The 115,343-nt window shown below is 56.7% G+C and carries 104 protein-coding genes, 12 tRNA genes and 1 pseudogene (2 of these 117 cut by a window edge); 60 read left to right on the forward strand and 57 right to left on the reverse strand.

Features of this window, described 5'->3' with window-relative positions:
- Window positions 1-311, forward strand: partial view of a zinc ribbon-containing protein gene (locus FNY10_RS02120; protein WP_100685945.1) — the 3' portion only. Its footprint begins 172 nt before the window's first position; the window shows 311 of its 483 coding nt (coding positions 173-483); the start codon falls outside the window, past its left edge; its stop codon occupies window positions 309-311.
- 66 nt (window positions 312-377) lie between these two features.
- Here FNY10_RS02120 and FNY10_RS02125 read toward each other — a convergent pair whose 3' ends face one another.
- From FNY10_RS02125 to miaB, 9 genes are all read right to left on the reverse strand, one after another.
- Complete coding sequence (locus FNY10_RS02125) at window positions 378-1,103, reverse strand: amino acid ABC transporter ATP-binding protein (RefSeq protein WP_100685906.1); 726 nt, start codon at window positions 1,101-1,103, stop codon at window positions 378-380.
- Window positions 1,103-1,777, reverse strand: a complete 675-nt coding sequence (gene gltK, locus FNY10_RS02130; RefSeq protein ID WP_004859564.1) for a glutamate/aspartate ABC transporter permease GltK — start codon at window positions 1,775-1,777, stop codon at window positions 1,103-1,105. Before gltK ends, FNY10_RS02125 begins: the two co-directional genes overlap by 1 nt.
- A 2-nt stretch (window positions 1,778-1,779) precedes the next feature.
- Window positions 1,780-2,520 carry an amino acid ABC transporter permease gene (locus FNY10_RS02135; RefSeq protein ID WP_004859566.1) on the reverse strand — a complete coding sequence of 247 codons (741 nt, stop codon included), beginning with the start codon at window positions 2,518-2,520 and terminating at the stop codon, window positions 1,780-1,782.
- 163 nt (window positions 2,521-2,683) lie between these two features.
- Entirely contained in the window at window positions 2,684-3,592 is a 909-nt protein-coding gene (locus FNY10_RS02140) for an amino acid ABC transporter substrate-binding protein (RefSeq protein ID WP_100685905.1), read from the reverse strand.
- A gap of 406 nt (window positions 3,593-3,998) precedes the next feature.
- On the reverse strand, window positions 3,999-5,537 hold the full coding sequence (lnt, locus tag FNY10_RS02145; RefSeq protein WP_100685904.1) for an apolipoprotein N-acyltransferase: 1,539 nt from the start codon (window positions 5,535-5,537) through the stop codon (window positions 3,999-4,001).
- A gap of 22 nt (window positions 5,538-5,559) precedes the next feature.
- Window positions 5,560-6,438: a CNNM family magnesium/cobalt transport protein CorC gene (corC, locus tag FNY10_RS02150; protein ID WP_004859572.1), complete on the reverse strand. Its 879-nt coding sequence runs from the start codon at window positions 6,436-6,438 to the stop codon at window positions 5,560-5,562.
- Window positions 6,439-6,539: 101 nt separating this feature from the next.
- Entirely contained in the window at window positions 6,540-7,007 is a 468-nt protein-coding gene (gene ybeY / locus FNY10_RS02155; RefSeq protein ID WP_100685903.1) for an rRNA maturation RNase YbeY, read from the reverse strand.
- A complete protein-coding gene (locus tag FNY10_RS02160) occupies window positions 7,004-8,050 on the reverse strand; it encodes a PhoH family protein (RefSeq protein ID WP_004859576.1) in 1,047 nt (348 codons plus the stop codon). Before FNY10_RS02160 ends, ybeY begins: the two co-directional genes overlap by 4 nt.
- A gap of 153 nt (window positions 8,051-8,203) precedes the next feature.
- Window positions 8,204-9,628, reverse strand: coding sequence for a tRNA (N6-isopentenyl adenosine(37)-C2)-methylthiotransferase MiaB (gene miaB / locus FNY10_RS02165; protein WP_100685902.1), 1,425 nt, complete (start codon window positions 9,626-9,628; stop codon window positions 8,204-8,206).
- A gap of 208 nt (window positions 9,629-9,836) precedes the next feature.
- Here miaB and ubiF point away from each other — a divergent pair, with 208 nt between their 5' ends.
- Entirely contained in the window at window positions 9,837-11,012 is a 1,176-nt protein-coding gene (gene ubiF, locus FNY10_RS02170; RefSeq protein WP_131047655.1) for a 3-demethoxyubiquinol 3-hydroxylase, read from the forward strand.
- Window positions 11,013-11,163: 151 nt separating this feature from the next.
- Here ubiF and FNY10_RS02175 read toward each other — a convergent pair.
- The 12 genes from FNY10_RS02175 to nagB all read right to left on the reverse strand — a co-directional run bounded on the left by FNY10_RS02175 (window position 11,164) and on the right by nagB (window position 18,235).
- Window positions 11,164-11,238 (reverse strand) — tRNA-Gln (locus FNY10_RS02175).
- A 36-nt stretch (window positions 11,239-11,274) separates the two neighbouring features.
- Window positions 11,275-11,349, reverse strand: a tRNA-Gln gene (locus FNY10_RS02180).
- Window positions 11,350-11,395: 46 nt separating this feature from the next.
- Window positions 11,396-11,472, reverse strand: a tRNA-Met gene (locus FNY10_RS02185).
- A 20-nt stretch (window positions 11,473-11,492) separates the two neighbouring features.
- A tRNA-Gln gene (locus FNY10_RS02190) sits at window positions 11,493-11,567 on the reverse strand.
- A gap of 37 nt (window positions 11,568-11,604) precedes the next feature.
- Window positions 11,605-11,679 (reverse strand) — tRNA-Gln (locus FNY10_RS02195).
- A 111-nt stretch (window positions 11,680-11,790) separates the two neighbouring features.
- Window positions 11,791-11,875 (reverse strand) — tRNA-Leu (locus FNY10_RS02200).
- A gap of 9 nt (window positions 11,876-11,884) precedes the next feature.
- Window positions 11,885-11,961 (reverse strand) — tRNA-Met (locus FNY10_RS02205).
- A gap of 226 nt (window positions 11,962-12,187) precedes the next feature.
- A complete protein-coding gene (gene asnB, locus FNY10_RS02210; RefSeq protein WP_131047656.1) occupies window positions 12,188-13,852 on the reverse strand; it encodes an asparagine synthase B in 1,665 nt (554 codons plus the stop codon).
- A gap of 279 nt (window positions 13,853-14,131) precedes the next feature.
- Window positions 14,132-14,884, reverse strand: coding sequence for an HAD-IIA family hydrolase (locus tag FNY10_RS02215; protein ID WP_015584887.1), 753 nt, complete (start codon window positions 14,882-14,884; stop codon window positions 14,132-14,134).
- A gap of 45 nt (window positions 14,885-14,929) precedes the next feature.
- Window positions 14,930-16,150, reverse strand: coding sequence for a DNA-binding transcriptional regulator NagC (gene nagC / locus FNY10_RS02220; RefSeq protein ID WP_100685683.1), 1,221 nt, complete (start codon window positions 16,148-16,150; stop codon window positions 14,930-14,932).
- 7 nt (window positions 16,151-16,157) lie between these two features.
- Window positions 16,158-17,306, reverse strand: a complete 1,149-nt coding sequence (gene nagA, locus FNY10_RS02225) for an N-acetylglucosamine-6-phosphate deacetylase (RefSeq protein WP_100685682.1) — start codon at window positions 17,304-17,306, stop codon at window positions 16,158-16,160.
- A 128-nt stretch (window positions 17,307-17,434) separates the two neighbouring features.
- The gene (nagB, locus tag FNY10_RS02230; RefSeq protein WP_004859594.1) at window positions 17,435-18,235 is read right to left on the reverse strand and encodes a glucosamine-6-phosphate deaminase; all 801 of its coding nucleotides are present in this window, start codon (window positions 18,233-18,235) and stop codon (window positions 17,435-17,437) included.
- A 313-nt stretch (window positions 18,236-18,548) separates the two neighbouring features.
- Between nagB and nagE the strand changes: the two genes are divergently transcribed.
- The 4 genes from nagE to chiQ all read left to right on the forward strand — a co-directional run bounded on the left by nagE (window position 18,549) and on the right by chiQ (window position 24,648).
- Complete coding sequence (nagE, locus tag FNY10_RS02235; protein WP_141965096.1) at window positions 18,549-20,567, forward strand: N-acetylglucosamine-specific PTS transporter subunit IIBC; 2,019 nt, start codon at window positions 18,549-18,551, stop codon at window positions 20,565-20,567.
- Between the two features lie 178 nt (window positions 20,568-20,745).
- Entirely contained in the window at window positions 20,746-22,413 is a 1,668-nt protein-coding gene (gene glnS / locus FNY10_RS02240) for a glutamine--tRNA ligase (RefSeq protein ID WP_100685680.1), read from the forward strand.
- 451 nt (window positions 22,414-22,864) lie between these two features.
- On the forward strand, window positions 22,865-24,268 hold the full coding sequence (gene chiP / locus FNY10_RS02250; protein ID WP_160702013.1) for a chitoporin ChiP: 1,404 nt from the start codon (window positions 22,865-22,867) through the stop codon (window positions 24,266-24,268).
- Between the two features lie 47 nt (window positions 24,269-24,315).
- A complete protein-coding gene (chiQ, locus tag FNY10_RS02255) occupies window positions 24,316-24,648 on the forward strand; it encodes a ChiQ/YbfN family lipoprotein (protein ID WP_141965095.1) in 333 nt (110 codons plus the stop codon).
- A gap of 226 nt (window positions 24,649-24,874) precedes the next feature.
- Here the strand turns inward: chiQ and fur are convergent, their stop codons facing one another.
- The 4 genes from fur to ybfF form a co-directional block, all read right to left on the reverse strand.
- Window positions 24,875-25,327 (reverse strand): ferric iron uptake transcriptional regulator, encoded by a 453-nt coding sequence (fur, locus tag FNY10_RS02260; RefSeq protein WP_015584881.1) that lies wholly within the window; start codon window positions 25,325-25,327, stop codon window positions 24,875-24,877.
- A gap of 292 nt (window positions 25,328-25,619) precedes the next feature.
- The gene (fldA, locus tag FNY10_RS02265; RefSeq protein WP_167686246.1) at window positions 25,620-26,150 is read right to left on the reverse strand and encodes a flavodoxin FldA; all 531 of its coding nucleotides are present in this window, start codon (window positions 26,148-26,150) and stop codon (window positions 25,620-25,622) included.
- Between the two features lie 149 nt (window positions 26,151-26,299).
- Complete coding sequence (gene ybfE, locus FNY10_RS02270) at window positions 26,300-26,593, reverse strand: LexA regulated protein (protein WP_100685672.1); 294 nt, start codon at window positions 26,591-26,593, stop codon at window positions 26,300-26,302.
- A gap of 133 nt (window positions 26,594-26,726) precedes the next feature.
- Entirely contained in the window at window positions 26,727-27,500 is a 774-nt protein-coding gene (gene ybfF, locus FNY10_RS02275) for an esterase (protein ID WP_141965094.1), read from the reverse strand.
- 183 nt (window positions 27,501-27,683) lie between these two features.
- Between ybfF and seqA the strand changes: the two genes are divergently transcribed.
- Both seqA and pgm read left to right on the forward strand, forming a co-directional pair.
- The gene (gene seqA, locus FNY10_RS02280; RefSeq protein WP_141965093.1) at window positions 27,684-28,232 is read left to right on the forward strand and encodes a replication initiation negative regulator SeqA; all 549 of its coding nucleotides are present in this window, start codon (window positions 27,684-27,686) and stop codon (window positions 28,230-28,232) included.
- Window positions 28,233-28,264: 32 nt separating this feature from the next.
- Window positions 28,265-29,905, forward strand: coding sequence for a phosphoglucomutase (alpha-D-glucose-1,6-bisphosphate-dependent) (gene pgm, locus FNY10_RS02285; protein ID WP_141965092.1), 1,641 nt, complete (start codon window positions 28,265-28,267; stop codon window positions 29,903-29,905).
- Window positions 29,906-30,089: 184 nt separating this feature from the next.
- Here pgm and kdpE read toward each other — a convergent pair whose 3' ends face one another.
- From kdpE to kdpF, 6 genes are all read right to left on the reverse strand, one after another.
- On the reverse strand, window positions 30,090-30,767 hold the full coding sequence (gene kdpE, locus FNY10_RS02290; protein ID WP_160702563.1) for a two-component system response regulator KdpE: 678 nt from the start codon (window positions 30,765-30,767) through the stop codon (window positions 30,090-30,092).
- A gap of 138 nt (window positions 30,768-30,905) precedes the next feature.
- The gene (kdpD, locus tag FNY10_RS02295; protein WP_100685668.1) at window positions 30,906-33,593 is read right to left on the reverse strand and encodes a two-component system sensor histidine kinase KdpD; all 2,688 of its coding nucleotides are present in this window, start codon (window positions 33,591-33,593) and stop codon (window positions 30,906-30,908) included.
- 1 nt (window position 33,594) lies between these two features.
- Window positions 33,595-34,170, reverse strand: a complete 576-nt coding sequence (gene kdpC, locus FNY10_RS02300; RefSeq protein ID WP_160702011.1) for a potassium-transporting ATPase subunit KdpC — start codon at window positions 34,168-34,170, stop codon at window positions 33,595-33,597.
- 10 nt (window positions 34,171-34,180) lie between these two features.
- Entirely contained in the window at window positions 34,181-36,229 is a 2,049-nt protein-coding gene (kdpB, locus tag FNY10_RS02305) for a potassium-transporting ATPase subunit KdpB (protein WP_100685666.1), read from the reverse strand.
- 20 nt (window positions 36,230-36,249) lie between these two features.
- Window positions 36,250-37,929: a potassium-transporting ATPase subunit KdpA gene (kdpA, locus tag FNY10_RS02310; RefSeq protein ID WP_160702009.1), complete on the reverse strand. Its 1,680-nt coding sequence runs from the start codon at window positions 37,927-37,929 to the stop codon at window positions 36,250-36,252.
- The gene (kdpF, locus tag FNY10_RS26745; protein ID WP_015584874.1) at window positions 37,929-38,018 is read right to left on the reverse strand and encodes a K(+)-transporting ATPase subunit F; all 90 of its coding nucleotides are present in this window, start codon (window positions 38,016-38,018) and stop codon (window positions 37,929-37,931) included. The genes kdpA and kdpF overlap by 1 nt, the downstream gene beginning before the upstream one ends.
- Window positions 38,019-38,326: 308 nt before the next feature.
- Between kdpF and FNY10_RS02320 the strand changes: the two genes are divergently transcribed.
- A complete protein-coding gene (locus tag FNY10_RS02320; protein ID WP_100685664.1) occupies window positions 38,327-38,533 on the forward strand; it encodes a DUF2517 family protein in 207 nt (68 codons plus the stop codon).
- Window positions 38,534-38,730: 197 nt separating this feature from the next.
- A complete protein-coding gene (phrB, locus tag FNY10_RS02325) occupies window positions 38,731-40,173 on the forward strand; it encodes a deoxyribodipyrimidine photo-lyase (protein ID WP_160702007.1) in 1,443 nt (480 codons plus the stop codon).
- Here the strand turns inward: phrB and dtpD are convergent.
- On the reverse strand, window positions 40,145-41,623 hold the full coding sequence (gene dtpD / locus FNY10_RS02330; RefSeq protein WP_160702005.1) for a dipeptide permease DtpD: 1,479 nt from the start codon (window positions 41,621-41,623) through the stop codon (window positions 40,145-40,147). The genes phrB and dtpD overlap by 29 nt on opposite strands.
- 270 nt (window positions 41,624-41,893) lie before the next feature.
- Between dtpD and FNY10_RS02335 the strand changes: the two genes are divergently transcribed.
- The 8 genes from FNY10_RS02335 to nei all read left to right on the forward strand — a co-directional run bounded on the left by FNY10_RS02335 (window position 41,894) and on the right by nei (window position 48,213).
- Complete coding sequence (locus tag FNY10_RS02335) at window positions 41,894-42,637, forward strand: type 2 GTP cyclohydrolase I (protein ID WP_100685661.1); 744 nt, start codon at window positions 41,894-41,896, stop codon at window positions 42,635-42,637.
- A 13-nt stretch (window positions 42,638-42,650) separates the two neighbouring features.
- Complete coding sequence (pxpB, locus tag FNY10_RS02340) at window positions 42,651-43,307, forward strand: 5-oxoprolinase subunit PxpB (protein ID WP_141965086.1); 657 nt, start codon at window positions 42,651-42,653, stop codon at window positions 43,305-43,307.
- Window positions 43,301-44,233: a 5-oxoprolinase subunit PxpC gene (gene pxpC / locus FNY10_RS02345; RefSeq protein WP_141965085.1), complete on the forward strand. Its 933-nt coding sequence runs from the start codon at window positions 43,301-43,303 to the stop codon at window positions 44,231-44,233. Before pxpB ends, pxpC begins: the two co-directional genes overlap by 7 nt.
- Window positions 44,223-44,969: a 5-oxoprolinase subunit PxpA gene (gene pxpA, locus FNY10_RS02350; protein WP_141965084.1), complete on the forward strand. Its 747-nt coding sequence runs from the start codon at window positions 44,223-44,225 to the stop codon at window positions 44,967-44,969. The genes pxpC and pxpA overlap by 11 nt, the downstream gene beginning before the upstream one ends.
- A 62-nt stretch (window positions 44,970-45,031) precedes the next feature.
- Window positions 45,032-45,760: a DUF969 domain-containing protein gene (locus tag FNY10_RS02355; RefSeq protein WP_160702003.1), complete on the forward strand. Its 729-nt coding sequence runs from the start codon at window positions 45,032-45,034 to the stop codon at window positions 45,758-45,760.
- Window positions 45,757-46,752 (forward strand): DUF979 domain-containing protein, encoded by a 996-nt coding sequence (locus FNY10_RS02360; protein WP_160702001.1) that lies wholly within the window; start codon window positions 45,757-45,759, stop codon window positions 46,750-46,752. Before FNY10_RS02355 ends, FNY10_RS02360 begins: the two co-directional genes overlap by 4 nt.
- 9 nt (window positions 46,753-46,761) lie before the next feature.
- A complete protein-coding gene (pcp, locus tag FNY10_RS02365; protein ID WP_160701999.1) occupies window positions 46,762-47,406 on the forward strand; it encodes a pyroglutamyl-peptidase I in 645 nt (214 codons plus the stop codon).
- 15 nt (window positions 47,407-47,421) lie between these two features.
- A complete protein-coding gene (gene nei, locus FNY10_RS02370; protein WP_160701997.1) occupies window positions 47,422-48,213 on the forward strand; it encodes an endonuclease VIII in 792 nt (263 codons plus the stop codon).
- A 223-nt stretch (window positions 48,214-48,436) separates the two neighbouring features.
- Here nei and gltA read toward each other — a convergent pair whose 3' ends face one another.
- On the reverse strand, window positions 48,437-49,723 hold the full coding sequence (gene gltA, locus FNY10_RS02375; RefSeq protein ID WP_100685655.1) for a citrate synthase: 1,287 nt from the start codon (window positions 49,721-49,723) through the stop codon (window positions 48,437-48,439).
- 637 nt (window positions 49,724-50,360) lie between these two features.
- Between gltA and sdhC the strand changes: the two genes are divergently transcribed.
- The 26 genes from sdhC to pnuC all read left to right on the forward strand — a co-directional run bounded on the left by sdhC (window position 50,361) and on the right by pnuC (window position 73,204).
- Window positions 50,361-50,765: a succinate dehydrogenase cytochrome b556 subunit gene (sdhC, locus tag FNY10_RS02380; RefSeq protein WP_004859662.1), complete on the forward strand. Its 405-nt coding sequence runs from the start codon at window positions 50,361-50,363 to the stop codon at window positions 50,763-50,765.
- Complete coding sequence (sdhD, locus tag FNY10_RS02385) at window positions 50,759-51,106, forward strand: succinate dehydrogenase membrane anchor subunit (RefSeq protein WP_004859665.1); 348 nt, start codon at window positions 50,759-50,761, stop codon at window positions 51,104-51,106. The genes sdhC and sdhD overlap by 7 nt, the downstream gene beginning before the upstream one ends.
- A complete protein-coding gene (gene sdhA / locus FNY10_RS02390) occupies window positions 51,106-52,872 on the forward strand; it encodes a succinate dehydrogenase flavoprotein subunit (protein WP_160702561.1) in 1,767 nt (588 codons plus the stop codon). Before sdhD ends, sdhA begins: the two co-directional genes overlap by 1 nt.
- A 15-nt stretch (window positions 52,873-52,887) precedes the next feature.
- Window positions 52,888-53,604, forward strand: coding sequence for a succinate dehydrogenase iron-sulfur subunit SdhB (gene sdhB / locus FNY10_RS02395; RefSeq protein WP_100685653.1), 717 nt, complete (start codon window positions 52,888-52,890; stop codon window positions 53,602-53,604).
- Window positions 53,605-53,987: 383 nt separating this feature from the next.
- On the forward strand, window positions 53,988-56,795 hold the full coding sequence (sucA, locus tag FNY10_RS02400) for a 2-oxoglutarate dehydrogenase E1 component (RefSeq protein ID WP_100685652.1): 2,808 nt from the start codon (window positions 53,988-53,990) through the stop codon (window positions 56,793-56,795).
- A 14-nt stretch (window positions 56,796-56,809) separates the two neighbouring features.
- Window positions 56,810-58,030 (forward strand): 2-oxoglutarate dehydrogenase complex dihydrolipoyllysine-residue succinyltransferase, encoded by a 1,221-nt coding sequence (odhB, locus tag FNY10_RS02405; RefSeq protein WP_100685651.1) that lies wholly within the window; start codon window positions 56,810-56,812, stop codon window positions 58,028-58,030.
- A 143-nt stretch (window positions 58,031-58,173) separates the two neighbouring features.
- Window positions 58,174-59,340, forward strand: a complete 1,167-nt coding sequence (sucC, locus tag FNY10_RS02410; protein WP_004859677.1) for an ADP-forming succinate--CoA ligase subunit beta — start codon at window positions 58,174-58,176, stop codon at window positions 59,338-59,340.
- Window positions 59,340-60,209 (forward strand): succinate--CoA ligase subunit alpha, encoded by an 870-nt coding sequence (gene sucD, locus FNY10_RS02415; protein WP_004859678.1) that lies wholly within the window; start codon window positions 59,340-59,342, stop codon window positions 60,207-60,209. Before sucC ends, sucD begins: the two co-directional genes overlap by 1 nt.
- 841 nt (window positions 60,210-61,050) lie before the next feature.
- Window positions 61,051-62,619: a cytochrome ubiquinol oxidase subunit I gene (cydA, locus tag FNY10_RS02420; protein ID WP_131047675.1), complete on the forward strand. Its 1,569-nt coding sequence runs from the start codon at window positions 61,051-61,053 to the stop codon at window positions 62,617-62,619.
- A gap of 15 nt (window positions 62,620-62,634) precedes the next feature.
- Entirely contained in the window at window positions 62,635-63,774 is a 1,140-nt protein-coding gene (gene cydB, locus FNY10_RS02425; RefSeq protein WP_100685649.1) for a cytochrome d ubiquinol oxidase subunit II, read from the forward strand.
- 15 nt (window positions 63,775-63,789) lie between these two features.
- On the forward strand, window positions 63,790-63,903 hold the full coding sequence (gene cydX / locus FNY10_RS02430) for a cytochrome bd-I oxidase subunit CydX (protein ID WP_004859685.1): 114 nt from the start codon (window positions 63,790-63,792) through the stop codon (window positions 63,901-63,903).
- The gene (ybgE, locus tag FNY10_RS02435) at window positions 63,903-64,196 is read left to right on the forward strand and encodes a cyd operon protein YbgE (protein ID WP_100685648.1); all 294 of its coding nucleotides are present in this window, start codon (window positions 63,903-63,905) and stop codon (window positions 64,194-64,196) included. Before cydX ends, ybgE begins: the two co-directional genes overlap by 1 nt.
- A gap of 160 nt (window positions 64,197-64,356) precedes the next feature.
- Window positions 64,357-64,761: a tol-pal system-associated acyl-CoA thioesterase gene (ybgC, locus tag FNY10_RS02440; protein WP_100685647.1), complete on the forward strand. Its 405-nt coding sequence runs from the start codon at window positions 64,357-64,359 to the stop codon at window positions 64,759-64,761.
- The gene (gene tolQ / locus FNY10_RS02445; RefSeq protein ID WP_004859692.1) at window positions 64,758-65,450 is read left to right on the forward strand and encodes a Tol-Pal system protein TolQ; all 693 of its coding nucleotides are present in this window, start codon (window positions 64,758-64,760) and stop codon (window positions 65,448-65,450) included. Before ybgC ends, tolQ begins: the two co-directional genes overlap by 4 nt.
- A 3-nt stretch (window positions 65,451-65,453) precedes the next feature.
- Window positions 65,454-65,882 carry a colicin uptake protein TolR gene (gene tolR / locus FNY10_RS02450; protein ID WP_100685646.1) on the forward strand — a complete coding sequence of 143 codons (429 nt, stop codon included), beginning with the start codon at window positions 65,454-65,456 and terminating at the stop codon, window positions 65,880-65,882.
- A gap of 103 nt (window positions 65,883-65,985) precedes the next feature.
- Window positions 65,986-67,365 carry a cell envelope integrity protein TolA gene (tolA, locus tag FNY10_RS02455; RefSeq protein ID WP_141965077.1) on the forward strand — a complete coding sequence of 460 codons (1,380 nt, stop codon included), beginning with the start codon at window positions 65,986-65,988 and terminating at the stop codon, window positions 67,363-67,365.
- Window positions 67,366-67,494: 129 nt separating this feature from the next.
- Window positions 67,495-68,787, forward strand: a complete 1,293-nt coding sequence (gene tolB, locus FNY10_RS02460) for a Tol-Pal system beta propeller repeat protein TolB (RefSeq protein WP_131047677.1) — start codon at window positions 67,495-67,497, stop codon at window positions 68,785-68,787.
- 34 nt (window positions 68,788-68,821) lie between these two features.
- Complete coding sequence (pal, locus tag FNY10_RS02465) at window positions 68,822-69,346, forward strand: peptidoglycan-associated lipoprotein Pal (protein ID WP_002895068.1); 525 nt, start codon at window positions 68,822-68,824, stop codon at window positions 69,344-69,346.
- A gap of 9 nt (window positions 69,347-69,355) precedes the next feature.
- Window positions 69,356-70,144, forward strand: coding sequence for a cell division protein CpoB (gene cpoB / locus FNY10_RS02470; RefSeq protein ID WP_141965076.1), 789 nt, complete (start codon window positions 69,356-69,358; stop codon window positions 70,142-70,144).
- A gap of 162 nt (window positions 70,145-70,306) precedes the next feature.
- Window positions 70,307-70,382 (forward strand) — tRNA-Lys (locus FNY10_RS02475).
- Window positions 70,383-70,524: 142 nt separating this feature from the next.
- Window positions 70,525-70,600, forward strand: a tRNA-Val gene (locus FNY10_RS02480).
- 3 nt (window positions 70,601-70,603) lie between these two features.
- Window positions 70,604-70,679: transfer RNA gene (locus tag FNY10_RS02485), tRNA-Lys, on the forward strand.
- 142 nt (window positions 70,680-70,821) lie between these two features.
- Window positions 70,822-70,897: transfer RNA gene (locus tag FNY10_RS02490), tRNA-Lys, on the forward strand.
- Window positions 70,898-71,014: 117 nt separating this feature from the next.
- Window positions 71,015-71,090, forward strand: a tRNA-Lys gene (locus tag FNY10_RS02495).
- A 314-nt stretch (window positions 71,091-71,404) separates the two neighbouring features.
- Window positions 71,405-72,448, forward strand: coding sequence for a quinolinate synthase NadA (gene nadA, locus FNY10_RS02500; RefSeq protein WP_131047679.1), 1,044 nt, complete (start codon window positions 71,405-71,407; stop codon window positions 72,446-72,448).
- Between the two features lie 36 nt (window positions 72,449-72,484).
- Window positions 72,485-73,204: a nicotinamide riboside transporter PnuC gene (pnuC, locus tag FNY10_RS02505; protein WP_160701995.1), complete on the forward strand. Its 720-nt coding sequence runs from the start codon at window positions 72,485-72,487 to the stop codon at window positions 73,202-73,204.
- Here the strand turns inward: pnuC and zitB are convergent.
- Entirely contained in the window at window positions 73,201-74,139 is a 939-nt protein-coding gene (zitB, locus tag FNY10_RS02510; RefSeq protein ID WP_131047680.1) for a CDF family zinc transporter ZitB, read from the reverse strand. The genes pnuC and zitB overlap by 4 nt on opposite strands.
- 406 nt (window positions 74,140-74,545) lie before the next feature.
- On the opposite strand from zitB, the gene aroG reads away from it, so the two are divergent.
- On the forward strand, window positions 74,546-75,598 hold the full coding sequence (gene aroG / locus FNY10_RS02515) for a 3-deoxy-7-phosphoheptulonate synthase AroG (RefSeq protein ID WP_131047681.1): 1,053 nt from the start codon (window positions 74,546-74,548) through the stop codon (window positions 75,596-75,598).
- A gap of 96 nt (window positions 75,599-75,694) precedes the next feature.
- Here the strand turns inward: aroG and gpmA are convergent, their stop codons facing one another.
- The 7 genes from gpmA to modE all read right to left on the reverse strand — a co-directional run bounded on the left by gpmA (window position 75,695) and on the right by modE (window position 83,453).
- A complete protein-coding gene (gpmA, locus tag FNY10_RS02520) occupies window positions 75,695-76,447 on the reverse strand; it encodes a 2,3-diphosphoglycerate-dependent phosphoglycerate mutase (protein WP_100686266.1) in 753 nt (250 codons plus the stop codon).
- A 207-nt stretch (window positions 76,448-76,654) separates the two neighbouring features.
- Complete coding sequence (gene galM / locus FNY10_RS02525) at window positions 76,655-77,698, reverse strand: galactose-1-epimerase (protein WP_141965073.1); 1,044 nt, start codon at window positions 77,696-77,698, stop codon at window positions 76,655-76,657.
- Complete coding sequence (gene galK / locus FNY10_RS02530; RefSeq protein WP_160701993.1) at window positions 77,692-78,840, reverse strand: galactokinase; 1,149 nt, start codon at window positions 78,838-78,840, stop codon at window positions 77,692-77,694. The genes galM and galK overlap by 7 nt, the downstream gene beginning before the upstream one ends.
- Window positions 78,841-78,842: 2 nt before the next feature.
- Window positions 78,843-79,889 (reverse strand): galactose-1-phosphate uridylyltransferase, encoded by a 1,047-nt coding sequence (gene galT, locus FNY10_RS02535; RefSeq protein ID WP_131047684.1) that lies wholly within the window; start codon window positions 79,887-79,889, stop codon window positions 78,843-78,845.
- A gap of 9 nt (window positions 79,890-79,898) precedes the next feature.
- Window positions 79,899-80,915, reverse strand: coding sequence for a UDP-glucose 4-epimerase GalE (galE, locus tag FNY10_RS02540; RefSeq protein WP_004859716.1), 1,017 nt, complete (start codon window positions 80,913-80,915; stop codon window positions 79,899-79,901).
- A 206-nt stretch (window positions 80,916-81,121) separates the two neighbouring features.
- The gene (modF, locus tag FNY10_RS02545) at window positions 81,122-82,597 is read right to left on the reverse strand and encodes a molybdate ABC transporter ATP-binding protein ModF (RefSeq protein WP_160701992.1); all 1,476 of its coding nucleotides are present in this window, start codon (window positions 82,595-82,597) and stop codon (window positions 81,122-81,124) included.
- 67 nt (window positions 82,598-82,664) lie between these two features.
- Window positions 82,665-83,453 carry a molybdenum-dependent transcriptional regulator gene (modE, locus tag FNY10_RS02550; RefSeq protein ID WP_100686261.1) on the reverse strand — a complete coding sequence of 263 codons (789 nt, stop codon included), beginning with the start codon at window positions 83,451-83,453 and terminating at the stop codon, window positions 82,665-82,667.
- 153 nt (window positions 83,454-83,606) lie between these two features.
- Here modE and FNY10_RS02555 point away from each other — a divergent pair, with 153 nt between their 5' ends.
- From FNY10_RS02555 to modC, 4 genes are all read left to right on the forward strand, one after another.
- Entirely contained in the window at window positions 83,607-83,756 is a 150-nt protein-coding gene (locus FNY10_RS02555) for an AcrZ family multidrug efflux pump-associated protein (RefSeq protein ID WP_131047686.1), read from the forward strand.
- A gap of 171 nt (window positions 83,757-83,927) precedes the next feature.
- Complete coding sequence (gene modA / locus FNY10_RS02560; protein WP_131047687.1) at window positions 83,928-84,701, forward strand: molybdate ABC transporter substrate-binding protein; 774 nt, start codon at window positions 83,928-83,930, stop codon at window positions 84,699-84,701.
- Window positions 84,701-85,399, forward strand: a complete 699-nt coding sequence (gene modB / locus FNY10_RS02565) for a molybdate ABC transporter permease subunit (protein WP_100686259.1) — start codon at window positions 84,701-84,703, stop codon at window positions 85,397-85,399. Before modA ends, modB begins: the two co-directional genes overlap by 1 nt.
- Entirely contained in the window at window positions 85,392-86,450 is a 1,059-nt protein-coding gene (modC, locus tag FNY10_RS02570; protein ID WP_160701990.1) for a molybdenum ABC transporter ATP-binding protein ModC, read from the forward strand. Before modB ends, modC begins: the two co-directional genes overlap by 8 nt.
- Here modC and FNY10_RS02575 read toward each other — a convergent pair whose 3' ends face one another.
- A complete protein-coding gene (locus FNY10_RS02575) occupies window positions 86,451-87,269 on the reverse strand; it encodes a pyridoxal phosphatase (protein WP_141965069.1) in 819 nt (272 codons plus the stop codon).
- 173 nt (window positions 87,270-87,442) lie between these two features.
- On the opposite strand from FNY10_RS02575, the gene pgl reads away from it, so the two are divergent.
- Window positions 87,443-88,438 carry a 6-phosphogluconolactonase gene (gene pgl / locus FNY10_RS02580; RefSeq protein WP_100686256.1) on the forward strand — a complete coding sequence of 332 codons (996 nt, stop codon included), beginning with the start codon at window positions 87,443-87,445 and terminating at the stop codon, window positions 88,436-88,438.
- A 111-nt stretch (window positions 88,439-88,549) separates the two neighbouring features.
- Here the strand turns inward: pgl and FNY10_RS02585 are convergent, their stop codons facing one another.
- The 8 genes from FNY10_RS02585 to FNY10_RS02620 form a co-directional block, all read right to left on the reverse strand.
- Window positions 88,550-89,179 (reverse strand): NrsF family protein, encoded by a 630-nt coding sequence (locus tag FNY10_RS02585; RefSeq protein WP_131047690.1) that lies wholly within the window; start codon window positions 89,177-89,179, stop codon window positions 88,550-88,552.
- Window positions 89,172-89,723: a sigma-70 family RNA polymerase sigma factor gene (locus FNY10_RS02590; protein WP_160701988.1), complete on the reverse strand. Its 552-nt coding sequence runs from the start codon at window positions 89,721-89,723 to the stop codon at window positions 89,172-89,174. The genes FNY10_RS02585 and FNY10_RS02590 overlap by 8 nt, the downstream gene beginning before the upstream one ends.
- A gap of 17 nt (window positions 89,724-89,740) precedes the next feature.
- On the reverse strand, window positions 89,741-90,979 hold the full coding sequence (locus FNY10_RS02595) for a thioredoxin family protein (RefSeq protein ID WP_160701986.1): 1,239 nt from the start codon (window positions 90,977-90,979) through the stop codon (window positions 89,741-89,743).
- Window positions 90,980-90,994: 15 nt separating this feature from the next.
- Window positions 90,995-91,567, reverse strand: a complete 573-nt coding sequence (locus tag FNY10_RS02600; RefSeq protein WP_160701984.1) for a peroxiredoxin — start codon at window positions 91,565-91,567, stop codon at window positions 90,995-90,997.
- Window positions 91,568-91,726: 159 nt separating this feature from the next.
- Window positions 91,727-92,530 (reverse strand): anti-sigma factor family protein, encoded by an 804-nt coding sequence (locus FNY10_RS02605; RefSeq protein ID WP_131047694.1) that lies wholly within the window; start codon window positions 92,528-92,530, stop codon window positions 91,727-91,729.
- Window positions 92,527-93,042, reverse strand: coding sequence for a sigma-70 family RNA polymerase sigma factor (locus tag FNY10_RS02610; RefSeq protein WP_416309020.1), 516 nt, complete (start codon window positions 93,040-93,042; stop codon window positions 92,527-92,529). The genes FNY10_RS02605 and FNY10_RS02610 overlap by 4 nt, the downstream gene beginning before the upstream one ends.
- A 22-nt stretch (window positions 93,043-93,064) precedes the next feature.
- Window positions 93,065-93,616, reverse strand: coding sequence for a tetratricopeptide repeat protein (locus tag FNY10_RS02615; RefSeq protein WP_141965065.1), 552 nt, complete (start codon window positions 93,614-93,616; stop codon window positions 93,065-93,067).
- Window positions 93,617-93,884: 268 nt separating this feature from the next.
- Complete coding sequence (locus tag FNY10_RS02620) at window positions 93,885-95,168, reverse strand: putative acyl-CoA thioester hydrolase (RefSeq protein ID WP_131047696.1); 1,284 nt, start codon at window positions 95,166-95,168, stop codon at window positions 93,885-93,887.
- A gap of 324 nt (window positions 95,169-95,492) precedes the next feature.
- Between FNY10_RS02620 and hutI the strand changes: the two genes are divergently transcribed.
- The 5 genes and pseudogenes from hutI to FNY10_RS02645 all read left to right on the forward strand — a co-directional run.
- A complete protein-coding gene (gene hutI, locus FNY10_RS02625; RefSeq protein WP_160701982.1) occupies window positions 95,493-96,752 on the forward strand; it encodes an imidazolonepropionase in 1,260 nt (419 codons plus the stop codon).
- 134 nt (window positions 96,753-96,886) lie between these two features.
- Entirely contained in the window at window positions 96,887-97,612 is a 726-nt protein-coding gene (locus tag FNY10_RS02630) for a histidine utilization repressor (protein ID WP_131047698.1), read from the forward strand.
- A 142-nt stretch (window positions 97,613-97,754) separates the two neighbouring features.
- Window positions 97,755-99,440: a urocanate hydratase gene (gene hutU, locus FNY10_RS02635; RefSeq protein ID WP_160701980.1), complete on the forward strand. Its 1,686-nt coding sequence runs from the start codon at window positions 97,755-97,757 to the stop codon at window positions 99,438-99,440.
- 2 nt (window positions 99,441-99,442) lie between these two features.
- Window positions 99,443-100,963, forward strand: a complete 1,521-nt coding sequence (gene hutH, locus FNY10_RS02640) for a histidine ammonia-lyase (RefSeq protein ID WP_141965064.1) — start codon at window positions 99,443-99,445, stop codon at window positions 100,961-100,963.
- 141 nt (window positions 100,964-101,104) lie between these two features.
- A pseudogene (locus FNY10_RS02645) lies at window positions 101,105-101,476 on the forward strand (amino acid permease); the annotation flags it as partial.
- Window positions 101,477-102,551: 1,075 nt separating this feature from the next.
- On the opposite strand, the gene FNY10_RS02650 reads toward FNY10_RS02645, so the two are convergent.
- Both FNY10_RS02650 and bioA read right to left on the reverse strand, forming a co-directional pair.
- The gene (locus FNY10_RS02650; protein WP_160701978.1) at window positions 102,552-103,028 is read right to left on the reverse strand and encodes a kinase inhibitor; all 477 of its coding nucleotides are present in this window, start codon (window positions 103,026-103,028) and stop codon (window positions 102,552-102,554) included.
- Between the two features lie 70 nt (window positions 103,029-103,098).
- Window positions 103,099-104,388 (reverse strand): adenosylmethionine--8-amino-7-oxononanoate transaminase, encoded by a 1,290-nt coding sequence (gene bioA, locus FNY10_RS02655; RefSeq protein ID WP_141965063.1) that lies wholly within the window; start codon window positions 104,386-104,388, stop codon window positions 103,099-103,101.
- Between the two features lie 85 nt (window positions 104,389-104,473).
- Here bioA and bioB point away from each other — a divergent pair, with 85 nt between their 5' ends.
- The 4 genes from bioB to bioD are packed head-to-tail and all read left to right on the forward strand — an operon-like array spanning window position 104,474 to window position 108,122.
- Window positions 104,474-105,514: a biotin synthase BioB gene (bioB, locus tag FNY10_RS02660; protein WP_100684084.1), complete on the forward strand. Its 1,041-nt coding sequence runs from the start codon at window positions 104,474-104,476 to the stop codon at window positions 105,512-105,514.
- A complete protein-coding gene (bioF, locus tag FNY10_RS02665) occupies window positions 105,511-106,668 on the forward strand; it encodes an 8-amino-7-oxononanoate synthase (protein ID WP_160701976.1) in 1,158 nt (385 codons plus the stop codon). The genes bioB and bioF overlap by 4 nt, the downstream gene beginning before the upstream one ends.
- Window positions 106,652-107,407, forward strand: a complete 756-nt coding sequence (bioC, locus tag FNY10_RS02670; RefSeq protein ID WP_160701974.1) for a malonyl-ACP O-methyltransferase BioC — start codon at window positions 106,652-106,654, stop codon at window positions 107,405-107,407. The genes bioF and bioC overlap by 17 nt, the downstream gene beginning before the upstream one ends.
- Complete coding sequence (bioD, locus tag FNY10_RS02675; protein ID WP_100684081.1) at window positions 107,400-108,122, forward strand: dethiobiotin synthase; 723 nt, start codon at window positions 107,400-107,402, stop codon at window positions 108,120-108,122. Before bioC ends, bioD begins: the two co-directional genes overlap by 8 nt.
- Here the strand turns inward: bioD and FNY10_RS02680 are convergent.
- Window positions 108,064-108,786 (reverse strand): ABC transporter ATP-binding protein, encoded by a 723-nt coding sequence (locus FNY10_RS02680; protein ID WP_100684080.1) that lies wholly within the window; start codon window positions 108,784-108,786, stop codon window positions 108,064-108,066. The genes bioD and FNY10_RS02680 overlap by 59 nt on opposite strands.
- Before the next feature lie 737 nt (window positions 108,787-109,523).
- Here FNY10_RS02680 and uvrB point away from each other — a divergent pair.
- The gene (uvrB, locus tag FNY10_RS02685) at window positions 109,524-111,545 is read left to right on the forward strand and encodes an excinuclease ABC subunit UvrB (protein WP_160701972.1); all 2,022 of its coding nucleotides are present in this window, start codon (window positions 109,524-109,526) and stop codon (window positions 111,543-111,545) included.
- 235 nt (window positions 111,546-111,780) lie between these two features.
- Here uvrB and pmrB read toward each other — a convergent pair whose 3' ends face one another.
- From pmrB to yvcK, 4 genes are all read right to left on the reverse strand, one after another.
- Window positions 111,781-112,872, reverse strand: a complete 1,092-nt coding sequence (gene pmrB, locus FNY10_RS02690; RefSeq protein WP_131047706.1) for a two-component system sensor histidine kinase PmrB — start codon at window positions 112,870-112,872, stop codon at window positions 111,781-111,783.
- Window positions 112,873-112,876: 4 nt separating this feature from the next.
- Complete coding sequence (pmrA, locus tag FNY10_RS02695) at window positions 112,877-113,548, reverse strand: two-component system response regulator PmrA (protein WP_094898452.1); 672 nt, start codon at window positions 113,546-113,548, stop codon at window positions 112,877-112,879.
- Window positions 113,545-115,191: a phosphoethanolamine transferase EptA gene (eptA, locus tag FNY10_RS02700; protein ID WP_141965060.1), complete on the reverse strand. Its 1,647-nt coding sequence runs from the start codon at window positions 115,189-115,191 to the stop codon at window positions 113,545-113,547. The genes pmrA and eptA overlap by 4 nt, the downstream gene beginning before the upstream one ends.
- A gap of 118 nt (window positions 115,192-115,309) precedes the next feature.
- Window positions 115,310-115,343, reverse strand: partial view of a uridine diphosphate-N-acetylglucosamine-binding protein YvcK gene (gene yvcK / locus FNY10_RS02705; protein WP_100684075.1) — the 3' end only. It continues 872 nt past the right edge of the window; the window shows 34 of its 906 coding nt (coding positions 873-906); the start codon falls outside the window, past its right edge — the gene reads right to left on this strand; the stop codon is at window positions 115,310-115,312.

A 115,343-nucleotide genomic window follows, 5' to 3' on the forward strand; every position in this document is an offset into this window, starting at 1 on the left:
ATCTGGAGGAGTTTGCCCTCAGCTATGAAGAGAGCCAGGATGAACTGACGGACAGCGTGTTTATGCGGGTGATCAAAGAGAGCCTGTGGCAGGAGCTGGCGGATATTACCGACAAAACCCAGCTGGAGTGGCGCGAAGTGTTCCAGGACCTCAACCACCACGGGGTTTACCACAGTGGCGAAGTGGTGGGGCTGGGAAATCTGGTGTGCGAACACTGCCATTATCACCTGGCGGTCTATACCCCGGATATTCTGCCGCGTTGCCCGAAATGCGGCCATGACCAGTTCCAGCGTCGTCCCTTTGAGCCTTGATACGCCGCGCAGAAGTCGCTGAAAACCAGGCGCGCACCTGCTGATGCGCGCCTGCAAAGCAACAAATTAATGCAGGATTTTGGCGAGGAAGTCTTTCGCGCGGTCGGATTGCGGATTGGCGAAAAACGCTTCTTTGTCAGAATCTTCGACAATTTTCCCTTCATCCATAAAGATCACCCGGTTGGCGACCTTACGGGCAAAGCCCATTTCGTGCGTCACCACCATCATCGTCATGCCTTCGTTGGCCAGCTCGACCATGACATCCAGCACTTCGTTGATCATTTCCGGATCCAGCGCGGAAGTCGGTTCGTCAAACAGCATCGCAATCGGATCCATACAGAGCGCGCGGGCGATAGCTACGCGCTGCTGCTGGCCGCCGGAGAGCTGGGCTGGGTATTTATCGGCATGGGCGGAGAGCCCCACGCGTTCCAGCAGCTTCAGGCCTTTTGCCCGGGAAGCGGCTTTGTCACGATTAAGCACTTTCACCTGCGCCAGCGTCAGGTTATCGATAATCGACAGATGCGGAAACAGTTCAAAGTGCTGGAACACCATCCCGACGCGGGAGCGCAGTCTGGCGAGGTTGGTTTTTTTATCGTTCACTTTGGTACCATCAACGGTAATCTCGCCCTGTTGGATTGGTTCAAGGCCGTTGACGGTTTTAATCAGCGTCGATTTGCCCGAGCCGGAAGGCCCGCACACCACCACCACTTCACCTTTTTTCACTTCCGTGGAGCAATCGGTCAGCACCTGAAAGTGACCATACCATTTTGAAACGTTTTTCAGGGTAATCATTACACAGTCCTTTTCTTCAACCAGCTGACCAACAGCGATGCGCTGAGACTAATGACAAAATAAACGGCGCCTGCGAACAGGATCATCTCGACCTGGGTTCCGTCGCGCTCACCGATGGTGGAGGCGGTACGGAAGAAATCGGCCAGGCTCAGAACGTAAACCAGAGAAGTATCCTGGAACAGCACGATCCCCTGAGTGAGCAGCAGCGGCACCATGGCGCGAAACGCCTGCGGCAGAATAATCAGCTTCATGGATTGCCACTGGGTCATCCCCAGCGCCAGCGCGGCGCTCGACTGGCCGCGAGAGATACTCTGGATACCCGCGCGGATAATTTCCGAATAGTACGCCGCTTCAAACATCGAGAAGGCCACCATCGCGGAGATCAGGCGGATATCGCTCTTCGGCGACAGGCCAAGAACGTTCTGCAGGAAACCAGGAACAATCAGATAAAACCACAGCAGGACCATCACCAGCGGGATCGAGCGGAACACGTTGACGTAGGTCTTCGCAAACCATGCCAGCGGCAGGAAGCTTGACAGGCGCATGACTGCCAGTAGGGTGCCCCAGACGATGCCGAAAATGATGGCGGTTACGGTGATTTTCAGCGTGATAACCAGCCCGGCCAGCAGGTAGGGCATCGATGGAACGATAGAACTCCAGTCAAAATCGTACATGATTATTTGCCCCCCATATTGCCCGGCAGGCGGACCTTGCGTTCAACCACATACATCACCAGCATAATCACCGCATTAATAAACACATAGGCGAGGGTAATCGCGGTAAAGGATTCCCAGGCGTGGGCCGAGTAATCCAGCAGCTTGCCTGCCTGTGCCGCCATATCCGCCAGCCCGATGGTTGAGGCGATGGCTGAGTTTTTCACCAGGTTCATCATCTCCGAGGTCATCGGCGGCACAATCACCCGATAGGCGTTGGGCAGCAGGACGTAACGATAGGTCTGCGGCAGCGTCAGACCCATGGCCAGCCCGGCGTTTTTCTGGCCGCGCGGCAGCGACTGAATGGCGGCGCGCACCTGTTCGCATACGCGCGCGGCGGTAAACAGCCCCAGACACATCATCGAAGAGAGAAAGAACTGAATATTCGGATCAAGCTCGGATTTAAACCACATGCCGATGTTTTCCGGCAGGAGCTCCGGCACCACCAGGTACCAGGTGAAGAACTGAACGATCAGCGGGACATTACGGAACAGTTCGACATAGCAGGTGCCGATACTCGATAACCAACGGTTAGGGGCAGTGCGTAAAATGCCGAACAGCGAGCCGACGAAAAAAGCGATAATCCAGGCGCTAATCGACAGGGCGATGGTGACCTGAAAGCCGCTCCAGAGCCAACCCAGATAGGTGGTATTGCCGAACGGGGCCTGTTGCAGGAAGATCCCCCAGTTCCAGTCTATTGACATAAATGACTCCTGGAAAAAAAAGGGTAGCATCGCTACCCTCGAAGATCGTTGTTCAGCTTGTTTCGGTATTCGCGGCGGCTGGGGAACGACCAGCCGCCGTATAGTCTGTCCGTGCTGTCACAACAATCGGGAGGGCAGGATCTCCTGCCCCTTGTTTTTTTAATTAGTTCAGAGCTTTATCGTTAGGGGTCTTGAACAGCGTCTTCATGTCGTCGGAGAGTTCGAAGTTCATATTCAGATTTTTCGGCGGAATCGGGTTTTTGAACCATTTATCAAACCATTTTTCCGCTTCGCCGGAGGTCTGGGCGCTGGCAACGGTGTCATCAATCAGCTTTTTAAACTGCGGATCGTCTTTGCGCAGCATACAGCCGTAGGCTTCTTTCGACTGGGGCGTGCCGACTATCTCCCAGTTATCCGGTTTCTTCGCTTTCGCGCGTTCGCCGGCCAGCAGCGCATCGTCCATCATAAAGGCCACCGCACGACCGCTTTCCAGAGTACGGAAGGAGTCGCCGTGGTCTTTAGCGCTGATAATGCGCATGTTCATTTTCTTCTCATCATTGAGCTTATGCAGCAGAACTTCGGAGGTGGTGCCGGAGGTGACGACAACTGCTTTGTCTTTCAGATCCGGGAAATCTTTAATCGCACCGCCTTTTTTCACCAGCAGGCGGGTACCCACGACGAAAATGGTATTGGAGAAGGCGGCTTGTTTCTGACGTTCAAGGTTATTGGTCGTGGAGCCGCACTCGAAGTCATAGGTCCCGTTTTGCAGCAGCGGAATACGGTTTTGCGAGGTTACCGGCACCAGTTTTACCTGCAGGTCAGGCTTATTCAGCTGCTTCTTGATGGCGTCAACGATAGCGTTGGAGTAGTCCTGAGAGTAGCCGACCACTTTTTGTTGATTGTCGTAGTAGGAAAACGGTACGGAGGATTCACGGTGGCCGACGACGATAACGCCGTTTTTAGCGATTTTGTCCAGCGTGCTGCCCGCTGCCGGGGCGGCATCTTCCGCATGCGCCAGGCCGGCGGTCATACCCATGACCAGCATCGCTGTGGCCAGTTTACGTAATTGCATATCCAACTCCTTATCCGCAGCGTCACTGACGCTTTTGATACCCATTGTGAATGTGTGTGTGTGCGTTATTATGGCTGCGATCCCGATGTGCAGCATTTGTATGTGTTTGTTAGCATTTAGTTTGGCTTAATGTAAAGATTTTGCTGCTTTATTGTTTATTTTTGCGAAGTGCTCCGCACCATTTAAAGGCAAAAATCTTCCATTGCACCAGCTGAGTGCCTGAGGTGAGCGATGCTGGTGCAACAGGGTTAAACCAACAATCAATGTCGCCGCGACCTGAGTATATTAAGCAATGGTCGTGCCAGATTGACGAGTGGAGAGACAGGAAAGGAGAGAAGGGCGGCCCCGGCGACGGCTAACGACCGGGGCTACGCGGATCGACAAGACGATCCGCAGGCAATAACGACTAGCGGCGACGCTGGCGCAGGCTCATGATCAGCGCGCCGAAACCCAACAGCGCGGTCAGCGCCCACAGCGGCCAGTTACCGGTACGGGCGTACGGAGTCAGGCCGGAAGTCGGGGTGACTTTGGTGGTCAGCACGGCGCGGGTGAACTGTGGGATCATATCCTGAATTTCCCCACGCGGGCCAATGACGGCGGTAATACCGTTATTGGTGCTGCGCAGCAGCGGACGCGCCAGCTCGAGGGCGCGCATCCGCGCCATCTGGAAGTGCTGCCACGGACCGATGGACTTGCCAAACCAGGCATCGTTGGAGATGGTCAGCAGATAGTCGGTATCCGGGCGGAAGTTATCCCGCACCTGCTCACCGAGAATAATCTCGTAGCAGATAGCCGCCGTCAGCTTCATGTTATGCGCCACCAGCTGCGGCTGCACATACGGGCCGCGGCTGAAAGAGGACATCGGTAAATCGAAGAACGGCGCCAGCGGGCGAAGAATGGACTCCAGCGGCACGAATTCACCGAACGGCACCAGGTGATTCTTGTTGTAGCGATCGGTGGAATCGTAGCTGTAGGGGTTATCTTTGCCCAGCGTAATGATGGTGTTATAGGTATCGTAACGATTCTGCGGATTAAGCCGGGCGTCGACAATACCGGTAATCAACGAACTGCCTTTCGCGCGCAGCAGGTCGTCCATCATAACCAGGAAATTCTGCTGGTTGATTTCCAGATCCGGGATCGCCGATTCCGGCCAGACGATTAGCTGGGATGACCCCATATGCGGCTGCGTCAAATCCAGATAGATTTTCAGCGTATTCACCAGCTGGTTTTCATCCCATTTCAGCGCCTGGGGAATATTGCCCTGCACTAAAGATACCTGGGTTGCCCGCTCAGGCAGCAGCTGATACCACTGGATGTAGCGCAGCGGAAAGGGCAGGGCGAACAGGACGATGGCCGCAATCAGCGGTTTCCAGCGGCGCTGAATGAGCGCAAGCACCAGCAGGCCGCTGACCACCATCAACAGGAAGTTAATGGCTTCAACGCCCATCACCGGCGCTAACCCTTTCAGCGGACCGTCAATCTGGCTGTAGCCAAACTGCAGCCACGGGAAGCCGGTCAGTACCCAGCCGCGCAGGAATTCGGTGATTTGCCAGACAACCGGCGCGGCGATCGCGACGCGTATCCAGTTAGTTTTGGGCCACAGGCGCGACAGGATGCCGGCAAACAGTCCGGTGTACAGCGACATATATGCCGCCAGCAGGACCACGAGGAATACGTTGACCGGGCCGGGCATGCCGCCGAACTGGGCGATGCTGACATAGACCCAGTGGATGCCGGAACCGAACAGCCCCAGCCCCCAGAAAAAGCCTATCCAGGTGCTTTGCAGCGGACGTCGGTTGAGGGTAAGCCCCTGCAGGCCGATTAACGAAACCATCGCCGCAGGCCAGATGTCATAAGGAGAAAAAGCCAGCGTTCCGCTGGCTCCGAATAATAGCGCCAGCAGCAGACGTACGCGCTGGCGTTCGATGAGAGAGGCAAATACCATTTAGGTTAATCGTCCCGTGTAATTAATCTTCCAGCTTCGGCTGTGGCGCGTCGTCAGGAAGTTTGACATGTACCTGGATGATACGTCGGCTATCGGCCATGGCGACTTTGAATTGGTAACCATCGATGTCAATAGACTCACCGCGCGCCGGCAGATGGCCAAAGGCCTGCATCACCAGCCCGCCAATGGTATCGACTTCTTCATCGCTGAAGTGAGTGCCGTAGGCTTCGTTGAAATCTTCAATGGAGGCCAGGGCGCGCACCGTCCAGGTGTGGCGGCTCAACTGACGAAAATCGATATCTTCTTCTTCATCGTATTCGTCTTCGATTTCGCCGACGATAAGCTCAAGGATGTCTTCAATGGTCACCAGACCGGAGACGCCGCCGAACTCATCGATAACGATAGCCATATGGTAACGCTGGGAGCGGAACTCTTTCAGCATGCGGTCGACCCGCTTACTTTCAGGCACGACAACCGCCGGGCGTAACACTTTTTCCATGCTGAACGCTTCGGAGTCGCTGCGCATAAACGGCAGCAGGTCCTTGGCCATCAGAATCCCTTCAATGTGATCTTTATCTTCGCTGATGACCGGGAAACGCGAGTGGGCGGACTCGATGATCACATCGAGGCATTCGTCCAGGGTCTGGTTGCGTTTCAGGGTAATCATTTGCGAGCGGGGGATCATGATATCGCGGACGCGCTGGTCGGCGATGTCCATGACCCCTTCGAGCATATCGCGCGTATCTTCATCGATAAGGTCGTTTTGCCCGGAATCACGGATCAGCTCCAGCAGTTCGTCACGGTTTTTCGGTTCCCCGTGAAAAAGCTGGCTGAGTAACAGGGAGAAGAATCCCTTTTTGCTGTTTACTGTGTCACTACTGTGTGAATTGTCGTCGCTCATGGCGTCGTGTGGGTTCTCATGTCAGTTAATTTGTCGCTCGTCGCGCGTGTGTTCAGCGCCGGACGGCACGGGGGCCGCTCGCCGGTAAAACCGGCGGCAGGCTATTCCTTCTCGGCAATGTACGGATCCTCATAGCCCAGAGCAAGCATTATCTCTGTTTCGAGGCTTTCCATCTCTTCCGCTTCTTCATCAATGATATGGTCATAGCCCAGCAGGTGCAGACTGCCGTGAATCACCATATGCGCCCAGTGCGCCTCCAGCGGCTTGTCTTGCTCTTTGGCTTCCTGTTCAACGACCTGACGGCAGATGATCAGATCGCCAAGTAGCGGCAGTTCGATACCCGGCGGAGCTTCAAACGGGAACGACAGCACGTTGGTCGGCTTATCCTTGCCGCGATAGGTCAGATTCAACTCATGGCTTTCGGCTTCGTCTACCAGGCGCACGGTCACTTCTGACTCCTCCTGGAACTGGGGAATGACGGCATCTACCCAGCGTTGAAACTGAGCTTCATCCGGCAATCCGGCGTTATCTTCGCAAGCCAGCTGTAAATCGAGAATAACCTGACTCATTTCTGCTCCTGTTCCTGGGCTTCGCGTTTGCGCTCGGCGGCCAGTTCTGCTTTACGTTTCTGATCCGCTTCTTCCCATGCTTCATACGCATTGACGATGCGAGCAACTACCGGGTGGCGCACCACATCTTCGCTATGGAAGAAATTGAAGCTGATTTCATCGACTTCCGCCAGCACCTCAATGGCGTGGCGCAGGCCGGATTTGGTGCTGCGCGGCAGGTCTATCTGAGTGACGTCGCCGGTGATCACCGCTTTTGAATTAAAACCGATACGGGTCAGGAACATCTTCATCTGTTCGATGGTGGTGTTCTGGCTTTCATCGAGAATGATAAATGCATCGTTCAGCGTGCGCCCGCGCATATAGGCCAGCGGCGCGACTTCGATAACGTTGCGTTCAATCAGTTTCTCGACCTTCTCAAAACCGAGCATCTCGAACAGCGCATCGTACAGCGGGCGCAGGTACGGATCGACTTTCTGGCTCAGGTCACCGGGCAGGAAGCCGAGCTTTTCTCCGGCTTCGACGGCAGGGCGGGTGAGCAGAATACGGCGTACGTCCTGGCGTTCGAGCGCATCGACCGCAGCGGCAACCGCAAGGTAGGTTTTCCCGGTCCCGGCAGGGCCGACGCCGAAGGTAATATCATGATCGAGGATGTTGGCGATGTACTGCGCCTGGTTTGGCGTCCGCGGCTTAATCACGCCACGCCGGGTTTTGATATTGACGGCCTTGCCGTACTCCGGCACGCTCTCGGCGCTTTGTTCCAGCACCCGCGCCTCTTTAATGGCCAGATGAATCTGTTCCGGCTCAATATCCTGAATCTGTCCGCGCATCGGTGCAGTATCGACGTACAGGCTGCGCAGGATATCGGCCGCCGCGTTCACGCAGATCATGCGCCCGGTCAGTTTAAAGTGGTTGTCACGGCGATTAATTTCGATGCCTAATCGACGTTCCAGCTGTTTGATGTTGTCGTCAAACGGGCCGCACAGCCCCAGCAGGCGTGCGTTATCCGCTGGCTCCAGGGTAATTTCACGGGTTTCTATGTTCAAACTGTTCCTCTTTACGCGTTTTGCCGGATAGCGAACGTTTCCGGCCAGTAAGGAAATTATTCACGTCATGGGAATATGGCGCAAGCATTGCGATGAATATTGGGCCGGAGAGAGGAAATACAAGGCCTGTCGGGGTCGGCAGGCCTGAACGGATCACGGCTGATAGGTTCCGACGCCGAGGTCGTTTTCTTTGCGGGTGCGGGCGATAACGGATTCCGGCGATTCCGCGATACGCAGCCCCATTTCCTCTTCGGTACGCACAATTTTACCGCGCAGCGAGTTGGTGTAGACGTCAACGATTTCGACATCGACAAACTTACCGACCATATCCGGGGTGCCTTCGAAGTTGACTACCCGGTTATTCTCGGTGCGCCCTGAGAGCTCCATGATACTTTTGCGGGAGGTGCCTTCAACCAGAATACGCTGGGTGGTGCCAAGCATGCGGCGGCTCCAGGCCATAGCCTGCTGGGTGATGCGCTCCTGCAGAATATACAGACGCTGCTTCTTGTCCTGTTCCGGGACGTCGTCGACCATATCCGCCGCCGGTGTTCCCGGACGGGCAGAGAAGATAAAGCTGTAGCTCATGTCGTGATTGACATCGGCAATCAGCTTCATGGTCTTCTCGAAATCGTCATTGGTTTCGCCAGGGAAGCCAACGATAAAGTCGGAGCTAATCTGAATATTCGGGCGCGCCTCGTACAGCTTGCGGATAATCGCTTTGTACTCCAGCGCCGTATGAGTACGCCCCATCAGGTTCAGCACCCGGTCGGAACCACTCTGCACCGGTAAATGCAGGAAGCTCACCAGCTCCGGGGTATCGCGATAGACATCAATGATGTCATCGGTAAACTCGATAGGGTGGCTGGTGGTAAAGCGAATGCGGTCGATACCGTCGATTGCCGCCACCAGACGCAGCAGATCGGCAAAACTGCCGGTCGTTCCATCGTAGTTCTCGCCGCGCCAGGCGTTGACGTTCTGTCCGAGCAGGTTGACCTCGCGGACGCCCTGAGCGGCCAACTGGGCAATCTCGAACAGGATATCGTCGGAAGGACGGCTGACCTCTTCGCCGCGGGTGTAAGGCACCACGCAGTAGGTACAGTATTTATTGCAGCCTTCCATAATGGAGACGAATGCCGTCGGGCCCTCGGCGCGCGGTTCCGGCAGACGGTCGAATTTTTCGATTTCAGGGAAACTGACGTCCACAACCGGACTGCGGTTGCCGCGAACGGAGTTGATCATCTCCGGCAGGCGATGGAGCGTCTGCGGCCCGAAAATAATATCGACGTAGTGGGCGCGTTGGCGGATATGGTGACCTTCCTGAGAGGCGACACAACCACCGACGCCAATAATCAGGTCGGGGTTCTTCTCTTTCAGTAGCTTCCAGCGGCCTAACTGATGGAAGACTTTTTCCTGAGCCTTCTCACGGATTGAGCAGGTATTGAGCAGCAGCACATCCGCTTCTTCCGCCACTTCGGTCAGTTGATACCCGTGCGTGGCATCCAGCAGATCGGCCATCTTTGATGAATCATATTCGTTCATCTGACAGCCCCAGGTTTTAATATGGAGTTTTTTTGTCATCGACTTGCTCATGCTTAAGTATATATACCCAAAGCTATTTTCTTCACCGGGAATGACTCTGCAATGTGAAGGACAGCGGGTATAAAGCCAGGATTGCAGGGCGCGTATTGTAATGCTTTGGTCGCGCCCTGACCAGTGCGAGCGTTATCACCACGAGGTGGGAAAAAATCCGGTAAACTTATCGGATTCAGGTTTAAGGATAATTGCCATGACAATTCATGCAACAGATGTCGCCATCGTGGGTGGCGGAATGGTTGGCGGAGCCCTGGCGCTGGGGCTGGCGCAGCACGGTTTTACGGTAACGGTTATCGAAACATCGGCCCCGCCGGCATTTGTGCCCTCAGCGCCGCCGGATGTGCGTATTTCGGCGATTAGCGCCGCTTCCGTCGGGTTACTGAACAGCCTCGGCGTCTGGGATGCGGTGCGCGCTATGCGGGCGCATCCCTATCGTCGGCTGGAGACCTGGGAATGGGAGGACGCGCATGTGACCTTTGATGCCGCCGAGCTGAAGCTGCCTGAGCTGGGTTACATGGTGGAAAACAATGTTCTGCAGCTCGCGCTGTGGCAGGCGCTGACGGCGCATGAGCGCATTACGCTCCGGGTTGGCGCCTCGTTACAGGAGATGCAGCGGGAGGAGACCTGCACGACATTGCGTCTGAGCGACGGCGGCGAATGCGCGGGCAGGTTGGTTATCGGCGCGGATGGCGCCAACTCACAGGTGCGCCAGCTGGCCGGAATTGGCGTTCACGCGTGGCAGTATCAGCAATCCTGCATGCTGATTAGCGTGCAGTGCGCAGAGGAGCCTGGCAACAGCACCTGGCAGCAGTTTACGCCGTCGGGGCCGCGCGCGTTTCTGCCGCTGTTCGACAATTGGGCATCGCTGGTGTGGTATGACACGCCCGCGCGTATTCGCCAGCTGCAGGGGATGAGTATGCCGCAGCTACAGCAGGAGATTGCGCGCCACTTCCCCTCCCGGCTGGGGCGCGTCACGCCGCTAAGTGCCGGGGCGTTTCCGCTGACCCGTCGCCATGCGCTGCAGTATGTACAGCCGGGGCTGGCGCTGGTGGGGGATGCCGCACATACCATTCATCCGCTGGCGGGGCAGGGGGTGAATCTGGGCTATCGCGATGTTGATGCCCTGCTGGATATTCTGAGTGAGGCGAAAGGCCAGGGTGAAGCATGGGCAGGTCTGCCGGTGTTGAAACGCTACCAGGCGCGACGCAGGGCGGATAATTTTATTATGCAGTCGGGTATGGATCTGTTTTATGCCGGCTTTACCAACGATCTGGCGCCGGTGCGCGTGCTGCGCAATATCGGCTTAATGGCCGCGGCGCATGCGGGCGTTTTAAAGCGTCAGGCGCTGAAGTACGCGTTGGGATTGTAAGCCCGGTTCCCGGCTGGCGCGCCGCTTAGCCGGGATATGGCTGCGGCGCGTGATACGCCATCGCCGGCGTATGGTGTGAATACCGCGATGCGGATTGAACCGGATACAGAAAGCAAAAAAGCTCGCCGAAGCGAGCTTTTTTGCTATTAAGTGGCTGGGGTACGAGGATTCGAACCTCGGAATGCTGGTATCAGAAACCAGAGCCTTACCGCTTGGCGATACCCCAACGGGTGCGTCCACAGAGTGAACGACTTTTTTAAATTGGCTGGGGTACGAGGATTCGAACCTCGGAATGCTGGTATCAGAAACCAGAGCCTTACCGCTTGGCGATACCCCAACAATTTTTTTAGGATTTATCGAACTAAATCAATAACTCCGTTGTATGGTGGCTACGACGGGATTCGAACCTGTGACCCCATCATTATGAGTGATGTGCTCTAACCAGCTGAGCTACGTAGCCAATCTTATCATATTCTTCGATGGCTGGGGTACCTGGATTCGAACCAGGGAATGCCGGTATCAAAAACCGGTGCCTTACCGCTTGGCGATACCCCAATAACCGTCGCGGTGAACCGCAAATCTCGAAGAAATATGGCTGGGGTACCTGGATTCGAACCAGGGAATGCCGGTATCAAAAACCGGTGCCTTACCGCTTGGCGATACCCCAACAAAAAAATCTTTTACTTTCGAAGGAGGTTATCGCCAAACTTATTGCCGCTAGCCTTAACGGCTAACTTACCGCCTGGATATACCCCATCCGTGCAACGCTTTGGGTGAATGGTGCGGGAGGCGAGACTTGAACTCGCACACCTTGCGGCGCCAGAACCTAAATCTGGTGCGTCTACCAATTTCGCCACTCCCGCAAAAAAAGATGGTGGCTACGACGGGATTCGAACCTGTGACCCCATCATTATGAGTGATGTGCTCTAACCAGCTGAGCTACGTAGCCATCTTTTTTTCGCGTTACCTTATCGGCGTTGCGGGGCGCATTATGCGTATTGGGCCTGCGAGCGTCAACCCCTTTTTCAATGAAAATCGCCGGAATGTGACTGTTTGGTTAGGTTGCGAACAGCGTGATGGAATAATCGGCAATTATTGGTTATTTATCGTTTTTCAGCGGTAAAAAAAGCCATAAAAAAACGGACCCCTCGGGGTCCGTTGGTGATGCAAATTGTTTATTTATAAGCTGACTGGTGAACGCCAACGGCGCGTCCTGACGGATCGTTCATGGTTTTGAACGCTTCGTCCCACTCAATCGCCTTAGCCGATGAACAGGCTACTGACGGGCCGCCAGGTACGCATTCGGCCGCGCTAGGTACCGGGAACAGCTCCTCGAAGATTTCACGATACAGGTACGCTTCTTTAGACGACGGCGTGTTGTACGGGAAACGGAAGCTGGCGGTTTCCAGCTGCTGATCGGAGACCTGTTTCGCCGCAACCTCTTTTAACGTATCGATCCAGCTGTAGCCTACGCCGTCAGAGAACTGCTCTTTCTGGCGCCATGCGACGCTGGCCGGCAGATAGGATTCAAAACATTCACGCAGGATATGTTTTTCCATTTTGCCGTTACCACACATTTTGTCCTGCGGGTTAATACGCATCGCGACGTCAAGGAACTGTTTGTCGAGGAACGGAACGCGCGCTTCCACCCCCCAGGCTGACATGGCTTTGTTTGCCCGGGCGCAGTCAAACATATGCAGCGCCTGCAGCTTACGTACGGTCTCTTCATGCAGCTCTTTGGCGTTTGGCGCTTTATGGAAATAGAGATAGCCGCCGAACACCTCATCAGAACCTTCGCCTGACAGCACCATTTTGATGCCCATCGCTTTGATTTTACGCGACATTAAATACATCGGCGTCGACGCACGGATGGTGGTCACATCGTAGGTTTCGATGTGATAGATAACGTCACGGATGGCATCCAGACCTTCCTGCACGGTGAAGTGGATCTCGTGGTGGACGGTACCCAGATGGTTGGCGACTTCCTGCGCGGCTTTCAGGTCCGGCGAGCCTTGCAGGCCGACGGCGAAAGAGTGCAGCTGCGGCCACCAGGCTTCGCTACGTTCCTGATCTTCAACCCGGCGAGCGGCGAATTTTTTGGTGATAGCGGAGATAACCGACGAGTCGAGGCCACCGGACAGCAGCACGCCGTAAGGCACATCAGACATCAGGTGGCTTTTGACGGACTCTTCCAGCGCCTGACGCAGTTCGTTTTTATCCGTGACGTTGTCTTTTACCGCATCATAGTCAAACCAGTCGCGCTGATAGTACTGGCGGATTTCACCGTCTTTGCTCCACAGGTAGCTACCCGCCGGGAACTCTTTGATTGTCCGGCAGACCGGAACCAGCGCTTTCATTTCTGAGGCGACGTAGAAGTTGCCGTGCTCGTCGTGGCCCATATACAGTGGGATGATACCGATATGGTCGCGGCCAATCAGATACGCGTCCTGTTCGCTGTCGTACAGCGCGAAGGCGAACATCCCCTGCAGATCGTCGAGGAATGCCGCGCCTTTTTCCTGATACAGGGCGAGAATGACTTCGCAGTCGGAGCCGGTCTGGAAGGTATAGCGGTCGCCGTATTCCGCGCGCAGCGCCTGGTGGTTATAAATTTCGCCGTTTACCGCCAGCGCGTGGGTTTTTGGCGCGTTGTACAACGGCTGGGCCCCGGCGTTCACGTCGACGATAGACAGACGCTCATGGACCAAAATAGCTTTATCGCTGGCGTAGACGCCGGACCAGTCCGGGCCGCGGTGGCGCATCAGGCGGGAAAGTTCCAGTGCCTTTTTACGCAGCTCAGCTGCGTCAGTTTTAATATCCAGTACGCCAAAAATAGAACACATAACCTTCTCCATTACCCTGTCGTGTTGTGATGTTGTGCAGACGTCGTCTTATCGCGAGGTCTCAGTGCATGTCTAAGAAAATGCCGTAAAGGAGAGGAGGGCGCAAGAGATTTACGGTCAGTAAAAGAAAAAACGCAATGACGATTACTGAATATTAAAAAAAGAGCATGTTTTAAGCAGCTTTATTGATGGATGTGCAGTGATTGGCTGTTTTTATTAGATGAGATTCTTTTTTCAGGCGCGATAAATGCAAAACCACGTCCCAGGACGTGGTTTTATTCAGAAAATATCAATTTCGGCAACCGACGGATAGATCCACGACGGCCGGAACGGCAGGCTGTCGATATCGTCGAGCGTCGATACGCCGGAGAGAACCAAAATGGTTTCCAGACCGGCCTGGAAACCCGCGAGGATATCGGTACGCAGGTTGTCGCCGACGATAACCGTCTGCTCGGAGTGCGCCTGCATCTTATTCAGCGCAGAGCGGATAATCCACGGGCTGGGTTTTCCCACGTAGAACGGCTTGCGGCCGGAGATTTTCTCAATTCCGGCGCAGAGAGCGCCGCAGGCCGGATAGAAGCCGCGACCGTGAGTATCCGGGTTGGTGGCAATAAAGCGCGCGCCGTTGGCGACAAAGAAGGCCGCTTTATGCATCATCTCCCAGTTAAAGGAGCGGGTTTCACCGACGATAACAAAATCCGGATTGACGTCGGTAATGGTAAAGCCGGCTTTATAAAGCTCGTGAATCAGCGCGCCTTCACCGACCACGTAGGCTTTCTTGCCTTCCTGGCGGCGCAGGAAATCAGCGGTGGCCATCGCGGAGGTATAAAAGGCGCTATCCGGCACGTCGATCCCGGCGGTCGCAAAGCGGTTTGCCAGGTCCTGCCCGGTCTGGGAAGGGTAGTTGGTCAACATCACCAACGGCATATCTTTCTCAAGAATGCGTTTGATAAATTCAGCAGCGCCCGGCACGGCCACATTGTCGTGCATCAGCACGCCGTCAATATCACAGATTACGTTTTGAATGGTCATGGACAGTCCGACATCGTTGAAGAAAGGCGAAACTATATAGCCGCGTTAGCTTTCCAGCAAACGCTGGAGCAGTATACCGTTGAGCATGGCGCGTTTCACCAGCGCAAAAGCGCCGATTGCGGAGCGGTGATCCAACGTGGAACGAACGACCGGCAGATTCTTGCGAAACGCCTTCAGTGCCTGAGCGTTAATGCAGCCAGCGATAGCGGGTAGCAGGACCTTTTCTGCTTCGACTATTTCGCCGGCGATCACCACTTTTTGCGGATTAAACAGGTTAATGGCGATAGCAATGGTTTTACCGAGGTGACGCCCCACATATTCGATGACTTCGCAGGCCAGGGCGTCGCCTTTATTGGCGGCTTTGCAGATGGCTTTGATCGTGCATTCGTCCGCGGTCAGTTTACTTTGGTAGCCCTGTTCAAGAAGGTGGCGCACGCGTTGTTCGATGGCCGCGTTGGCCGCGACGGTCTCAAGGCAGCCAAAATTGCCGCAGTGACAGCGTTCGCCCAGCGGGTCGACCTGAATATGGCCTATCTCGCCGACGTTGCCGTTACGGCCGATAAAAATACGGCCATTGGAGATGATTCCCGCGCCGGTGCCGCGATGGACGCGCACCAGAATAGAGTCTTCGCAATCTTGGCTCGCACCAAAGTAGTGCTCCGCCAGCGCAAGGCTGCGAATATCGTGACCCACAAAACAGGTGACTTTAAAGCGTTTTTCCAGTGCTTCAACCAGCCCCCAGTTCTCGACCTGAATATGCGGCATATAGCGAATCACGCCGCTTTCCGGGTCGACGAGCCCGGGTAAGATCACCGAGATAGCGATAAGTTCGCGGATCTTGCGCTGGCAGCTTTCAGTAAAGGTCGCAATGATGTTCAGCAGCGCATGCTCCAGCGTCTCCTGCGTACGTTCCGGCAGCGGGAAATGTTCTTCTTCCAGCGTCTTGCTGCTTAAATCATACAGGGTCAGGGTCGCGTCGTAGCGGCCAAGGCGCACGCCGATAGCATGGAAGTTGCGGGTTTCCGCAATAATCGAGATGGCGCGGCGGCCTCCGGTAGAGGCCTGCTGATCGACTTCTTTGATCAGCCCGCGTTCAATCAGTTGACGCGTGATTTTCGTCACGCTGGCAGGGGCAAGCTGGCTTTGTTCCGCAATCTGAATGCGTGAAATGGGGCCGTGCTGGTCAATGAGCCGATACACGGCCGCGCTGTTCAGCTGTTTTACGAGATCAACGTTACCAATTTGAGCATGTCCGCCTGCTGTCATTCTTTACTTACTCAGTGACGACCTCGTTACCATTAACGATGGTCTTGATGATTTTATAATCGCGGGTGAAGGCGGTCAGGTTAGCGACCATTCCCGGTGCGATGCTGCCGAGCTGTTTCTCTACGCCAATGGCGCGCGCGGGGTAGAGGGTTGCCATACGCAACACTTCGTCCAGCGCGATACCGCAATGTTCGACGAGATTGCGCACACCTTCAATCATGGTCAGCGAAGAACCGCTGAGGGTACCATTTTCATCCACGCACAGCCCGTTCCGGTAGTATATTGTTTTACCGGCAAAAATGAACTGGTCAATATGCGCGCCCGCCGGAGCGGTGGCGTCAGTGACGAGGCACAGCTTGTCGCCTTTCAGGCGTTTTGCATTGCGCACGTTAGCATAATCAACGTGCATACCGTCGACGATAATACCGCAGTAAACATCCGGCTCGTCGAAAATCGCACCAGCCAGGCCCGGCTCACGCCCGGTAATATACGGCATGGCGTTGTACAGATGGGTGGCGAAGGTGATGCCCGCGCGAAAACCGATTTTCGCTTCTTTCAGCGTGGCGTTGGAGTGGCCTGCGGAAACCACGATCCCGGCAGCCACCAGTTTACGAATCACCTCGCTACTGACGCGCTCAGGGGCGAGCGTCACTTTGGTTATCACATCGGCATTTTCACACAGAAAATCGACCAGCGCCGCGTCCGGCAGGCGAACGTAGTCCGGGTTGTGCGTGCCCTTTTTCACCATGTTCAGCCACGGGCCTTCAAGGTGCAGACCCAGCGCCTGGTTCGGATGTTTTTGCAGGTACTCGCGCATGACGCGCACGCCCTGTTTCATCAAATCATCGCTGGAGGTAATCAGCGTCGGCAGATAGCTGGTACAGCCAGAACGTTCGTTGGCCTTCTGCATAATTTCCAGCGTTTCGACGGTGACGGCGTCGGGGCTGTCGTTAAACTGCACGCCGCCACAGCCGTTCAGCTGCACGTCGATAAAACCGGGGGCAAGAACGGCGCCATTGACCGAGCGTTGCTCAATCTCAGACGGCAAATCAGCCAGTGAACAGATACGTTCGATAAGGCCATCAGCGATGATAATCGCATGGTCATCCAGAATTTCATGACCGGTATAAATCCGGCCTTGGGTTAATGCATACATTACGACCCCCGGTTCACACACGCTCTGCGGCAGGCTGGCTTCTACAGGGTTGAACTGATACCGCCTGGCAGAGCTGGTGTAGCAAAAAAATGAAATGTCCCGCGGAGAGGCCGCAGGACGAGACTACCTTACAGCCCTTTGACGTTTTCGGCTTCTAATTCATTGAAGTATTTCAATGTCTTCACTTTCAGTTCCATGGTGGACGGCTCGTCGCAGACGATAACCGCTTTCGGGTGCAGCTGCAGACAGGTAATGGTCCACATATGGTTGACATTACCTTCAACCGCCGCCTGCAGTGCCAGCGCTTTCTGGTGACCCAGTACCAGAATCATCACTTCTTCCGCATCCAGCAGGGTGCCCACACCTACGGTCAGCGCATATTTCGGCACCAGATCCACGTCGCCGTCGAAGAAGCGGGAGTTTGCCACGCGGGTTTCATGAGTCAGGGTTTTAATACGGGTGCGGGAGGCCAGTGAAGAGGCGGGTTCGTTGAACGCGATATGCCCGTCATTGCCGACGCCGCCCATAAACAGGTTGATTTTACCGTAGGAGCGGATTTTTTCTTCGTAACGACGACATTCTGCATCAATATCTGGCGCATTGCCGTTCAGCAGGTTAATGTTTTCTGCCGGAATATCAACGTGATCAAAGAAGTTACGATGCATGAAGCTATGATAGCTTTCCGGATGCTCTTTCGGCAGACCAACGTATTCGTCCATGTTGAAGGTCACAACATGTTTAAAGCTAACCTGGCCTGATTTGTGCATTTCAACCAACGCTTTGTAAGCGGTCAGAGGCGTACCACCGGTAGGCAGACCCAGGACAAACGGACGGTCCGCTGTCGGTTTGAACGCGTTAATGCGGTTAACGATGTGGCGAGCGGCCCATTTGCCGACTTGTTCAGCGGTTACCAGGGGGATCAGTCTCATTCTTCACCTCTATAGTTAAATTAGAACCTGGCGGATTGGCGCCGGCATACTATTAAGAGTATTACAGTGACTACGACCAGCGGGGTCAATCCGTGTTGATTTTTTGAATGATAAAATAAGTTTTCGATGTTAGCCAGCCGAAGGGAGGGGTTAATACGATATTTGGTGATTATAGTCACAAAAAGTACGCATTTAATTTGCGATACGAATTAATTTTCCACACACTTTGCAAGTAAGTTAAAAAACCAACCTGGTTACACAATAAAAAAGTGGCTTTGAATGAGCCTTATCGGGGTCTCATAGGGGGAATAAAGTGAGCATTCTAGGTTATCTGCAAAAGGTTGGCCGCGCGCTTATGGTGCCGGTCGCCACGCTGCCGGCGGCAGCGATATTAATGGGTGTCGGTTACTGGATTGACCCGGTAGGCTGGGGTGGAAGCAACGCGCTGGCAGCGTTCTTCATTAAATCCGGTTCCGCGATCATCGACAATATGTCCGTACTATTCGCCATTGGTGTGGCTTATGGTATGTCCAAAGATAAAGACGGCGCTGCGGCGCTAACCGGCTTTGTGGGCTTCCTCGTGTTGACCACGCTCTGCTCTCCGGCTGCGGTTTCCATGATCCAGAAGATTCCGGCGGATCAGGTTCCTGCGGCATTCGGTAAGATCAGCAACCAGTTCGTGGGCATCCTCGTGGGGATCATTTCCGCAGAGCTGTATAACCGCTTCAGCGGTGTTGAACTGCCAAAAGCGCTCTCCTTCTTTAGCGGTCGCCGTCTGGTGCCGATTCTCACCTCCTTTGTGATGATCGCTGTCGCGTTCATCATGATGTACATCTGGCCGGTTATCTTCGACGGTCTGGTGAACTTCGGTGAGCATATCCAGAAGCTGGGGTCTGTCGGTGCGGGTGTGTATGCGTTCTTTAACCGTCTGCTCATTCCGGTCGGTTTGCACCACGCGCTCAACTCGGTGTTCTGGTTTGACGTTGCCGGTATTAACGATATTCCTAACTTCCTCGGCGGCGCGCAGTCTATCGAAGCAGGCAAAGCGGTTGTGGGTATCACCGGTCGTTACCAGGCGGGCTTCTTCCCGATCATGATGTTTGGTCTGCCGGGGGCGGCGCTGGCTATCTACCACTGCGCGCGTCCTGAGAACAAGGCGAAAGTGCTGGGTATTATGATGGCGGGTGCTTTTGCTGCCTTCTTTACCGGGATCACCGAACCGCTGGAATTCTCCTTCATGTTCGTTGCCCCGGTGCTGTATGTCATTCACGCCGTGCTGACCGGTATTTCGGTCTTCATCGCTGCCAGCATGCACTGGATTGCCGGTTTCGGCTTCAGCGCCGGTCTGGTGGATATGGTACTGTCGTCCCGTAACCCGCTGGCAACCCACTGGTATATGCTGATCCCGCAGGGGCTGGTCTTCTTCGTTATTTACTACGTGATCTTCCGCTTCACCATTACCAAATTCAACCTGATGACCCCGGGTCGCGAACTGGCCGTTGCCGGTAGCGAAGCGGATGGTCAGGATGTGAATGTCAGCAGTGGCAAAGAGCAGGATGTGACGGGTCTGGCACGTCAGTACATCGCCGCCGTCGGCGGTTCTGACAACCTGACCGGTATCGATGCGTGCATCACCCGTTTGCGTCTGAACGTTAAGGACTCTTCGCTGGTGAACGAAGCGCTGGCGAAACGTCTGGGCGCATCTGGCGTGATTCGCCTGAACAAAACGAGCGTACAGATTATTGTCGGCTTCGTGGCGGAAAAAATCGCTAACGCGATGAAAACGACGGGGCCGGTAGCCGCGGCAGAAGGTCACGCTGCGCCCGCCGCCGCTCCGACGGCAAAACCGCAGGCCGTGGCTAACGCCAAAACCATCGCGGCGCTGGTATCGCCGATTACCGGTGATATCGTTGCGCTGGAGCAGGTGCCTGATGAAGCCTTCGCCAGCAAAGCAGTCGGCGATGGCGTGGCGGTGAAACCGACCGACAAAACCGTCGTGGCTCCGGCTGCGGGTACCGTCGTGAAGATCTTCAATACCAACCACGCGTTCTGTCTGGAAACCGAAAATGGCGCGGAAATCGTCGTCCATATGGGTATCGACACCGTGGCGCTGAACGGCCAGGGCTTCAAACGTCTGGTTGAAGAAGGCGCAGAAGTGCAAGCCGGTCAGCCGATTCTGGAAATGGATCTGGAATTCCTGAATGCCAATGCCCGTTCAATGATCAGTCCGGTCGTGTGCAGCAACAGCGACGATTACAGTGCGCTGGTGATTCAGGCAACCGGTAAGGTTGTGGCAGGCCAGACGCCGCTGTATGAGATTAAAGGCAAATAAGGCTCCTGAGTCATGTTTATGCCTGAGCGGCGGGGGGAAACCTCCGCCGCTTTTTTTTGGCGCATCGGACCCCATAATCTTCTTCAGATACGTATTTTCAGTAACTAATAGTTGTCTCAACGCCCCGCTTGTAAGATCATGTGCCGTTATACGTTGTTTAAGCTTTGAGGAACCCACGATGAGTGAGGCAGAAGCCCGCCCGACTAACTTTATTCGTCAGATCATCGATGAAGATCTGGCTACTGGTAAGCACACCACCGTTCATACTCGCTTCCCGCCGGAACCGAACGGTTATCTGCACATTGGCCATGCGAAGTCTATTTGCCTGAATTTTGGTATTGCTCAGGATTACCAGGGCCAATGCAACCTGCGTTTCGATGACACCAACCCGGTGAAAGAAGATATCGAATACGTAGAGTCGATTAAAAACGACGTGCAGTGGTTAGGTTTCCACTGGTCCGGGGATGTTTGCTACTCATCTGATTATTTTGACCAGCTGCACCAGTATGCCGTTGAGCTGATCAACAAAGGCCTGGCCTATGTTGACGAACTGTCGGCGGATGAAATTCGCGAATACCGCGGTTCGCTGAAAGCGCCGGGTAAAAACAGCCCGTATCGCGATCGCAGCGTGGAAGAGAACCTGGCGCTGTTTGAAAAAATGCGTGCCGGTGGTTTTGAAGAGGGTAAAGCCTGCCTGCGCGCCAAAATCGATATGGCTTCGCCGTTTATCGTCATGCGCGATCCGGTGCTGTACCGCATTAAATTTGCCGATCATCATCAGACCGGCAGCAAGTGGTGCATCTATCCGATGTACGACTTCACGCACTGCATTAGCGATGCGCTGGAAGGCATTACGCACTCCCTGTGTACCCTGGAGTTCCAGGATAACCGCCGTCTGTATGACTGGGTGCTGGACAACATCAGCATCCCTGTTCACCCGCGCCAGTACGAATTCTCGCGTCTGAATCTCGAATATACCGTGATGTCCAAGCGTAAGCTGAATCAGCTGGTTACCGAGAAGCACGTGGAAGGCTGGGATGATCCGCGTATGCCGACCATTTCCGGTTTGCGTCGTCGTGGCTATACCGCTGAGTCCATCCGCGAGTTCTGCAAGCGCATTGGCGTGACCAAGCAGGACAACACCATTGAGATGGCATCGCTGGAATCCTGCATCCGCGAAGATCTCAATGAAAACGCGCCGCGCGCCATGGCCGTTATCGACCCGGTTAAGCTGGTCATCGAAAACTACCCGCAGGGCGAAAGCGAAAGGGTGACGATGCCGAATCACCCGAATAAACCGGAGATGGGCAGCCGCGAAGTACCGTTTAGCGCTGAGATCTGGATTGACCGCGCCGACTTCCGTGAAGAGGCGAATAAGCAGTACAAGCGTCTGGTGCTGGGTAAAGAAGTGCGCCTGCGTAACGCCTACGTGATCAAGGCCGAGCGCGTAGAGAAGGATGCCGAAGGCACCATCACCACCATTTTCTGTACCTATGACGCCGATACGTTGAGCAAAGATCCTGCCGATGGCCGCAAGGTGAAGGGCGTTATCCATTGGGTCAGCGCGGCGCACGCGCTGCCGGTGGAAATTCGGCTGTACGATCGTCTGTTCAGCGTGCCGAATCCGGGGGCGGAAGAAGACTTCCTGGCGGTGATGAACCCTGAATCGTTGGTGATCAAGCAGGGCTTCGCCGAGCCGAGCCTGGCCGCTGCGGAGGCCAGCAAGGCTTATCAGTTTGAGCGTGAAGGTTATTTCTGTCTCGATAGCCGCTATGCAACCGCAACGCATCTGGTGTTTAACCGCACCGTTGGCCTGCGTGATACCTGGGCTAAAGCCGGCGAGTAACTTTTTCGTCGCGGCCCGGCCGTCGTTTCTGAGTAAAAACGCCGCATTTCGCGGCGTTTTTTTTATCCTGAAATCAGTGGATTAAGTTGGTTATTTTCGCGATGCGAATTAATCTTGTTTGCTGTGTGTCATCTCTGCCAGACCTGCCACTCCTCCCCCTGCGACATAAAACGGCTGTAAGCGCTTTCATTCTCAATTTTCTTTCTATTTAGTAATTACTTACGATGAAAGAGTATGAGGGGAAGTGTTGTTACAAAAAGAAATAGAATATGTGCGCTTTGTCATAATCTTAAGTTTTGATCGGCGAAAGAGATTGATAATTCGCGTCACGAAAAATAGTCTATCAACAGTGGTTATGCGGTTTTTATCGCTCCACTTTTCGCAGTCTTATTTATTTTTTCGCGGCTTGCCTTTGGCACCGCGTTTTTAAAACGTCAAAGAGGATATGCACATGCGTACGTTTAGTGGCAAACGTAGTACGCTGGCGTTGGCTATTGCCGCCGTCACCGCGATGTCGGGCTGGATCGCTGTTCCGCAGGCCAGCGCAGCAGGTTTTATTGATGATTCCACTTTAACCGGCGGCATCTATTACTGGCAGCGTGAGCGCGACCGGAAGGATGTGACCGACGGCGATAAATACAAAACCAACCTTTCCCATTCGACCTGGAACGCCAATCTGGATTTCCAGTCCGGCTATGCCGCTGATATGTTTGGTATTGACGTGGCTGCCTTCACCGCGATTGAAATGGCGGAAAGCAGCGAAAGCGCTCACCCGAACGAAATTGCCTTCTCCTCGAAGAATAAAGCCTACGACGAAGATTACTCTGGCGATAAGAGCGGGATCAGCCTGTATAAAGCGGCGGCGAAATTTAAATATGGCCCGGTATGGGCTCGCGGCGGTTATATCCAGCCAACCGGGCAAACGCTGCTGGCTCCGCACTGGAGTTTTATGCCGGGCACTTACCAGGGGGCTGAAGCCGGGGCTAACTTTGATTACGGTGATGCCGGCGCGCTGAGTTTCTCCTATATGTGGACCAACGAATACAAAGCGCCATGGCACATCGAGATGGATAATTTCTACCAGAACGACAAGAAAACCAAAGTCGATTATCTACACTCACTGGGCGCCAAATACGATTTTAAAAATGACCTCGTGCTGGAAGCGGCGTTTGGTCAGGCTGAAGGTTATATCGACCAGTATTTTGCCAAGGCCAGCTACAAATTTGATATCGCGGGTACGCCGTTAAACACCAGCTACCAGTTCTACGGCACGCGTGACAAAGTCAGTAACGGCGGTGCGAACGATATCTACGACGGTACCGCCTGGCTGCAGGCGCTGACTTTTGGCTACAAGGTCGCTGACGTCCTCGATCTGCGTCTGGAAGGCACCTGGGTGAAAGCTGAAGGCCAGCAGGGCTACTTCCTGCAACGTATGACCCCGACCTATGCCTCTTCTAACGGTCGTCTTGATATATGGTGGGATAACCGTTCTGACTTCAACGCCAACGGTGAAAAAGCGATCTTCTTCGGCGCGATGTATGACATGAAAAACTGGAATATGCCGGGCTGGGCGTTTGGAGCGTCTTACGTCTACGCATGGGATGCCAAACCGGGCAGAATGTCCACGCCGGACGCCTACTACAATCCGGACAAACGTCTGGAAGAGTCCGCGTATAGCCTCGATGCGATGTACACCGTACAGGACGGCCGGGCAAAAGGAACGCTGTTTAAACTGCACTTTACCCAATACGACAACCACTCCGATATCCCGAGCTGGAGCGGTGGCTATGGCAACATCTTCCAGGATGAGCGTGACGTGAAGTTCATGGTTATCGCTCCGTTCACTATTTTCTGATGCCGCTGCGGCAGATGTAAATCTGCCGCAAACCTGAGAGGTTAATTATGAAGAAGCTATTGCTCATCGCGGTTATGGCATCGGGTCTGGTTGCCTGCACGCAGGCTCCCGCGCCGAAGGAAGATTCGAAACTAAAAGAGGCTTATAGCGCCTGTATCAATACGGCAGAAGGGAACCCGGACAAGGTTCAGGCCTGCCAGAGCGTTCTGGACGTGCTGAAAGAAGAGAAACAGCATCAGGCGTTTGCCAACCAGGAAAGCGTGCGCGTTCTTGATTACCAACAGTGTATTCAGGCGACCCGTACCGGTAATGATCAGGCGGTGAAAGCGCGTTGCGATCGCATCTGGAAAGGGATTCGCAGCAACAACACGACGAAATAAAACGGACGACAGAGTGAAAACGGGCGGAGCATTATCTTCGCCCGTTGGCGTTTCAGCGTTGATGTTCCGCCGGTTGATAAGTGCAGCGCGCATCAACCACCATCCCAGGGGGTAAGACGGAATGCGGTAACGTCAACTCGCGTACGAGGGTAGGGGGCGCGGCAGATTTCGCGCATAAAAAAAGCCAACCGTCAGGTTGGCTTTTTGCGGTTCACGCGGTGGGAAATTACTTTTCCAGCGCGTCGTGTGCATGTTCATCTTCACGGCAGTCGCCTTCCGCACAGTGACCGTAAAGGTACAGACTGTGGTTGGTCAAACGGATGCCATGACGGTGGGCGATTTCACGCTGACGCGCTTCGATAGACTCATCGCTGAATTCGATCACTTTGCCACAATCGAGGCAAATAAGGTGATCGTGATGATGCTGCTGGGTCAGTTCGAAAACAGATTTACCGCCTTCGAAGTTGTGACGAGTCACAATGCCCGCATCATCAAACTGGTTCAGCACGCGATAAACAGTAGCGAGACCGATCTCTTCACCCATGTCGATCAGGCGCTTGTATAAATCTTCCGCACTGACGTGATGGTTATCCGGTTCCTGCAGGACTTCCAGGATTTTTAATCGAGGAAGTGTGACTTTCAGGCCAGCCTTCTTTAATGCGGTATTGTTGTCAGTCATGCGGAATCTGTCCTGTTGCTAAACGATCTACTTCCATCAGCGGAAGTAATACAGAGAATCACCCGATGCAATGCGTCTCATTATAGAACTGCTGTCGTCAAATGAAAACTGCAAGTATCGGGCCTTGTATGCTGTCAAAAACGAGGCCCCAGCTACAAACTGCGTCACCTGACCTCGTTAAATCAGAGGACATTGTACAGATATGTGATTAAAAGTTAAAAACTTGTAGCTATTTGTTTGATTGCTTCTATCTATTAATGCGGCGAAACTTTACGGTAACGCCGCACAATCATCAGGCATTTTTAATTTCTTCGAGGTGCAGTTCTTCAGAGACCTGCTTAACCCACTGGCTTACGCGTTCGTTGGTCAATTCCGGCTGGCGGTCTTCATCGATAGCCAGACCGACGAAGTGATCGTCATCCGCCAGGCCTTTAGAGGCTTCAAAATGATAGCCCGCTGTCGGCCAGTGGCCAACGATGGTGGCGCCGCGCGGCTCAACGATATCGCGAATGGTGCCCAGCGCGTCGCAGAAGTATTCCGCGTAGTCTTCCTGATCGCCGCAGCCAAACAGCGCAACCAGTTTACCGTTAAAGTCGACCTCTTCCAGCGTCGGGAAAAAATCATCCCAGTCGCACTGAGCTTCACCGTAGTACCAAGTCGGAATGCCGAGCAGCAGGATGTCGTAGGCTTGCAGATCTTCTTTGCTGCTCTTGGCAATGTCGTGAACATCAGCAACATCTTTACCAAGCTGCTTCTGAATCATTTTTGCAATATTCTCGGTGTTGCCCGTGTCGCTGCCAAAAAAGATGCCGATGATTGCCATGAGTAAAATAACCTCTTGAAACTTAATGATGTGGTAGTGGCGTAATGCCCGCAGATAACGGCAATCATAGCAGAACAGGGGAGGGCGCGGAAACAGCAATCACGCCCGACTGCACACTCTGCTACATGAAAGTGTTTTTTTGAGGATTTTCAGGCTTTATCACCGCCGTGCAGAGTTGCCAGCTGGTTCATCAGCATCTCTTCGATCAAATCGCTGCGGTTCATATTGCGAGCTTCCGCCAGTTCGTTGAGCGCATCAACCGCCTCAGCGTTGAGTTTTAACTCCACACGCTTCAGGCCGCGAACTTTGTCGCGTTTGAGCTGATTGCGTTTGTTTATGCGCAGTTGTTCATCGCGCGAAAGCGGATTGGTCTTTGGTCTACCCGGGCGACGCTCGGTTGCGAACAAATCTAATGTCGTACGGTCCGTTTGTTCTTTTGCCATGATTCAGAGTGACTTCGGGGAAACAAGTTGCCGGGCTATAGCCGACACAGATAGCGCGCCATAATACATCAGGCGAACCGCTGCGCCAACGACCGCGGGCATTCTGCAGCGCGGTCGGGCAGTTTTTAGCCAGTTAAGCCTGCAAAGCGGTCAGATAGCGACGAATGGCGCGCAGGACGGCTTCCGGTTTCTCCGCGTGCACCCAGTGACCGGCGCCGGCAATGACGTGCGCCCGCGCCTGGGGGAACTGCGCGAGCAGGGGATCGCGATAGTCGTCGGTGACGTAGGGAGAGTTGCCGCCCGGAATGAACAGCGTCGGATGGGGCCAGGCGGGAACCGTTTGCCAGCCGACGATATGTGGATATTGATCCCATAATACCGGCACGTTAAAGCGCCACTGGCCGTCCACGAAGGATTTCAGCAGAAACTGAATCACGCCTTCTTCCTGTAGATGTTCACGCATCACCGCGGCGGCCTGCTGACGGGACGCGGCGCCGGCGTCGGTGACGGCATTGATGGCGTTGAAAATTTCATCATGACGGCGCACGTGGTATTCCACCGGGGCAATATCAATGGCGACCAGACCAGCGATGCGCTCCGGCGCCAGCGCGGTGAGCGCCATGACCGCTTTTCCCCCCATCGAATGACCGATAAAAGTGGCTTTCTCTATCTGCCGATCGTCAAGCGTATCGACCAGATCCTGCGCCATCGCCGCGTAGGTCATTTCCGGCGAACGGGGAGAGAGACCGTGGTTACGCATATCAACCTGCAGAATATCGTAGTCGGCCACCAGGTCGCGGGCGAGGATGCCCAGGTTGTCGAGACTACCAAACAGACCGTGAACCAGGACAACAGGGGAATTATTGTGCGGATTTTGTGCAGATTGCGTGCGGCTATTTAATTTCATGGCAAAGTTCTTTTTTTCGCTTCGTCGGGTTAGGGTATTATGTTGGACATTCTGCCATCCGGCTGCAAGACCCAGAGCTCTCTGAGTTTTACCGCCATCCTGGTTTGACGCTATCCGCGGTCAGGATTTGTCCTTATAATCCTGACAACTTGTATTCAGAATAAGATATCGCACTGGATTAAGATGAAAACAATTGAAGTTGATGATGATCTCTATCGCTATATTGCCAGCCACACCCAGCATATTGGCGAGAGTGCATCCGACATTTTACGGCGCATGCTGAAATTTTCTGCCGTTTCCCAGACTGCCGCACCGGTCGTAAAAGCCGCTCCGGCACCGGCGGCGACGCCTGCCGTCGAAGCGAAGCCCGCGAATCCGGCGAAAGATAAAGTCCGCGCGATGCGCGAACTGCTGTTATCTGATGAATACGCCGAACAAAAACGCGCGGTGAACCGCTTTATGCTGGTCCTGACTACGCTGTACTCCTTAGATAACAAAGCATTTGCTGAGGCCACCGAGTCTCTGCACGGGCGCACTCGCGTTTATTTTGCCGAAGATTCACGGATTCTGCTAAAAAGTGGTAACCAGACCAAACCAAAACAGGTTCCTGGTACGCCGTGGTGGGTTATCACCAATACCAATACCGGTCGTAAGTGCAGCATGATCGAACACATCATGCAGTCAATGCAGTTCCCAGCGGAATTAATTGAGAAGGTCTGCGGCACTATCTAGTTTTATTCACCTTGCATCAGAAGGATCAGGCAATGGCAATCGATAAGCGTGCGGGTCAGCCTGCACAACAGAGTGATTTGATTAACGTCGCTCAGCTGACTGCACAGTACTATGTACTGAAGCCGGAAGCGAGCAACGCGGAGCATGCGGTGAAGTTTGGCACCTCTGGCCATCGTGGCAGTGCAGGGCGCCATAACTTCAATGAGCAGCATATTCTGGCAATCGCTCAGGCGATTGCTGAAGACCGCGCGAAGAACGGGATTACCGGCCCTTGCTACGTGGGTAAAGATACCCATGCGCTCTCCGAGCCAGCCTTTATTTCGGTTCTGGAAGTGCTGGCAGCCAACGGCGTTGATGTTATCGTGCAGGAAAACAACGGTTTTACTCCGACGCCGGCCATTTCCAATGCCATCCTGGTGCACAACAAAAAAGGCGGTCCGCTGGCGGACGGCATCGTGATTACACCGTCCCACAACCCGCCGGAAGATGGCGGTATCAAGTACAACCCGCCGAACGGCGGCCCGGCTGATACCAACGTCACCAAAGTGGTCGAGAACCGTGCCAACGAACTGCTGGCCTCGGGTCTGCAGGGCGTCAAGCGCATCTCCCTCGATGCGGCGCTGGCATCCGGTCATGTCAAAGAACAGGATCTGGTGCAGCCGTTTATCGAAGGGCTGGCGGATATCGTCGACATGGCGGCGATTCAGAAAGCCGGCCTGAAGCTCGGCGTCGATCCGTTGGGGGGTTCCGGTATCGAATACTGGAAACGCATTGCTGAGTACTACAAACTCGATCTGACTATCGTCAACGATCACGTCGATCAAACCTTCCGCTTTATGCACCTCGATAAAGACGGCGCCATTCGCATGGACTGCTCATCTGAGTGTGCGATGGCAGGGCTGCTGGCGCTGCGCGATAAGTTCGATCTGGCTTTTGCTAACGATCCGGATTATGACCGCCACGGTATCGTCACTCCGGTGGGGCTGATGAACCCGAACCACTATCTGGCGGTGGCGATTAACTACCTGTTCCAGCATCGTCCGCAGTGGGGCCAGAATGTCGCCGTTGGTAAGACGCTGGTCTCCTCCGCGATGATCGATCGCGTGGTTAACGACCTGGGCCGCAAGCTGGTGGAAGTGCCGGTGGGCTTTAAATGGTTTGTTGACGGCCTGTTCGACGGCAGCTTCGGTTTTGGCGGTGAAGAGAGCGCGGGCGCCTCGTTCCTGCGTTTTGACGGCACTCCGTGGTCGACCGACAAAGACGGTATCATCATGTGTCTGCTGGCGGCAGAAATCACCGCCGTCACCGGTAAAAACCCGCAGCAGCACTACGACGAACTGGCTGCCCGCTTCGGCGCGCCGAGCTATAACCGTCTGCAGGCTTCGGCGACTTCCGCACAGAAAGCGGCGCTGTCTAAGCTGTCGCCGGAAATGGTCAGCGCCAGCCAGCTGGCCGGCGATCCGATCACCGCACGTCTGACCGCCGCGCCGGGCAACGGCGCATCGATTGGCGGCCTGAAAGTGATGACCGACAACGGCTGGTTCGCCGCGCGTCCGTCAGGTACGGAAGACGCTTACAAGATCTACTGCGAGAGCTTCCTGGGGGAAGAACATCGTAAGCAGATCGAGAAAGAAGCGGTGGAAATCGTCAGCGAAGTGCTGAAAAACGCCTGAGTCCGGTAAAACGGACAGCCATTCTCAGGTGATTATCGCCCCTTTCAGGCGCGGTTGAGCCTGTAGAGTAGCGAAAAGGGCTCCATGCCAGCATGGAGCCCTTTTTTTATTGCGGCATTCATCCATTCGCTGCTGTCTTCCTTCTGATATCTGCGGAGTCAGCAGGATGGCGACAGGCGTCGCGCTACGGCATAAACCGATAGCCGATCCCCGTTTCGGTCAGTAAATGCTGCGGGCGCGCCGGATCGGCCTCCAGCTTTTGCCGCAGGTGCCCCATATAAATGCGTAAATAATGGCTGTGTTCCACCGCATTGGGCCCCCACACCTGATTGAGCAGCTGGCGCTGGGTGAGGACCTTACCGGGATTATTTAACAGCACTACCAGCAGACGAAATTCAATCGGCGTCAGATGGAGCTCATCGTCGCCGCGTACGATGCGGCGGGCAGGAATATCGACTTCAATATCGGCGAAGCGCACCAGCGGTTCGTCGGCCTGCGCGCCGGCATGTCGGCGCATCGCGACGCGCAATCGCGCCTGCAGCTCGCCAATACCAAAGGGTTTACTGAGATAGTCATCGGCGCCGGCGTCAAGCGCGGTAATTTTATCGTGCTCCTCGGTGCGGGCCGACAGCACGATAATCGGCATCTGACTCCACTGGCGCACGCCGCGAATAAACTCATTGCCGTCGCCATCGGGTAGCCCGAGATCGAGAATGACCACATCAGGTTTGCGGGTTGCGGCTTCAATAAGACCCCGCTGCAGGGTATCGGCTTCAAATACGCGCATGCCGTCGGCTTCCAGCGCAGTGCGCAGAAAGCGGCGGATAGCATGTTCATCTTCAATAATCAGTACGTTTATCACCCGTTCTTCCCGTTCAGACAGATAGGACACTCTCCTTCACAAACGTCCGGAACGCGGCTGACGCCTCAACCGCAGACTCTGGCGCCAGCCTGGGCTGGCGTATAGCTGCGCGTCTCGGGGCATTCCGCCGGGGCGGCGTTATGCCGCTCCGCTCCATTCATCCAGTTCCGGGGCCGTTTCCCTGGGGAGTGTAACACGGAAGCAGGCACCGCCTTCCGGTCGCGTATGGGCGCCGATCGTACCGCCGTGCACTTCAACGATCGCGCGACAGATGGCCAGACCCAGCCCGACGCCAGGGATCGCCGACTCTTTATGCCCGCGGGCGAATTTATCAAAGATAGCCTGTTCCTGGCCTGCCGGGATCCCGGGGCCATTATCCCATACCTCTAAGCGCAGTTGCCGCTCATCTGCCTGCGCCGCAATACCGATCTGCGCCTGCGAACCGGCATACTTCAGCGCATTCTCCAGAAGATTAATCAGCACCCGCTCAAACAGCGGGCCGTCGACGTGAACCAGCAGCAGTGGATCGGGCAGCGTCAGCTGAATATGCTGCCCGCCGAGGCCCGGTTCCAGCATCCGCAGGGCGCTGCCGATCACCTCTTCGAGCGTCAGCCACTCTTTATGCAAGTTAAATCCGCCGGACTGAATACGCGCCATATCCAGCAGATTATTAACCAGCCGGGTCGTATTCAGCACGTGCTGGCGAATTTCATTGGCCTGCGGAGCATGCTTCGAGCCTTCGCTGGCCAGGTCGAGCGTCAGAATTTCCGCCTGCCCGAAGAGCACGGTCAACGGCGTGCGCAAATCATGGGAGAGCGCCGCCAGCAGCGAGTTGCGCAGACTTTCCCGCTCGCTGTTGAGCCGGGCCTGCTCTTCGCTGGCGGTGAGGGTCAGCCGCTCCAGCGCGCTGGCGACCAGTAGCGTAAAGGTTTCCAGCAGGCGCTGCTGTTCCGGAATCATCAGCTGACGCAGGTTTTCGGGTTCCACTATCAGCAGCCCCCAGGTCCGGGCGGCGCTTTTCAGCGGTAAGATTTGATAGGGGACGCCCGGCAGCGTATCGGTACCGGCGCCAGCGGGCTGGCCCTTATCGAAGCTCCAGCGGGCGATGGCATCGTCCCACGAGGTCAGTCCCGGCTGGTGGGTGAGCGGGTGCAGTTTACCGCTACTGTCGGGGAGCAGCAGCTGCCCGCGGGCCTGGAACGTGGAGGCGATAAAGCGCTCGCTGGTCGCGGCAATGTCATCCTCGCTGCGCCCGACCGCCAGCGCTTTTGACATCTCATACAGATGGCGGGTGCGTTGCTCGCGATAGCGCGCCACGCGGGCCTGATAGCGGACGCCGGCGGTGAGATTCCCGATCAGCAGACCGACGGTCAGCATGACGCCAAAGGTCAGCAGGTATTGTACGTCGGAAACCGCCAGCGTACCGCGCGGTGACACAAAGAACAGGTCGAAGCTGACCACGTTGATAACCGTCGCCAGCACCGACGGCCAGCGGCCGTATAGCAGCGCGATAATCACCACGCCAAGCAGGTAGAGCATCACCAGGTTGGCGGCTTCAAAGGCCACCAGCCACTGCATCGCCACCAGCGTAATGACCGCGCAGAGCGCCAGCGCCACGAAGCAGCCCTGGATTTGCAAGCGCCACTTCTCGATGGCGGTACGGCTATCGCTGGCCCGCGTGGGCAGCGGGGCGCTTTTTTCATCAAGGGCGATAACCACCAGATCGAGGTCGGGCGCGTCGCGCGCCAGGCGATCGGCGAATCCGCTGCGGCTCCACCAGCGGCGTTTTCCCTGGCGGCCGATGACGATTTTGCCCAGATTATGCTCGCGGGCGTAGTGCAGTACGGCTTTCTCTTCCGACGGGTCAGAGAGCGTGGCCGTTTCCGCCCCTAACTCCTGAGCGAGCCGCAGGGCGGCCAGGATAGCGCGCCGTTTGGCTTCCGGCAGGCGGTGCAGGGAGGGGGTTTCGACGTAAACCGCATGCCAGATGCTGCCGAATCGCGCGGCCAGGCGCGCGGCGGCGCGCACCAGTTTTTCACTGCCGGTATTATGGCCGATGCACAGCAGCAGGGTGTCGCGGGTATGCCAGACTTTCTCCTGCCCCTGACGGTCGCGCCAGGCGCGCATCTGTTCATCGACCCGATCGGCGGTCCGACGCAGAGCCAGTTCACGCAGGGCAATCAGGTTTCCCTTGCGGAAAAAGTTTTCGATGGCCCGCTCCGCCTGACCGCCGATATAGACCTTGCCCTCATTCAGGCGCTGACGGAGATCGTCAGGAGGCAGGTCGACCAGCACCACGTCGTCGGCGGCGTCAAAAAAGGGATCGGGGACGGTTTCGCGCACCTGCACGCCGGTAATCCCGCTGACGACATCATTCAGGCTTTCGAGGTGCTGGACGTTCACGGTGGTAAACACGTCGATACCGGCATCGAGAAGCTCTTCGACATCCTGCCAGCGTTTGGGATGGCGCGAGCCTGGCGCGTTGCTGTGCGCCAGCTCATCCACCAGAATCAGCGCTGGTCGGCGCGCCAGCGCGGCGTCGAGATCGAACTCATGGACATAGCGTCCGCGATGAGAGAAGCGGCGCTGGGGGAGGGTGCTGAGCCCGTCCAGCATCGCCGCGGTCTCTTTGCGACCGTGGGTTTCCGCCACGCCAATCAGAATATCCAGCCCCTGGGCGCGCAGCCGCTGCGCTTCCGCCAACATGGCCCAGGTTTTACCGACGCCCGCACAGGCGCCAAAGAACACTTTTAGCTTGCCGCGATGCGGCTCGCCGGTATGTTGCAACAGGCGGTCCGGGTCCGGGCGCAGCGGCTCGTCACTCATTTTACTTATCCTTCAGGGCATCCAGCGCCATATTCAGTTGCACTATATTTACCACAGGCTGGCCGAGAAAACTGACCAGCGGCGTTTGCGTCGCGTCATTCACCAGACGGGTGACTTGCGCAATACTCAGATTACGGGCCTTCGCGACGCGCGGCACCTGCCAGAGCGCTGCCGTCGGCGTGAGGTTATTATCCAGCCCGCTTGCCGAGGTTGTCACCAGCTCAACCGGAACGCGCGGATTTGCTTCCGGGTTGGCGAGACGTAGCGCCTGCACGCGTTCGCTGACGGCCTTATCCAGCGCCGGGTTGCTGACGGCCAGATTACTGCCGCCGGAGGCGAGCGGATTGTACGGCGTGTCAGCGGTCGCCGAAGGGCGCCCCTGGAAATAGCTCGCTGCGGTAAAATTCTGGCCAATCAGGCTGGAACCGCGGACTTCGCCGGCGATGCGGATCAGTGAGCCGTTTGCCTGCTGCGGGAACCACCACTGCCCAAGCGCCGTCGTCAGCAGCGGATAGACGCCGCCGGTGAGGAGCGTTAACAGAATAAATAGCACAAGTGCCGGTCGAATGAATGACATGGTATGTTCCTCACAGCAGCCCGGTCAGGGTCAGTAACAGATCGATAGCTTTAATGCCGATAAACGGCACCAGCAGCCCGCCCAGGCCATAAACCCACAGATTACGGCGCAGCATGGCTGAAGCCGACAGCGGGCGATAGCTCACGCCCTTCAGCGCCAGCGGGATCAGGAAGATGATGATCAGCGCGTTAAAGATAACCGCGCTCAGAATCGCCGAGGCAGGCGAGTGCAGGTGCATGACGTTGAGCATCGCCAGCTGCGGGTAAACGGCGGCAAAGGCGGCCGGAATAATGGCAAAGTACTTCGCCACGTCGTTGGCAATACTGAAGGTGGTCAACGACCCACGGGTCATCAGCATTTGCTTACCGATATGCACCACTTCGATCAGTTTGGTCGGGTTGGAGTCGAGGTCCACCATGTTGCCCGCCTCTTTTGCCGCCTGGGTACCGGAGTTCATCGCCACCGCGACATCGGCCTGAGCCAGCGCCGGGGCATCGTTGGTACCGTCGCCGGTCATCGCCACCAGACGACCTTCGGACTGGTACTGACGGATCAGCGCCAGTTTGGCTTCTGGCGTCGCTTCGGCAAGGAAATCATCGACGCCCGCTTCGGCGGCAATCGCCGCCGCGGTCAGGCGGTTATCGCCGGTAATCATGACCGTTTTAATGCCCATCTTACGCAGCTGAGCGAAGCGCTCCTTAATCCCGCCTTTAACAATATCTTTCAGCGAAATGATCCCCAGCACGCGTTTGCCTTCCGCGACCACCAGCGGCGTCGCCCCCTGGCGGGCGACATCTTCCACCTGTTTGTCGACGTCCGCCGGGAAGTGGCCGCCGTTGGCCTCGACATGGCGACGAATCGCGTCGACGGAGCCTTTGCGGATCATTCGCCGATCGATATTAATCCCGCTCATGCGCGTCTGGGCGGTGAAGGGAACGAAGGTCGCATGCAGCGACTGCAGATCCCGCTCGCGCAGGTTGAAGCGCTGTTTTGCCAGCACCACGATGCTGCGGCCTTCCGGCGTTTCATCGGCCAGAGATGAGAGCTGGGCGGCATCGGCAAGGGTTTTTTCTTCGACGCCTTCCGCTGGTAAAAACGCCGAGGCCTGGCGGTTACCGAGGGTAATCGTACCGGTTTTATCCAGCAGTAAGACGTCAACGTCGCCCGCGGCTTCTACCGCGCGTCCGCTGGTGGCGATAACGTTGGCGCCCAGCATGCGGCTCATCCCGGCGACGCCGATCGCCGACAGCAGCCCGCCGATGGTGGTCGGAATCAGGCATACCAGCAGCGCCACCAGTACCGTCACGCTGACCGCATTGCCGCTCCAGGCGGAGAATGGCCAGATGGTGGCGGTCGCCAGCAGGAACACCAGCGTGAGGGCGATGAGCAGAATCGTCAGCGCAATTTCATTCGGCGTTTTGCGGCGCTGGGCGCCTTCGACCATGGCGATCATCCGATCAAGGAAGGTTTCCCCAGGGTTGACGCTACAGCGGATCACCAGCCAGTCAGAAAGAATGCGCGTCCCGCCGGTGACCGATGCAAAGTCACCGCCGGATTCGCGGATCACCGGCGCCGATTCACCGGTGATGGCGCTTTCGTCCACCGAGGCACCGCCTTCAATAACTTCCCCGTCGCAGGGAATGATATCGCCAGCTTCCACCAGCACCACATCGCCTTTGCGTAAATCCTCGGCCGGAATATGGTCGACAGGCGCATCATGCTGCGGCGCGCGCAGCTTGCGAGCAAAAGCGGTTTTTTTCACCCCTTTCAGACTGTTGGCCTGCGCTTTGCTGCGGCCTTCTGCCATGGCTTCGGCGAAGTTGGCGAACAGCACGGTAAACCACAACCAGATACTCACGGCGGCGGTAAAAGCGGCGCTGCCGGCGAGATGCCCGCTGGCCATCGCCACGGCCAGCAGCGTGGTTATCAGGCTACCGATCCAGACGATGAACATCACCGGGTTGCGCCACTGTACCGTCGGGCTCAGTTTTTTCACGGCATCCAGCAGCGCCTGGCGCACCAGCGTCGGTTCGAGCAGGGCTAATTGTTTGCGACTCATAACAGGGTGCTCCGCATCACTTAAAGTAAGGAGAAGTGTTCCGCCAACGGGCCGAGCGCCAGGGCAGGAATAAAGGTCAGGGCGCCAACCAGCAGCACGGTACCGATCAGCAGACCGATAAACAGCACATCATGGGTGGCAAGGGTGCCGGAACTGGTCGGCTGGATCTTTTTACTCACCAGAGAACCGGCGATAGCCATTACCGGCACGATGACCGCAAAACGGCCGAGCAGCATGCAAAACGCCAGCAGCAGGTTCCAGAATGGCGTGGCCGCGTTGAGGCCGGCGAAGGCGCTGCCGTTGTTATTGGCGGCGGACGTGACGGCATACAGCACTTCGCTAAAGCCGTGCGCTCCCGGATTAAACATCCCCGCGCGTCCGGCCTCGGTCATCATCGCCAGCGCGCTACCCAGCAGCACCAGAGTGGGCGTCACGAGGATGGCGAGGGCGATCATTTTCATTTCGCGTACATCTATCTTCTTACCGAGATATTCCGGCGTCCGGCCAATCATCAGCCCGGCGATAAATACTGCCAGCATGACAAACAGCAGCATGCCGTACAGACCCGAGCCCACGCCGCCGAAGACCACTTCGCCTATTTGCATCAGCCACATGGGAACCATGCCGCCCAGCGCAGTAAAGGAGTCGTGCATGGCATTGACCGCGCCGCAGGAGGCGGCGGTGGTGATAACCGCGAACAGGCTGCTGGTCAGAATGCCAAAGCGGCTCTCTTTACCTTCCATATTCCGGCTGCTGTCCGCCCCCAGTTGCAACAGGTGCGGGTTACCGTGGGTTTCTGCCCACATCACCACCGCCACGCAGACGATAAAGATCAGCGTCATTGCCCACAGGATGGCGTGTCCCTGGCGGCGGTCGCCGACGACGTCGCCAAAGGCAAAGCACAGTGCGGCCGGGATCAAAAACATCGCCAGCATTTGCACTATGTTGCTCAGCGCCGTCGGGTTTTCAAACGGGTGCGATGAGTTGGCGTTAAAGAACCCGCCGCCGTTAGTACCCAGCATTTTGATCGCTTCCTGCGAGGCGACCGGCCCCATTGGCAGCGACTGATGCACCCCTTCCAGCGAGGTGAAGGCCTGATACGGCAGGAAATTTTGTGGCACGCCTTGCTGAATAAAGAACACCGCGATCAGCAGTGACACCGGCAGCAGCAGCCATAGGGTAATGCGGGTGAGATCGACCCAGGCGTTACCCAGAGTACTGACCTGCTGGCGAGACCAGGCGCGGGTGAAGGCAAAAATCACCGCGATACCGGTGGCCGCCGAGAGGAAGTTTTGCACCGTCAGACCGGCCATCTGGCTGAGGTAGCTGAGGGTACTTTCTCCGGCATAGGACTGCCAGTTGGTGTTGCTGACGAAACTCACCGCCGTATTCAGCGCCAGCTCCCATGACAGGCCGGGAAGATGCTGAGGGTTGAGCGGCAGTGCGCCCTGAGACATCAGCAGGGCGAACAGCACCACCAGCCCCACGCCATTAAACAGCAGAATGGCGAGCAGATACTGGCGCCAGTTCATCTCCTGTGAACCGATCCCCGAGATCCGCCAGATGCCGCGCTCAATGCCGGCAAGCCCCGGTAGCGGGGTATCGGCGATCATTCTGGCCAGCAACGTCCCCGTCAGGCGAGCCAGCACCATCAGCAGCAGCAGAAAACTGGCGATAAGTAAGAATCCTTGTGCGGCCATCAGAATGCCTCCGCGTTTATCAGGGCATAGACCAAATAGGCCAGCAACAGGAATACCAGCGCCACGCCAGCAATTACGCCTGCACTCACAATCCACCTCCGGGTGTCTTTACGATTTACCTGGAGGATAGAAATTCGCGTGCAAAGATTTTGCAAAAATCAGAACGGGGGGTGTAAAAAAAGTATAAAAATCACTAAAACCACAAATTAACCAATGATTAGTATTAATTTAACTTTTTTGTAACTCAATTACCGGATGAATGTAAATAAAGGCAAAATGAGCCGTTTTTAGTGGTCGGATGAGTAGTAAAATTACAGCCAAAGCGGTATTATTTTAGCCAGAAAGACATTGACACTTTACCGGCGTCGCTTGCCGGCCTGACTAAGGGAGAGAAATTATGGCGTTGTATAAAACTTATCCGACTCACGTTATCTTTTTACGTCGTGCTTTCGCCGTCGTGGCTGGCGTGGCAGCACTTCCGGTGATGCTGTTGTGGAAAGACCGGGCCCGCTATTACAGCTGGCTGCATCGGGTATGGGCAAAAACCAGCGAACAGCCGGTGTGGATGGCGCAGGCTGAAAAAGCCGCCGCCGATTTTTACTGACAGCCATCGCCCGACTGCATAACCGCCGGTTCTCCGGCGGTTTTTTTTTTTGCCCGCTTAGACGAGCTCTGCTTGCGCCTGCGCGCCTCCTGCAACACTCTATATCTGAATTTCCTGATACTTATCCCGCGGGCTACGAGTTTCTTCCGCGCTCCAGGGGTATCGAATCCATGAATGTTACTGATTGCAGGAGTTTTATGGCCACTCATCTGGTTTGGTTTCGCGCTGACCTACGTATCCATGACAACCTGGCGCTTGCCGCCGCCTGTCGCGATCCGCATGCCCGCGTGCTGGCGCTGTTTATCGCCACGCCGGGCCAGTGGCGTCAGCACGGTATGGCGCCGCGGCAGGCGGCTTTTATCGTCCGCCATCTGCGTAGCCTGCAGTCAGCTCTTGCCGAGCGGGGGATAGCGCTGCAGGTGGCGGAGGCGGAGGATTTTTCGGCCAGCGTCCAGCTACTGACGGACTATTGCGCGCAGCAGCAGGTCAGCCACCTGTTTTATAACTACCAGTACGAAATTAACGAGCGTCAGCGCGATGCGGCGGTGGAAAAACGGCTGAGCGGCGTGGTGTGTCACGGGTTTGACGATGCGCTGTTACTGTCTCCCGGCAGCGTGCTGACCGGTAATCACGAAATGTATAAAGTGTTTACGCCCTTTAAAAACGCTTTTCTCCGTCGATTGCGCGAGGCGCTGCCGGAGTGCGTCGCCGCACCGACGGTACGCAGCCACGGCCCCCTGGCGCCAGCGCCGCTGCCGGAGATTCGCTATCCGCAGGAGGCTTTCGACCCACACCTTTTTGCCGACGATGAGAAAACGGCTATCGCCCGGCTGCGTCATTTCTGCCAGCAAAAAGCCGCCGGTTATGATCTGCAGCGTGATTTTCCCGCCACGGAAGGCACCAGCCGACTGTCGCCATGTCTGGCCGTGGGCGTACTTTCCCCACGTCAGTGCCTGCATCGACTGCTGGCTGAGCAGCCCGCAGCGCTCGACGGCGAAGCAGGTTCCGTCTGGCTGAACGAACTTATCTGGCGGGAATTTTATCGGCATTTGATGGTGTTCTACCCGCAGTTATGCAAGGGGCGTCCGTTTATTGCCTGGACCGATAACGTGGCATGGCGGGACGATGAGCAAGGATTAGAGGCGTGGCAAGCCGGGAAGACGGGTTTTCCGATTGTCGATGCCGCGATGCGCCAGCTCAATGCCACAGGCTGGATGCATAACCGGCTGCGGATGATTGCCGCCAGTTTTCTGGTCAAGGATCTGCGCATCGACTGGCGCGCGGGCGAACGCTATTTTATCAACCAGCTGATTGATGGCGATCTGGCGGCGAATAACGGCGGGTGGCAGTGGGCCGCCTCGACAGGCACCGACGCCGCCCCTTATTTTCGTATATTTAATCCAACCACCCAGGGCGAGAAGTTTGATAAAGCGGGGGTGTTTATTCGGCAATGGCTGCCTGAGCTGGCGGACGTTCCTGATAACGCGCTGCATCAGCCGTGGCGATGGGCCGATAAGCAGGGGGTGACCCTGAACTATCCGCGCCCGCTGGTCGATCATAAGCAGGCGCGGCTGGAGACGCTGGCGGCCTGGGAGGCTGCCAGTAAAATCCTTACTCCACGGCCAGGGCGCGGCTCCTGACCCGCAGGGCGTGATACAGCCAGATGATCAGCACCAGGCCGACGCAGGCTAAAGACCCCCAGGTGATTTGGCTGAACACGTTAATATAGGCATCAATGGCGTAGCTGGTCGCACCGGCTTCATCGAACGCGCCCTGCGCCGTCTGGTCGGCAATCACGCCGGCCAGATAGTTGGCGATGGCGCCGGAGAGCAGCATATAGATTCCGGTCAGCACGCCGGTCACGCCGGGGATTGCGATGCGGGTGATTTGCGCCATCGCCACCGGATCGATAAACAGCTCGGCAAAGCCCATCACCGCGAGGCCCAGCACCATCAGCGGCATCGACGATTGTCCGTAAGCGGCTGACCAGCGCGCGCTCAGGGTCAGAATGCAGAAGCCGGCACTCATCAGCCCCAGACCCAGCGCAAATTTCCCCCAGATCCGCACGGTACGGTTGCCGTTGATATTCTCTTTCACCAGCCAGGCCAGCACCATTCCGCAGAACATGACCGCAAAGGCGTTCACCGACTGGAACATCGCGGTCGGGACCTCATAACGCATGATATGCCGGTTCACGAAGCGGTCGATATACAGGCTGATGGAGCTGCCGCCCTGTTGCGCGAAAGCCCAGAACAGCAGGCTGAACCCGGTCAGGACGATAATGAGCCGCAGGTCTCGACGCTGTCTGGCCGTCTCTGCCCGCCGATAAATTCTGGCCAGTACCACCAGGCCGACAATCGTCGCCACGATCAACGCATAGACCGACCACTCTTGCCAGAACAGTACGCCGATCAGCAGCGGGGCCGCGATCAGCAGAACCAGCAGCCAGCCCCAGGTGGGCAGCATAAAGCGGCGCGCGCAGAGCGCCTCGCGGTTGACGCCCGAGGTGTGGCGGAAATGGCGACTGCCGCAGAGGAAAATCACCAGCCCGGCAATCATCCCGACGGCGGCGAGGGCGAAGCCCATGGCCCAGCTGTACTCTTCCTGCACATATCCGCAGGCGATGGGAGCGACGATCGAACCGATATTTCCCGCCGCATACATCAGCGAGAAGCCGCCGTCGCGGCGTGGATCGGTGGGCTCGTACAGCTCGCCCAACAGGCAGCTGACGTTGGATTTAAACAATCCGTAGCCGCAGACGATGATGGCGAGCGACAGATAGAGGAAGGTCGGCGCAATTTCGCTGGCGCCCAACACCAGGTGGCCAATGGCCATCAACAACGCGCCGAGCATCACCGCCATTCGGTTGCCGAGGAGTTTATCGGCCAGAAAACCGCCGAGAATCGGCGTGACGTACACCAGCGAGCAGTAGGCGCTGAAGAGGGCGTAGGCGTGGCTATCGTCGTACTTAAGCTGATTGGTGAGATACAAAATCAGCAGCGCCCGCATCCCGTAAAAACTAAAGTATTCCCAAATTTGCAGCGCCACGACGTAATAGATTGCGCGCGGCTGCGAGGATTGTCTGTTCATGTAACGCCTGGTTCCTGCCGTAATACGAAAGTCGATCTTTCTGCATGAATAGCGGTTTGGTAGTGATATTCATGGTCTTAAAGGCTTTCTGGTTATTTAATATGCTTTAATAGTGCATAAATATACACGAATGCATTATGGGGTGGGTAGACAAATTGCGGGATTAAGCTAAAAGTCAAATGATAGGCTCTCGCCGAGAGGCTATCGACGATCTACGCGGATACCGCTATGTTATGCCTGTGCACAAAATGATGACCTGATGGAGCGGCAATGAAAAATAGTGAACTGGAACAACTGATTAACGAAAAGCTCAATAGCGCGACATTCAGCGACTACGCGCCAAATGGCCTGCAGGTGGAAGGGCGTGAAACGGTGCAAAAAATTATCACCGGCGTCACCGCCAGTCAGGCGCTGTTGGATGAAGCCGTGCGCCTGCAGGCAGATGCGGTGATTGTTCATCATGGTTATTTCTGGAAAGGCGAATCGCCGGTGATTCGCGGCATTAAACGCCAGCGTCTGAAGACGCTGCTGGCGAATGATATCAATCTCTATGGCTGGCATCTGCCGCTGGATGCCCACCCGGAGCTGGGGAATAACGCCCAGCTGGCGCAACTGCTCGGAATGACTATCAAGGGCGAAATTGAGCCGCTGCTCCCGTGGGGAGAGTTGTCGATGCCGGTTTCCGGGCTCGAGCTGGCCTCGTGGATTGAGGCGCGCCTGGGACGCAAACCGCTATGGTGCGGGGATACCGGGCCAGAAAAAGTGGCCCGTGTCGCCTGGTGTACCGGCGGTGGTCAGAGCTTTATTGACAGCGCCGCTCGCTTCGGCGTCGATGCGTTTATTACCGGCGAGGTCTCGGAGCAAACCATCCACTCCGCGCGCGAGCAGTCCCTGCATTTTTATGCCGCCGGGCACCATGCCACTGAACGCGGCGGTATTCGCGCGTTGAGCGAATGGCTGACGGAAAATACCGATCTGGATGTGACCTTTATTGATATTCCTAACCCGGCCTGATGAGAGAGAAAAAGTGCAGCGAGCGCGTTGTTACATGTTAGGCGAAACCGCCGTGGTTCTGGAGCTCGATCCCCCGCTGACGCTGGAGAGTCAAAAGCGTATCTGGCGGCTGGCCCAAAGACTGGCGGATCATGAAGAGGCCCTGGATGCGATACCGGGGATGAACAATATTACCGTGGTCCTGCGCCATCCGCAGACGATGGCATGGGATGCGATTGAGCAGTTGCAGCGCTGGTGGGAGGAGAGTGAGGCGCTTGAGCCGCAGTCGCGGCTGATGACCATTCCGGTTATCTACGGCGGTGAAGACGGCCCCGATCTGGCAAACGTGGCGCTCCACAGCGGGCTGACGGCAAAGCAGGTCGTTGAACTGCACGCCTCCGTCGAGTACGTGGTGTGGTTTCTTGGTTTCCAGCCAGGATTTCCCTATCTCGGCGGACTGCCGGAACGTTTAGCGATGCCGCGACATGCGGAACCGCGTCTGCGGGTCCCCGCCGGCTCTGTCGGCATCGGCGGCGCGCAAACCGGCGTGTATCCGCTGGCGACGCCGGGCGGATGGCAGCTGCTGGGCCGCACCCCGCTGGCGCTTTTTGATCCCATGCGTCAGGAGCCCGTGCTGCTGCGTGCCGGCGATCGCGTTCGCTTTGTGCCGCAAAAGGAGGGGATATGCTGAAGATGATCCGCGCCGGAATGTACTCCTCGGTACAGGATGGCGGGCGTGAAGGACAGCGGCAGTCGGGGATCAGTCTCTGCGGCGCGCTGGATAAACCTTCGCTGGTGATTGCCAACCTGCTGGTCGGCAACGCGGCGAATGCCGCCGCGCTGGAGATTACGCTCGGCCAGGTGGATATTCTGTTTGAACGCGATTGCTGGTTTGCGCTGACCGGTGCCGCCTGTGAAGCCATGCTGGACGACAAGCCGGTATGGGTTGGCTGGCGAATGGCGGCGAAGGCCGGGCAGCATCTGGTGCTTAAAAACCCGCAGTACGGGATCCGCAGCTATCTGGCGGTGGCCGGAGGCATTGATGTTCCGCAGGTGCTTGGCTCGCGCTGTACCGATCTGAAAGTCGGCATTGGCGGCCTTGAAGGGCGGCGGCTGCAGGATGGCGATCGGCTGAAACTGGGAAAAGCGTCCCGACGATTCAGCGCGTCGCGTGGCGTTAAGTCACTGCCGGTCGGGAACCGCATCCGCGCGTTACCGGGGCCGGAGTACCATGAATTTGATCGGGCTTCGCAGGGGGCGTTCTGGCGTTCCCCCTGGCAGCTTAGTGCCCAGAGTAACCGGATGGGATATCGCCTGCAGGGCCAACCGCTTACCCGCACCACCGATCGCGAAATGTTCTCGCACGGCCTGCTGCCGGGCGTGGTGCAGGTCCCGCATAACGGCCAGCCGATTGTTCTGATGAACGACGCGCAGACCACCGGCGGCTACCCGCGTATTGCCTGTATTATCGACGCTGATATGTACCAGCTGGCGCAAATTCCGCTAGGCCAGCCGATTCACTTTGTTCCGTGCACGCTGGAAGAGGCGTTGAAAGCGCGTGCGGATCAGCAGCGTTATCTGGAACAACTGGCATGGAGACTGAGCGATGATCATTGATTTAAATGCCGATCTGGGGGAAGGCTGCGCGAGCGATAGCGCGTTGTTACAGCTGGTCTCCTCCGCCAATATCGCCTGCGGTTTTCACGCCGGCGATGCGTTACTGATGCATAAATGCGTGCGCGAGGCGTTGAAAAACGGCGTGGCCGTCGGGGCGCATCCCAGCTTTCCCGATCGGGAAAATTTTGGCCGCACCGCAATGCAGCTGCCGCCGGAGACGGTCTATGCCCAGATGCTGTATCAGATTGGCGCGCTGGCGGCGATCGTGCGCGCGGAAGGCGGTGAACTCAGGCACGTGAAGCCGCACGGTATGCTTTACAACCAGGCGGCAAAAGAGGCGCCGCTGGCCGATGCGATTGCCCGGGCGGTGCGGGATTTCGATCCTGCGCTGATCCTGGTCGGGCTGGCCGGCAGTGAATTAATTCGCGCCGGACAACATTACAAGCTGGCTACGCGGCAGGAGGTGTTCGCCGATCGCGGGTATCTGGCTGACGGTAGTCTGGTGCCGCGTTCACAGCCTGGGTCGCTTATCGACAGCGAAGAGCAGGCGTTGGCGCAGACGCTGGAAATGGTGCAACACAATCGGGTACGCAGTATCACCGGTGAATGGGCGCACGTTATCGCCGACACCGTGTGTCTTCACGGCGACGGCGAGCATGCGCTGGATTTTGCGCGCCGTTTGCGTGCGGCTTTTGCCGGACGCAATATTCAGGTCAGCGCGGAAACAGAAGAATAAAACAATAATTATTAAGGCATTACAACACTCACAACAACACTCACAACGAACAGGACGTTATCATGGGAGAAGCGATATCTCTCTGGCCGCTGATCGGCATTGCCGTGATTGTGGTCGGATTTGTTTTGCGTTTTAATCCGGTTTTAGTGGTTATTATCTCTGGAATTGTTACCGGCGTGGCGGCGCAAATGCCCATCGCCACCATTCTGGAAAAGCTGGGGGAGGGGTTTCTTAACACCCGCAACCTGCCATTTATTCTCTTGCTGCCGCTGGCGGTCATTGGGCTACTTGAACGGCATGGCCTGAAAGAGCGCGCCCAGGCGTGGATCGCGAAGATCCACAGCGCCACCGCCGGACGTCTGCTGATCGTCTACCTGTTCGTGCGCGAAGCGACGGCTGCGCTGGGGTTAACCAGCCTGGGGGGCCATCCGCAAATGGTGCGTCCGCTGCTGGCGCCGATGGCGGAAGGGGCGGCGGAAAAAACGTTAGGTCCGCTTCCCGGCAGCATTCGCTATCGCTTACGCGCGATGTCGGCGGCGACGGACAACGTCGGCCTGTTCTTTGGCGAAGACATTTTCGTCGCCTTCGGCGCCATCATCTTTATGCACAACTTTATGCTGGAGTCCGGTGGGATCCAGACCGAACCGCTGCATATTGCCCTGTGGGGGATCCCGACGGCGATGTGCGCCTTCGCGATCCATTCCGCGCGTCTGTGGCGACTCGATCGTCACCTGCAGCGCGAGTTGGATAAAGTGAACGCCGCCGCACAGGCGAAAGGCGGTGTCGCATGAATTTTCAACAAACCTGGCTCTACTGGCTGGCGGGTGTCGTTCTGCTGGTGGTCGCGGTCATGTCATGGCGCGACAAAAGTAACCCTCGTCGCCTGACCACCGGCCTGTTCTGGGGGCTGTACGGTCTGCTGTTCCTGCTTGGCGACTGGACTTATCAGCTGGTAGACGACAAGCGCTCGGTCAATATTGCCGTCGGCGTTGCCGTCGTGGCGCTGGCGCTGATCGCCGGTTTTGGCGGTGTCAGGCTGGGTAGCTATCACCAGCGCACCGAGGAAGAGCGAACCGCCAGCGCGACCCGCCTGGGTAACCGGCTGTTTTATCCGGCGCTGGCTATTCCGGTTGTCACGGTGATCGGGGTGCTGCTGTTTAATAACCTGCCATCGTGGCAAGTCCGGGTGTTTGGCCCGGGTAATCATGCCACGCTGATTACGCTGTTTTCGATGACCGCCGGGACGCTGATTGGCCTGATGATGGCGATTCGCATGACCCGGGAAAAGGTCGCACAGCCGCTGCAGGAGGCGCGTCGTCTGCTGGATTCGGTAGGCTGGGCGTTTATTTTGCCGCAGATCCTGGCGGTGCTGGGGCTGCTGTTTACCACTGCCGGAGTGGGTAGCAGTATTGCCTGGCTCACCGAGAATTATCTGGCGGTGGACAGCCGCTTTGTCGCTGTGGCGGTCTACACCATCGGCATGGCGCTGCTGACGATGGTCATGGGCAATGCGTTTGCTGCCTTCCCGATTGTCACGGCGGGGATTGGTATTCCGATTCTGGTGCTTCAGCACGGCGGTAATCCGGCGGTGATGGCAGCGATCGGTATGTTCTCCGGTTACTGCGGCACCCTGATGACGCCGATGGCGGCAAACTTCAACATCGTGCCGGCGGCGCTGCTGGAACTGCCGGATAAAAATGCGGTGATTAAGGCTCAGATTCCGACCGGCGTACTGCTGCTGATCGTCAACGTATTTCTACTCTATTTCCTGATGTTCCTGTAAGGAGGAAAGATGGCGGGCGTATTAATCACCGGATTTGAACCCTTTGGCGGTGAGGCGGTGAACCCTTCGTGGGAAGTGGTTAAGCAGCTCGACGGCGCGATGGTGGCCGGTGAGCGCGTGGTCGCGCGACAGCTGCCCTGTGTATTTGGTGAGGCTCTGACGGCGCTGTATGCGGCGCTGGATGAGCATCAACCGGTGTTAACGATAGCGGTCGGGCAGGCGGGTGGTCGTGTCGATATTACCGTCGAACGCGTCGCGATAAACGTCGATGATGCGCGTATTGCCGATAATAAAGGCCAGCAGCCGGTTGATGTGCCGGTGGTGGCCGGCGGTCCGGCGGCCTGGTTCAGCAGCCTGCCGGTGAAAGCGATTGTCGCGGCGCTGCGCGGGCAGGGCATACCGGCATCGGTGTCGCAAACGGCGGGGACATTCGTCTGCAACCATGTGATGTATGGTCTGCTGCAGGCATTAAACGGGAGAAGCGGAGCGAAAGGCGGTTTTATCCATATTCCGTACCTTCCGGAGCAGGCGGCCGCCCATCCGGGGGAGGCGAGTATGGCGCTACCAACGGTCCGTGCGGCGCTGGAGACGGCGATTGCCGTCTCCTTGCGCCAGGAAGGCGATGTGAAAATCGTCGGCGGGGCCACGCACTAACATAAGGACGCTACTATGCCGGAAGGTCCGGAGATCCGCCGCGCGGCGGATAGCCTGGAGGCGGCGGTCAAAGGCGAACCTCTTACCGATGTCTGGTTCGCTTTTCCGCCGCTACAGGTGTATCAAGCTCAGCTGGTAGGCCAGCGGATAACCCATATAGAAACCCGCGGCAAAGCGCTGCTGACCCATTTCTCCGGCGGCCTGACGCTCTACAGTCATAATCAGCTGTACGGCGTCTGGCGCGTGGCGGCGGCGGGCGAACAGCCGGTCAGCAATAGGGTGCTGCGGGTCAGACTGCAGACGGCGGAGAAGGCGATTTTGCTCTATAGCGCGTCGGATATCACTATTCTGACGCCGGAGCAGCTGGCCAGCCATCCGTTTTTATTGCGGGTGGGACCGGATGTGCTGGATATGACGCTGACCGCGGAATCGGTCAAAGCCCGCCTGCTGTCAGCCAGATTCCGTCGGCGGCAGTTTTCCGCTTTGCTGTTGGATCAGGCGTTTCTGGCCGGGCTGGGAAACTATTTACGCGTGGAGATTCTCTGGCAGGTGGGGTTGAGCGGGCGGCATAACGCATCGGCGCTCGATGATAAGCAGCTCGACGCCCTGGCCCATGCGCTGCTGGATATTCCGCGCCTGTCGTATCATACCCGCGGTAGGGTGGATGAGAATAAACATCACGGCGCGCTGTTCCACTTTAAGGTTTTCCATCGCGATGGCGAAATTTGCGAGCGCTGCGGCGGGATTATCGAGAAAACGATGCTCGCGTCGCGGCCGTTTTACTGGTGTCCGGGATGCCAGCGTTAGCGATACGTTGCTCGCTCTTTTAGATAGCGTGCCGGTATGGCATGCGCCTGACCCGGCCCACGGTATCTACCGGTTGGGGTAGGCCCACGCAAGCGGCCTGCGCTATCGACCTGCTTTTGTCGGCCCGCGCAAGCGAAGCGCCGCCGGGCAATGCCGCCAGAACGCACTTTGTTAACAATAAAAAACGCGCCCGCAGGCGCGTTTTTGCTCTTCAGAATCGCACTTAGCCTTTGACCACGTCGGATTTGAAGTCGCGTTTTTCGTAGCCGGTATACAGCTGACGCGGACGCGCGATTTTCATGCCGTCGCTGTGCATTTCGTTCCAGTGAGCAATCCAGCCAACGGTACGCGCCATCGCGAAGATAACGGTAAACATGGAGGACGGAATGCCCATCGCTTTCAGAATGATACCGGAGTAGAAATCGACGTTCGGGTAGAGTTTCTTCTCGATAAAGTACGGGTCGTTGAGCGCGATGTGCTCAAGTTCCATGGCTACTTCCAGCAGATCGTCTTTGGTGCCCAGTTCTTTCAGCACTTCATGACAGGTTTCACGCATCACGGTGGCGCGCGGGTCGTAGTTTTTGTACACGCGGTGGCCAAAGCCCATCAGACGGAAAGAGTCGTTTTTGTCTTTCGCGCGACGGACAAATTCCGGAATGTGCTCAACGGAACTGATCTCTTCCAGCATCTTCAGCGCAGCTTCGTTCGCGCCACCGTGCGCCGGTCCCCACAGGGAGGCGATGCCCGCAGCGATACAGGCGAACGGATTCGCGCCAGAAGAACCTGCGGTACGGACGGTGGAGGTGGATGCGTTCTGTTCGTGGTCGGCGTGCAGGATCAGGATACGGTCCATAGCGCGTTCCAGTACCGGGTTAACCTCGTAGGTTTCACACGGTGTGGAGAACATCATATTCAGGAAGTTGCCCGCGTAAGAGAGGTCGTTGCGCGGATAAACGAAAGGCTGGCCGATTGAATATTTGTAACACATGGCTGCCATTGTCGGCATTTTGGACAGCAGGCGGTAGGCGGCGATTTCACGGTGGCGCGGATTGTTGACATCCAGAGAGTCGTGATAGAACGCGGCCAGCGCGCCGGTGATACCGCACATCACCGCCATCGGGTGGGAGTCGCGGCGAAACGCGTGGAACAGACGGGTAATCTGCTCGTGGATCATGGTGTGGCGGGTAACGATGGTCTTGAATTCGTTGTACTGTTCCTGGTTCGGTTTTTCACCGTTCAGCAGGATGTAACACACTTCGAGGTAGTTGGACTCGGTCGCTAACTGATCGATCGGGAAACCGCGGTGGAGCAGGATACCTTCATCACCATCGATAAACGTGATTTTAGATTCACACGATGCGGTGGAAGTGAAACCAGGGTCAAAGGTGAATACGCCTTTTGATCCAAGACTACGAATATCAATAACATCCTGACCGAGCGTGCCCTTTAGCACATCCAGTTCAATAGCAGTATCACCGCCTAGGGTGATTTTTGCTTTAGCATCAGACATTTATGGTCTCCTTAGCGCCTTTATTGCGTAAGACTGCCGGGTGTGGATTTGCCTTCGGCCCGTGTCTGATTACGTTACCAGTTTGTTATGTTGCACACAGCTCTGCGTCAGCGGAAATGGCAGGGTACAGAGCAAAGGCGCTTGATGGTACGTCTTCAGCCTACGACGAAACAGCAGCAAATCAGCGTTTTAGCAGTCCGAATTTAAAAATCTGTATACCACTAATAACTGTCCTGATTACATCGGTCAATACCATCACACTGTTGCATAACTTATTCTCAGGTGAAAGAGTGACCCCATAACTTTTGCGCATTATTGCATTTATCTGGTAATGGTTGTAACAAGAATGTTTAATATTTGTCAAATCAGGTGATTAAAATTTAAAATAATGTTGTTATCGTGACCTCGATCACTGTTCGGGACAAAACCCGACAAACTATATGTAGGTTAATTGTAATGATTTTGTGAACGGCCTATACTGCCGCCAGGTCTCCGGAACACCCTGCAATCCCGAGCCACCCAGCGTTGTCTGGTCACGTTTTAGCTCTTGAAAAGGGGTTTTATCATGACCACTGGTTATAGAAAGGACGCTGTCTGACCCGCAAGCAGACCGGAGGAAGGAAACAATAAGAACAGCATGTGGGCGTTATTCATGGTAAGAAATGTGAAAAAACAAAGACCTGTCAATCTGGATCTGCAAACGATCCGGTTCCCAATCACGGCGATAGCGTCCATTCTCCATCGCGTTTCCGGTGTGATCACCTTCGTGGCGGTCGGGATTCTGCTTTGGTTGCTGGGCACCAGCCTTTCCTCTCCAGAAGGTTTCCTCGTTGCGTCTTCCATCATGGATAGCTTCTTTGTGAAGTTCATCATGTGGGGCATCCTGACCGCGCTGGCCTACCACGCCGTTGTCGGTATCCGCCACCTGTTGATGGATTTTGGCTACCTGGAAGAAACCCTCGAAGTAGGGACACGCTCCGCTAAGATTTCTTTTGTTATTACTGTCGTGCTTTCACTTCTCGCAGGAGTCCTCGTATGGTAAGCAACGCCTCAGCACTGGGACGCAACGGCGTACATGACTTCATTCTGGTTCGTGCTACCGCCATCGTTCTGACCCTTTACATCATCTATATGGTCGGCTTTTTCGCCACCACCGGTGAAATTTCCTGGGAAGTCTGGACGGGTTTTTTCTCCTCCGCATTCACTAAAGTCTTCACCCTGTTAGCCCTCGTCTCCATTCTGATTCATGCCTGGATCGGGATGTGGCAGGTGTTGACGGACTACGTTAAACCGCTGGCTGTACGCTTAATTTTGCAACTGGTTATCGTTGTTGCGCTGGTGGCTTACGTTCTTTATGGATTTGTTGTGGTGTGGGGTGTGTGATGAAATTGCCTGTCAGAGAATTTGATGCAGTTGTGATTGGTGCCGGTGGCGCAGGTATGCGCGCGGCGCTGCAAATTTCCCAGAGCGGCCAGACCTGTGCGCTGCTCTCTAAAGTGTTCCCTACCCGTTCCCATACCGTTTCCGCGCAGGGTGGCATCACCGTGGCGCTCGGTAATACCCATGAAGATAACTGGGAATGGCATATGTATGACACGGTGAAAGGTTCCGATTATATCGGCGACCAGGATGCCATCGAATATATGTGTAAGACCGGCCCGGAAGCGATTCTGGAGCTTGACCATATGGGGCTGCCGTTCTCCCGTCTGGAGAATGGCACCATTTATCAACGTCCGTTTGGCGGCCAGTCGAAAAACTTCGGCGGCGAACAGGCGGCACGTACCGCGGCTGCGGCTGACCGTACCGGTCACGCGCTGCTGCATACCCTTTATCAGCAAAACCTGAAAAACCACACCACCATTTTCTCCGAGTGGTATGCGCTGGATCTGGTGAAAAACGCCGATGGCGCGGTGGTGGGTTGTACCGCGCTGTGCATTGAAACCGGGGAAGTGGTTTACTTCAAAGCGCGGGCGACCGTGCTGGCAACCGGCGGCGCGGGCCGTATCTACCAGTCCACCACTAACGCCCACATCAACACCGGTGACGGTGTCGGGATGGCGATTCGCGCCGGCGTGCCGGTGCAGGATATGGAAATGTGGCAGTTCCACCCGACCGGTATCGCCGGGGCCGGGGTTCTGGTGACGGAAGGCTGCCGCGGTGAAGGCGGTTATCTGCTGAACAAACACGGCGAGCGCTTTATGGAGCGTTACGCCCCGAATGCGAAAGACCTGGCGGGTCGTGATGTGGTGGCGCGTTCCATCATGATCGAAATCCGCGAAGGTCGCGGCTGTGACGGCCCGTGGGGCCCGCACGCGAAACTGAAACTGGACCATCTGGGCAAAGAGGTTCTGGAATCCCGTCTGCCGGGCATTCTGGAACTTTCTCGTACCTTCGCCCACGTCGACCCGGTGAAAGAGCCGATTCCGGTTATCCCGACCTGCCACTACATGATGGGCGGTATTCCGACCAAAGTGACCGGCCAGGCGCTGACCGTGAACGAGCAGGGCGAAGACGTGGTGATTCCTGGCCTGTTCGCCGTCGGCGAAATTGCCTGCGTATCGGTCCACGGCGCGAACCGTCTGGGCGGTAACTCTCTGCTTGACCTGGTGGTGTTTGGTCGTGCGGTCGGCCTGCATCTGCAGGAGTCGATTGCCGAGCAGGGCGATCTGCTTGACGCGACCGAAGCTGAAATCGATGCCTCCCTTGAGCGTCTGAACCGCTGGAACGGCAACCGTAACGGCGAAGATCCGGTAGAAATCCGTAAAGCGCTGCAAGAGTGCATGCAGCATAACTTCTCGGTCTTCCGCGAAGGCGATGCGATGGCCAAAGGGCTTAAGCAGCTGAAAGCTATCCGCGAGCGCCTGAAAAATGCGCGCCTGGATGACACCTCCAGTGAATTCAACACCCAGCGCGTTGAGTGTCTGGAGCTGGATAACCTGATGGAAACGGCCTATGCCACTGCGGTGTCGGCAAACTTCCGTACCGAGAGCCGCGGCGCGCATAGTCGCTTCGACTTCCCGGATCGTGATGACGAAAACTGGCTGTGCCATTCCCTGTATCTGCCAGAGTCGGAATCCATGACGCGTCGTAGCGTCAATATGGAACCGAAACTGCGTCCGGCATTCCCGCCGAAGATTCGTACTTATTAATGCGGAGACAGGAAAATGAAACTCGAGTTTTCAATTTATCGTTATAACCCGGACGTTGACGATGCTCCGCGCATGCAGGATTACACCCTCGAAGCGGAAGAAGGTCGTGACATGATGCTGCTGGATGCCCTGATGCAGCTGAAAGAAAAAGACCCGTCACTCTCATTTCGTCGTTCCTGCCGTGAAGGGGTGTGTGGCTCCGACGGTCTGAACATGAACGGCAAAAACGGTCTGGCGTGCATCACGCCGATCTCCGCGCTGAATCAGGCGGGTAAGAAAATTGTCATCCGTCCGCTGCCTGGTTTGCCGGTTATCCGTGATTTGGTGGTGGACATGGGGCAATTCTATGCACAATATGAGAAGATTAAGCCTTACTTGTTGAATAATGGGCAAAATCCTCCGGCTCGTGAGCACCTGCAGTCTCCGGAGCAGCGTGAGAAGCTTGATGGTCTGTACGAGTGTATTCTTTGCGCATGTTGTTCAACCTCTTGCCCGTCGTTCTGGTGGAACCCGGACAAGTTTATCGGCCCGGCCGGTCTGCTGGCTGCGTATCGTTTCCTGATTGACAGTCGCGATACCGAAACCGACAGCCGTCTCGAAGGGCTAAGCGATGCTTTCAGCGTATTCCGCTGTCACAGCATCATGAACTGCGTCAGTGTCTGTCCGAAAGGGCTTAACCCGACGCGCGCCATCGGCCATATTAAGTCAATGCTGCTGCAGCGCAGTGCGTAAGCAACCCGGTCTGTCCCGGATGGCGTTATCGCTTATCCGGGCTACCCGAAGCAGTAGCCCCGGCAAGCGTTCGCGCCGCCGGGGGATATAGCAGGAAACCTCTAAAAACTGCCACATGAATAGTAATAATCGAGATGTTCAGTGCGAGACAAGGCGCGAGCAGAACGAATCTCCGGGAGCATAGTGAACTATGTGACCGGAGTGAGTGAGGGTCGCAACACAGTCGCAGCCTGAACAAAGAAGATTATTAGGCAGTTTTTAAAGGTTCCTTCGCGGACGCAGAAGCCACAACTCGTCCGTAAAGAGTGAACCCCGGCACGTACAATTGCTGTGCGTGGTAGTTTCTACGGCGAAATAAGCATATAAATGCTTAAGGGATCACGATGCAGAACGGCGCAATGAAAGCCTGGCTGGACTCTTCTTACCTCTCTGGTTCGAACCAGAGCTGGATAGAACAGCTCTATGAAGACTTCTTAACCGATCCTGACTCTGTTGACGCCAACTGGCGTTCTATGTTCCAGCAGTTACCTGGCACCGGAGTCAAACCGGATCAATTTCACTCGAAAACGCGTGATTATTTCCGTCGACTGGCGAAGGATGCCTCACGTTACACTTCTTCGATTTCCGACCCTGATACCAATGTGAAGCAGGTTAAAGTCCTGCAGCTCATCAACGCATATCGCTTCCGTGGTCACCAGCATGCGAATCTCGATCCGCTGGGACTGTGGAAGCAAGAGAGAGTGGCGGATCTCGATCCTGCATACCACGATCTGACCGAGGCCGATTTCCAGGAAAGCTATAACGTAGGTTCATTCGCCATCGGCAAAGATACGATGAAACTGGGCGAGCTGATTGCCGCGCTCAAACAAACCTACTGCGGCGCTATCGGCGCGGAATACATGCACATCACCTCTACCGAAGAAAAACGCTGGATTCAGCAGCGTATTGAGTCGGTAGCAGGCAAAGCCAGCTTTACCGCTGACGAGAAAAAACGTTTCCTGACCGAGCTGACGGCAGCCGAAGGCCTGGAACGTTACCTCGGCGCGAAATTCCCGGGTGCTAAACGCTTCTCGCTGGAAGGCGGCGATGCGCTGATCCCGATGCTCAAAGAGATGATTCGTCACGCAGGTAAAAGCGGCACCCGTGAAGTGGTGCTCGGCATGGCGCACCGCGGTCGTCTGAACGTGCTGGTGAACGTTCTGGGTAAAAAACCGCAGGACCTGTTCGACGAGTTTGCGGGTAAGCATAAAGAACACCTTGGCACCGGCGACGTGAAGTACCATATGGGCTTCTCTTCCGACATGGAAACCGAAGGCGGCCTGGTGCATCTGGCGCTGGCGTTTAACCCATCGCACCTCGAAATCGTCAGCCCGGTGGTTATCGGATCGGTTCGCGCGCGTCTCGATCGCCTCGACGAGCCGAGCAGCAATAAAGTGCTGCCGATTACTATCCACGGCGACGCCGCAGTGACCGGTCAGGGCGTGGTTCAGGAAACCCTGAACATGTCCAAGGCGCGCGGCTACGAAGTGGGCGGTACCGTACGTATCGTTATTAACAACCAGGTGGGCTTTACTACCTCGAACCCGCTGGATGCGCGCTCTACGCCGTACTGCACCGATATCGGGAAAATGGTTCAGGCGCCTATCTTCCACGTTAACGCGGACGATCCGGAAGCCGTTGCTTTCGTCACCCGCCTGGCGCTGGATTTCCGTAATACCTTCAAACGCGATGTCTTTATCGACCTGGTGTGCTACCGCCGTCACGGCCATAACGAAGCCGACGAGCCGAGCGCAACCCAGCCGCTGATGTATCAGAAAATCAAAAAACATCCGACTCCGCGCAAAATCTACGCCGACAAACTTGAGCACGACAAAGTGTCGACCCTGGAAGATGCGACCGAACTGGTTAACCTCTATCGTGATGCGCTGGATGCCGGCGAATGCGTGGTTGAGGAGTGGCGTCCGATGAATCTGCACTCCTTTACCTGGTCGCCGTACCTCAACCACGAGTGGGATGAGAGCTACCCGAGTAAAGTCGAGATGAAACGTCTGCAGGAGCTGGCTAAACGCATCAGCACCGTGCCGGACAGCATTGAGATGCAGTCCCGTGTGGCGAAGATTTATGGCGATCGCCAGGCGATGGCGGCCGGCGAGAAGCTGTTCGACTGGGGCGCGGCAGAAAACCTGGCTTACGCTACGCTGGTTGATGAAGGTATTCCGATCCGTCTGTCCGGTGAAGACTCCGGTCGCGGTACGTTCTTCCACCGCCACTCCGTGATTCATAACCAGGTGAACGGTTCAACCTACACCCCGCTGCAGCATGTGCATAACGGTCAGGAGCATTTCAAAGTCTGGGACTCGGTGCTTTCTGAAGAAGCGGTGCTGGCGTTCGAATACGGCTACGCCACTGCCGAACCGCGCACGCTGACCATCTGGGAAGCGCAGTTTGGCGACTTTGCTAACGGCGCTCAGGTGGTTATCGACCAGTTCATCAGTTCCGGCGAGCAGAAATGGGGCCGGATGTGCGGTCTGGTGATGCTGTTGCCGCACGGCTACGAAGGCCAGGGTCCGGAGCACTCCTCCGCGCGTCTGGAACGCTATCTGCAGCTGTGCGCTGAACAGAATATGCAGGTTTGCGTGCCATCGACTCCGGCTCAGGTGTACCACATGCTGCGTCGTCAGGCGCTGCGCGGTATGCGTCGCCCGCTGGTGGTGATGTCGCCGAAATCTCTGCTGCGTCATCCGCTGGCGGTCTCCAGCCTCGACGAACTGGCGAACGGCACCTTCCTGCCGGCTATCGGTGAAATTGATGACCTCGACCCGAAAGCAGTGAAGCGTGTTGTCCTGTGCTCTGGTAAGGTTTATTACGATCTGCTGGAACAACGCCGTAAGAACGACCAAAAAGATGTCGCTATCGTGCGCGTAGAGCAGCTCTATCCGTTCCCGCATCAGGCGGTACAGGAAGCGCTGAAGCCTTACGCTCACGTGCATGACTTTGTCTGGTGCCAGGAAGAGCCGCTCAACCAGGGCGCGTGGTACTGCAGTCAGCATCACTTCCGCGAAGTGATTCCGTTTGGGGCCTCTCTGCGTTACGCAGGCCGCCCGGCCTCCGCCTCTCCGGCGGTAGGGTATATGTCCGTTCACCAGAAACAGCAACAAGATCTGGTCAATGACGCGCTGAACGTCGATTAATTAAAGGATACATAATGAGTAGCGTAGATATTCTGGTTCCCGATCTGCCTGAGTCCGTAGCTGACGCGACGGTTGCGACCTGGCATAAAAAACCGGGCGATAGCGTCCAGCGTGATGAAGTGCTGGTGGAAATCGAAACTGACAAAGTGGTACTGGAAGTACCGGCTTCAGCGGACGGCATTCTGGACGCAGTGCTGGAAGACGAAGGTGCAACCGTACTTTCTCGCCAGATCCTTGGTCGCCTGCGTGAAGGCAACAGCGCGGGCAAAGAGTCCGCGGCGAAAGCCGACGCCAAAGAGTCCACCCCGGCTCAGCGTCAGCAGGCGTCTCTGGAAGAGCAGAGCAATGATGCGCTCAGCCCGGCGATTCGTCGTCTGCTGGCTGAACACAACCTCGATGCCGCTGCCATTAAAGGCACCGGCGTCGGCGGCCGCCTGACCCGTGAAGATGTTGAGAAACATCTGGCGGCGGCTCCGGCTAAAACCGAAGCCAAAGCGCCTGCCGCTGCGCCAGCACCGGTTGCGCAACTGGGCCACCGTTCTGAAAAACGCGTGCCGATGACCCGCCTGCGCAAACGCGTTGCCGAGCGTCTGCTGGAAGCGAAGAACTCCACCGCCATGCTGACGACCTTTAACGAAGTCAACATGAAGCCGATTATGGATCTGCGTAAGCAGTACGGCGATGCCTTCGAAAAACGTCACGGTATCCGTCTGGGCTTTATGTCCTTCTACGTGAAAGCCGTGGTTGAAGCGCTTAAACGCTATCCGGAAGTGAATGCCTCCATCGATGGCGATGATGTGGTGTATCACAACTACTTCGATGTCAGCATGGCGGTCTCTACCCCGCGCGGCCTGGTGACTCCGGTTCTGCGTGATGTGGACCTGCTGGGCATGGCGGATATCGAAAAGAATATTAAAGAGCTGGCAGTGAAAGGCCGTGACGGCAAGCTGACCGTAGATGACCTGACCGGCGGTAACTTCACCATTACCAACGGCGGCGTATTCGGTTCTCTGATGTCCACGCCAATCATCAACCCACCGCAGAGCGCCATTCTGGGTATGCATGCCATTAAAGACAGACCGATGGCGGTCAATGGCAAGGTAGAAATTCTGCCGATGATGTACCTGGCGCTCTCTTACGACCACCGTCTGATCGATGGACGTGAGTCGGTAGGCTTCCTGGTCGCTATCAAAGAGCTGCTGGAAGACCCGACACGTCTGCTGCTGGACGTGTAGTCAGCAAGAGTATTACCTACCGTAGGCCGGATAAAGCGTTACGCCGCCATCCGGCGTTGATGAGATGCCTGATGGCGGCGCTAGCGCGTTTTTCAGGCCTACAGGTTTAAAGATAATTATTCCCTGAAGGATGGACTGAACACATGAACTTACATGAATATCAGGCAAAACAACTGTTTGCCCGCTATGGTTTACCGGCGCCGGTGGGTTATGCCTGTACTACTCCGCGCGAAGCAGAAGAAGCCGCATCAAAAATCGGCGCGGGTCCGTGGGTAGTGAAATGTCAGGTTCACGCTGGTGGCCGCGGTAAAGCGGGCGGTGTGAAAGTAGTTAACAGTAAAGAAGACATTCGCGCTTTTGCTGAGCACTGGCTGGGTAAACGCCTTGTGACCTACCAGACAGACGCCAACGGCCAGCCGGTTAACCAGATTCTGGTTGAAGCAGCGACAGATATCGCTAAAGAGCTGTATCTGGGTGCGGTTGTTGACCGTAGCTCCCGTCGCGTGGTGTTCATGGCCTCCACCGAAGGCGGCGTGGAAATCGAAAAAGTGGCGGAAGAAACCCCGCACCTGATCCACAAAATTGCTATCGATCCGCTGGCAGGCCCGATGCCTTACCAGGGACGCGAGCTGGCGTTCAAACTGGGTCTGGAAGGTAAACAGGTTCAGCAGTTCACCAAAATCTTTATGGGTCTGGCGACCATTTTCCTGGAACGCGACCTGGCGCTGATCGAAATCAACCCGTTGGTTATCACCAAACAGGGCGACCTGATCTGCCTCGACGGCAAACTGGGCGCTGATGGAAATGCGCTGTTCCGCCAGCCGGATCTGCGTGAAATGCGCGACCAGTCGCAGGAAGACCCGCGTGAAGCGCAGGCTGCGCAGTGGGAACTGAACTACGTTGCGCTGGACGGCAACATCGGTTGTATGGTTAACGGCGCGGGCCTGGCAATGGGCACCATGGACATCGTTAAACTGCACGGCGGCGAACCGGCTAACTTCCTCGACGTTGGCGGCGGCGCAACCAAAGAGCGCGTGACCGAAGCGTTCAAAATCATTCTTTCCGACAGCAATGTTAAAGCCGTACTGGTTAACATCTTCGGCGGTATCGTGCGTTGCGACCTGATTGCTGACGGCATCATCGGCGCGGTAGCCGAAGTGGGCGTGAACGTACCGGTTGTCGTTCGTCTGGAAGGGAACAACGCCGAACTGGGTGCGAAAAAACTGGCTGACAGCGGCCTGAATATTATTGCAGCGAAAAGTCTGACGGACGCAGCACAGCAGGTTGTTGCCGCAGTGGAGGGGAAATAATGTCCATTTTAATTGATAAAAACACCAAGGTTATCTGCCAGGGCTTTACCGGTAGCCAGGGGACTTTCCACTCTGAACAAGCGATTGCTTACGGCACCCAAATGGTCGGCGGCGTTACGCCGGGCAAAGGCGGCACCACTCACCTGGGTCTGCCGGTGTTCAACACCGTGCGTGAAGCTGTCGAAGCGACCGGTGCGACCGCGACCGTTATCTACGTTCCGGCCCCGTTCTGTAAAGACTCCATTCTGGAAGCTATCGACGCAGGCATTAAGCTTATCATTACCATCACCGAAGGTATCCCGACGCTGGATATGCTGACGGTGAAAGTGAAGCTGGATGAAGCCGGTGTGCGCATGATAGGCCCGAACTGCCCAGGCGTTATCACTCCTGGCGCTTGCAAAATCGGCATTATGCCGGGTCACATTCACCAGCCGGGCAAAGTGGGCATCGTTTCCCGTTCCGGTACGCTGACCTATGAAGCCGTTAAGCAGACTACCGACTATGGCTTTGGCCAGTCTACCTGCGTGGGTATCGGCGGCGACCCGATCCCGGGCTCTAACTTTATCGACATCCTGAAGCTGTTCCAGGAAGATCCGCAGACCGAGGCTATCGTGATGATCGGTGAGATCGGCGGTAGCGCAGAAGAAGAAGCGGCTGCCTACATCAAAGATCACGTCACCAAACCGGTTGTCGGTTACATCGCGGGCGTTACCGCGCCGAAAGGCAAGCGTATGGGCCACGCGGGCGCCATTATCGCAGGTGGGAAAGGCACGGCTGATGAGAAATTTGCTGCGCTGGAAGCCGCGGGCGTAAAAACCGTGCGTAGCCTGGCGGATATCGGCGAAGCGCTGAAATCCATCATTAAGTAAACCCTCTCTGCTCCTGCGCAGCAGAACAATGTCCGATTTCGACATGGTTGGCCACCGTCCAGGTGGCCTTTTTTATGCCTGTCTTTCCTGGCGCTTCAGGGCGGCTGGTGACGCAGTTTTACTGCGCCACGGCCGAACCGTTCAGAAAAACCACTTCTATTGTATTGATTTAACACCTGTTTTTTATAAATAAAAATAAGATATTTTTCGGCAGGGGAGGGAATGATACTCAGTGCTATTTCTTGCCAGAAAATGAAAAGATAAAAATGATGATTTAATTGATGCTGTCTATCAGGAAAAATACTGTGAAGCGTCTAACATTAATCGGATCGCTATTTTTTTTCACGCCACACGGCTTAAAGTTAAATCATATTACCTATACTTCTCATATCTCTCTTTTTAGTAACCATTATTGGCATGCATTAAACATATATTTAACATTACTTTCACCATTATTCTTTGTTGGGATACATAATTAACATGAGTGAGAAAAATTGATTTATATCAATGTTTAAAGCTTGGAAAAAACCATAAAAAAACGTTAAATTGTCGCCAATCAAATTGGCTTAAGTCAGGCATTTTCGCTATATATTGATCACCGTCGTAAATGTAAAACTGATTCAATAAAATCCTGTTTATTGTAAGGTTATTGCGGCGTAATATATTGGGGAATCAATTGGGTTTTTCGTTAACGTATTTGTAACCTTTGCGAGGAGCTGTTTCATCTGGTGACGAAACGGTAACGAAGCGGGAAGCAAGTTATTTTGTATTGGGGCATGCGTATGAATCAGATGTGCAGGGTTCATTCTCGGAGTCTTCATGCGATGAGCAAGGAGTCATGATGTTAGATATAGTCGAACTGTCGCGCTTACAGTTTGCCTTGACCGCGATGTACCACTTCCTTTTTGTGCCACTGACGCTCGGTATGGCGTTCCTGCTGGCCATCATGGAAACGGTTTACGTCCTCTCCGGCAAACAGATTTATAAAGATATGACCAAATTCTGGGGCAAGTTGTTTGGTATCAACTTTGCACTGGGTGTAGCAACCGGGTTGACCATGGAGTTCCAGTTCGGGACAAACTGGTCTTATTACTCTCACTACGTGGGCGATATCTTCGGTGCGCCTCTGGCCATTGAAGGTCTGATGGCCTTCTTCCTCGAATCTACCTTTGTAGGTCTGTTCTTCTTCGGTTGGGATCGTCTGGGCAAAGTTCAGCACATGGCGGTAACCTGGCTGGTGGCACTGGGTTCCAACTTGTCTGCACTGTGGATCCTCGTGGCTAACGGCTGGATGCAAAACCCGATCGCCTCGGATTTCAACTTTGAAACCATGCGTATGGAGATGGTCAGTTTCTCTGAACTGGTTCTGAACCCGGTTGCTCAGGTGAAATTTGTGCATACCGTCGCATCCGGCTACGTCTGCGGCGCGATGTTCGTTCTGGGTATCAGTTCCTACTATATGTTGCGCGGCCGCGACTTCGCCTTCGCTAAACGTTCCTTTGCCATTGCTGCCAGCTTCGGTATGGCGGCGATTCTCTCCGTTATTGTGCTCGGCGATGAATCCGGTTACGAAATGGGCGACGTGCAGAAAACTAAACTTGCGGCCATCGAAGCCGAATGGGAAACCCAGCCGGCTCCGGCTGCCTTTACCCTGTTTGGTATTCCGGACCAGGACGCACAGACAAACCATTTCGCGATTCAGATCCCTTATGCGCTGGGTATCATTGCGACCCGTTCCGTAGACAAGCCGGTTATCGGTCTGAAAGATCTGTTAAGCCAGCACGAAGCGCGCATCCGCAACGGGATGAAAGCTTACGCGCTGCTGGAACAGCTGCGTTCCGGTTCAACCGACCAGGCCGTTCGTGATGAATTCAATCACGTGAAGAAAGATCTGGGCTACGGTCTGCTGCTGAAACGCTATACCACGAATGTGGCTGAAGCGACGGAAGAACAAATTGCGATGGCGACGAAAGATTCTATTCCTCGCGTTGCGCCGCTGTACTTCGCGTTCCGTATCATGGTGGCCTGCGGCATCCTGATGCTCGGTATCATCGCGGCGTCGTTCTGGACCGTTATCCGTAACCAGATTGGCGAGAAGAAATGGCTGCTGCGCATTGCGATGTTCGCAATTCCTGTGCCGTGGATCGCTATCGAGTCCGGTTGGTTCGTGGCGGAATATGGCCGCCAGCCGTGGGCGATAGGTGAGGTACTGCCTACCGCGGTAGCGAACTCGTCCCTGACTGCGGGCGATCTGCTCTTCTCGATGCTGCTGATTTGCGGTCTGTACACCCTGTTCCTGGTCGCGGAGCTGTATCTGATGTTCAAATTCGCACGCCGTGGACCAAGCAGCCTGAAAACCGGTCGCTACCACTACGAGCAGTCTTCCACGACTACTCAGCCGGCACGCTAAGACAGGAGTCGTCAAATGATCGATTATGAAGTATTGCGTTTTATCTGGTGGCTGCTGATCGGTGTCCTGCTGATTGGTTTTGCCGTCACCGATGGCTTCGACATGGGGGTGGGAATGCTCACCCGTTTCCTCGGTCGTAATGACACCGAGCGTCGAATCATGATTAACTCCATCGCTCCGCACTGGGACGGAAACCAGGTGTGGCTGATCACCGCCGGCGGCGCGCTGTTTGCCGCCTGGCCGACGGTGTATGCCGCTGCGTTCTCCGGCTTCTATGTGGCGATGGTTCTGGTGCTGGCCTCTTTGTTCTTCCGTCCGGTGGGTTTTGACTACCGCTCGAAGATTGAAGACACCCGCTGGCGCAACATGTGGGACTGGGGCATCTTCATCGGTAGCTTCGTTCCTCCGCTGGTGATTGGCGTGGCGTTCGGTAACCTGCTGCAGGGCGTACCGTTCCATATGGATGAATATATGCGCCTGTTCTACACCGGTAACTTCTTCCAGCTGCTGAACCCGTTTGGTCTGCTGGCCGGTATTGTTAGCGTGGCGATGATTCTGACGCAGGGGGCGACCTACCTGCAGATGCGTACCGTGGGTGAGCTGCACCTGCGTGCCCGCACTACCTCTCAGGTAGCGGCGCTGGTAACGCTGGTTTGCTTCCTGCTGGCCGGTGTCTGGGTGGTATACGGGATTGACGGTTATGTGGTCACCTCGGCTATCGACCACACTGCGCCGTCTAACCCGCTGACCAAAGAGGTGACTCGTCAGGCTGGAGCATGGTTGGCGAACTTCAATAATATGCCTTCGCTGTGGGCTATCCCGGTACTGGGCGTCGTCTTGCCGCTGCTGACTATCCTGACCTCGCGGATGGAGAAGGGCGCTCTGGCGTTTATCTTCTCTTCTCTGACGCTGGCCTGCATCATCCTGACCGCCGGGATTGCGATGTTCCCGTTCATCATGCCGTCCAGCACGATGATGAACGTGAGCCTGACCATGTGGGATTCAACCTCCAGCCAGAGAACGCTGAACGTAATGACTTATGTGGCGATTATCTTCGTGCCGATTATTCTGGGCTACACCACCTGGTGTTACTGGAAGATGTTCGGTCGCATTACCCGCGAAGACATCGAAAAGAACACCCACTCGTTGTATTAAGGTAAGGAGCTAGATATGTGGTATTTCGCATGGATTTTGGGAACGCTTCTTGCCTGTGCTTTTGGGGTTATCACCGCGTTAGCGCTTGAGCACGTGGAAAGCACCAAAGCAGGTAAAGAAGAACACTGATGAGTAAAATTATCGCAATGCTGTATGCGATAATGGATAAGCGCCCGTTAAGGGCGCTTTCCTTATTGATGGCGCTGCTGCTGGCCGGCTGCATTTTCTGGGATCCGTCGCGCTTTGCGGCAAAGACCAGTGAGCTGGAGATTTGGCACGGCTTCCTGCTGATGTGGGCCGTGTGCGCCGGCGTTATCCACGGCGTGGGTTTCCGCCCGCATGCCATTCACTGGCAAGGGATTTTTTGTCCACTTATCGCTGATATTGTACTCATCACGGGGCTGTTTTTTTTCTTCTTTTGAAAGAGAAGAGAATAAGAGAACTCTGTTAACCTCATGGGCTTGCATAAGCCCATAAAAATTTACTCGCTGTTTACTTTCCCCCATTCCAAACCACCTTTCCCGCGCGTATAGTAGCGAAGTTTGAAAGCACTAATCTTTTTTTGCATTACCGGGATGTAAAGTGAATACAACGCTGTTTCGATGGCCGGTTCGTGTCTACTATGAAGATACCGATGCCGGTGGTGTGGTTTACCACGCCAGTTACGTTGCTTTTTATGAAAGAGCACGCACAGAGATGCTGCGCCACCATCACTTCAGTCAGCAGGTTTTGCTGGCTGAGCGAGTTGCCTTCGTGGTTCGCAAAATGACGCTGGAATATTTTGCGCCCGCCAGACTCGACGACATGCTCGAAATCCAGACGGAAATCACCTCGATGAGAGGTACCTCGTTGGTTTTCACGCAGCGAATCGTCAACGCAGAGAATGCAGTTTTGAACGAAGCTGAGGTTCTCATCGTGTGCGTTGATCCACTCTTAATGAAGCCTCGTGCGCTTCCCAAGTCTATTGTCGCGGAGTTTAAGCAGTGACTGACATGAATATCCTTGATTTGTTCCTGAAGGCAAGCCTTCTGGTTAAACTTATCATGTTGATTTTGATTGGTTTTTCTATCGCTTCCTGGGCCATTATTATTCAGAGAACGCGCATCCTCAACACGGCAAGCCGCGAGGCGGAAGCCTTTGAAGACAAGTTCTGGTCGGGCATTGAGCTTTCTCGCCTGTATCAGGAGAGCCAGGGGCGTCGCGATAACCTGGTGGGTTCGGAACAAATTTTCTACAGCGGTTTCAAAGAGTTTGCTCGTTTGCATCGCGCCAACAGCCATGCGCCAGAGGCGGTGGTTGAAGGGGCATCACGCGCCATGCGCATCTCGATGAACCGTGAGATCGAGACGCTGGAAACGCACATCCCGTTCCTCGGAACCGTGGGTTCCATCAGTCCGTATATCGGCCTGTTTGGTACCGTCTGGGGGATCATGCACGCCTTTATCGCACTCGGTGCGGTGAAACAGGCTACTCTGCAGATGGTTGCTCCGGGTATCGCCGAAGCGCTGATCGCCACGGCAATCGGTCTGTTCGCGGCGATTCCGGCGGTGATGGCCTACAACCGTTTGAACCAGCGTGTGAACAAACTTGAACTGAACTATGACAACTTTATGGAAGAGTTCACCGCGATTCTGCACCGTCAGGCGTTTACCAGCAGCGAAAGCAATAAGGGGTAAGCCATGGCCAGAGCACGTGGACGCGGACGTCGCGAACTGAAGTCCGAGATCAACATCGTTCCGCTGCTGGATGTCTTGTTGGTGCTGTTGCTGATCTTTATGGCGACCGCGCCGATCATTACGCAGAGCGTAGAGGTCGACCTGCCGGATGCGACGGAAACACAGGCGGTCAAAAGTAATGATGATCCGCCGGTGATTGTTGAAGTTTCCGGCGTCGGACAGTACAGCGTGAAAGTGGGTCCGGAAACGCTGTCGCAGCTACCGCCAGAGCAGGTTATTGCTGAAGCGAAGCGCCGACTCGACGCCAACGAGAAGACGGTGTTCCTGATCGGCGGTGCGAAAGACGTACCTTACGATGAAATTATTAAAGCGCTTAACCTGTTGCATAGCGCAGGGGTTAAATCGGTTGGCTTAATGACCAAGCCTATTTAATCGCTTCGGATATGTGCGCCCGCCGGGCCGCTGGCTGCGAGAATCACAGACTCGCGGCCGGTGAGAGTAGCGGGGACAGGCGAACAGTTTTTGGGAACCGATAGTGTCAAAGGCAACCGAACAAAACGACAAGCTTAAACGAGCGATCATAATTTCAGTCGCGCTGCACATCATTCTGATCGCGCTGCTGATCTGGAGTTCGTTCGACGAGCATCTGGATGCCTCAGCCGGCGGCGGCGGAGGTTCTTCCATTGATGCGGTAATGGTCGATCCGGGGGCGGTGGTGAGTAACTACAACCGCCAACAGCAGCAGCAGGCCAGCGCGCGTCGGGCTGCGGAGCAGCGCGAGAAGCAGGCTCAGCAGCAGGCTGAAGAATTGCGTGAAAAGCAGGCCGCCGAGCAGGAACGACTGAAACAGATGGAGCAGGAGCGTTTGCAGGCGCAGGAAGCGGCTAAGCAAGCGAAGGAAGAGCAGAAGCAGGCTGAAGAGGCGGCAGCGAAAGCGGCGGCAGCGGCGAAAGCTAAAGCGGATGCTCAGGCGAAAGAAGCACAGGAAGCGGCAGCAAAAGCCGCAGCTGACGCGAAAGCGAAGGCCGATGCGCAGGCGAAAGCAGCCGAAGCCGCAGCCGCTAAAGCCGCAGCCGATGCGAAGAAACAGGCGGAAGCCGAAGCAGCGAAAGCCGCGGCGGATGCTCAGAAGAAAGCGGAAGCTGAAGCGGCGAAAGCCGCAGCGGATGCCCAGAAGAAAGCCGAAGCCGATGCTGCGAAAAAAGCGCAGCAGCAGGCTGAGAAGAAAGCCCAGCAGGAAGCGGCTAAGCAGGCAGCGGCCGAGAAAGCCGCCGCCGAAAAAGCCGCTGAGAAAGCAGCCGAAAAAGCAGCTGAAAAAGCCGCGGCGCAAAAAGCCGCCTCTGAAAAAGCGGCAGCAGAAAAGGCCGCCGCAGCAGAGAAAGCCGCCGCGGAAAAAGCGGAAAAAGCCGCCGCAGCCAAGGCCGCAGCAGCGGAAAAAGCTGCTGCTGATAAAGCGGCTAAAGCGGCAGCAGCCAAGGCTGCTGCAGCGAAAAAAGCCGCGGCAGCGAAGGATGCTGAGGGCGTAGACGACCTGCTCGGCGATCTGAGTTCAGGTAAGAATGCGCCGAAAGGTAACACCAGCGGTAGCAATGGAGGCTCTTCTCCTGCTAAAGGAAGTAAACCGGGGCAGGGAGGCGCGTCTAAGGCTGAGATTGCCAGTTATATTTCGCAGGTTCAGGCGGCGATTAAAGGGCATCTCTATGACTGGGACACGTACAAAGGTAAAACATGTACGTTACGCGTGAACCTGGCTCAGGACGGGACGTTATTGAGCGTGAAGTCGGAGGGAGGCGATCCTGCTTTCTGTCAGCAGATGCTGGCGGCAACCAGCCGGATGAGCAAGTTCCCGAAACCGCCTTCTCAGGCTGTGTATGAGACGTTCAAAAATGCGCCACTGGACTTCAAACCGCAATGATATTTTTCCCCGTGCAAACGGGGGAAAACAAACTATGGTAGTCACTGGGTTTCGGTAGTTTTGTGTATTTGAGTTTGTTAACATTCTGCTAAATTATCGTGGGCTTTCCGCCCGGATAAGGGAGATATGATGAAGCAGGCATTACGAGTAGCATTTGGTTTTTTAATGCTGTGGGCGGCGGTGCTGCACGCAGAAGTACGTATCGAGATCACCCAGGGGGTGGACTCGGCGCGCCCGATCGGCGTTGTGCCGTTCCAGTGGGCAGGGCCGGGTGCCGCGCCTGAAGATATTGGCGGTGTCGTGGCGGCTGACTTGCGTAACAGCGGTAAGTTCAACCCACTGGATCGCTCGCGTCTGCCTCAGCAACCGGGAACGGCGCAAGAAGTTCAGCCGGCGGCATGGTCTGCGCTGGGTATTGATGCGGTGGTTGTCGGTCAGGTGACCGGGAACCCGGACGGGTCGTACAACGTGGCTTACCAGCTGGTGGATACCGGCGGTGCTCCGGGGACGATTCTGGCGCAGAACTCTTATAAGGTCACTAAACAGTACCTGCGCTATGCGGCTCACACCGCCAGCGACGCGGTGTTTGAGAAACTGACCGGGATAAAAGGCGCTTTCCGTACCCGTATCGCCTACGTTGTCCAGACTAACGGCGGTCAGTTCCCGTATGAGCTGCGCGTCTCCGACTACGATGGCTATAACCAGTTTGTCGTCCACCGTTCACCGCAGCCGCTGATGTCTCCGGCCTGGTCTCCGGATGGTTCTAAACTGGCTTACGTGACCTTCGAAAGCGGTCGTTCAGCGCTGGTGGTGCAGACCCTGGCTAACGGCGCGGTGCGTCAGATTGCCTCGTTCCCGCAGCATAACGGCGCTCCTGCCTTCTCGCCGGACGGCAGCAAACTGGCCTTCGCATTGTCGAAAACCGGTAGCCTGAACCTGTATGTGATGGATCTGGGCTCGGGTCAGATTCGTCAGGTGACCAACGGTCGCAGCAACAATACCGAACCAAGCTGGTTCCCGGACAGTCAGAACCTGGCCTTTACGTCTGACCAGGCCGGTCGTCCGCAGGTGTATAAAGTCAGCATCGGCGGCGGCACTCCGCAGCGTATCTCCTGGGAAGGTTCGCAGAACCAGGATGCGGATGTCAGCAGCGACGGTAAATTTATGGTAATGGTCAGCTCGGCCGGTGGTCAGCAGCACATTGCCAAACAAGATCTGGTAGCGGGTGGCGTACAAGTTCTGTCGTCAACGTTCCTGGATGAAACGCCAAGTCTGGCACCTAACGGCACTATGGTAATCTACAGCTCTTCTCAGGGGATGGGATCTGTGCTGAATCTGGTTTCTACAGATGGGCGTTTCAAAGCGCGTATTCCGGCGACTGACGGACAGGTAAAATTCCCTGCCTGGTCTCCGTATCTGTGATAATAAATAATTGATTACTAAAGGAATCAAAGAAATGCAACTGAACAAAGTGCTGAAAGGGCTGATGATCGCTCTGCCGGTTATGGCAATCGCGGCATGTTCTTCTAACAAGAACGCCAGCAACGACCAGAGCGGTGAAGGCATGCTGGGTGCCGGCACTGGTATGGATGCTAACGGTAACGGCGGCAATATGTCTTCTGAAGAGCAGGCTCGTCTGCAGATGCAGCAGCTGCAGCAGAACAACATCGTTTACTTCGATCTGGATAAGTACGATATCCGTTCTGACTTCGCAGCAATGCTGGATGCGCACGCTAACTTCCTGCGTAGCAACCCGTCCTACAAAGTGACCGTAGAAGGTCATGCGGATGAGCGCGGTACTCCGGAATACAACATCGCTCTGGGTGAGCGTCGTGCTAACGCCGTTAAGATGTATCTGCAGGGCAAAGGTGTTTCTGCTGACCAGATCTCCATCGTTTCTTACGGTAAAGAAAAACCTGCAGTACTGGGTCACGACGAAGCGGCTTACGCTAAAAACCGTCGCGCCGTACTGGTTTACTAAGAGAATTGCATGAGCAGTAACTTCAGACATCATCTGTTGAGTCTGTCGTTACTGGTTGGCATAGCGGCCCCCTGGGCCGCTTTTGCTCAGGCGCCAATCAGTAGTGTCGGCTCAGGCTCGGTCGAAGACCGCGTCACTCAACTCGAGCGTATTTCTAACGCTCACAGCCAGCTTTTAACCCAACTTCAGCAACAGCTCTCCGATAATCAGAATGATATTGATTCCCTGCGCGGCCAGATTCAGGAAAATCAGTATCAGCTCAATCAGGTTGTCGAACGGCAGAAGCAAATTCTGTTACAGATCGACGGTCTGAGCAGCGGTGGGGCGGCGGCAGGTGCACAGCCATCGCCTTCGGCAGGCGATCAGGGTGCGGCGGCTACCGCGGCGCCAGCTGCCTCTTCTGGTGCTCCCGCCTCGAGCGGGGATGCCAATACTGACTACAATGCGGCTATTGCGCTGGTGAAGGATCCGTCCCGCCAGGATGACGCGCAGGCAGCATTTCAGAATTTCGTCAAAAAGTACCCGGATTCAACCTATCAGCCGAATGCCAACTACTGGCTCGGTCAGTTGAATTACAACAAGGGGAAAAAAGATGATGCCGCTTATTATTTCGCTTCCGTGGTTAAGAATTACCCTAAATCCCCGAAAGCGCCTGATGCCATGTTTAAGGTCGGCGTGATTATGCAGGATAAAGGCGATACCGCGAAGGCGAAGGCTGTTTACCAACAGGTCGTCAGTAAATTTCCTGGCACCGATGGCGCGAAACAGGCTCAGAAACGTCTTAATGCCCTTGGGTGATTATGGCATGACCAGAAATCGCATTATTTCTGGTCTTGTCGCGTGAATCCTAAGCAGTCAGATGTTTTTTATCGAAATACTTGTTGCGCTGAATTCTTAAATCAGTAATATATGCCGCCGTTGCCACGGGATATCAAACAAGCCTGAAGCGATGAAAAAAGTGGGTCGTTAGCTCAGTTGGTAGAGCAGTTGACTTTTAATCAATTGGTCGCAGGTTCGAATCCTGCACGACCCACCACTCACTACCACGGTGGAACGGTAGTAAAACGTGAAGGATAACGTTGCATTAGCAACGGCCCACAGGGCGAGGCGAAGCCGAGTCATCCTGAACGACCCACCACTTACTTTGATTAGTAAGATGTTGTATCCAGCGCAGTATCGGGTGATTAGCTCAGCTGGGAGAGCACCTCCCTTACAAGGAGGGGGTCGGCGGTTCGATCCCGTCATCACCCACCACTCGGGTCGTTAGCTCAGTTGGTAGAGCAGTTGACTTTTAATCAATTGGTCGCAGGTTCGAATCCTGCACGACCCACCAATTTAACATCGAACTCAGATGTTGAACGTGAAGGATAACGTTGCGTAGCAACGGCCCGAAGGGCAAGCGAAAGCGAGTCATCCTGCACGACCTACCAATTTAACATTGGTGACGAGTGAAAAAATTCAGGTAGTACCCGAGCGGGTCGTTAGCTCAGTTGGTAGAGCAGTTGACTTTTAATCAATTGGTCGCAGGTTCGAATCCTGCACGACCCACCACTTTAGCATTGAACCTTGATGTTAAACGTGAAGGATAACGTTGCGTGGCAACGGTCCTGGAGCGAGCGAAAGCGAGTCATCCTGCGCACCTGAATAGTAAAAGTGAAGTCCCGCGAGGGGTCGTTAGCTCAGTTGGTAGAGCAGTTGACTTTTAATCAATTGGTCGCAGGTTCGAATCCTGCACGACCCACCACTTTAACATTAAAGCTGATGTTAAACGTGAAGGATAACGTTGCGTAGCAACGGCCCGAAGGGCGAGCAGAGCGAGTCATCCTGCACGACCCACCAATGTAAAAAGGCGCCCTAAAGGCGCCTTTTTGCTCTCTGTTGTTTTCTCCCCAGAAATGCTAATTCTCCTTTTTTGTCATCAGACGGCAATAAATTCCCCACGACATTTTCTGTACAATCCGCTATCTTGTTTAGCATATAAAACATCATGACCGCCGCTATGCCATCTGAAGGCATGTTAACGGCATTTGAGTTAAGCCAGTAAAACGAGACTGCAAGATGAGCGTAATGTTTGACCCCGAAACGGCGATTTACCCTTTCCCGCCTAAACCGTTGCCATTAAGTCGCGATGAAAAGCACTTTTACCGTGAAAAGATTAAACGTCTGCTGCGCGAGCGCGATGCGGTGATGGTGGCTCATTACTATACCGACCCGGAAATTCAGCAACTGGCCGAAGAGACCGGCGGCTGTATCGCTGACTCTCTCGAAATGGCTCGTTTCGGCGCCCGTCATTCAGCGTCGACGTTGCTGGTGGCCGGCGTACGCTTCATGGGGGAAACGGCAAAAATTCTCAGCCCGGAGAAGACCATCCTGATGCCTACGCTGCATGCCGAGTGTTCTCTGGATCTGGGCTGCCCGATTGAGGAGTTTAACGCATTCTGCGATGCCCACCCGGATCGTACCGTCGTCGTTTATGCTAATACCTCAGCGGCGGTCAAAGCGCGCGCCGATTGGGTGGTGACCTCCAGTATTGCCGTTGAGCTTATTGAGCACCTCGACAGCCTCGGGGAAAAAATTCTTTGGGCGCCTGACCGTCACTTAGGCCGGTACGTACAGCGCCAGACCGGCGCAGATGTTTTGTGCTGGCAGGGGGCCTGTATTGTCCATGATGAATTTAAAACCCAGGCGTTAACGCGGATGAAAGCCCTCTATCCTGATGCCGCCATTCTGGTACATCCTGAATCGCCGCAGTCTATTGTGGATATGGCGGATGCGGTAGGGTCGACCAGCCAGCTGATTGCCGCTGCCAAAACGCTTGCGGCGCGCCAGCTCATTGTCGCCACCGATCGCGGGATCTTCTATAAAATGCAGCAGGCGGTACCGGAAAAAGAGCTGCTGGAAGCGCCGACCGCGGGAGAGGGCGCAACCTGTCGTAGCTGCGCCCACTGCCCGTGGATGGCGATGAATGGCCTGAAGGCGATTGCCGAAGGGCTGGAAAACGGGGGACGCGAACACGAAATTAAGGTCGATGCGCAGCTTCGTACCGGCGCATTAGTCCCGCTGAACAGAATGCTGGATTTTGCGGCTACACTTCGGGGATAGTGATTAATTACGCAATCAATACTGGACGGGGAAAATATGGATTTTTTTAGTACGCAGAATATCCTGGTGCATATACCCATCGGCACCGGCGGATACGACTTATCATGGATCGAGGCGGTCGGTACGCTTGCCGGGCTGCTGTGTATCTGGCTGGCGAGTCTGGAAAAGATCAGCAACTATGCGTTTGGGCTGGTCAACGTCACCTTGTTTGCCATTATTTTCTTTCAGATTCAGCTTTATGCCAGTCTGCTGTTGCAGGTCTTTTTCTTTGCCGCCAACGTTTATGGCTGGTACGCCTGGTCCCGGCAAACCAGCAGCCATGAAGCCGAGCTGCGTATTCGCTGGCTGCCATTGCCGAAGGCGCTGGGCTGGCTGACCGCTTGTATCGTGGCAATTGCGCTGATGACGGTCTTCATTAATCCGGTCTTCGCCTTCCTGACGCGCATCGCGGTCGCCCTCATGCAGAGTCTGGGACTGCAGGTCACGATGCCGGAACTGCAGCCCGATGCCTTCCCGTTCTGGGACTCCTGCATGATGGTGCTGTCGGTCGCCGCCATGATTCTGATGACCCGTAAGTATGTCGAAAACTGGCTGCTTTGGGTGATCATCAACATCATCAGCGTGGTGATTTTCGCCCTTCAGGGGGTTTACGCGATGTCGCTGGAATATCTGCTTTTGACCTTTATTGCCCTTAACGGCAGTCGGATGTGGATCAACAGCGCGCGTGAGCGAGGTTCTCACGCGTTTTCTCGCTAATGGTGGTGATGAGGGTCGTGCCCGGCGTGCGTCATATTAAGATGGCATTCCGGGCCGCTACAGGGCTGATACTCCATCTGCACGGTCACATGCTCAATATTATATTTATGCTGCAAAAATGCCTGGATGCGATTCAGCAGAGCGTCGTGATCGTGCGGAGGGACAACCTGAACATGCAGCGTCATAACCGTTTTTTCGCCGACCAGCCAGACGTGGACGTGGTGCACGTCGCGGACTTCCGCCACCGAGCGGTGCAAATCGCGCTGCAACCCCTCGACATCTAACGACCGCGGCGCCCCTTCCAGCAGTTCGTTGATACTTTCCTGCAACAGCCGCCAGGCGCTGCGCAACACCAGGCATGAGACCAGCACCGATAAAATCGGGTCAATTGGCGTCCAGCCAGTGGTGATAATCACGATGGCGGCAATAATCGCCCCGACCGAGCCCAGTAAGTCACCCAGCACGTGTAATGCCGCTGCGCGAACGTTGAGATTTCGCTCTTCGCTGCCGCGATGCAGGATCCAGAATGCCAGTATGTTTGCCAGTAGCCCGGCTACGGCAATCACCATCATCGTGTTACCAGCGACGGGCTGCGGATGGTTAAAACGCTGAATCGCTTCCCAGAAAATAAGAATGGTAATCACAACCAGCGCAATGGCATTGACGAAAGCCGCCAGCGTGGTCAGACGCAGCCAGCCAAAGGTATGGCGGGTATTGGGCGGACGACTGGCGAAGCGCACCGCCAGCAGAGCGAACAACAGGGCGGCTGAATCGGTGAGCATATGACCGGCATCAGCCAGCAGCGCCAGCGAGCCTGAAACGACGCCGCCGATGGCTTCAACAAGCATAAATCCGGCGGTGACGATGAAAGCCTGCAACAGGCGTTTTTCGTTACCGCGGTCGGGGGTTTCTGACGGAGTGTGAGCATGAGCCATTACAGAATCCTGTCATTATTTTAGCAATTAGTCTCTGACCTTCTTACAGATTAACCACAATCGGGCATCTGTTCCATCAGCGAATGTCGATAGGGCAAGGTGCTGCGGCATTTGTTTCAACAATACGCAGATGCGGCAACAATAGGCCAAAAATGCCGATGGCCGGAGCATTATTGAGCTATAACTCATCAATGTAATATATAATATTTATATATTTTAATTTTTCAGTGTTTATAACTGGTTGTGGGGCTTTGCTTCTCACTATTCCTGTGGTTTGTATTGTTTTTATCTTTTTAATCAGTCAATTACCCTTGCGACTGTAAAAGTCTGTTTACACTTTTCTGACGGCGAGTTAGATTGAAAGGATTGCACACAATTGATTAAGTATGGCAACGCTGGAAAGAAAATGAATTATCAGAACGACGATTTACGTATTAAAGAGATCAACGAATTATTACCTCCCGTTGCACTCCTGGAAAAGTTCCCCGCGACCGAAAATGCTGCTAACACCGTGGCGCACGCTCGTAAAGCGATCCATCAGATCCTTAAAGGCAATGACGATCGTCTGCTGGTGGTGATTGGCCCGTGCTCTATCCACGATCCTGCCGCAGCGAAAGAGTATGCTGAACGCCTGCTGACGCTTCGTGAGGAGCTGAAGGGCGAGCTGGAAGTGGTGATGCGCGTTTACTTTGAAAAACCGCGTACTACCGTTGGCTGGAAGGGGTTAATCAACGATCCGCATATGGATAACAGCTTCCACATCAACGACGGTCTGCGTATCGCGCGTAAGCTGCTGCTGGAGATTAACGACAGCGGGCTGCCTGCGGCGGGTGAATTCCTCGATATGATCACCCCGCAATACCTTGCTGACCTGATGAGCTGGGGCGCCATTGGCGCGCGTACCACGGAATCACAGGTGCATCGCGAACTTTCGTCTGGCCTTTCTTGTCCGGTAGGTTTTAAAAACGGCACCGACGGGACAATAAAAGTGGCCATCGACGCGATTAACGCAGCGGGCGCGCCGCACTGCTTCCTGTCAGTGACCAAATGGGGTCATTCGGCGATTGTGAATACCAGCGGCAACAGCGACTGTCATATCATTCTGCGCGGCGGCAAAGAGCCAAACTACAGTGCGAAGCATGTTGCTGAAGTGAAAGTGGGTCTGGCAAAAGCGGGTCTGCCCGTACAGCTGATGATTGATTTCAGCCACGCGAACTCCAGCAAGCAGTTCAAAAAACAGATGGAAGTGGGCGCCGATGTGTGCCGGCAGATAGCTGGTGGCGAGCAGGCGATTATGGGCGTGATGATTGAAAGCCATCTGGTGGAAGGTAGCCAGAGTCTGGAGAGCGGCGCGCCGCTGACCTACGGTAAAAGCATCACCGATGCCTGCATCGGCTGGGAAGATACCGATACTATCCTGCGTCAGCTGGCAGATGCGGTAAAAGCCCGTCGCGGTTAATCCGCAGCCTCAGCCCGGCAGCGCATCGTGTCGCCGGGATTCAGAGCTAATAAAAAAGCGTGGACGGGTCCACGCTTTTTTTATGGCTGGCGAAAATTATTTCGCTTTACCCTGGTTTGCTACCGCGGCGGCTTTTGCGGCGATTTCATCCGCATTGCCCAGATAGTAGTGTTTGATCGGTTTGAAGTTTTCGTCGAACTCATAAACCAGCGGTACGCCAGTCGGGATGTTCAGTTCAAGGATTTCGTCTTCGCCCATATTGTCCAGGTACTTCACCAGCGCGCGCAGGGAGTTGCCGTGAGCGGCGATAATCACGCGCTCACCGCTTTTCAGGCGCGGCAGAATGGTTTCGTTCCAGTAAGGCACTACGCGCTCGATGGTCAGCGCCAGGCTTTCGGTTACCGGCAGCTCTTGATCGGTCAGTTTTGCATAACGCGGATCGTGGCCCGGATAGCGCTCGTCGTCTTTGGTCAGCTCCGGCGGAGTAATGGCAAAGCCACGGCGCCACTGTTTAACCTGCTCATCACCGTATTTCTCAGCGGTTTCCGCTTTGTTCAGACCCTGCAATGCACCGTAGTGACGCTCGTTCAGTTTCCAGGATTTCTCAACCGGCAGCCAGGCCTGATCCAGCTCATCCAGCACGTTCCACAGAGTATGGATGGCACGTTTCAGCACAGAGGTATAAGCAAAATCGAAGCTGAAGCCTTCGTCTTTCAGCAGTTTACCTGCCGCTTTTGCTTCACCTACGCCTTTCTCGGACAGATCAACGTCGTACCAACCGGTGAAACGGTTTTCATTGTTCCATTGGCTTTCGCCATGACGGACCAGTACCAGCTTAGTTACAGCCATACACTTACTCCTCAAGCTTTGTTTGAATGATAACAATTCTCATTATATTGCCGCGATTTGCGTCACGGCAATGCTTATCCCTAACCATAGCGAAAATCGTGGCTCAGTGTAAGATGCTTGTAAATCGGCGGTTATATTTTTGTCTGCGAGTGGCGTAATTTGCAGCAAAATGATGAAAAAAAGCCCTCCGTCAGGAGGGCCAGAGGCTTATCGGGCAATAAACTGATATTCCGTCAGGCTGACGTACTCCTCGCCCGGGCGCAAGATGCAGTCGGGCTGAGGCCAGTGCGGATGATTTGGTGAATCCGGCAGAAATTCACTCTCCAGCGCCAGACCTTGCCAGTCGGCGTACGGCTGTTCCGTGCGCGATGGCGTGCCGCCCAGGTAGTTACCCGAATAAAACTGCAGGGCAGGGGCGGAGGTATACACCGCCATCTGCAGCTGACCATCCTGAGACCAGACGTGGGCCGCGGCCTTGCGGGCATCGCCTTTTGCCTGCAGCAGGAAAGCATGATCATACCCCTTCACCTTCTGCTGATCGGCATCGCGAAGGAAGTCGGCCGCGACGGTTTTCGGCGTGCGAAAATCGAAGCTGGTTTGGGCGACGTCCTGTAAATCACCGCCCGGAATACCGTCGCTCTCCACCGGCAGGTAGCTGTCGGCGAAAATTTGTAGCTGATGGTTGCGCACGTCCGTCTGTCCACCGTCGAGGTTGAAGTAGACGTGGTTGGTCAGGTTGACCGGACAGGGCCGATCAACCGTCGCACGATACTCGATGGCGATACGGTTATCTTCGCTAAGACGGTAGTGCGCCGTGGCTTGCAGATTGCCGGGAAAACCCTGATCGCCGTCAGCGGAAATAAGGGCAAACAGCGCCTGATGCGTGTCCGTGCTGACTATCTGCCAGCGACGTTTGTCGAACCCGCCTGGCCCGCCGTGCAGCTGATGGCCGGCCTCGTTAGAAGGGGTCAGTTGGACCGTCTGGCCATCCAGGGTAAAACGGCTGTTGGCGATACGGTTGGCATAGCGACCCACGGAGGCGCCGAGATAGGCCGCCTGACGGGTATAGCCTTCCGGCGTCGCGCAGCCGAGCAGCGCTTCGCGAATTTCGCCATTGGCCAGCGGGAGCCGGGCGGATAATAACGTCGCGCCCCAGTCCATCAACGTGACCACCATCCCGGCATTATTCCGCAGGGTGATCAGATTCCACGGCTGCCCGTCCGGCGCCAGTTCTGTTGTTTGGTTTAGCACTGGCCGGCCCCCTGTGATGGTTTGCAAACGTAGAAGGTCTCTTTAATACCGGTTTTCGCTTCATACTGCTGCGCGACGGCTTGCTTAACGCTATCAACGCACTCTTCCGGTACCAGCGCCACGACGCAACCGCCAAATCCGCCGCCGGTCATACGTACGCCGCCTTTATCGCCGATGGTGGCTTTGACTATCTCCACCAGCGTGTCAATTTGCGGAACGGTAATTTCGAAATCATCGCGCATCGAGGCGTGAGATTCCGCCATCAGTTCCCCCATTCGCTTGAGGTCGCCTTTTTCCAGCGCGGCGGCGGCTTCGAGCGTACGCGCATTTTCGGTCAGGACATGGCGCACGCGTTTCGCAACCACCGGATCCAGCTCATGGGCAACGGCATTGAACTCGGCGATTTTGACGTCGCGCAGCGCAGGCTGCTGGAAGAAACGTGCGCCGGTCTCGCACTGTTCGCGGCGGGTGTTGTATTCGCTGCCGACCAGGGTACGTTTAAAATTACTGTTGATGATCACCACCGCGACGCCTTTCGGCATGGAGACGGCCTTGGTTCCTAAGGTGCGGCAGTCAAGCAGCAGAGCGTGCTCTTTCTTACCCAGCGCCGAGATAAGCTGGTCCATGATGCCGCAGTTACAGCCGACGAACTGGTTCTCCGCTTCCTGGCCGTTAAGGGCAATTTGCGCCCCGTCCAGCGGCAGATGGTACAGCTGCTGGAATACGGTTCCGACGGCCACTTCCAGCGACGCGGAGGAGCTTAAACCCGCCCCCTGCGGCACGTTGCCGCCGATCACCAGATCGGCGCCGCCAAAATGGTTGTTGCGTTTCTGCAGGTGTTTCACCACCCCGCGGACATAGTTTGACCACTGCTGGGTATCGTGGCTGACAATCGGCTTATCGAGGGAGAACTCGTCGCTCTGATTGTCATAATCGGCGGCAATCACCCGGACAATCCGGTCCGCGCGCGGCGCGCAGCTGATCACCGTCTGATAATCAATCGCGCAGGGCAGCACGAAGCCGTCGTTATAGTCGGTGTGTTCGCCGATCAAATTGACGCGACCCGGGGCCTGAATAGCGTGGGTGGCAGGGTAGCCGAATTTTTCAGCAAACAGGGTTTGGGTTTTCTCTTTCAGACTCATTGTTATTCTCCGGATTCGCGAAAATGGACGTCGCTCACTGCCCGCAGGCGTTCGGCGGCTTGTTCGGCCGTCAAATCGCGCTGAGTTTCGGCCAGCATTTCGTAGCCGACCATAAATTTGCGTACCGTCGCCGAGCGCAGCAGCGGCGGATAAAAGTGAGCGTGTAGCTGCCAGTGATTATTCTCTTTGTTATTAAACGGCGCCCCGTGCCAGCCCATGGAATATGGGAATGAGCACTGGAACAGATTGTCGTAACGGCTGGTCAGCTTTTTCAGCGCCAGCGCAAGGTCGCTGCGCTGGGCTGTGGTTAAATCGGTAAGACGCAGAATATGCGCTTTCGGCAGCAGCAGCGTCTCAAAGGGCCAGGCCGCCCAGTAAGGTACGACGGCCAGCCAATGTTCAGTTTCGACGACAGTCCGTCTGCCGTCGGCTAATTCGCGCTGAACGTAATCCACCAGCATCGGCGAACCCTGAGCGGCGAAATACTCTTTTTGCAAACGGTCTTCGCGTTCCGCCTCATTGGGCAGGAAGCTGTTGGCCCAGACCTGGCCGTGCGGGTGCGGGTTGGAGCAGCCCATCGCTGCGCCTTTGTTCTCAAAAACCTGCACCCACGGATAGGTCTGGCCCAGCTCGGCCGTCTGTTCCTGCCACGTATTAACCACGCCTTCCAGCGCTTCAACGCTCAGCTCAGGCAGCGTTTTGCTGTGATCCGGCGAGAAGCAGATGACCCGACTGGTGCCGCGCGCGCTTTGACAGCGCATCAGCGGATCGTCGCTGTTCGGGGCATCGGGGGTGTCGGTCATCAATGCCGCAAAGTCATTAGTAAACACGTAGGTACCGGTGTAATTCGGGTTGGTGTCGCCGGTGACGCGGGTGTTACCCGGACACAGAAAACAATCCGCATCGTGCGCCGGCAAAGTTGATTTTGCCGGCGTTTCCTGCGCCCCTTGCCAGGGGCGCCTGGCGCGATGCGGTGATACCAGAATCCACTGCCCGGTTAACGGGTTATAACGACGATGCGGATGGTCGACGGGGTTAAATACACTCATGACGGTTCCTTAGTCTGGGTAACCCTGAGGATGACGGGACTGCCAGTGCCAGGTGTCCTGCGCCATCTCGTCAAGGTCGCGCGTAACGCGCCAGTTCAGTTCGCGGTCGGCCTTTTCGGCATCCGCCCAGTAGGCCGGCAGATCGCCATCGCGGCGCGGCGCGAAGTGGTAATTAACAGGTTTGCCGCAGGCTTTGCTGAAGGCATTGATCACGTCGAGGACGCTGCTGCCGACGCCTGCGCCGAGGTTATAAATGTGTACGCCTTCGCGGCCTGCCAGTTTTTCCATCGCCGCAACGTGGCCGTCGGCGAGGTCCATGACGTGGATATAGTCGCGTACGCCGGTGCCGTCAGGGGTCGGATAATCATTGCCGAAAACGGCCAGCGATTCGCGACGACCGACAGCCACCTGCGCGATGTAAGGCATCAGGTTGTTCGGGATACCCTGCGGGTCTTCGCCCATATCGCCTGACGGATGCGCGCCGACCGGGTTGAAGTAACGCAGCAGCGCAATGCTCCAGTCCGGCTGGGCTTTTTGCAGATCGGTGAGGATTTGCTCGACCATCAGCTTGCTTTTGCCATATGGGCTTTGCGGCGTGCCGGTCGGGAAGCTTTCGACATAAGGGATCTTCGGCTGATCGCCGTAGACGGTTGCCGAGGAGCTAAAAATAAAGTTCTTTACGCCAGCGGCGCGCATAGCGGAAACTAATTTAAGTGTACCGGTAACGTTATTGTCGTAGTATTCCAGCGGCTTCGCGACAGATTCGCCGACGGCTTTCAGGCCAGCAAAGTGGATCACCGCTTCAATAGCGTGATCGTGCAGAATTTCTGTCATCAGCGCTTCATTACGAATATCGCCTTCGACAAAGGTGGCTGTTTTCCCGCCGAGACGTTCAATGACCGGCAATACGCTGCGCTTACTGTTGCAGAGATTGTCGAGAATAATCACTTCATGTCCCTGCAGCAGCAGTTGAACGCAGGTATGACTCCCAATGTAACCGCTACCACCTGTAACCAGTACTTTCATGATTCGCTCCAATAGGCTTATCGTGTGTGATGAAGATAGCATACCAAAGAAGTGGAAAGTGTGACACAGGCCAAATTGGTGGAATCGCTTACACTAAAATACATAATGCGTGATTTTTTTATTTTTATGTTTAAAAACAGTTTATTGATGTCTTTTAGGGTTATTTTTCTGAAAAAAAACAGGGGGCCGTAGCCCCCTGTAGCGGCTCAGTCAGCGAGTGGACCGACCTGATAAGTGTAACCGTCTCCACTGCGCACAAACTCCAGTCGGTGGGTAATGCAGTCCGGTGCATCTTCGGCGTGGTGGGAGACAAACAGCAGTTGAGTGGCGCCTTCGCTAATCAACACATCCACGAAACGCCGCACCAGCTGACGGTTAAGCGGATCCAGCCCCTGCAGGGGCTCGTCAAGGATCAGCAGCGTCGGGTGCTTCACCAGCGCCCGGACAATCAGCGCCAGCCGCTGTTGTCCCCACGAGAGACCGTGGAACGGCGCATCGGCGGTACGCTTGTCGATCCCCAGAATATCCAGCCAGTTCTGCACCAGCTTGCGCTGCTTATCGGAAACGGCCTGATAAATACCGATAGAGTCGAAATAACCCGACAGAATCACGTTGCGCACCGTGGTACTGACGCGGTACTCAAGATGCAGGCTGCTGCTGACGTAGCCAATATGCTTTTTGATGTCCCAGATGGTTTCACCGCTGCCGCGGCGGCGGCCAAAGAGGGTCAGGTCGTTGCTGTAGCCCTGCGGATGGTCGCCGGTCACCAGACTGAGCAGGGTCGATTTACCGGCGCCGTTGGGACCGACTATCTGCCAGTGTTCACCGGGGTTAACGGTCCAGCTCAGGTGCTCGATGATTGGCCGGTCGTTGTATGACACCACGCCATCCCGCAGGACGATGCGCGGTGCCCCGGCGTCGAGAGCATGGCGGGCGGCGGGGGCGTCTGGTTCCGGTAAGCTCATGCCCGTCAGTTTTTCGCTGTGCGCCAGTTGGGCGATCAGCGCCTGTTGCAGCAGCGCCTGCTTTTCTCCGGTTTCGCTGAGGGTACAATCGGCCAGCACGCCGGCAAACTGGACAAACGGCGGAATCTCATCGAAGCGGTTGAGTACCAGCACCAGCGTGAGTCCTTCGCGGTGCAACCTCTCCAGCAGCCCGGCAAGCTGCTGGCGGGAAGCGACGTCCAGGCCGTCAAAAGGCTCGTCGAGAATCAACAGGTCCGGCTGGGTCATCAGCGCCTGACAGAGCAGCGTTTTACGCGTTTCTCCGGTGGAGAGGTATTTAAAGCGGCGCTGGAGCAAAGACGTAATGCCGAACAATTCCGCCAGGCGCGCACAGCGGGCGGCATCTCTGGACTCTTCCTGGATAATCTCCTCCGTCGTGCGGCCGGTGTCCTCTTCGCCTGGGCTGAGTAAGTCGGTATTGTTACGTTGCCATTCGTCGCTGACCAGCTTCTGCAACTGTTCGAAGGAGAGGCGGGTTACCCGGGGAAAGCGGTTTTCATCGCGGCCGGACAGCAGGGTGAGCTCACCGGACAGCGCGCGAGCCAGCGCCGACTTCCCGCTACCGTTGCTGCCGACGAAGGCCCAGCTTTCGCCGACGCCAACGGTGAGGTGTTCGATTTTTAACGTTTTTGTGTCGCTCAGGCGAAACGTGCCTTGCGAAATTTGCAATGATGACATTGTGTATCCCACTTTTTGCAGCGATTTGCCACAGGGATACGACGTCACGCGCGCAATGTCAATGCCGTCAGCATAACGTGGCGAGAATGATTCGATCGGCATTAAAATATGCTATTGCCTCAGCACCTTCTGCCAGTTTTCGGGTCTGTTCCAACGGTAAGGTGGCGCACAAACTCTGGCCGTCAGGCAGCGCCATCAACACTTCACACTGCTCCGGGCCATACTCGATATGGCTGATTCGCCCGGTGAGTTGATTATCGGCCTCTTTAGCAACCGTCGGGTCCTGGGTCATTGCCACCCAGGGGGCCTTCAGCAGCAGCAGAACTTCCTGGCCCTCATCCAGGCCGAGACGCTCTGCGCTCTGCGCGGTGATAGCGACTTTTAAGCGGGTCTGGCGATCGGCAAGCAGCACCTCGACATGTTGCTGTACCTGCTGGTGGTCGCGGCCAGTGATGGTGCCAAACCACTGATTACGCGCGCTGGTCTGCAGCGAGAAGCGCGAAATAGCGGCCAGCAGGCTGTCGAGAGGCAGGGCGTCGTCGTCACTCAGCACATCGAAGGCTTTTTGCTGAATTTGCGCCAGCAGGTCGTACAGCTGGATCAGCCGCTGTCCGTAGCGGGTCAGCACGGCACCGCCGCCGCCTTTGCCACCGGTAGCCCTGTCCACCAGCGTCTGTTCGCTGAGCTGGTTCATCTCATTGATGGCGTCCCACGCGCTTTTATAGCTGATGCCCGCGTTTTTCGCCCCCTGGCTAATCGATCCGGTGCTATCGATCTGTTTTAACAGGGCGATACGACGAGGATCGGCGAACAGGCGCTGCTGTAGCTTGAGGGTCAGAAGAATTTCGGCCTGCATAATGATATCCTGGCAAAAAAGAGTATTGTGACCGATAGCGGTCATCTTGCAAGATGCATCTGTCGCCGCTATCGGCCCGCCACCGCACAAATGGGGCGTGTTTTTCCAGCTGAAGCGGTTACAATAAAGCATTCGTACTTTCTGGAGCCAACCATGTTAGAGCTATTGAAAAGTCTGGTGTTTGCCCTTGTCATGGTCCCGGTGGTGATGGCCATCATCCTGGGTCTGATTTACGGTCTGGGCGAAGTGTTTAACATCTTCTCCGGCGTAGGTCACAAAGATCGCGGCCAGCAGAACAACTGACTTCCCGGCGCCCGGTTTTCCGGGCGTTGTCTTTTCCTCTTTCCTTTCTACTTTTCCACCTTCTTTTCCGCTCTCTTTTGATCCTCCTCTACCTGGCACCAATTCGCGCTGGGAAAACCCTGATCTTATCGTTATATTATCCCCTACATAACGCACTCACAGGAGTTTCAGATGGCACGTCAATGGTTACGCTTGTTTGCCGGAGCGACGCTAACGCTTTCCCTCGCGGGTCACGCGCTGGCAGAAGAGGGGAAAGTTACGGTGTTTGCCGCGGCATCGTTAACGAATGCGATGCAGGATATTGCGAAGGCCTATAAGAAAGAGAAAAACGTCGATGTGGTCTCGTCGTTTGCCTCTTCATCGACGCTGGCACGGCAAATCGAAGCCGGCGCGCCTGCGGACCTGTTTATCTCCGCCGACCAGAAGTGGATGGATTACGCGGTCGAGAAAAAAGCGATCGATAGCGCCTCGCGTACGACGCTGCTTGGCAACAGCCTGGTGGTTGTCGCGCCTAAAGCCAGCGCGCAGGGCGAGATGGTGATTAACAACAAAACCGACTGGACCAGTCTGCTGAAAGGCGGCCGCCTGGCCGTTGGCGACCCGGAGCACGTGCCGGCAGGCATCTACGCGAAAGAAGCGCTGCAAAAACTGGGTGCCTGGGAGACGCTGGCGCCGAAACTGGCACCGGCTGAAGACGTACGCGGAGCGCTGGCGCTGGTTGAGCGTAACGAAGCCCCGCTGGGGATCGTCTACGGTTCCGATGCGGTGGCGAGCAAAGGTGTGAAAGTGGTCGGGACGTTCCCGGAAGATTCGCACAAGAAAGTTGAATACCCGCTGGCTATCGTCGACGGGCATAAAAATGCCACCGTCACCGGGTTTTACGACTACCTGAAAGGGCCGCAGGCGGCCGCCATCTTCAAACAATACGGATTTACCACCCGCTAATGATTTTAAGCGATCCCGAATGGCAGGCGGTACTGCTGAGCCTGAAAGTCTCATCCCTGGCGGTGGTGTTAAGCTTACCTTTTGGGATTTTTATCTCATGGTTGCTGGTGCGGCGCAATTTCCCCGGAAAGGCGCTGCTCGACAGTATTATCCACCTGCCGCTGGTGCTGCCGCCGGTGGTGGTGGGCTACCTGCTGTTGATTGCCATGGGGCGGCGTGGTTTTATCGGCAGTTGGCTGTATGACTGGTTCGGTTTGACCTTTGCCTTCAGCTGGCGCGGGGCGGTGCTGGCGGCGGCGGTCATGTCGTTTCCGCTGATGGTGCGGGCCATTCGCCTGGCGCTGGAAGGGGTGGACGTCAGGCTGGAACAGGCGGCGCGAACCCTGGGGGCGGGCCGTTGGCGGGTGTTTTTTACGATAACGCTGCCGCTGACGCTGCCGGGCATTATCGTCGGTACCGTTCTGGCCTTCGCCCGCTCGCTAGGGGAGTTTGGCGCCACCATTACCTTTGTCTCCAATATCCCGGGGGAAACGCGCACCATTCCTTCGGCAATGTATACCCTGATTCAGACTCCGGGCGGCGAAGGGGCTGCCGCACGTTTATGTTTGATTTCCATCGTGCTGGCGCTGGTATCGCTACTGGTTTCTGAATGGCTGGCGCGTCTTAGCCGCGTGCGGACGGGGAAATCAGATGCTTGAACTCCATTTCACCCAGACGCTGGGTAACCACTGCCTGAGTATTAATGAAACGCTGCCTGCCAGCGGCATCACCGCTGTTTTTGGCGTCTCCGGCGCGGGCAAAACCTCTCTGATTAATGCCATCAGCGGCCTGACCCGGCCGCAGAAAGGGCGGATCGTGCTCAACGGCAGGGTCTTGAATGATACCGAAAAACGCATCTGCCTGGCCCCGGAAAAGCGGCGGGTGGGCTATGTGTTTCAGGACGCGCGCCTGTTTCCACACTACAAGGTACGCGGCAATCTGAAGTACGGCATGGCGAAAAGCATGGCGGGGCAGTTTGATAAGCTGGTGGCGCTGCTCGGTATTGAACCGCTGCTTGAGCGCCTGCCGGGCGGCCTGTCCGGCGGAGAAAAACAACGGGTGGCCATTGGCAGAGCGCTTCTCACCGCCCCTGAGCTGTTGCTGCTTGATGAACCGCTGGCCTCGCTGGATATTCCTCGTAAACGCGAGCTGCTGCCGTACCTGCAGCGGCTGGCGCGTGAAATACATATTCCGATGCTCTACGTCAGCCACTCGCTGGATGAGATTCAACATCTGGCGGATAAAGTGCTGGTGCTGGAGGAGGGGCGAGTCAAAGCCTTTGGCGACCTGGAAGAGGTATGGAGCAGCAGCGTGATGCATCCGTGGCTACCGCCGGATCAACAGAGCACAATACTGAACCTGTCCGTTGCCGCGCAGCATCCCCGCTATGCCATGACCGCGCTGGCGCTGGGTGAGCAGCAGATCTGGGTGAACTATCTCGACCGGCCAGTCGGCGAGGCGACGCGAATTCGCATCCAGGCCTCCGACGTATCGCTGGTGCTCGAACAGCCGCAGCAGACCAGCATTCGCAATATTTTGCCGGCACAGGTGGTGCAGTGTATTGAAACACACGGGCAGGTTGAAGTGCAGTTGAGCCTCAGCGGCCGCACGCTGTGGGCGCGCATCAGCCCGTGGGCCAGAGATGACCTGGGGATTACGCCAGGTCAATGGCTGTATGCGCAGATTAAAAGCGTTTCGATTGCCGCCTGATTACAGCAGGTTGCGGTTGATGAAGTCGGCAATACTGTTGCTTTCGTTTTCGCCAATGACCACGTTGGCGCGCGCTTTGACTTCCTCAACCGCATTGCCCATCGCCACGCCGGTTCCGGCGGCTTCCAGCATACTGAGGTCATTATAGTTATCGCCAAAGGCCACCACATCCTGCATCGACAGGCCCTGGGCTTCCACCCACTGCGCCAGGCGTTTGCCTTTGCTGTTGCCCGCGCGGGCGATATCGACCTGATCGTGCCACGACCATTCACACTCCAGCCCCAGCGTCTGTCCCACATCAAGGGCAAACTGTTGCAGCTTAGGAATATCTTCATCGGTGAGAGCAAACTTCCACACCGACTGGACGTCGCGGGCAGCCTGCGCCAGCGAATCGACCTGAGTGAACACCGGACGTTGCTCGACCGGCAGCGACTGTGCCCAGCGGGTCGTACGGATAACGTGGCCGGTCGGGCGTTCATAGAGCATGGCGTCGTCAACATACATCAGGCCGTGGATATCGTGAGCGGCGAGCATATCGGTCAGGCTCAACGCCTTATCGACCGGCATCGGATCGGACTGCAGAACCTTTTTTGCCTGATAATCATACAAATAAGTGCCATTACAACAAATTGCAGGTGTATCCAGAGCCAGTGCCTGATAAAAAGGGTGGATAGCGACGTGATGTCGGCCAGTGACGACGATCACCTGGAACCCCGCCTCTCTGGCGCGGGCCAGGGCTTCCAGCGAAGCGGGCAGAATAGTTTTGTTGGAGGTGAGCAGGGTGCCGTCTAAATCCAGTGCAATCACGCGTGATGTCATGTGTTGTTTCCGGTTAATGATGAAAAAAGTGCCTGGCACGATGGTACACCGCTATGCCAGCGGGGCAAATTTTTCAGCATCTACCGTTAAAAGAGTCTATACATTGCATCAGCCCAATCGCCTGATGAATGAAATGTATACGTTTTCCCTGTGCAGTGAGGAAAGGAGCAGTCATGAAACAAACCGTTTATACCGCCAGCCCGGAAAGCCAGCAGATTCATGTCTGGAGTCTCGATCTTGAGGGTAACCTGAAGCTTGTTCAGGTTGTCGATGCCCCGGGTCAGGTTCAGCCGATGGTGGTGAGCCCGAATAAAGAGTATCTCTATGTTGGCGTACGTCCGGAGTTTCGCGTCCTGGCTTACCGCATTGCGCCCGATAACGGCGCGCTGACTTTCGCTGGCGAAGCGGCGCTGCCGGGCAGCCCGACGCATATTTCGACCGATCATCAGGGTCGTTTTGTCTTCAGCGCGTCCTATAACGCTGGCTGCGTGAGCGTTACTCCGCTGACCGATGGCCTGCCGGGTGAAACGGTGGCCGTTGTGGAAGGGCTGGAAGGGTGCCACTCGGCCAATATTTCTCCCGACAACCGCACCCTGTGGGTCCCGGCGCTGAAACAGGATCGTATTTGCCTGTTTACCCTCGGCGATGATGGATTCCTCGCCGCGCAAGAACCGGCGGAAGTGACCACCGTTGAAGGAGCTGGCCCGCGTCACATGGTGTTTCACCCGAACCAGCAATACGGCTACTGTGTGAACGAACTGAACAGCTCCGTTGACGTCTGGGAGCTGAAAGATCCGCATGGCGAAATTGAGTGCGTCCAGACGTTGGATATGATGCCTGGCGATTTTACCGGCGTACGCTGGGCGGCGGATATTCATCTGACGCCGGATGGCCGTCACCTGTACGCCTGTGACCGCACCGCCAGCATCATCACCATTTTCAGCGTATCCGAAGATGGCAGCGTGCTGTCCGTCGAAGGGTATCAGCCGACGGAAGCGCAGCCGCGCGGTTTCAACCTCGATCACAGCGGTAAATATCTGATAGCGGCGGGGCAGAAATCCCACCATATTGCGGTCTATGAGATTGCCGGTGAGCAGGGACTATTGAAAGAGAAAGGGCGCTATGCCGTCGGTCAGGGGCCAATGTGGGTGGTCGTTAACGCTCACTAAGTTGCTGAGATAAAAACCTCGCCGCGCGAGGTTTTTTTATCGGCTCGCGCAGCCTGAGAGGCTGGCAGGCAAAGCGCCATTCACCCGATAGCGCTGAGAGGAGGCAGAGCGTTAATCCAGCGCCACCCAGCGCCTGCCAACCAGCACCGTCAGCGCCACTATGGTGACGATCGCCGCCAGATGCATGACAAAATCCATCGGATGCAGATGCACCGGATGGCAAAACGCCAGCAGGCTGACCGCCATGCTGGCAATGCCCAGTCCCGCCATTGCCAGGCTGCGCACCGGATGCAGCGTTCGGCTGCGGCGCAGACTGGCAATCATCAGCGCCATCATTGGCGTGCTGACCACCAGCAAAAAGGTAAAGCAGGGCGTGCTGTCGCTCTCCGCCACCCGCAGCGCCGGATAGGGAATGCTGCTGATACTCAACCCCAGCCACATCAGCCCAATCGGCAGCAGGGCTTTCCAGCTGAGCGAACGCCGGCCGGCAATACTCATCGTGAAGGCGCTGCGAATCGCCAGCGCGCCGAGCGCAAAAGCCAGCACCAGTTGCACCACCGCCAGAGGGGCGCCGGGCTGTGACCAGTCGGTCGGACTGCGTTGCACAAGGAAACTGGCGGCCACCGCGCACGGCAGCGCCGCTGCCAGCCAGCTCAGAACCCGCCTGCCGGTCGACGGCAGGCGTTTCACCGGCCGCATGTCGCGCCCCAGTTTGTCAATTAACAGGTCATGATTAGTCATGATGAGCTCCAAAACGGCGCAGGTTTTTCAGCGCCCGATGCAGCAGCGATTTCACTGCGGCGACACTCAGATTATTATGTGCAGCGGCTTCCGTCAGGCTCATTTCGCGCAGATGGACGTGCTCCACAATGGCTCGTTGGCGGGAGGGGAGCTGGCGCAAATAGCCTGCCAGCTCCTCCCGGCTATCCCGTTTTTGCGGATCCGGGGAGGTTGCCGGTTCCGGCAGCGTCTCTTCAGGGATCTCCCACTGCTGATAGCGGCCGCGACGGCGCAGCGCATCAACGGCCCGCGCCGAGATAATTGCCATCAGCCAGGGCAAAAAAGGGTAGGTCGGATCGTAGGTATGGCGTACCCGATGCACCGTCAGCAGCACATCCTGAATGACATCTTCCACTAACGCGTCGTCGGCGATTCGCTTACGTATCTGCGAACGAATCACCGGCACCAGCGCTTTTAACAGCCGGGTGTAGGCGAGCTGATCGCCCGCCTGCGCCTGCTCCATTAGCGCGGGCCAGCTTTCACGTGCGCTATCGTTTATGTCCATAATCCGCCTTGTTGCGTTTATGCTTTGTTGCCGGTTGCCTGGTTCAGCGCGTTCACGACGATGCCCGGCGTCAGGAGCTGCGGCAGGACTTTCGGCGGCCCGCCATCGGCAGGATAGACCACGTACAGCGGCAAGCCGCCCTGACCAAATTGATTCAGCGCATCATCGACGTCCGGATTAAATTTAGTCGAGTCTGCCACCATATACAGCGTCCCGGTTTTTGCCAGCGCCTCTTTAACGGCCTGGGTTGAAAGCGATGTCTTTTCGTTAACCTGGCAGGTGATACACCAGGAGGCAGTGAAGTTAACAAAGATAGCTTTGCCGTGGCCGCGCTGCGCCTCGACAGCCTGCGGCGTCCATTTTTCCGCAGCGGTGTCGGCGGTCGCGACAGTCTGTGCGCCGGGCGACACGGAATCAGCCTGAATCAGACCGGCCAGCGGGGCAATAACCGCGACGGCGAGCAGGCCGGTGACGGCGAACAGGCGCTTATGCCCTTTGCCCTGAAAGCGACGCTGCTGGGCGATGCCATAGATCCAGGCGGCAAAACTGAGCGCCACGGAGACCGCCAGTAGTGTTGCCAGCGCGCTGTTACCGGCCTGCTGCGCCAGCACCCAGACCAGCCAGGCGTAAGCGCCGAACATCGGAAAGGCCAGCGCACGTTTAAGTATATCCATCCAGGCGCCAGGGCGAGGGAGGAGTGCCGCCAGCGCCGGAAACAGCGAGACGAGAGTGAACGGAGCGGAAAAGCCGAGCGCGAGGGCAAAAAACACGGCCAGCGCGGTAGCCGGCGGCTGCACCAGCGCATAGCCAATCGCGCTGGCCATAAACGGCGCCGCGCACGGGGTCGCAACGACGATAGCCAGCGCGCCGGTCATCGCCGAGCGTAAAAAGGCGCCGCGGCCAATCTCCAGCCCGCCGACGCGCTGCGCCGATAGACCGACTTCGAACACCCCCAGCAGGTTGAGCGCGGCGGCGAGGATCACCAGCGCAAGCAGGGCAATCACCAGCGGCGATTGCAGCTGGAACCCCCAGCCAACGGCGGCACCGCCGGCGCGGGCAGCCAGCAGAACAGCGGCTAGCAGCAGCATGGTGACCAGCACACCAAGTAAAAAAGCCAGCCCTTCGCGACGAGCGCCCACGGCGTTATCCGTATGGCGCAGAAGCCCGAGTGCTTTCAGGGAGATGACCGGAAAAACGCAGGGCATAAAGTTGAGGATGATGCCGCCAATAAAGGCGGCCAGCATGGCGGTGAGCATCGCTGGCCTCTTTGCTTAGTGGGTTTGCGGGTGGGCGGCGTCGTACTGCTTGACGGCGGCCAGCGTTTTCTCGATATGAGCGTCCGGATTTCGGTCGGTGTAGCTGAGCAGAATCGTTCTGTCCGGCGCTATGACAAATGAAGTCCGGTCGGAGACGGTCTTGCCCTTCATCTCCATTAGCGTTTGATACTGTGCGGCCACTTTCGCCCCCGGATCCGCGGCGACGGCGAACTTATCGCGGCACTCCAGTTTAGAAAAATCGCTGACCTGGTCGGTGTTACCGGCGGTGACGCCGATGACGGTGGCGCCCATTTTGTTGAATTCATCGGTGGCTTCGGCAAAATCGTGGGCCTCAATGGTGCAGCCAGCGGTAAAGGCCGCCGGGAAGAAATAGAGCACCACCGGCCCCTTTTGCAAAGCCTGCTGCAAGGAGAAGGCGATCGGTTTACCGGCTAAGGCACCCTGCAGTTCGAAAGCGGGGGCTTGCGCGCCGACGGGCAGCGCCGCGTTGACGTTAAAGGCGGTGGCGGACAGGCCAAGCGCCACGGTCATGGTCAAAGAACGGGCGAGGTTTTTCATCAGTTTCATTATGAACTCCAGCGATGTCAGGGCGTTCTGGTCAGGTGACTCTGCTATACAGTTCGCCGCAGTGAGAAAGAAAGTTTCGCCGGGGGAAAAATATTTAGCGCCCAGGCGCGATGACCGACGGCAATCCTCAACGAGGCTGAGGACAACCTCGCACGCTGGTTATGACAGTAAGCGCTGCAATTCGCTGGCGTTAGCCTGTAATTGCGCATCAGGATTGCGGCCAATCAGCACGAACTGATATCCGTTAGCGCGCCACCAGGCGAGGTTCATGCCGTGCCGCCGTTCGGCGTTTATCCTCGCATCGTTTTGCTGGCTGGCCGTAGAGATGCACAGCGCCATCGGTCCATACGCCGCGTGAATCCAGGCGATCTGCGCAATGGTGGTTCGCTCGTAGCGCAGGATGCGCACCATTTTTAGCTCGGCACCCGGCAGCGCGAGCTGCTGCGGTTTGAGCGCTAAACCAATATCTTCGGCGGTACGCGTCAGGCCGCGCTGTAATATCGCCGGTGAACTGTCCAGATCGAGCAGAGTTTCCGCGCTATAAAGCGACATGTAACGGGCTTCAAGATCGCGAATGTTCTCGCTCTCATCAGGTTCGTCGGCCTCGGGACGGGCCAGATAGCCTAAGCCGCTGCCGATCAGTAAAAAAGTGAGCGAGGCGGCAATCATGGCACGGCGGCTAAAGGCCGGGGGGCGTGTCGGGATGTCCGCCGCGGACAGCGCGGCCAACTGGGCATCAAGCCGGCTCTGCATGCGCGCGACGGGAGCCTGTTCCAGCAGCGGGGCAAACGCCTGCTGATAATTCTGCGGCTTGCTCTTCAGTTCGGCAGTGCGTGCGGCCAGCTGCCGATCCTCCCGGAGGGCGGCTTCAAAGCGGCGGGCGTCGGGAGCGCTCATTTCGCCGTCCAGCCAGGCAATAATGGCCTCATCGCTATAGGGGGGCGTAAAAAAGGATGATTTCACAAGTGTTTCTCCCTGGCTGAAGGGGCGGGACTGAGCGTTTTTGCCAGCGTCGATCGCGCCGCCGCCAGCCGGCTCATCACCGTACCGATGGGGACCGATAGCATGTCGGCCGCCTCCTGATAGGTAAAACCTTCAACATAAACTAAAAATACCGCGTTGCGTTGGGCTTCCGGCAGGGCGCTGACCTGGCGCATAAGCTGCTGATACTGACGATGATCTTTATTCATTTCACGGTCATCGGCGGCGAGCAGCGGGTCGGTTTCGACGAAGCCTTGCCCCATTCGGACGTGACGCGCCCGCAGTTCGGAAATCCAGATGGAGTGAAGAATAGTGAACAGCCACCGGTCGATGCGGGTACCCGGCGTAAACTGCGCGCTCCGTTCGAGCGCGCGAACGCAGGTTGATTGAACCAGCTCTTCGGCAATATCGCGATTGCGCGACAGAATCAGCCCGTAGCGCCAAAGACGGGCCAGATGTGCGGCAAGTTGTGAACGAACGTCGCTGGTTGTAATTTTTTTACCCTCGCGATGACCTTCAGGATTCCGGGTGTCCGTTAATGGCGGCCTGCAAATCGCGATACTCCTCGCAGCGTTGACCGCAAATCCCGGAGATCACTTTAAGCTGTTCCTGCGCCAGATCCCGGCGGCCTTTTACCATCCACGCTTCGCCAAGATACTCACGCGCTTTGGCGTAGTCGGGCTTAAGCGCCAGCGCGCGCTGATAATAGCCAATCCCTTCATCGGTACGTCCGAGCTTACGGGTGGCATAGCCGCGATAGTTCCAGGCCTCTGCCGTGTTGCCGTTTTTCAGCGAGTCCAGCAGGTTCAGTGCCGCCTGATACTGCCCTTTTTTCGCCAGATGATAGGCGTAGTTGGTTTTATCCCGATCGCTAAGGTTGCTGGTTTTATCCGGGACGCACTGTTTGCTGACGCTGTCATAAACCTGCCCGCTGGGGCAGTCCGGCGTTTTGCTCTGGGTGCTGTTATCACCCATGGCGAATGACGGCGATGCGTATAACAAACATAGCAGTGCCGGAACCATTAAGCGGCGCGCAGCCGGCTGAATCGATAAGATAAGTGCGTTCATTTTTCGTCTCCATGAGTCGCGATGCGGGTAACCCGGCGCCGTCCCATCTTGGGGTGAACCGTGCCGGAAGGTCGTGGTGTTCTTACTGTGAGTAAACGCATCAGCGGGGATTTTTATTCGCCGAAAAATGATATTTTTTGCACGTGCGACAAAAGCCGCTGCGCTGGGGATGTATTGCGGGCGTGGAGCGCAGGAGAAAGCGCAAGAGAAAGTCGCTAAGCAAAATAGCGCAAGAAGAAGGGGGAGACGCGCTCCCCCTTGCTAAGCGTTACTGCTTCGGCTCTGCGACAATCACGCTGCCCACGCCGCGGTTATTGTATTCCCACATGCGGTTGAAGCTGCTGTCGTTGAGATTACGCTGCGGCACGCCTTTCGCATCCACAGCACCGGTGTTGCCGCTGAACGCGCGGTTGGAAATGGCCGCATCGGCCCACGGCTTCGCTACGTTGAAGCCTTCATTGATGGCGCTGTCGCGGATGACAACCTGGCCATTGGTGGCGCTGTCGACATCAAGAGAGCGCCCCAGCTGTGCCACGCCGTTGCCGGCGGCGGTAAAGCGACTGTTCACGGCCAGGAAGCCGTAGGTGACGCTTTTCAACGTTGCCGGTGCAAAGACGTAGGCCTCTTTCTGCGTACGTGAATTCACGACGCGGAAATCGGTGTTATCAAACACCACGGCACCGCGGCCGGAAACGATATCAACATCGCCTTCGATGTAGCTGTTGCTCACCAGGGTGCGGGTCTGGCGATCGTTTTGCAGACGGTTCTGCACGCCGCTGTTGGTGACGAAGAAAGTGTTCTGGCGACCGAGAATGTTGACGTTGTTAATCTGCACCTGGTCGCCATCGCTGCGCAGCGCAACGGCCTGGTGAGTCCCGGCATCCACGCTGTCGCCAAGGTTGTTGGCGATGGTCAGGTTCTGCAGCTGCAGGCCGGTGTTCTGCGACCAGAATACCGCGGAACACATCACGCCGACGGTGGCGGCGCGTTTGCTCTGGCAGCTGTCAAACATATACCACGCCGGTTTACCCGGCATATATTTGCCGGCCGGGTTGACCAGGTGGCGCCAGCTGGTCACGTCCATTTGCGAGTCAATGGCCTGGCTGATTTTCACATCCAGCGGCTTCTCGCCGGTGCCGTACAGCGTCAGCGCGCCGGGTGCCGCAGGGACATACACGGTACCCGTATATTCACCCGGCATAATCGCAATAAACTGACGACGATTGGAGTGACGGGCGATAGCTGCATCAACCGCAGCCTGAATGGTGGTATGGGTCACGCCCTGGGCGCCCGCCGGGCCGACGACGAAGTCAGGCTGAGACGGGATGCTGATGGCCGTCGGGGTCCACGCTGCGGCGTTGGGATCCAGGGACTGGAAATAGCTTGCCGGAGTGAAATTCTTCGCTTCATCAGCGGTTAACACAGGGCGAGAGGCGGTGCCCGGCGCAGTCTGCGTCGAGGGCTGTTGATCGGCAGGGGTTGAGCTACAGGCGGATAACGTCACGCCAAAAGCCAGTGCCAGCGTCAGGCGGGAAACTGAGAATGTGTTCATGTTGCTCCGGGCAAGAATCAATTAACAAAACCTGTCATTCTTCTGGCTGCCTTTTTGATGGCGTAGGTGTTGATTTCCGCCGCAAAGCAACCCGAATGATTGGGGCGGGCATTATACAAAAAACATGCAAGCGGCGTCAGGCCGACAAGGAATGAATTACGCGTATAACGTCCTTTAAAACCTGCTTTTTATACTAAGTTGAGCGAAACGGGAAGACGCTGCGCGAAAAAGTTCGCGTAAACCGCTCACCGGGCCGATGTCTTTGTCGCATCTGGTCACAAAAAAATAACCATTTCCTCTGCTTTTATTGACATTTCGCGGAGAATGAAAATAAATGTCTATACAACCCATGACAAGTTGACTGCGATGACTGAAGCCACCTCCGAACGCGTTATCTGGCGCAATGCCCGCCTCGCCACTCTGACCCCCCATGATTCGCAGCCTTACGGCCTGCGGGATCGTCATGCGCTGCTGGTGCGCAATGGCCGGATTGAAGCCATTGTGCCGGAAAACGATGCCCCGGCCGGGCGGAGCATCGATCTTGGCGGCAGGCTGCTGACGCCGGGGCTGATCGATTGCCACACCCATCTGGTCTTCGGCGGTAGTCGGGCGCAGGAGTGGGAACAGCGGCTGAACGGCGTCTCCTACCAGACGATCAGCGCCAACGGCGGCGGCATTAACTCAACGGTGCGCGCTACCCGTGAAAGCAGCGAAGCGCAGCTCTTAGCGCTGGCCCAGCAGCGACTGGATCGTCTGCTTCGCGAAGGGGTGACCACGCTTGAAATTAAATCCGGCTACGGGCTGGATCTGGCAAACGAACGCAAAATGCTGCAGGTGGCGCGCCGCCTGGCGCAGAACAATGCGGTCGGGCTATCGCCGACGCTGCTCTCCGCTCACGCCACGCCGCCGGAATATAAAGATGATCCGGACGCTTACATCACGCTGGTGTGTGAAACCCTGCTGCCGACGCTATGGGAAGAGGGGCTGTTTGAAAGCGTTGATGTGTTCTGCGAAAACGTCGGCTTCAGCCCGCAGCAGACCGAACGCGTGTTTCAGGCCGCGCAGGCGCGCGGTATTCCGGTCAGAGGGCACGTTGAACAGCTCTCTGCGCTGGGGGGCGCGCAGCTGGTGAGCCGTTATCAGGGGCTCTCGGCCGATCATATCGAATATTTAACCGAAGAGGGGGTGGCGGCGATGAGCCGCAGCGCGACGGTGGCGGTGCTGTTGCCCGGCGCGTTCTATTTTCTCAATGAAACCCGTAAACCGCCGGTCGGACTGCTGCGTCAGTATCAGGTACCGATGGCGGTGGCGACGGATTACAACCCGGGTACCAGCCCGTTTGCCAGCCTGCACCTGGCGATGAATATGGCCTGCGTGAAGTTCGGCTTAACCCCGGAAGAGGCGTGGGCCGGCGTGACGCGTCATGCCGCGCAGGCGCTGGGGCGGCAGAATAGTCACGGCCAGCTGGCGGCGGGGTTTGTTGCCGATTTTGCTATCTGGGATGCGGAACATCCGGTTGAAATGGTCTACGAACCGGGGCGGAGCCCGCTCTGGCATCGCGTTGTGGGTGGCGAAATGCAATGACATTGCGGCGACTGGCCTTCGCCGAGCGTGACGACAGCGCGGCCCGGCGGGCATGGCAAATCGCCCATTGGTGGCGCCGACGATTCAGTATATTCTGACCGTTGCCGCCCATTGAGCATAAGGAAAGCCAGGCTATGTTTTCACCGCACCCCCGAACCGCGCCTGCCCCGTTTTATGAAAAGGTGAAGCAGTCGATCAGCGAAAAGATTCAGCGCGGCGTCTGGCGTCCCCATGACCGTATTCCCTCGGAGGCGGAACTGGTGGCGCAGTTTGGTTTCAGTCGCATGACCATCAATCGGGCGCTGCGTGAACTCACCGATGAAGGTTTACTGGTCCGTTTGCAGGGCGTAGGCACCTTTGTGGCGGAGCCAAAAGGGCAGTCGGCGCTGTTCGAAGTTCGTAGCATCGCCGACGAAATTACCTCCCGTCGCCATCAGCACCGCTGCGAGGTACTGCTGCTGGAAGAGACGAAAGCCGATCTTATCCAGGCCGCCGCGCTGAATGTGGCCGAAGGGACGCGGATTTTTCACTCCCTGATGGTCCATTTTGAAAATGATATTGCGGTGCAGATTGAAGACCGCTGCGTCAATGCGGCGGTGGTGCCGGCATATTTAGAGCAGGACTATACCGTTACCACTCCGCATGATTATTTGTCGCTGATTGCGCCGTTAACCGAAGGCGAGCACATCGTCGAAGCGGTCCAGGCCAGCGGCAAAGAGTGCGAACTGCTGCATATCCATGCCCACGATCCTTGCCTGCTGATTCGGCGCCGTACCTGGTCAGCCACGCATATTGTCTCTCACGCCCGTCTTCTGTTCCCGGGTAGCCGCTACCGGCTGCAGGGCCATTTCACTTCCTGATGATCGTCGCGTCGGCAAAAGCGTGATTGCTGACGCAATATAATAAAATTGTATTATTTCTGTTAAAACCTGACTTGCGCATAGTTGTATAGACAAGTATATGTATCTATGTAAACAACGTTAATTGTCAGGAGAAACCCCGATGTCGCAAAGCAAATATCGCCAGCAAGACGTCCGTGCACCGCGAGGCACAACGTTGAATGCTAAGAGCTGGTTGACCGAAGCCCCGCTGCGTATGTTAATGAACAACCTCGATCCCGAGGTCGCCGAGAACCCACATGAGCTGGTGGTCTACGGCGGTATTGGCCGCGCGGCGCGCAACTGGGAATGCTATGACGCTATCGTGAAGGCGCTGAAAAACCTGGAAAGCGATGAGACGCTGCTGGTGCAGTCCGGTAAACCGGTTGGCGTATTTAAAACCCATGAAAATTCGCCGCGCGTGCTGATTGCCAACTCCAACCTGGTCCCGCACTGGGCGACCTGGGAACATTTCAACGAGCTGGACGCGAAGGGGCTGGCAATGTACGGCCAGATGACCGCGGGCAGCTGGATTTATATCGGTAGCCAGGGCATCGTGCAGGGCACCTATGAAACGTTCGTCGAAGCCGGACGTCAGCACTACCAGGGCAGCCTGAAGGGGCGCTGGGTATTAACCGCCGGTCTGGGCGGCATGGGCGGCGCACAGCCGCTGGCGGCGACGCTGGCGGGCGCCTGCTCGCTGAACATCGAATGTCAGCAGAGCCGGATCGATTTCCGTCTGCGTACCCGCTACGTCGACGAGCAGGCGACATCGCTGGATGACGCGCTGGCGCGTATCAAAAAATACACCGCGGAAGGCCGGGCTATCTCTATCGCCCTGTGCGGTAACGCCGCCGATATCGTGCCGGAGATGGTGAAACGCGGCGTGCGCCCGGATATGGTCACCGACCAGACCAGCGCTCACGACCCGCTGCATGGCTATCTGCCGAAAGGCTGGAGCTGGGAAGCGTATCAGCAGAAAGCCGCATCCGACCCGCAGGGCACCATTCTGGCGGCGAAACGCTCCATGGCCGATCACGTTCAGGCGATGCTGGCCTTCCACGACATGGGCGTACCGACCTTCGACTACGGCAACAATATCCGCCAGATGGCGCAGGAGATGGGCGTCGCCAACGCATTCGACTTCCCGGGCTTTGTCCCGGCCTATATTCGTCCGCTGTTCTGCCGCGGCATCGGTCCGTTCCGCTGGGCGGCCCTCTCCGGCGATCCGCAGGATATCTACAAAACGGATGCCAAAGTCAAAGAGATAATCAAAGATGATCAGCACCTGCACCACTGGCTGGATATGGCGCGTGAGCGCATTAGCTTCCAGGGACTACCGGCGCGTATTTGCTGGGTAGGGCTGGAGTGGCGTCAGAAGCTGGGGCTGGCCTTTAATGAAATGGTCCGCAGCGGTGAAGTGACTGCGCCGATCGTCATTGGTCGCGACCACCTTGACTCCGGCTCGGTCGCCAGCCCGAACCGCGAAACGGAATCCATGCGCGACGGCTCCGATGCGGTGTCCGACTGGCCGCTGCTGAATGCCTTGCTGAATACCGCCAGCGGCGCGACCTGGGTGTCGCTGCATCACGGCGGCGGCGTCGGGATGGGCTTCTCGCAGCACTCCGGGATGGTTATCGTCTGTGACGGTACCGACGAAGCGGCCGCGCGTATTGCCCGCGTGCTGCATAACGACCCGGCGACCGGGGTGATGCGTCACGCCGATGCGGGTTACGACATCGCGATTGAGTGCGCGGCGGAACAAGGGCTGAATCTTCCTATGGTGGCAGCAACGCAGGGGCAACGCTGAAAATGAAAAACTTAACTCTGATTCCAGGTCAGCTGAGTCTGGCGCAGCTACGTGAAGTGTTCCAGCAGCCGCTGACTATTACCCTCGACGAGCAGGCTTTTGCCGTTATTAACGACAGCGTCGCCTGCGTCAACGCCATTCTGGCCGAAGGACGTACCGCGTACGGCATTAACACCGGCTTTGGCCTGCTGGCGTCAACGCGGATCTCCACGGACGATCTGGAAAACCTGCAGCGTTCCCTGGTGCTGTCTCATGCGGCGGGCATCGGTGAGCCGCTGGATGATGCTATGGCACGTCTGATCATGGTGCTGAAGATTAACAGCCTTTCCCGCGGCTTCTCCGGGATTCGTCTGAGCGTCATTCAGGCGCTGATTCAACTGGTGAATAAAGGCGTCACGCCATGGATCCCGGCGAAAGGTTCCGTCGGCGCATCCGGCGACCTGGCGCCGCTGGCGCACATGTCCCTGACGTTACTGGGTGAGGGCAAAGCCCGCGTCGACGGCGAATGGATGCCGGCGCTGCAGGCGTTGCAAAAAGTGGGTCTGCAGCCGATTACCCTGGCGGCGAAAGAGGGGCTGGCGCTGCTGAACGGCACTCAGGCATCGACGGCGTTTGCGCTGCGCGGCCTGTTTGAAGCGGAAGACCTGTTCGCTTCCGCTATCGTATGCGGCGCGTTAACCACCGAAGCGGCGCTGGGTTCGCGCCGTCCGTTTGATGCGCGTATTCACGATGCGCGCGGCCAGCGTGGGCAAATTGACGCTGCGGCGCTGTACCGCCATGTGCTGGCCGACGGCAGCGAGATTTCGCAGTCGCATCACAACTGTACTAAAGTGCAGGACCCATACTCACTGCGCTGTCAGCCGCAGGTCATGGGCGCCTGTCTGACCCAGATTCGCCAGGCCGCCGAAGTCCTGCTGATTGAGGCCAACGCGGTGTCGGACAACCCGCTGGTCTTCGCCAGTGAGAACGAAGTGATCTCCGGCGGTAACTTCCATGCCGAACCGGTGGCGATGGCGGCGGATAATATTGCGCTGGCGATTGCCGAAATCGGTTCGCTGTCTGAGCGTCGTATTGCGCTGATGATGGACAGCCATATGTCGCAACTGCCGCCTTTCCTCGTGAAAAACGGCGGCGTCAACTCCGGCTTTATGATTGCCCAGGTGACCGCTGCGGCGTTAGCCAGCGAGAACAAAGCGCTGGCGCATCCGCACAGCGTGGATAGCCTGCCGACGTCGGCGAACCAGGAAGATCACGTCTCGATGGCGCCGGCCGCCGGTCGTCGTCTGTGGGCGATGGCGGAAAACACCCGCGGCGTGCTGGCCGTGGAGTGGCTGGCCGCCGTCCAGGGGCTGGATATGCGCGAAGGGCTGGCCAGCAGCCCGCTGCTGGAAGAGGCGCGTCATCTGCTGCGCGAGCGGGTTTCGCATTACACCCACGATCGCTTCTTCGCCCCGGATATCGATAACGCTATTGCGCTTCTGGCGGCACGTCACCTGACGCGACTGCTCCCAGCCGTCATCTGACCCTCGTTGTTTTCTGTACCCGCGTCGGGGGGATAAGCTCCCCCCGGCCGTCCTACACGCATATTTGTCGTCATACAAAAACTATCAGGACACTTGTATATACAACAACCACCACCATCGCCACAAAAGCCACACCTGCTGCGTGGGCTGAATGCCCGACATATTCGCTTTATTGCACTCGGTTCCGCCATCGGCACCGGGCTGTTCTATGTCTGCACGCTGGCGATCCTGATGGCTATTTTTCCGTGGAACAGCTTTGGCGAGCAGGGCAGCCCGTTCGTGCTCATTTTTAGCGGCCTGGGGATCCCGGCGGCGGCAACAATCCTCAATATCATCGTGATCAGCGCCAGTATTTCAGCCATCAACAGCGATATTTTTGGCACCGGTCGCATGATGTACGGCATGGCAAAAGAGGGGATGGTGCCTGAAAGTTTCCAGCGCATTGCCAGCAACGGCGTGCCGTGGATGACGGTAGTGGTGATGGGCGTGGCGCTGCTGGCGGCGGTTGCGCTGCGCTTACCGGGGCTACAGGGTGTGTAGCCCGGGTCAGGCGCAAGCCGCGACCCGGGATGTTCCCTAGTGGCGCAGCGCTTACCGGGGCTACAGGGTGTGTAGCCCGGGTCAGGCGCAAGCCGCGACCCGGGATGTTCCCTAGTGGCGCAGCGCTTACCGGGGCTACAGGGTGTGGTCGCCCGGGTCAGGTGCAAGCCGCGACCCGGGATGTTCCCCGGTTGCGCAGCGCTTACCGGGGCTACGAGGTGTGGTAGCCCGGGTCAGGCATAAGCCGCGACCCGGGAGGCTCCCCCGGTTGCGCAGCGCTTACCGGGGCTACAGGGTGTGGTCGCCCGGGTCAGGCGCAAGCCGCCACCCGGGATGTTCCCTGGTGGCGCAGCGCTTACCGGGGCTACAGGGTGTGGTCGCCCGGGTCAGGCGTAAGCCGCCACCCGGGATATTCCCCCGGTAGCGCTGCGCTTACCGGGGCTACAGGGTGTGGTCGCCCGGGTCAGGTGCAAGCCGCCACCCGGGAGGCTCCCCCGGTTGCGCTACGCTTACCGGGGCTACGAGGTGTGTGGTCGCCCGGGTCAGGCGTAAGCCGCGACCTGGGAGGCACCCCGGTTGCGCTGCGCTTACCGGGGCTACGAGGTGTGTGGTCGCCAGGATCAGACGCAAGCCGCCACCCGGGATGTTCCCCGGTGGCGCTGCGCTTACCGGGGCTACGAGGTGTGGTCGCCCGGGTCAGGCGCAAGCCGCCACCCGGGATGTTCCCCCGGTGGCGCAGCGCTTACCGGGGCTACAGGGTGTGGTAGCCCGGGTCAGGCGCAAGCCGCCACCCGGGATATTCCCCCGGTAGCGTAGCGCTTACCGGGGCTACGGGGTGTGGTCGCCCGGGTCAGGCGCAAGCTGCGACCCGGGATATTCCCCCGGTTGCGCAGCGCTTACCGGGGCTACAGGGAGTTGTGGTCGCCCGGGTCAGGCGCAAGCCGCCACCCGAGATGCTTCCCGGTGGCACTGCGCTTACCGGGGCTACGAGGTGTGGTCGCCCGGGTCAGGCGCAAGCCGCCACCCGGGGAGGACTGGCGAGAGAAGGTCAGATAAACAGGGCGGTGATGGATGCGCTGCCCAACGAATTAAAATGGACGTTAAAACCGACCACCGCGCCGCTTGCCCCTTCATCGACATCAATCTTCTCGACATCCAGCGCATGCACCGTAAAGATGTAGCGATGGCTTTCCCCTTTTGGCGGCGCCGCGCCGCCGTAGCCGGGCACGCCGAAATCGGTGCGGGTTTCGATTGCGCTGGCCGGCAGCGGAGTCAGACCGGAGCCGGCGCCCTGCGGCAGTTCGCGCGTTTCCGCCGGCAGATTGGCGACCAGCCAGTGCCACCAGCCGGATCCGGTGGGCGCATCGGGATCGTAACAGGTCACGACAAAGCTTTTCGTCCCGTCAGGCACCTCATCCCACGCCAGATGCGGCGAGATATTATCGCCATCGTAGCCCATGCCGTTAAAAACATGGCGGTGGGGCAATTTCCCGCCATCCTGCAGATCGTGACTGATTACTTTCATGACGTCTCCTCTGGGATAATCGACTGATTAACAAAGAAGTGTAGTCCTGTTGACGGCCAGTTTCCGCTGCTTATTCGCGAAAAAATGTATCGTTGAGCACCGCCGCGTTAACCGCCTCGGTCAGGCGCGTCAGCTGCTGCGGGGTAATCACGTACGGTGGCATCAGGTAAATCAGGCGGCCGAACGGGCGAATCCATACCCCCTGTTCGACGAAGAAGCGCTGTAGCGCGGCCATATTGACCGGGCGGCACGTTTCCACCACGCCGATGGCGCCGAGCACGCGGACATCGGCGACCCGCGGGGATTCCCGGGCCGGAGCCAGCTCGACATTAAGCTGCGCTTCAATCGCGGCGACCTGGCCTTGCCATTCGCCGCTTTCCAGCAGCCGCAGGCTTTCTGCCGCCACCGCGCAGGCCAGAGGGTTGCCCATAAAGGTCGGGCCATGCATAAAGCAGCCGGCTTCGCCGTTGCTGATGGTCTCGGCGACCGGTCGGGTGGTGAGGGTCGCCGACAGCGTCATGGTGCCGCCGGTCAGCGCTTTGCCGAGACACAAAATATCCGGGGCGATGCCCGCGTGTTCGCAGGCAAACAGCTTGCCGGTCCGGCCAAATCCGGTGGCAATCTCATCGGCAATCAACAGAATGCCCTCACGATCGCACATCTTGCGAATGCGCTTCAGCCACTCAGGATGATACATCCTCATGCCGCCTGCGCCCTGTACGACCGGCTCAAGAATCACCGCCGCGATCTCATCGCGATGGGCTGCCATCAGGCGGGCAAACGGCACCAGATCCCGTTCATCCCATTCGCCGCCGAAGCGGCTCTGCGGCGCCGGGGCGAACAGGTTATCCGGCAAATAGCCCTGCCACAGACTGTGCATGGAGTTATCCGGATCGCAGACCGACATCGCGCCAAAGGTATCGCCGTGGTAGCCGTTGCGGAAGGTGAGAAAACGCCGACGCGGTTCGCCTTTGGCCTGCCAGTACTGCAGGGCCATTTTCATCGCCACTTCCACCGCCACCGAACCCGAGTCGGCGAGGAATACGCACTCCAGCGACTCCGGGGTCATCGCCACCAGCTGGCGGCACAGCGCCACCGCCGAAGGGTGGGTAATACCGCCAAACATCACGTGCGACATCTGCTCAATCTGCGCTTTCATCGCCGCATTTAAACGCGGGTGATTGTAGCCGTGGATTGCCGCCCACCATGAAGACATCCCGTCGATCAGCTGCTCGCCGCTGGCGAGAGACAGCTCGCAGCCGTGGGCGGCAACCACCGGATATACCGGCAGAGGAGAGGTCATGGAAGTGTAGGGGTGCCAGATGTGGCGCCGATCGAAGGCGAGATCGTCCGTTGTCATAAGTGACTTGTAAACCATTTTGAAAACATTTAGGTTTACGAGTATAAACCGAACCAACAATTAACAAAACCCTTTGGAGAGGCCAATGGCTCACCACGCACGCTGGACAATGTCGCAAGTTACCGAGTTGTTTAATAAACCATTGTTAGATCTGCTGTTCGAAGCCCAGCAGATCCATCGCCAGCACTTTGACCCACGCCAGGTGCAGGTCAGCACGCTGCTGTCGATTAAAACCGGCGCCTGCCCGGAAGATTGTAAATATTGCCCGCAGAGCGCGCGCTACAAAACCGGCCTCGAGTCAGAGCGTCTGATGGAAGTGGAGCAGGTGCTGGAGTCCGCGCGCCAGGCAAAAAATGCCGGATCAACGCGCTTCTGCATGGGGGCGGCGTGGAAGAACCCTAACGATCGCGATATGCCGTACCTTGAGCAGATGGTGAAAGGCGTTAAGGAACTGGGACTGGAGTCTTGCATGACCCTCGGGACCTTAACCGATAGCCAGGCGCAGCGCCTCGCGGGAGCCGGGCTGGACTACTACAACCACAACCTCGATACCTCGCCGGAATTTTACGGCAACATCATCACCACCCGCACCTATCAGGAGCGTCTGGACACCCTCGACAAAGTGCGCGACGCCGGGATTAAGGTGTGTTCTGGCGGCATCGTCGGCTTAGGCGAAACCGAGAAAGATCGCGCCGGCCTGCTGCTACAGCTGGCTAACCTGCCGACGCCGCCGGAGAGCGTACCAATCAACATGCTGGTTAAGGTGAAGGGCACGCCGCTGGCCGATAACGACGATGTCGACGCCTTTGATTTTATCCGCACCATTGCGGTGGCGCGCATCATGATGCCGACCTCGTACGTGCGTCTTTCCGCTGGCCGCGAGCAGATGAATGAACAGACCCAGGCGATGTGTTTTATGGCCGGGGCGAACTCGATTTTCTACGGTTGCAAGCTGTTGACCACGCCGAACCCGGAAGAGGACAAAGACCTGCAGCTGTTCCGTAAGCTGGGGCTTAACCCGCAGCAGACGGCGGTGCTGGAAGGCGATAACGAGCAGCAGCAGCGTCTGGAACATGCGCTGAATAACCCCGATACCGAGGAATACTACAACGCGGCGGTGATATGAGCTGGTCGCAACGCATCGACCAGGCGCTGAGCGAGCGGCGGCAGGCGGATACCTTTCGCCGCCGCCAGCCGGTGGCGCAGGGGGCCGGGCGTTGGCTCATCCGCGAAGGTCAGCGCTGGCTGAATTTCTCCAGCAACGATTATCTTGGGCTGAGCCAGCATCCGCAGATTATCGCCGCCTGGCAGCAGGGGGCGGCGCGTTACGGCGTGGGCTCCGGCGGCTCCGGCCACGTTAGCGGTTACAGCGAGGCGCATCGTGAGCTGGAAGAGAGCCTGGCGGACTGGCTGGGGTATCCGCGCGCGCTGCTGTTTATTTCCGGGTTTGCCGCTAACCAGGCGCTGATTGCCGCCCTGCTCGCCAGGGACGATCGCATCGTCGCGGACCGGCTGAGCCACGCTTCGCTGCTTGAGGCGGCCAGCCTGAGCCCGGCGCAGCTCCGGCGCTTTGCGCACAATGATGTGCAGCAACTGGACACCCTGCTGGCCAAACCGCTGGCGGGTCAGCAACTGGTGGTGACGGAAGGAGTCTTCAGCATGGATGGCGACAGCGCCCCGCTCAGTGCCATCAGCCGAACCACCCGGGCCGCCGGCGGCTGGCTGCTGGTGGATGATGCGCACGGCATTGGCGCAGTGGGTGAAGAGGGGCGCGGCAGTTGCCATGCGCAGAACGTGCGTCCTGAGCTGCTGGTGGTGACCTTTGGTAAAGCCTTTGGCGTCAGCGGCGCGGCGGTTTTGTGTGACGAGGCGCTGGCGGATTATCTGCTGCAGTTTGCCCGCCATCTGATTTACAGCACCGCCATGCCGCCAGCCCAGGCGGTTGCGCTGAGCGCCGCGCTGGCGGTGATCCGCAGCGATGACGGCCAGCAGCGGCGGGAAAAACTGGCCAGCCGCGTGGCGCAATTTCGCGACGGTATGGCCGGCTTTCCGGGGGAACTGAGCGCCTCGCACAGCGCGATTCAGCCGCTGATCGTCGGCGACAATACGCGAGCGTTGCAGCTGGCGGCGCGCCTGCGCGAGCAGGGCTGCTGGGCAACGGCCATTCGTCCGCCGACGGTGCCGACAGGCAGCGCGCGGCTGCGCCTGACGCTGACCGCGGCCCATGAGCCGACTGATATTATCCGTCTGCTGGAGGTGCTGCATGGCGGCGGTGAATAAACGGGCGGTGGCCGCGGCCTTTGGTCGGGCGGCCAGCCACTATTCGCAACACGACGCGTTGCAGCGTTACAGCGCCGAACTGCTGCTGCGCCAGCTCCAGGGCCGCACCTTTTCAGCAGTGCTGGACGCTGGCTGCGGACCCGGCAGCATGAGCCGCTACTGGCGCGATGCCGGCAGTGATGTGACGGCGCTGGATCTGTCGGTTGAGATGCTGGCCCAGGCGCAGCGCGACGAGTGCGCGCAGCGTTACCTCGAAGGGGATATTGAGTCACTGCCGCTGGCCGATGGCTGCGTCGATCTGGCGTGGAGCAATCTGGCGGTGCAGTGGTGCGAGAGTCTGTCCGGCGCGCTCGATGAGCTGTGCCGGGTGGTGCGCCCCGGCGGTCGGGTGGCGTTCACCACCTTGCTGGCCGACTCGCTGCCCGAACTGAATCAGGCCTGGCGCGCCATTGATGTGCATCCCCATGCCAACCGTTTTCTCAGCGAACAGGCGGTGCGCGAAGCGCTGGCCGGGCGGCGTGCCGTCGGCGAGGTTCACGCCGTCAGCCTGCCGTTTGCCGATGCCCTGAGCGCGATGCGTTCGCTCAAAGGGATTGGGGCAACACATTTGCATCAGGGGCGCAGCGCGGCATCGTTGAGCCGGGGAAAACTGCGTCAGCTGCAGTTGGCCTGGCCAAAACAGCAGGGCCAGTGCCCGCTGACGTACCATCTTTTTACAGGAGTCATTGCACGTGACTAAACGTTTTTTCGTCACCGGAACCGACACTGAGGTCGGTAAGACGGTCGCCAGCTGCGCCCTGTTACAGGCGGCAAGGCTGGCGGGCCTGAAGAGCGCGGGCTATAAACCGGTGGCTTCCGGGAGTGAGCGGACGGCACACGGGCTGCGTAACGATGATGCGCTGGCGCTCCAGCGCAATAGCGCTGTGGCGCTGAGCTATGCGCAGGTCAACCCCTTTACCTTCGCCGAACCGACTTCACCGCATATCGCGAGCGCGGAGGAAGGACGGCCGATTCGCGGCGATGCGCTTTCTGCCGGACTGCGAGAACTGGAGACGCTGGCGGAATGGGTGCTGGTCGAAGGGGCAGGGGGCTGGTTTACGCCGCTGTCCGCAACGCTGAGTTTTGCTGACTGGGTACGCGACGAACAGCTGCCGGTCATTCTGGTGGTCGGTATTAAGCTTGGCTGCATCAACCACGCGCTGCTGACGGCCCAGGCGGTACGTCAGGCCGGGCTGCCGCTGGTGGGCTGGATTGCAAACGATATCCAGCCGCCGGGTAAACGCCATGCGGAATATCTGGCGGCCCTCACCGATCGGCTTGCGGCCCCGTTGCTCGGCGAGATCCCGTGGCTGGCGGAGGCCTCGCAGCGTGAGGATCTCGGCCAGTACCTGGATCTCAGCGCGCTGGATCGGGCGTCATCCACTGCGCCAGCAGCGGTTCATCCAGCTGGATAACGCGGCCTTGCGCCACGTTGCGTCCGCGATGCAGCAGGCAAAAACGGTCCGCCACCCGGCGAATAAACGGCAGGTGCTGTTCTGCAAGCAGCACCGTTAAGCCGATGTCGCGGTTCAGACGCACCAGCAGGTCGCCCAGCTTATGCAAGAAGTGCTGTCCGCTGCCGCGCGAAGGCTCATCAAGAATCAGCAGTCGCGGCCGGACAACCAGCGCTCGCGCCAGCGCCAGCTGGTACTGGTCATCCTCTGACAGCATGGCGCCTTTATGCTGACGTCGTCCGTAGAGGTCCGGAAAAAAATCGTAAATTTCCCCTTTTACGGCGACGTCCGGATTCCCTCCGGCGGCCAGCGCAATATGCAGATTCTCCTCCACGCTCAACTGAGAAAAGATCCGCCGGTCCTGCGGGACATAGCCGATGCCAATAATCGAGCGTGAATGGGCGGAGAGCGGCGTGATATCACAAGGCGGCGAACCGGCCTCATGCCAGGTCATGCTGCCGCTGGCCACCGGGAGATGCCCGGTAATGCAGTTTACCAGCGTGGTTTTCCCCATCCCCTGCAGTCCCATCACGCAGGTGCACTCTCCCGGCTGAAGTTCAAGGTCGACATTCCATAGCGTGTGCTGATTTCCGTAGTACTGATTGACTGCGCGTAGACTCAACATAGACGTTTTCTCCTTTTTGGGGATTGCGGGCGATATGAAGATTCTGCAAATCTCTTGCCAGGAAAAAGATGTTTCGGTTTTTTCCCGTACCGACAGGTGTCGCAGGGTGGGGTGAAGGCGGGTCAGCGAGACGGTTGCACTCTCCCGGTGCTGAGGCCTATGAAAAATGGTGCAGAAAGCAACAAAAAGGCAGGTGCCCTTAGCTGATAAATATCAAAAATAATTCGATAATTTTTTTTAGGCGCCCGATTTTCACCGACGGTCGATTTGTGCGGGGTGGCTGAAGCCTTGGCCTGCAGACAGTTATCCACTATTCCTGTGGATAACCTTGTGCATTAGAGTTAGAGAACTTGCGGTAAGCTAGAGATTACGCGGCCTGCGGCTGAATTGGCGCTAAACCCGTCTTTTGTTTAATGTCATTAAATATCAATTAGTTAAATAAAAGCAATGGTTGTAAGGAAAGTGTCACCTGTTGCCATAAAAGATTCATCGCCTTGCTTGACAAATGTTAAATGACAAATTTTTTTGGGGATAACCCTACTGGCTGGCGAATTATTCTGCAGGATGGCCCATTTTTGCCCCAAAAAGACGCAAGTGCGGATGATTTCAGGTACAAACAGTAATCGAATACTGTTTGTATATCCAGTATTATTTATTGGCAAAAGTCAGCGTGAAGGGTAGAATTAAACACCTGCCGCAGTTAACCAGGCGCTTCATCCTTCTTCAGGGTCAGACATATGAGTAAAACGTTCACGCTGCATTCCGCATTCCGTCCTTCTGGCGACCAGCCGGAGGCTATCCGACGCCTGGAAGAGGGGCTGGAAGATGGTCTGGCGCATCAAACGCTGCTGGGGGTGACCGGGTCGGGCAAGACGTTCACCATTGCTAACATTATCGCCGATCTTCAGCGTCCGACGATGGTGCTGGCGCCGAATAAGACCCTGGCGGCGCAGCTGTACGGCGAAATGAAAGAGTTCTTCCCGGATAATGCGGTGGAGTATTTCGTCTCCTACTACGATTACTATCAGCCTGAAGCCTATGTGCCGAGCTCGGATACCTTCATCGAGAAAGACGCCTCGGTGAACGAGCATATCGAGCAGATGCGTCTGTCGGCGACCAAAGCGCTGCTTGAACGGCGCGATGTGGTGGTGGTGGCCTCGGTATCGGCCATCTACGGTCTGGGCGACCCGGACCTTTACCTGAAGATGATGCTGCACCTGACCACCGGCATGCTGATCGATCAGCGGGCGATTTTGCGTCGCCTGGCGGAGCTGCAGTATACCCGTAACGATCAGGCCTTCCAGCGCGGCACCTTCCGCGTGCGCGGCGAAGTGATCGACGTCTTTCCGGCGGAATCCGACGATATTGCGCTGCGTATCGAACTGTTTGATGAAGAGGTTGAGCGGCTGTCGCTGTTTGACCCGCTGACCGGTCAGGTTGAATCGACGATTCCCCGCTACACCATCTACCCGAAAACGCACTACGTGACGCCACGCGAGCGTATCGTGCAGGCGATGGAGGAGATTAAAGTCGAGCTGGCCGACAGGCGGAAGACGCTGCTGGACAACAACAAGCTGCTCGAAGAGCAGCGGCTGTCCCAGCGGACGCAGTTTGACCTCGAAATGATGAACGAGCTGGGCTACTGCTCGGGTATCGAAAACTACTCGCGCTATCTTTCCGGGCGCGGGCCGGGCGAACCGCCGCCGACGCTGTTTGACTACCTGCCGGCAGACGGTTTGCTGGTGATTGACGAATCCCACGTCACCATTCCGCAAATCGGCGGCATGTACCGCGGCGACCGGGCGCGTAAAGAGACGCTGGTGGAGTACGGCTTCCGTCTGCCGTCGGCGCTGGACAACCGCCCGCTGAAGTTCGAAGAGTTTGAAGCGCTGGCGCCGCAGACCATTTACGTCTCGGCGACGCCGGGTCCTTATGAGCTGGATAAATCCGGTGATGAGGTGGTCGATCAGGTAGTCCGTCCGACCGGGCTGCTTGATCCGCTGATTGAAGTGCGTCCGGTCGCGACTCAGGTCGATGACCTGCTGTCGGAAATTCGCCTCCGCGTGGCCATTAACGAGCGCGTGCTGGTCACCACCTTGACTAAACGGATGGCGGAAGATTTAACTGAATATCTTGAAGAGCACGGCGAGCGCGTGCGCTACCTGCACTCCGATATCGATACCGTCGAGCGTATGGAGATAATCCGCGACCTGCGGCTGGGCGAGTTCGATGTCCTGGTCGGTATCAACCTGCTGCGTGAAGGGCTGGATATGCCGGAAGTGTCGCTGGTGGCGATTCTGGACGCCGATAAAGAGGGCTTCCTGCGTTCGGAGCGCTCGCTGATTCAGACCATTGGCCGCGCCGCGCGTAACATCAACGGTAAAGCGATTCTGTACGGCGATAAAATTACCGCTTCGATGGCGAAAGCCATCAGCGAGACCGAGCGTCGCCGTGAGAAGCAGCAGCGCTATAACGAAGAGCACGGCATTACCCCGCAGGGGCTGAATAAAAAAGTGGTCGATATTCTGCAGCTCGGCAGCAATCTGGCGAAGACCAAAGCCAAAGGGCGCGGAAAATCACGTTCGCCGGTTGAGGCGGATATGCCGGAGGTGCTGCTGACGCCAAAAGCGCTACAGCAGAGAATCCACGAGCTGGAAGGGCAGATGATGCAACATGCGCAGAATCTGGAGTTCGAAGAGGCCGCGCAAATCCGCGACCAGTTGCATCAACTGCGCGAGCTGTTTATCGCGGCATCCTGATCCGCAGCCCGCGATGCGCCGCCGCACGGAGCCCGTCAGTGTGTCGGGACGCTGATTTTTTGTTATTCCGCGCCGTTTTCGGGCTGGCTTAATGTCTGCTTAATATTGCCAGGCGACACTATCCCCATTCTGATAAGGATAGTGTCATGCAAAAATTAACCTTCCGTGAGTCTCTGGCCGTTATCTGCGCTTTTGGCGTGATTGTCGCTTTTTTCCATCAGTGGGTGCTGACTTTCTAACGCGAAGACTTAGGAAACAGAATCCAGCCCCGGACGCCGGGGCCCGGCTGGCGGTTATGTAAGAAGAACTGGGCCTCGTGCAGCTGAACGATGCGCGTCACAATACTTAATCCCAGGCCAATGCCCCCATAGCGGCTGTCCATGCGGACAAAAGCTTTACTCAGCTCGCCGCTTTTCGCTTCATCAATCCCTGGACCTTCATCTTCCACGGCCATAACCGGCGTTGTACCGGCCTGTACGGCGATTTTTACCTTCGACCCCGCCGGGCTATAGCGATGTGCGTTCTCCACCAGATTACGCAGCACAACGCGCAGCAGGGTGGCATCGCCGGAGACAACAACATCCTTGTTGTCATCTCCGTCAGGGAAGGAGAGCTCCAGCGTTTGCTGGCGTTGTTCCAGCATGCTCTCCAGCTCACCGCGAATCGGCTCGACCACATCCTTTTTCAGCAGCACGCGCTGGTAGCTCCCGGCGGAGAATGACTGCCCGACGCGCGCCAGCTGCAGCAGCTGTGAGATGCTGTTGGTCATCTGATCCAGACGCTGGAGCAACTGACTCACCTCCACGTGATGCACTTTCGCCATCAGCTCCAGATGCAGACGCAGTCCCGCAAGCGGGGTGCGCAGCTCGTGCGCGACGTCAGCGGTGAACAGCCGTTCGCGATCGAGGGTTAAGTTCAGGCGAGAAACCAGCTGATTAATCGCCGTCGTCACCGCCGTCACTTCCGGAACCGACTCCGTCAGCGTAATCGGCTGCAGGTTATCCGGCGTCCGGCTTTCAAGCTCAGTTTGCAGATTCGACAGCGGCCGGGTGATTTTTCTCACCGCCACCAGACTGATATACAGCGCCAGGCCGACGATCAGCAGGCTGGGTATTAGCAGGCTGGCGACCGCTTCGCGCACTTCGTGTTCGATGTGCTTCTGGTTGTTATGTCGGTCAATGGCGCTCTCCACCAGCAGCTGAATCTGCTCTTTGCTTTCGTGCCATAACCAGAAAACGCTGATCAACTGACAGACCACCAGAATAGCGCCGATTGTCAGCAGCAGGCGGTGACGCATGGTCCAGGTTTCGCTTGCGAACAGTGCCATAGCGTTATTCCGTTCCCGAATTATTCACCAGCATATAGCCAAACCCTCTGACGGTACGAATGCGGGCTTTGCCCACTTTTTCGCGCAGGTTATGGATATGAACCTCCAGCGTGTTGGTGGCGGGTTCATTGTCCCAGCTGTAGATATCGTTGTAGAGAATTTCACGGTGTACCGGGCTGCCCGCTTTCATCATCAGGCGAGAGAGCAGGGCGTACTCTTTCGGCGTCAGGTCCAGCGCCTCGCCGCCCAGCCACACCAGGCGACGGGTGATGTTCAGTCGCAGGTTGCCCACGGCCATTTCGTTGTCGCCCTGGTTATTATGGCGGCGGAGCAGCGCGCGGATACGGGCGTTCAGCTCTTCCAGGGCGAAAGGTTTCACTAAATAGTCATCCGCGCCGGTATCGAGACCGCTGATGCGGTCTTCAACGGTATCGCGGGCGGTCAGGATCAGAACCGGCTGGCTGAATTTTTCCCGGCGCATTCGCGTCAGGAAGTGCAGGCCATCCTCATCCGGCAGGCCGAGATCGAGTACGATCAGGCTGTAATGGTTGCTGGCGAGGGACAAGGCGGCCTCGTGCGCAGTGGCGACGCCGTCACAGACGTATCCCTCGCTTTGCATTGCCAGGATCAGGCCTTGTAACAGGAGTGCGTCGTCTTCAATGACTAAGATTTTCATCTGGCGGTCTCGCTTCTGCACGGCGTTAAAATATCATCGGCTGCCTGGTACTCGTGGGTATTGACCCCAAGAAGTCCAAGCAAGGTGGAAAACAGATTATCCTGAGAGTAAGGGTCTGTTTTAGCTCTTTGTTGCAGACACTGGCTGGAAACGCCATAGCGCTGTTGATAATCCGGAGATAACCAGATTAGCATCGGCACGTGCTTTTGCGTTTCCGGGGCGATTGACCACGGCAGTCCGTGTAAATAGACGCCGTTTTCACCCAACGATTCACCGTGGTCGGAGAGGTAAACCAGGCTGGTGGTGAATTTATCCTGCTTCGACTGCAGTAATTTTATCGTCTTATCAACCATATAATCGATATACAGAATCGTATTATCGTAGGTGTTCGTCAGCTGCTGCTGGGTACAGCTCTGGATTTCGTTGGTATCGCAGGTTGGGGTGAATTTTTTGAATTCAGCAGGGTAGCGATTGTAATACGTCGGGCCGTGGCTACCGATGGTGTGCAGCACGATAATCCCGTCCTGTTGCAGATTGTCGATGTAGTTCTCCAGATTATGGAACAGCACTTCATCGTAACATTCGCCATCGATGCACTGGCCGGTCAGGTTCAGGTCGGTCACGTTCTGATGCGGGACGCGATCGCAGGCGCCCTTACAGCCGCCGTCATTGTCGTTCCACAATACCCGAACCCCGGCGCGTTGCAGAATGTCGAGAACGCCTTCCTGATGGTGGGCCAGCTCTTCATCGTAATGCGCGCGCGGCATGTTGGAGAACATACAGGGTACCGACACCGCGGTGGCCGTGCCGCACGAGGTGGTGTTGGCAAAGTAGATGACATCATCTTGTTTGAGTCGCGGATTGGTCTCGCGTTCATAGCCGCCCAGCGAGAAATTTTGCGCGCGCGATGTCTCTCCCAGCACCAGGATGGTCAGATTTTTGCGCGGGCCGCTGTGCATTTCGGTTTTTTGCACGGCATCTTCGCCAATTTTTACCAGCGGCAGGTTGTCCATCTGATTGTGCGCGTACCACGAGTTGATGGCGACGATGCTGTTCGAGGGGCTCAGGGATTTCACCAGCTCTTTGTTGTTGCGAAAGACCGAGGCGTAATCTTTATAAAACAGCGCCGCGACCAGAACGATCAGCAGGGCCGAGACGAGGATATTCAGCAGACGTACCGCGATGCTGCGCCACAGCGTTTTGGCTTTACTGATTTTTATCCACCAGGCCAGGGCGACCATCAGCACACCGGACAGTCCCAGCGTCAGCACCATTTTAACGGACATCAGGGCGAAGCTTTCCGCCGGCGTGGTATCCAGAATGTTGGTAATCATGGCGCGGTCGATGACGACCCCGAAGGTCCAGATAAAATACTGGGCCGAGGCGCTGAGCAAAATAAACAGACTAATAACGAGGCGGTCGAGCCTGAGGAAAGAGGCGAGCGTGGTGAGAATATTCATCACGCTGCAGGCAACCACCGGCATACTGAGGAATACCAGCCAGTTGTGCAGGCCGTTTACCGGCAGCAGGGTGAACACCTGTCGATAAAACGCAAGATTGAGCAACAGCCCGACATAGAGGGCAAAAATAATCAGATAAACCGTACGGCTCATGACCGGCCGACGTAAAGCGAATAACGACATAGCAACTATCCTGGGACTAAGATAGTTGCCATGGTGCCACTTTTATTTTAAGACAACCTTAACATTTTAATATAAAGGTCTGACGCGTCATTACCCGCTTCTTCTCGCTGGCCGCGAGCTAACCTAAGGTCTGGATAGCTTTTTCCAGCGCG

Source organism: Klebsiella sp. Lac1 (assembly GCF_009825425.1).
GTDB classification, from domain to species: Bacteria; Pseudomonadota; Gammaproteobacteria; order Enterobacterales; family Enterobacteriaceae; genus Klebsiella; species Klebsiella electrica.

Excerpts from the sequence above, each read along its gene's own strand:
- pgl (WP_100686256.1), top strand. The coding sequence starts at position 87,443 with ATGAAACAAACCGTTTATACCGCCAGCCCGGAAAGCCAGCAGATTCAT.
- glnS (WP_100685680.1), top strand. The coding sequence starts at position 20,746 with ATGAGTGAGGCAGAAGCCCGCCCGACTAACTTTATTCGTCAGATCATC.
- gltK (WP_004859564.1), bottom strand. The coding sequence starts at position 1,777 with ATGTACGATTTTGACTGGAGTTCTATCGTTCCATCGATGCCCTACCTG.
- ybfF (WP_141965094.1), bottom strand. The coding sequence starts at position 27,500 with ATGAAATTAAATAGCCGCACGCAATCTGCACAAAATCCGCACAATAAT.
- gpmA (WP_100686266.1), bottom strand. The coding sequence starts at position 76,447 with ATGGCTGTAACTAAGCTGGTACTGGTCCGTCATGGCGAAAGCCAATGG.
- FNY10_RS02615 (WP_141965065.1), bottom strand. The coding sequence starts at position 93,616 with ATGAACGCACTTATCTTATCGATTCAGCCGGCTGCGCGCCGCTTAATG.
- FNY10_RS02555 (WP_131047686.1), top strand. The coding sequence starts at position 83,607 with ATGTTAGAGCTATTGAAAAGTCTGGTGTTTGCCCTTGTCATGGTCCCG.
- modE (WP_100686261.1), bottom strand. The coding sequence starts at position 83,453 with ATGCAGGCCGAAATTCTTCTGACCCTCAAGCTACAGCAGCGCCTGTTC.
- bioB (WP_100684084.1), top strand. The coding sequence starts at position 104,474 with ATGGCTCACCACGCACGCTGGACAATGTCGCAAGTTACCGAGTTGTTT.
- sdhA (WP_160702561.1), top strand. The coding sequence starts at position 51,106 with ATGAAATTGCCTGTCAGAGAATTTGATGCAGTTGTGATTGGTGCCGGT.
- zitB (WP_131047680.1), bottom strand. The coding sequence starts at position 74,139 with ATGGCTCATGCTCACACTCCGTCAGAAACCCCCGACCGCGGTAACGAA.
- ybgE (WP_100685648.1), top strand. The coding sequence starts at position 63,903 with ATGAGTAAAATTATCGCAATGCTGTATGCGATAATGGATAAGCGCCCG.
- chiQ (WP_141965095.1), top strand. The coding sequence starts at position 24,316 with ATGAAGAAGCTATTGCTCATCGCGGTTATGGCATCGGGTCTGGTTGCC.
- eptA (WP_141965060.1), bottom strand. The coding sequence starts at position 115,191 with ATGTCGTTATTCGCTTTACGTCGGCCGGTCATGAGCCGTACGGTTTAT.
- FNY10_RS02630 (WP_131047698.1), top strand. The coding sequence starts at position 96,887 with ATGTTTTCACCGCACCCCCGAACCGCGCCTGCCCCGTTTTATGAAAAG.
- cydB (WP_100685649.1), top strand. The coding sequence starts at position 62,635 with ATGATCGATTATGAAGTATTGCGTTTTATCTGGTGGCTGCTGATCGGT.
- FNY10_RS02595 (WP_160701986.1), bottom strand. The coding sequence starts at position 90,979 with ATGCTCACCGCCATGCTGGCCGCCTTTATTGGCGGCATCATCCTCAAC.
- corC (WP_004859572.1), bottom strand. The coding sequence starts at position 6,438 with ATGAGCGACGACAATTCACACAGTAGTGACACAGTAAACAGCAAAAAG.
- sdhC (WP_004859662.1), top strand. The coding sequence starts at position 50,361 with ATGTGGGCGTTATTCATGGTAAGAAATGTGAAAAAACAAAGACCTGTC.
- modF (WP_160701992.1), bottom strand. The coding sequence starts at position 82,597 with ATGTCATCATTGCAAATTTCGCAAGGCACGTTTCGCCTGAGCGACACA.
- galE (WP_004859716.1), bottom strand. The coding sequence starts at position 80,915 with ATGAAAGTACTGGTTACAGGTGGTAGCGGTTACATTGGGAGTCATACC.
- chiP (WP_160702013.1), top strand. The coding sequence starts at position 22,865 with ATGCGTACGTTTAGTGGCAAACGTAGTACGCTGGCGTTGGCTATTGCC.
- dtpD (WP_160702005.1), bottom strand. The coding sequence starts at position 41,623 with ATGAACAGACAATCCTCGCAGCCGCGCGCAATCTATTACGTCGTGGCG.
- FNY10_RS02600 (WP_160701984.1), bottom strand. The coding sequence starts at position 91,567 with ATGAAACTGATGAAAAACCTCGCCCGTTCTTTGACCATGACCGTGGCG.
- FNY10_RS02135 (WP_004859566.1), bottom strand. The coding sequence starts at position 2,520 with ATGTCAATAGACTGGAACTGGGGGATCTTCCTGCAACAGGCCCCGTTC.
- FNY10_RS02590 (WP_160701988.1), bottom strand. The coding sequence starts at position 89,723 with ATGGACATAAACGATAGCGCACGTGAAAGCTGGCCCGCGCTAATGGAG.
- sucD (WP_004859678.1), top strand. The coding sequence starts at position 59,340 with ATGTCCATTTTAATTGATAAAAACACCAAGGTTATCTGCCAGGGCTTT.
- sucA (WP_100685652.1), top strand. The coding sequence starts at position 53,988 with ATGCAGAACGGCGCAATGAAAGCCTGGCTGGACTCTTCTTACCTCTCT.
- pmrA (WP_094898452.1), bottom strand. The coding sequence starts at position 113,548 with ATGAAAATCTTAGTCATTGAAGACGACGCACTCCTGTTACAAGGCCTG.
- pnuC (WP_160701995.1), top strand. The coding sequence starts at position 72,485 with ATGGATTTTTTTAGTACGCAGAATATCCTGGTGCATATACCCATCGGC.
- FNY10_RS02360 (WP_160702001.1), top strand. The coding sequence starts at position 45,757 with ATGAATTTTCAACAAACCTGGCTCTACTGGCTGGCGGGTGTCGTTCTG.
- kdpD (WP_100685668.1), bottom strand. The coding sequence starts at position 33,593 with ATGAGTGACGAGCCGCTGCGCCCGGACCCGGACCGCCTGTTGCAACAT.
- kdpB (WP_100685666.1), bottom strand. The coding sequence starts at position 36,229 with ATGAGTCGCAAACAATTAGCCCTGCTCGAACCGACGCTGGTGCGCCAG.
- bioA (WP_141965063.1), bottom strand. The coding sequence starts at position 104,388 with ATGACAACGGACGATCTCGCCTTCGATCGGCGCCACATCTGGCACCCC.
- bioF (WP_160701976.1), top strand. The coding sequence starts at position 105,511 with ATGAGCTGGTCGCAACGCATCGACCAGGCGCTGAGCGAGCGGCGGCAG.
- modB (WP_100686259.1), top strand. The coding sequence starts at position 84,701 with ATGATTTTAAGCGATCCCGAATGGCAGGCGGTACTGCTGAGCCTGAAA.
- hutU (WP_160701980.1), top strand. The coding sequence starts at position 97,755 with ATGTCGCAAAGCAAATATCGCCAGCAAGACGTCCGTGCACCGCGAGGC.
- kdpC (WP_160702011.1), bottom strand. The coding sequence starts at position 34,170 with ATGTCATTCATTCGACCGGCACTTGTGCTATTTATTCTGTTAACGCTC.
- bioC (WP_160701974.1), top strand. The coding sequence starts at position 106,652 with ATGGCGGCGGTGAATAAACGGGCGGTGGCCGCGGCCTTTGGTCGGGCG.
- pgm (WP_141965092.1), top strand. The coding sequence starts at position 28,265 with ATGGCAATCGATAAGCGTGCGGGTCAGCCTGCACAACAGAGTGATTTG.
- FNY10_RS02140 (WP_100685905.1), bottom strand. The coding sequence starts at position 3,592 with ATGCAATTACGTAAACTGGCCACAGCGATGCTGGTCATGGGTATGACC.
- FNY10_RS02355 (WP_160702003.1), top strand. The coding sequence starts at position 45,032 with ATGGGAGAAGCGATATCTCTCTGGCCGCTGATCGGCATTGCCGTGATT.
- seqA (WP_141965093.1), top strand. The coding sequence starts at position 27,684 with ATGAAAACAATTGAAGTTGATGATGATCTCTATCGCTATATTGCCAGC.
- lnt (WP_100685904.1), bottom strand. The coding sequence starts at position 5,537 with ATGGTATTTGCCTCTCTCATCGAACGCCAGCGCGTACGTCTGCTGCTG.
- modC (WP_160701990.1), top strand. The coding sequence starts at position 85,392 with ATGCTTGAACTCCATTTCACCCAGACGCTGGGTAACCACTGCCTGAGT.
- FNY10_RS02335 (WP_100685661.1), top strand. The coding sequence starts at position 41,894 with ATGAAAAATAGTGAACTGGAACAACTGATTAACGAAAAGCTCAATAGC.
- nagA (WP_100685682.1), bottom strand. The coding sequence starts at position 17,306 with ATGTATGCATTAACCCAAGGCCGGATTTATACCGGTCATGAAATTCTG.
- uvrB (WP_160701972.1), top strand. The coding sequence starts at position 109,524 with ATGAGTAAAACGTTCACGCTGCATTCCGCATTCCGTCCTTCTGGCGAC.
- cpoB (WP_141965076.1), top strand. The coding sequence starts at position 69,356 with ATGAGCAGTAACTTCAGACATCATCTGTTGAGTCTGTCGTTACTGGTT.
- fldA (WP_167686246.1), bottom strand. The coding sequence starts at position 26,150 with ATGGCAATCATCGGCATCTTTTTTGGCAGCGACACGGGCAACACCGAG.
- nadA (WP_131047679.1), top strand. The coding sequence starts at position 71,405 with ATGAGCGTAATGTTTGACCCCGAAACGGCGATTTACCCTTTCCCGCCT.
- fur (WP_015584881.1), bottom strand. The coding sequence starts at position 25,327 with ATGACTGACAACAATACCGCATTAAAGAAGGCTGGCCTGAAAGTCACA.
- hutH (WP_141965064.1), top strand. The coding sequence starts at position 99,443 with ATGAAAAACTTAACTCTGATTCCAGGTCAGCTGAGTCTGGCGCAGCTA.
- cydA (WP_131047675.1), top strand. The coding sequence starts at position 61,051 with ATGTTAGATATAGTCGAACTGTCGCGCTTACAGTTTGCCTTGACCGCG.
- nei (WP_160701997.1), top strand. The coding sequence starts at position 47,422 with ATGCCGGAAGGTCCGGAGATCCGCCGCGCGGCGGATAGCCTGGAGGCG.
- tolR (WP_100685646.1), top strand. The coding sequence starts at position 65,454 with ATGGCCAGAGCACGTGGACGCGGACGTCGCGAACTGAAGTCCGAGATC.
- tolB (WP_131047677.1), top strand. The coding sequence starts at position 67,495 with ATGAAGCAGGCATTACGAGTAGCATTTGGTTTTTTAATGCTGTGGGCG.
- sucC (WP_004859677.1), top strand. The coding sequence starts at position 58,174 with ATGAACTTACATGAATATCAGGCAAAACAACTGTTTGCCCGCTATGGT.
- pxpC (WP_141965085.1), top strand. The coding sequence starts at position 43,301 with ATGCTGAAGATGATCCGCGCCGGAATGTACTCCTCGGTACAGGATGGC.
- aroG (WP_131047681.1), top strand. The coding sequence starts at position 74,546 with ATGAATTATCAGAACGACGATTTACGTATTAAAGAGATCAACGAATTA.
- FNY10_RS02585 (WP_131047690.1), bottom strand. The coding sequence starts at position 89,179 with ATGACTAATCATGACCTGTTAATTGACAAACTGGGGCGCGACATGCGG.
- gltA (WP_100685655.1), bottom strand. The coding sequence starts at position 49,723 with ATGTCTGATGCTAAAGCAAAAATCACCCTAGGCGGTGATACTGCTATT.
- FNY10_RS02575 (WP_141965069.1), bottom strand. The coding sequence starts at position 87,269 with ATGACATCACGCGTGATTGCACTGGATTTAGACGGCACCCTGCTCACC.
- odhB (WP_100685651.1), top strand. The coding sequence starts at position 56,810 with ATGAGTAGCGTAGATATTCTGGTTCCCGATCTGCCTGAGTCCGTAGCT.
- sdhB (WP_100685653.1), top strand. The coding sequence starts at position 52,888 with ATGAAACTCGAGTTTTCAATTTATCGTTATAACCCGGACGTTGACGAT.
- modA (WP_131047687.1), top strand. The coding sequence starts at position 83,928 with ATGGCACGTCAATGGTTACGCTTGTTTGCCGGAGCGACGCTAACGCTT.
- asnB (WP_131047656.1), bottom strand. The coding sequence starts at position 13,852 with ATGTGTTCTATTTTTGGCGTACTGGATATTAAAACTGACGCAGCTGAG.
- miaB (WP_100685902.1), bottom strand. The coding sequence starts at position 9,628 with ATGACAAAAAAACTCCATATTAAAACCTGGGGCTGTCAGATGAACGAA.
- FNY10_RS02125 (WP_100685906.1), bottom strand. The coding sequence starts at position 1,103 with ATGATTACCCTGAAAAACGTTTCAAAATGGTATGGTCACTTTCAGGTG.
- pal (WP_002895068.1), top strand. The coding sequence starts at position 68,822 with ATGCAACTGAACAAAGTGCTGAAAGGGCTGATGATCGCTCTGCCGGTT.
- FNY10_RS02215 (WP_015584887.1), bottom strand. The coding sequence starts at position 14,884 with ATGACCATTCAAAACGTAATCTGTGATATTGACGGCGTGCTGATGCAC.
- FNY10_RS02620 (WP_131047696.1), bottom strand. The coding sequence starts at position 95,168 with ATGAACACATTCTCAGTTTCCCGCCTGACGCTGGCACTGGCTTTTGGC.
- nagC (WP_100685683.1), bottom strand. The coding sequence starts at position 16,150 with ATGACAGCAGGCGGACATGCTCAAATTGGTAACGTTGATCTCGTAAAA.
- pcp (WP_160701999.1), top strand. The coding sequence starts at position 46,762 with ATGGCGGGCGTATTAATCACCGGATTTGAACCCTTTGGCGGTGAGGCG.
- pxpA (WP_141965084.1), top strand. The coding sequence starts at position 44,223 with ATGATCATTGATTTAAATGCCGATCTGGGGGAAGGCTGCGCGAGCGAT.
- ybfE (WP_100685672.1), bottom strand. The coding sequence starts at position 26,593 with ATGGCAAAAGAACAAACGGACCGTACGACATTAGATTTGTTCGCAACC.
- galT (WP_131047684.1), bottom strand. The coding sequence starts at position 79,889 with ATGAGTGTATTTAACCCCGTCGACCATCCGCATCGTCGTTATAACCCG.
- hutI (WP_160701982.1), top strand. The coding sequence starts at position 95,493 with ATGAAAATAAATGTCTATACAACCCATGACAAGTTGACTGCGATGACT.
- pmrB (WP_131047706.1), bottom strand. The coding sequence starts at position 112,872 with ATGGCACTGTTCGCAAGCGAAACCTGGACCATGCGTCACCGCCTGCTG.
- cydX (WP_004859685.1), top strand. The coding sequence starts at position 63,790 with ATGTGGTATTTCGCATGGATTTTGGGAACGCTTCTTGCCTGTGCTTTT.
- ybeY (WP_100685903.1), bottom strand. The coding sequence starts at position 7,007 with ATGAGTCAGGTTATTCTCGATTTACAGCTGGCTTGCGAAGATAACGCC.
- phrB (WP_160702007.1), top strand. The coding sequence starts at position 38,731 with ATGGCCACTCATCTGGTTTGGTTTCGCGCTGACCTACGTATCCATGAC.
- nagB (WP_004859594.1), bottom strand. The coding sequence starts at position 18,235 with ATGAGACTGATCCCCCTGGTAACCGCTGAACAAGTCGGCAAATGGGCC.
- galK (WP_160701993.1), bottom strand. The coding sequence starts at position 78,840 with ATGAGTCTGAAAGAGAAAACCCAAACCCTGTTTGCTGAAAAATTCGGC.
- FNY10_RS02680 (WP_100684080.1), bottom strand. The coding sequence starts at position 108,786 with ATGTTGAGTCTACGCGCAGTCAATCAGTACTACGGAAATCAGCACACG.
- kdpA (WP_160702009.1), bottom strand. The coding sequence starts at position 37,929 with ATGGCCGCACAAGGATTCTTACTTATCGCCAGTTTTCTGCTGCTGCTG.
- sdhD (WP_004859665.1), top strand. The coding sequence starts at position 50,759 with ATGGTAAGCAACGCCTCAGCACTGGGACGCAACGGCGTACATGACTTC.
- ubiF (WP_131047655.1), top strand. The coding sequence starts at position 9,837 with ATGACAATTCATGCAACAGATGTCGCCATCGTGGGTGGCGGAATGGTT.
- FNY10_RS02320 (WP_100685664.1), top strand. The coding sequence starts at position 38,327 with ATGGCGTTGTATAAAACTTATCCGACTCACGTTATCTTTTTACGTCGT.
- FNY10_RS02650 (WP_160701978.1), bottom strand. The coding sequence starts at position 103,028 with ATGAAAGTAATCAGTCACGATCTGCAGGATGGCGGGAAATTGCCCCAC.